This window comes from Brevundimonas sp., assembly GCF_050729455.1.
Classification (GTDB): Bacteria; Pseudomonadota; Alphaproteobacteria; order Caulobacterales; family Caulobacteraceae; genus Brevundimonas.
In genome coordinates this window covers 1-113488 of sequence record NZ_JBOHLI010000002.1, presented here as the reverse complement: position 1 = coordinate 113488, position 113488 = coordinate 1, and the positions used below count along the sequence as shown (strand labels likewise).

Annotated in this window: 101 protein-coding genes and 1 pseudogene (1 of these 102 cut by a window edge); 50 read left to right on the top strand and 52 right to left on the bottom strand. The window is 68.2% G+C overall.

From position 1 onward, the window contains the following. From ACREEF_RS01125 to ACREEF_RS01105, 5 genes are all read right to left on the bottom strand, one after another. Window positions 1-551 carry the 5' portion of a recombinase family protein gene (locus ACREEF_RS01125; protein ID WP_431563770.1) on the bottom strand. Its footprint begins 895 nt before the window's first position, so the window shows 551 of its 1446 coding nt (coding positions 1-551); its start codon is at window positions 549-551; the stop codon falls past the left edge of the window. A gap of 156 nt (window positions 552-707) precedes the next feature. Next, window positions 708-3089, bottom strand: a complete 2382-nt coding sequence (locus ACREEF_RS01120) for a prolyl oligopeptidase family serine peptidase (RefSeq protein ID WP_431563769.1) — start codon at window positions 3087-3089, stop codon at window positions 708-710. Then, a complete protein-coding gene (locus ACREEF_RS01115; protein WP_431563768.1) occupies window positions 3089-5959 on the bottom strand; it encodes a TonB-dependent receptor domain-containing protein in 2871 nt (956 codons plus the stop codon). Before ACREEF_RS01115 ends, ACREEF_RS01120 begins: the two co-directional genes overlap by 1 nt. Before the next feature lie 176 nt (window positions 5960-6135). Then, entirely contained in the window at window positions 6136-7173 is a 1038-nt protein-coding gene (locus ACREEF_RS01110) for a FecR family protein (protein WP_431563767.1), read from the bottom strand. Beyond that, window positions 7122-7673 (bottom strand): RNA polymerase sigma factor, encoded by a 552-nt coding sequence (locus ACREEF_RS01105; protein WP_431563766.1) that lies wholly within the window; start codon window positions 7671-7673, stop codon window positions 7122-7124. Before ACREEF_RS01105 ends, ACREEF_RS01110 begins: the two co-directional genes overlap by 52 nt. Before the next feature lie 415 nt (window positions 7674-8088). Between ACREEF_RS01105 and ACREEF_RS01100 the strand changes: the two genes are divergently transcribed. From ACREEF_RS01100 to ACREEF_RS01060, 9 genes are all read left to right on the top strand, one after another. Beyond that, entirely contained in the window at window positions 8089-8331 is a 243-nt protein-coding gene (locus tag ACREEF_RS01100; RefSeq protein WP_431563765.1) for a response regulator transcription factor, read from the top strand. Between the two features lie 319 nt (window positions 8332-8650). Beyond that, window positions 8651-10162 (top strand): Wadjet anti-phage system protein JetA family protein, encoded by a 1512-nt coding sequence (locus ACREEF_RS01095; protein WP_431563764.1) that lies wholly within the window; start codon window positions 8651-8653, stop codon window positions 10160-10162. After that, window positions 10155-10820: a DUF4194 domain-containing protein gene (locus ACREEF_RS01090; protein ID WP_431563763.1), complete on the top strand. Its 666-nt coding sequence runs from the start codon at window positions 10155-10157 to the stop codon at window positions 10818-10820. The genes ACREEF_RS01095 and ACREEF_RS01090 overlap by 8 nt, the downstream gene beginning before the upstream one ends. Then, window positions 10820-14254 carry an SbcC/MukB-like Walker B domain-containing protein gene (locus ACREEF_RS01085; protein WP_431563762.1) on the top strand — a complete coding sequence of 1145 codons (3435 nt, stop codon included), beginning with the start codon at window positions 10820-10822 and terminating at the stop codon, window positions 14252-14254. Before ACREEF_RS01090 ends, ACREEF_RS01085 begins: the two co-directional genes overlap by 1 nt. Continuing rightward, entirely contained in the window at window positions 14251-15450 is a 1200-nt protein-coding gene (locus ACREEF_RS01080; RefSeq protein ID WP_431563761.1) for a Wadjet anti-phage system protein JetD domain-containing protein, read from the top strand. Before ACREEF_RS01085 ends, ACREEF_RS01080 begins: the two co-directional genes overlap by 4 nt. A gap of 403 nt (window positions 15451-15853) precedes the next feature. Continuing rightward, a complete protein-coding gene (locus ACREEF_RS01075) occupies window positions 15854-17557 on the top strand; it encodes an alkaline phosphatase family protein (RefSeq protein WP_431563760.1) in 1704 nt (567 codons plus the stop codon). A gap of 135 nt (window positions 17558-17692) precedes the next feature. After that, on the top strand, window positions 17693-19147 hold the full coding sequence (gene pyk, locus ACREEF_RS01070; RefSeq protein WP_431563759.1) for a pyruvate kinase: 1455 nt from the start codon (window positions 17693-17695) through the stop codon (window positions 19145-19147). Window positions 19148-19156: 9 nt separating this feature from the next. Continuing rightward, a complete protein-coding gene (locus ACREEF_RS01065) occupies window positions 19157-20197 on the top strand; it encodes a DNA adenine methylase (protein WP_431563758.1) in 1041 nt (346 codons plus the stop codon). A gap of 42 nt (window positions 20198-20239) precedes the next feature. After that, window positions 20240-20368, top strand: a complete 129-nt coding sequence (locus ACREEF_RS01060; protein WP_431563757.1) for a hypothetical protein — start codon at window positions 20240-20242, stop codon at window positions 20366-20368. Here ACREEF_RS01060 and ACREEF_RS01055 read toward each other — a convergent pair. The 12 genes from ACREEF_RS01055 to ACREEF_RS01000 all read right to left on the bottom strand — a co-directional run bounded on the left by ACREEF_RS01055 (window position 20365) and on the right by ACREEF_RS01000 (window position 33541). Next, entirely contained in the window at window positions 20365-21015 is a 651-nt protein-coding gene (locus ACREEF_RS01055) for a ribonuclease HII (protein ID WP_431563756.1), read from the bottom strand. The two genes, ACREEF_RS01060 and ACREEF_RS01055, sit on opposite strands and share 4 nt — an antisense overlap. A gap of 87 nt (window positions 21016-21102) precedes the next feature. Beyond that, entirely contained in the window at window positions 21103-21792 is a 690-nt protein-coding gene (locus ACREEF_RS01050) for a hypothetical protein (protein ID WP_431563755.1), read from the bottom strand. A gap of 100 nt (window positions 21793-21892) precedes the next feature. Beyond that, window positions 21893-22510 carry a DNA-3-methyladenine glycosylase I gene (locus tag ACREEF_RS01045; protein WP_431563754.1) on the bottom strand — a complete coding sequence of 206 codons (618 nt, stop codon included), beginning with the start codon at window positions 22508-22510 and terminating at the stop codon, window positions 21893-21895. 86 nt (window positions 22511-22596) lie between these two features. Further along, window positions 22597-23568 carry a TraB/GumN family protein gene (locus tag ACREEF_RS01040; protein WP_431563753.1) on the bottom strand — a complete coding sequence of 324 codons (972 nt, stop codon included), beginning with the start codon at window positions 23566-23568 and terminating at the stop codon, window positions 22597-22599. A gap of 61 nt (window positions 23569-23629) precedes the next feature. Beyond that, a complete protein-coding gene (locus tag ACREEF_RS01035; protein WP_431563752.1) occupies window positions 23630-23830 on the bottom strand; it encodes a helix-turn-helix transcriptional regulator in 201 nt (66 codons plus the stop codon). After that, window positions 23827-24282, bottom strand: coding sequence for a hypothetical protein (locus tag ACREEF_RS01030; RefSeq protein WP_431563751.1), 456 nt, complete (start codon window positions 24280-24282; stop codon window positions 23827-23829). The genes ACREEF_RS01035 and ACREEF_RS01030 overlap by 4 nt, the downstream gene beginning before the upstream one ends. A 102-nt stretch (window positions 24283-24384) precedes the next feature. Further along, the gene (locus tag ACREEF_RS01025) at window positions 24385-25176 is read right to left on the bottom strand and encodes a YgfZ/GcvT domain-containing protein (protein ID WP_431563750.1); all 792 of its coding nucleotides are present in this window, start codon (window positions 25174-25176) and stop codon (window positions 24385-24387) included. Window positions 25177-25239: 63 nt separating this feature from the next. Continuing rightward, on the bottom strand, window positions 25240-26496 hold the full coding sequence (locus ACREEF_RS01020) for a D-amino acid dehydrogenase (protein WP_431563749.1): 1257 nt from the start codon (window positions 26494-26496) through the stop codon (window positions 25240-25242). A 147-nt stretch (window positions 26497-26643) separates the two neighbouring features. Beyond that, complete coding sequence (locus ACREEF_RS01015) at window positions 26644-29007, bottom strand: glucan 1,4-alpha-glucosidase (protein ID WP_431563748.1); 2364 nt, start codon at window positions 29005-29007, stop codon at window positions 26644-26646. A gap of 15 nt (window positions 29008-29022) precedes the next feature. Further along, window positions 29023-29952 carry an alpha/beta hydrolase gene (locus ACREEF_RS01010; RefSeq protein ID WP_431563747.1) on the bottom strand — a complete coding sequence of 310 codons (930 nt, stop codon included), beginning with the start codon at window positions 29950-29952 and terminating at the stop codon, window positions 29023-29025. Beyond that, on the bottom strand, window positions 29949-31481 hold the full coding sequence (locus ACREEF_RS01005) for an MFS transporter (RefSeq protein ID WP_431563746.1): 1533 nt from the start codon (window positions 31479-31481) through the stop codon (window positions 29949-29951). Before ACREEF_RS01005 ends, ACREEF_RS01010 begins: the two co-directional genes overlap by 4 nt. Continuing rightward, a complete protein-coding gene (locus tag ACREEF_RS01000) occupies window positions 31478-33541 on the bottom strand; it encodes a glycoside hydrolase family 97 protein (protein WP_431563745.1) in 2064 nt (687 codons plus the stop codon). Before ACREEF_RS01000 ends, ACREEF_RS01005 begins: the two co-directional genes overlap by 4 nt. Before the next feature lie 155 nt (window positions 33542-33696). On the opposite strand from ACREEF_RS01000, the gene ACREEF_RS00995 reads away from it, so the two are divergent. Further along, window positions 33697-34710 (top strand): LacI family DNA-binding transcriptional regulator, encoded by a 1014-nt coding sequence (locus tag ACREEF_RS00995; RefSeq protein WP_431563744.1) that lies wholly within the window; start codon window positions 33697-33699, stop codon window positions 34708-34710. Between the two features lie 7 nt (window positions 34711-34717). Here ACREEF_RS00995 and ACREEF_RS00990 read toward each other — a convergent pair whose 3' ends face one another. Both ACREEF_RS00990 and ACREEF_RS00985 read right to left on the bottom strand, forming a co-directional pair. Further along, complete coding sequence (locus ACREEF_RS00990; RefSeq protein WP_431563743.1) at window positions 34718-36346, bottom strand: alpha-glucosidase; 1629 nt, start codon at window positions 36344-36346, stop codon at window positions 34718-34720. Beyond that, window positions 36343-38169: an alpha-amylase family glycosyl hydrolase gene (locus tag ACREEF_RS00985; RefSeq protein ID WP_431563742.1), complete on the bottom strand. Its 1827-nt coding sequence runs from the start codon at window positions 38167-38169 to the stop codon at window positions 36343-36345. Before ACREEF_RS00985 ends, ACREEF_RS00990 begins: the two co-directional genes overlap by 4 nt. Window positions 38170-38440: 271 nt before the next feature. On the opposite strand from ACREEF_RS00985, the gene ACREEF_RS00980 reads away from it, so the two are divergent. Both ACREEF_RS00980 and ACREEF_RS00975 read left to right on the top strand, forming a co-directional pair. Beyond that, window positions 38441-41227 carry a TonB-dependent receptor gene (locus tag ACREEF_RS00980; RefSeq protein ID WP_431563741.1) on the top strand — a complete coding sequence of 929 codons (2787 nt, stop codon included), beginning with the start codon at window positions 38441-38443 and terminating at the stop codon, window positions 41225-41227. Between the two features lie 89 nt (window positions 41228-41316). Further along, on the top strand, window positions 41317-42618 hold the full coding sequence (locus ACREEF_RS00975; RefSeq protein WP_431563740.1) for a sugar MFS transporter: 1302 nt from the start codon (window positions 41317-41319) through the stop codon (window positions 42616-42618). A gap of 66 nt (window positions 42619-42684) precedes the next feature. On the opposite strand, the gene ACREEF_RS00970 is transcribed toward ACREEF_RS00975, so the two are convergent. The 3 genes from ACREEF_RS00970 to ACREEF_RS00960 all read right to left on the bottom strand — a co-directional run bounded on the left by ACREEF_RS00970 (window position 42685) and on the right by ACREEF_RS00960 (window position 45223). Continuing rightward, window positions 42685-44352, bottom strand: coding sequence for an MFS transporter (locus ACREEF_RS00970; protein WP_431563739.1), 1668 nt, complete (start codon window positions 44350-44352; stop codon window positions 42685-42687). A 133-nt stretch (window positions 44353-44485) separates the two neighbouring features. Next, complete coding sequence (locus ACREEF_RS00965) at window positions 44486-44833, bottom strand: hypothetical protein (RefSeq protein ID WP_431563738.1); 348 nt, start codon at window positions 44831-44833, stop codon at window positions 44486-44488. Window positions 44834-44836: 3 nt separating this feature from the next. Further along, window positions 44837-45223 (bottom strand): response regulator, encoded by a 387-nt coding sequence (locus ACREEF_RS00960; protein ID WP_431563737.1) that lies wholly within the window; start codon window positions 45221-45223, stop codon window positions 44837-44839. 190 nt (window positions 45224-45413) lie between these two features. Between ACREEF_RS00960 and ACREEF_RS00955 the strand changes: the two genes are divergently transcribed. From ACREEF_RS00955 to ACREEF_RS00940, 4 genes are all read left to right on the top strand, one after another. Next, on the top strand, window positions 45414-48245 hold the full coding sequence (locus tag ACREEF_RS00955) for a hybrid sensor histidine kinase/response regulator (RefSeq protein WP_431563736.1): 2832 nt from the start codon (window positions 45414-45416) through the stop codon (window positions 48243-48245). Further along, window positions 48242-48715, top strand: coding sequence for a chemotaxis protein CheW (locus ACREEF_RS00950; protein ID WP_431563735.1), 474 nt, complete (start codon window positions 48242-48244; stop codon window positions 48713-48715). Before ACREEF_RS00955 ends, ACREEF_RS00950 begins: the two co-directional genes overlap by 4 nt. 24 nt (window positions 48716-48739) lie before the next feature. Continuing rightward, window positions 48740-50698 (top strand): methyl-accepting chemotaxis protein, encoded by a 1959-nt coding sequence (locus ACREEF_RS00945; protein WP_431563734.1) that lies wholly within the window; start codon window positions 48740-48742, stop codon window positions 50696-50698. 204 nt (window positions 50699-50902) lie between these two features. Beyond that, on the top strand, window positions 50903-51385 hold the full coding sequence (locus tag ACREEF_RS00940) for a hypothetical protein (protein WP_431563733.1): 483 nt from the start codon (window positions 50903-50905) through the stop codon (window positions 51383-51385). A 45-nt stretch (window positions 51386-51430) separates the two neighbouring features. Here the strand turns inward: ACREEF_RS00940 and ACREEF_RS00935 are convergent, their stop codons facing one another. Beyond that, window positions 51431-52240, bottom strand: a complete 810-nt coding sequence (locus tag ACREEF_RS00935; RefSeq protein ID WP_431563732.1) for a CheR family methyltransferase — start codon at window positions 52238-52240, stop codon at window positions 51431-51433. Then, window positions 52237-53349 carry a protein-glutamate methylesterase/protein-glutamine glutaminase gene (locus ACREEF_RS00930; protein WP_431563731.1) on the bottom strand — a complete coding sequence of 371 codons (1113 nt, stop codon included), beginning with the start codon at window positions 53347-53349 and terminating at the stop codon, window positions 52237-52239. Before ACREEF_RS00930 ends, ACREEF_RS00935 begins: the two co-directional genes overlap by 4 nt. Before the next feature lie 107 nt (window positions 53350-53456). Between ACREEF_RS00930 and ACREEF_RS00925 the strand changes: the two genes are divergently transcribed. After that, window positions 53457-54410, top strand: a complete 954-nt coding sequence (locus ACREEF_RS00925) for a rhodanese-related sulfurtransferase (protein ID WP_431563730.1) — start codon at window positions 53457-53459, stop codon at window positions 54408-54410. On the opposite strand, the gene nagA is transcribed toward ACREEF_RS00925, so the two are convergent. From nagA to ACREEF_RS00910, 3 genes are read right to left on the bottom strand one after another with little or no spacing between them, the layout of a single operon-like run. Further along, the gene (gene nagA / locus ACREEF_RS00920; RefSeq protein ID WP_431563729.1) at window positions 54411-55559 is read right to left on the bottom strand and encodes an N-acetylglucosamine-6-phosphate deacetylase; all 1149 of its coding nucleotides are present in this window, start codon (window positions 55557-55559) and stop codon (window positions 54411-54413) included. After that, the gene (locus tag ACREEF_RS00915) at window positions 55559-56590 is read right to left on the bottom strand and encodes an SIS domain-containing protein (RefSeq protein ID WP_431563728.1); all 1032 of its coding nucleotides are present in this window, start codon (window positions 56588-56590) and stop codon (window positions 55559-55561) included. Before ACREEF_RS00915 ends, nagA begins: the two co-directional genes overlap by 1 nt. Beyond that, complete coding sequence (locus tag ACREEF_RS00910; RefSeq protein WP_431563727.1) at window positions 56590-57330, bottom strand: GntR family transcriptional regulator; 741 nt, start codon at window positions 57328-57330, stop codon at window positions 56590-56592. The genes ACREEF_RS00915 and ACREEF_RS00910 overlap by 1 nt, the downstream gene beginning before the upstream one ends. A 256-nt stretch (window positions 57331-57586) precedes the next feature. On the opposite strand from ACREEF_RS00910, the gene ACREEF_RS00905 reads away from it, so the two are divergent. The 9 genes from ACREEF_RS00905 to ACREEF_RS00865 all read left to right on the top strand — a co-directional run bounded on the left by ACREEF_RS00905 (window position 57587) and on the right by ACREEF_RS00865 (window position 72470). Further along, the gene (locus tag ACREEF_RS00905) at window positions 57587-60331 is read left to right on the top strand and encodes a TonB-dependent receptor (protein WP_431563726.1); all 2745 of its coding nucleotides are present in this window, start codon (window positions 57587-57589) and stop codon (window positions 60329-60331) included. A gap of 129 nt (window positions 60332-60460) precedes the next feature. Beyond that, the gene (locus tag ACREEF_RS00900; protein ID WP_431563725.1) at window positions 60461-62623 is read left to right on the top strand and encodes a family 20 glycosylhydrolase; all 2163 of its coding nucleotides are present in this window, start codon (window positions 60461-60463) and stop codon (window positions 62621-62623) included. Then, on the top strand, window positions 62620-65160 hold the full coding sequence (ptsP, locus tag ACREEF_RS00895; protein ID WP_431563724.1) for a phosphoenolpyruvate--protein phosphotransferase: 2541 nt from the start codon (window positions 62620-62622) through the stop codon (window positions 65158-65160). The genes ACREEF_RS00900 and ptsP overlap by 4 nt, the downstream gene beginning before the upstream one ends. Further along, window positions 65157-66839: an N-acetylglucosamine-specific PTS transporter subunit IIBC gene (gene nagE, locus ACREEF_RS00890; protein WP_431563723.1), complete on the top strand. Its 1683-nt coding sequence runs from the start codon at window positions 65157-65159 to the stop codon at window positions 66837-66839. The genes ptsP and nagE overlap by 4 nt, the downstream gene beginning before the upstream one ends. 65 nt (window positions 66840-66904) lie before the next feature. Next, window positions 66905-68524, top strand: coding sequence for an acyl-CoA dehydrogenase family protein (locus ACREEF_RS00885; protein WP_431563722.1), 1620 nt, complete (start codon window positions 66905-66907; stop codon window positions 68522-68524). An 88-nt stretch (window positions 68525-68612) separates the two neighbouring features. After that, a complete protein-coding gene (locus tag ACREEF_RS00880) occupies window positions 68613-69083 on the top strand; it encodes a response regulator transcription factor (RefSeq protein WP_431563721.1) in 471 nt (156 codons plus the stop codon). A gap of 107 nt (window positions 69084-69190) precedes the next feature. After that, a complete protein-coding gene (locus tag ACREEF_RS00875) occupies window positions 69191-69667 on the top strand; it encodes a hypothetical protein (protein ID WP_431563720.1) in 477 nt (158 codons plus the stop codon). Next, a complete protein-coding gene (locus ACREEF_RS00870; protein ID WP_431563719.1) occupies window positions 69612-69938 on the top strand; it encodes a hypothetical protein in 327 nt (108 codons plus the stop codon). The genes ACREEF_RS00875 and ACREEF_RS00870 overlap by 56 nt, the downstream gene beginning before the upstream one ends. A gap of 183 nt (window positions 69939-70121) precedes the next feature. Further along, a complete protein-coding gene (locus ACREEF_RS00865; RefSeq protein ID WP_431563718.1) occupies window positions 70122-72470 on the top strand; it encodes a TonB-dependent receptor in 2349 nt (782 codons plus the stop codon). A gap of 163 nt (window positions 72471-72633) precedes the next feature. Here ACREEF_RS00865 and ACREEF_RS00860 read toward each other — a convergent pair whose 3' ends face one another. Continuing rightward, window positions 72634-73086 carry a DUF983 domain-containing protein gene (locus ACREEF_RS00860; protein ID WP_431563717.1) on the bottom strand — a complete coding sequence of 151 codons (453 nt, stop codon included), beginning with the start codon at window positions 73084-73086 and terminating at the stop codon, window positions 72634-72636. A gap of 184 nt (window positions 73087-73270) precedes the next feature. Between ACREEF_RS00860 and ACREEF_RS00855 the strand changes: the two genes are divergently transcribed. Next, window positions 73271-76150 carry a tetratricopeptide repeat protein gene (locus tag ACREEF_RS00855; protein WP_431563716.1) on the top strand — a complete coding sequence of 960 codons (2880 nt, stop codon included), beginning with the start codon at window positions 73271-73273 and terminating at the stop codon, window positions 76148-76150. 134 nt (window positions 76151-76284) lie between these two features. Here the strand turns inward: ACREEF_RS00855 and ACREEF_RS00850 are convergent, their stop codons facing one another. From ACREEF_RS00850 to ACREEF_RS00840, 3 genes are all read right to left on the bottom strand, one after another. Continuing rightward, window positions 76285-76563, bottom strand: a complete 279-nt coding sequence (locus ACREEF_RS00850) for an HU family DNA-binding protein (protein WP_105564062.1) — start codon at window positions 76561-76563, stop codon at window positions 76285-76287. Window positions 76564-76677: 114 nt separating this feature from the next. Continuing rightward, window positions 76678-77502, bottom strand: a complete 825-nt coding sequence (gene fliP, locus ACREEF_RS00845; RefSeq protein WP_431563715.1) for a flagellar type III secretion system pore protein FliP — start codon at window positions 77500-77502, stop codon at window positions 76678-76680. Further along, window positions 77499-77786, bottom strand: coding sequence for a FliO/MopB family protein (locus ACREEF_RS00840; RefSeq protein WP_431563714.1), 288 nt, complete (start codon window positions 77784-77786; stop codon window positions 77499-77501). Before ACREEF_RS00840 ends, fliP begins: the two co-directional genes overlap by 4 nt. A gap of 144 nt (window positions 77787-77930) precedes the next feature. Here ACREEF_RS00840 and flgB point away from each other — a divergent pair, with 144 nt between their 5' ends. Genes flgB through fliE form a run of 3 tightly spaced genes read left to right on the top strand, consistent with a single transcriptional unit; the run spans window position 77931 to window position 79099 of the window. Continuing rightward, a complete protein-coding gene (flgB, locus tag ACREEF_RS00835) occupies window positions 77931-78335 on the top strand; it encodes a flagellar basal body rod protein FlgB (RefSeq protein ID WP_431563713.1) in 405 nt (134 codons plus the stop codon). Between the two features lie 13 nt (window positions 78336-78348). Beyond that, the gene (gene flgC, locus ACREEF_RS00830) at window positions 78349-78783 is read left to right on the top strand and encodes a flagellar basal body rod protein FlgC (RefSeq protein ID WP_431563712.1); all 435 of its coding nucleotides are present in this window, start codon (window positions 78349-78351) and stop codon (window positions 78781-78783) included. 10 nt (window positions 78784-78793) lie between these two features. Beyond that, the gene (gene fliE / locus ACREEF_RS00825; protein ID WP_296178690.1) at window positions 78794-79099 is read left to right on the top strand and encodes a flagellar hook-basal body complex protein FliE; all 306 of its coding nucleotides are present in this window, start codon (window positions 78794-78796) and stop codon (window positions 79097-79099) included. A 17-nt stretch (window positions 79100-79116) separates the two neighbouring features. Here the strand turns inward: fliE and ACREEF_RS00820 are convergent, their stop codons facing one another. Further along, window positions 79117-79542 carry a hypothetical protein gene (locus ACREEF_RS00820; protein ID WP_431563711.1) on the bottom strand — a complete coding sequence of 142 codons (426 nt, stop codon included), beginning with the start codon at window positions 79540-79542 and terminating at the stop codon, window positions 79117-79119. 312 nt (window positions 79543-79854) lie between these two features. On the opposite strand from ACREEF_RS00820, the gene ACREEF_RS00815 reads away from it, so the two are divergent. Beyond that, on the top strand, window positions 79855-80232 hold the full coding sequence (locus ACREEF_RS00815) for a VOC family protein (RefSeq protein ID WP_431563710.1): 378 nt from the start codon (window positions 79855-79857) through the stop codon (window positions 80230-80232). On the opposite strand, the gene ACREEF_RS00810 is transcribed toward ACREEF_RS00815, so the two are convergent. Further along, window positions 80229-81560 (bottom strand): acyltransferase family protein, encoded by a 1332-nt coding sequence (locus ACREEF_RS00810; RefSeq protein ID WP_431563709.1) that lies wholly within the window; start codon window positions 81558-81560, stop codon window positions 80229-80231. The two genes, ACREEF_RS00815 and ACREEF_RS00810, sit on opposite strands and share 4 nt — an antisense overlap. On the opposite strand from ACREEF_RS00810, the gene ACREEF_RS00805 reads away from it, so the two are divergent. Then, window positions 81559-82233 (top strand): GNAT family N-acetyltransferase, encoded by a 675-nt coding sequence (locus tag ACREEF_RS00805; RefSeq protein WP_431563708.1) that lies wholly within the window; start codon window positions 81559-81561, stop codon window positions 82231-82233. The two genes, ACREEF_RS00810 and ACREEF_RS00805, sit on opposite strands and share 2 nt — an antisense overlap. A 29-nt stretch (window positions 82234-82262) precedes the next feature. Here ACREEF_RS00805 and folE read toward each other — a convergent pair whose 3' ends face one another. Further along, window positions 82263-82850: a GTP cyclohydrolase I FolE gene (gene folE / locus ACREEF_RS00800; RefSeq protein ID WP_292084198.1), complete on the bottom strand. Its 588-nt coding sequence runs from the start codon at window positions 82848-82850 to the stop codon at window positions 82263-82265. A gap of 336 nt (window positions 82851-83186) precedes the next feature. On the opposite strand from folE, the gene fliQ reads away from it, so the two are divergent. From fliQ to ACREEF_RS00775, 5 genes are all read left to right on the top strand, one after another. Continuing rightward, window positions 83187-83450 carry a flagellar biosynthesis protein FliQ gene (fliQ, locus tag ACREEF_RS00795; protein WP_431563707.1) on the top strand — a complete coding sequence of 88 codons (264 nt, stop codon included), beginning with the start codon at window positions 83187-83189 and terminating at the stop codon, window positions 83448-83450. Window positions 83451-83457: 7 nt separating this feature from the next. Then, window positions 83458-84228, top strand: coding sequence for a flagellar biosynthetic protein FliR (gene fliR, locus ACREEF_RS00790; RefSeq protein ID WP_431563706.1), 771 nt, complete (start codon window positions 83458-83460; stop codon window positions 84226-84228). Further along, entirely contained in the window at window positions 84221-85297 is a 1077-nt protein-coding gene (flhB, locus tag ACREEF_RS00785) for a flagellar biosynthesis protein FlhB (protein WP_431563705.1), read from the top strand. Before fliR ends, flhB begins: the two co-directional genes overlap by 8 nt. An 82-nt stretch (window positions 85298-85379) precedes the next feature. Beyond that, window positions 85380-87437, top strand: coding sequence for a cell cycle histidine kinase CckA (gene cckA / locus ACREEF_RS00780; RefSeq protein ID WP_431563804.1), 2058 nt, complete (start codon window positions 85380-85382; stop codon window positions 87435-87437). 302 nt (window positions 87438-87739) lie between these two features. After that, complete coding sequence (locus tag ACREEF_RS00775) at window positions 87740-88024, top strand: hypothetical protein (protein ID WP_431563704.1); 285 nt, start codon at window positions 87740-87742, stop codon at window positions 88022-88024. A 64-nt stretch (window positions 88025-88088) separates the two neighbouring features. Here ACREEF_RS00775 and ACREEF_RS00770 read toward each other — a convergent pair whose 3' ends face one another. Next, window positions 88089-88277, bottom strand: coding sequence for a hypothetical protein (locus ACREEF_RS00770; protein WP_431563703.1), 189 nt, complete (start codon window positions 88275-88277; stop codon window positions 88089-88091). Window positions 88278-88453: 176 nt separating this feature from the next. Between ACREEF_RS00770 and ACREEF_RS00765 the strand changes: the two genes are divergently transcribed. The 4 genes from ACREEF_RS00765 to ACREEF_RS00750 all read left to right on the top strand — a co-directional run bounded on the left by ACREEF_RS00765 (window position 88454) and on the right by ACREEF_RS00750 (window position 92459). Next, window positions 88454-89065 (top strand): superoxide dismutase, encoded by a 612-nt coding sequence (locus tag ACREEF_RS00765; RefSeq protein WP_431563702.1) that lies wholly within the window; start codon window positions 88454-88456, stop codon window positions 89063-89065. Window positions 89066-89233: 168 nt separating this feature from the next. Then, window positions 89234-89851: a 30S ribosomal protein S4 gene (rpsD, locus tag ACREEF_RS00760; RefSeq protein ID WP_207825770.1), complete on the top strand. Its 618-nt coding sequence runs from the start codon at window positions 89234-89236 to the stop codon at window positions 89849-89851. Window positions 89852-90061: 210 nt separating this feature from the next. Beyond that, window positions 90062-91609 (top strand): diguanylate cyclase domain-containing protein, encoded by a 1548-nt coding sequence (locus tag ACREEF_RS00755; protein ID WP_431563701.1) that lies wholly within the window; start codon window positions 90062-90064, stop codon window positions 91607-91609. Window positions 91610-91616: 7 nt separating this feature from the next. After that, window positions 91617-92459, top strand: a complete 843-nt coding sequence (locus tag ACREEF_RS00750; protein ID WP_431563700.1) for a putative bifunctional diguanylate cyclase/phosphodiesterase — start codon at window positions 91617-91619, stop codon at window positions 92457-92459. On the opposite strand, the gene ACREEF_RS00745 is transcribed toward ACREEF_RS00750, so the two are convergent. Continuing rightward, window positions 92414-93544 (bottom strand): NADH:flavin oxidoreductase/NADH oxidase, encoded by a 1131-nt coding sequence (locus tag ACREEF_RS00745; protein WP_431563699.1) that lies wholly within the window; start codon window positions 93542-93544, stop codon window positions 92414-92416. The genes ACREEF_RS00750 and ACREEF_RS00745 overlap by 46 nt on opposite strands. Window positions 93545-93702: 158 nt before the next feature. Here ACREEF_RS00745 and ACREEF_RS00740 point away from each other — a divergent pair, with 158 nt between their 5' ends. The 3 genes from ACREEF_RS00740 (at window position 93703) to ACREEF_RS00730 (ending at window position 94967) form a co-directional block, all read left to right on the top strand. Then, window positions 93703-93831 carry a hypothetical protein gene (locus tag ACREEF_RS00740; protein ID WP_431563698.1) on the top strand — a complete coding sequence of 43 codons (129 nt, stop codon included), beginning with the start codon at window positions 93703-93705 and terminating at the stop codon, window positions 93829-93831. 1 nt (window position 93832) lies between these two features. After that, entirely contained in the window at window positions 93833-94219 is a 387-nt protein-coding gene (locus tag ACREEF_RS00735; RefSeq protein WP_431563697.1) for a hypothetical protein, read from the top strand. 250 nt (window positions 94220-94469) lie between these two features. Continuing rightward, a complete protein-coding gene (locus ACREEF_RS00730; protein ID WP_431563696.1) occupies window positions 94470-94967 on the top strand; it encodes a TonB family protein in 498 nt (165 codons plus the stop codon). A 1-nt stretch (window position 94968) separates the two neighbouring features. Here ACREEF_RS00730 and ACREEF_RS00725 read toward each other — a convergent pair whose 3' ends face one another. From ACREEF_RS00725 to ACREEF_RS00705, 5 genes are all read right to left on the bottom strand, one after another. Next, on the bottom strand, window positions 94969-95394 hold the full coding sequence (locus tag ACREEF_RS00725; RefSeq protein WP_431563695.1) for an acyl-CoA thioesterase: 426 nt from the start codon (window positions 95392-95394) through the stop codon (window positions 94969-94971). Window positions 95395-95400: 6 nt separating this feature from the next. Further along, window positions 95401-95751: a Grx4 family monothiol glutaredoxin gene (grxD, locus tag ACREEF_RS00720; protein WP_431563803.1), complete on the bottom strand. Its 351-nt coding sequence runs from the start codon at window positions 95749-95751 to the stop codon at window positions 95401-95403. Between the two features lie 88 nt (window positions 95752-95839). Next, entirely contained in the window at window positions 95840-97090 is a 1251-nt protein-coding gene (locus tag ACREEF_RS00715; RefSeq protein ID WP_431563694.1) for a hypothetical protein, read from the bottom strand. Window positions 97091-97375: 285 nt separating this feature from the next. Continuing rightward, on the bottom strand, window positions 97376-97717 hold the full coding sequence (locus ACREEF_RS00710; RefSeq protein ID WP_431563693.1) for a hypothetical protein: 342 nt from the start codon (window positions 97715-97717) through the stop codon (window positions 97376-97378). Window positions 97718-97824: 107 nt separating this feature from the next. After that, window positions 97825-99288 (bottom strand): PLP-dependent aminotransferase family protein, encoded by a 1464-nt coding sequence (locus ACREEF_RS00705; RefSeq protein ID WP_431563692.1) that lies wholly within the window; start codon window positions 99286-99288, stop codon window positions 97825-97827. Window positions 99289-99354: 66 nt separating this feature from the next. Here ACREEF_RS00705 and ACREEF_RS00700 point away from each other — a divergent pair, with 66 nt between their 5' ends. From ACREEF_RS00700 to ACREEF_RS00690, 3 genes and pseudogenes are all read left to right on the top strand, one after another. Then, window positions 99355-99957: a YczE/YyaS/YitT family protein gene (locus ACREEF_RS00700; RefSeq protein ID WP_431563691.1), complete on the top strand. Its 603-nt coding sequence runs from the start codon at window positions 99355-99357 to the stop codon at window positions 99955-99957. Window positions 99958-100019: 62 nt separating this feature from the next. After that, window positions 100020-100439 (top strand): annotated as a pseudogene (locus ACREEF_RS00695) (SDR family NAD(P)-dependent oxidoreductase); the annotation flags it as partial. Next, a complete protein-coding gene (locus ACREEF_RS00690; RefSeq protein ID WP_431563802.1) occupies window positions 100355-100798 on the top strand; it encodes an SDR family oxidoreductase in 444 nt (147 codons plus the stop codon). The pseudogene ACREEF_RS00695 and the gene ACREEF_RS00690, both read left to right, overlap by 85 nt. Window positions 100799-100852: 54 nt before the next feature. Here ACREEF_RS00690 and ACREEF_RS00685 read toward each other — a convergent pair whose 3' ends face one another. The 3 genes from ACREEF_RS00685 to ACREEF_RS00675 form a co-directional block, all read right to left on the bottom strand. Then, window positions 100853-102106: a DUF1570 domain-containing protein gene (locus tag ACREEF_RS00685; protein ID WP_431563690.1), complete on the bottom strand. Its 1254-nt coding sequence runs from the start codon at window positions 102104-102106 to the stop codon at window positions 100853-100855. An 87-nt stretch (window positions 102107-102193) separates the two neighbouring features. Continuing rightward, window positions 102194-103852: a peptide chain release factor 3 gene (locus tag ACREEF_RS00680; protein ID WP_431563689.1), complete on the bottom strand. Its 1659-nt coding sequence runs from the start codon at window positions 103850-103852 to the stop codon at window positions 102194-102196. Between the two features lie 57 nt (window positions 103853-103909). Next, window positions 103910-105574 (bottom strand): DUF1570 domain-containing protein, encoded by a 1665-nt coding sequence (locus tag ACREEF_RS00675; protein WP_431563688.1) that lies wholly within the window; start codon window positions 105572-105574, stop codon window positions 103910-103912. Between the two features lie 199 nt (window positions 105575-105773). Between ACREEF_RS00675 and ACREEF_RS00670 the strand changes: the two genes are divergently transcribed. Then, complete coding sequence (locus tag ACREEF_RS00670; protein WP_431563687.1) at window positions 105774-105911, top strand: hypothetical protein; 138 nt, start codon at window positions 105774-105776, stop codon at window positions 105909-105911. On the opposite strand, the gene ACREEF_RS00665 is transcribed toward ACREEF_RS00670, so the two are convergent. The 7 genes from ACREEF_RS00665 to ACREEF_RS00635 form a co-directional block, all read right to left on the bottom strand. After that, window positions 105908-106300, bottom strand: coding sequence for a VOC family protein (locus ACREEF_RS00665; protein WP_431563686.1), 393 nt, complete (start codon window positions 106298-106300; stop codon window positions 105908-105910). The two genes, ACREEF_RS00670 and ACREEF_RS00665, sit on opposite strands and share 4 nt — an antisense overlap. Before the next feature lie 17 nt (window positions 106301-106317). After that, a complete protein-coding gene (locus ACREEF_RS00660; RefSeq protein WP_431563685.1) occupies window positions 106318-106746 on the bottom strand; it encodes a VOC family protein in 429 nt (142 codons plus the stop codon). 203 nt (window positions 106747-106949) lie between these two features. Then, window positions 106950-108185 (bottom strand): RNA polymerase sigma factor, encoded by a 1236-nt coding sequence (locus ACREEF_RS00655; protein ID WP_431563684.1) that lies wholly within the window; start codon window positions 108183-108185, stop codon window positions 106950-106952. Then, on the bottom strand, window positions 108182-108574 hold the full coding sequence (locus ACREEF_RS00650) for a YciI family protein (protein ID WP_431563683.1): 393 nt from the start codon (window positions 108572-108574) through the stop codon (window positions 108182-108184). Before ACREEF_RS00650 ends, ACREEF_RS00655 begins: the two co-directional genes overlap by 4 nt. 88 nt (window positions 108575-108662) lie before the next feature. After that, window positions 108663-110225, bottom strand: coding sequence for a tetratricopeptide repeat protein (locus ACREEF_RS00645; protein WP_431563682.1), 1563 nt, complete (start codon window positions 110223-110225; stop codon window positions 108663-108665). Between the two features lie 70 nt (window positions 110226-110295). After that, window positions 110296-110676, bottom strand: a complete 381-nt coding sequence (locus tag ACREEF_RS00640) for a hypothetical protein (RefSeq protein ID WP_300196217.1) — start codon at window positions 110674-110676, stop codon at window positions 110296-110298. A 328-nt stretch (window positions 110677-111004) separates the two neighbouring features. Continuing rightward, window positions 111005-111337, bottom strand: a complete 333-nt coding sequence (locus tag ACREEF_RS00635; RefSeq protein ID WP_431563681.1) for a DUF1491 family protein — start codon at window positions 111335-111337, stop codon at window positions 111005-111007. A 92-nt stretch (window positions 111338-111429) separates the two neighbouring features. On the opposite strand from ACREEF_RS00635, the gene ACREEF_RS00630 reads away from it, so the two are divergent. Together ACREEF_RS00630 and ACREEF_RS00625 are read left to right on the top strand one after the other, a co-directional pair. Next, complete coding sequence (locus ACREEF_RS00630) at window positions 111430-112269, top strand: hypothetical protein (RefSeq protein WP_431563680.1); 840 nt, start codon at window positions 111430-111432, stop codon at window positions 112267-112269. A 181-nt stretch (window positions 112270-112450) separates the two neighbouring features. Next, the gene (locus ACREEF_RS00625) at window positions 112451-112870 is read left to right on the top strand and encodes a hypothetical protein (RefSeq protein ID WP_431563679.1); all 420 of its coding nucleotides are present in this window, start codon (window positions 112451-112453) and stop codon (window positions 112868-112870) included. A 94-nt stretch (window positions 112871-112964) separates the two neighbouring features. Here ACREEF_RS00625 and ACREEF_RS00620 read toward each other — a convergent pair. Next, the coding region (locus tag ACREEF_RS00620) for a DUF6456 domain-containing protein (RefSeq protein ID WP_431563678.1) at window positions 112965-113488 on the bottom strand (524 nt) is incomplete at its 5' end.

Genomic DNA, 113488 nt, shown 5'->3' with positions numbered 1-113488 from the left:
ATGACTGATCCATCAGCGTCGACGATTGCACGCCGGTATCCATAGCCACCCTGACCGCCGGTCCAGAAGTTGCGCTCGCGCAGGACCATCTTGGCTCGTGAGATGCGCTGACTGTTCTCACGACTGAACTCAGCAGCCATCGTCCGTTTGACGTGCTTAATGAGACCCGACATGGCGGTCCCGTCATTCCTGAACGACTCGGCGCAGTACTCAACATCGACGCCTGCCTCCTGGCACATGAACTCATAGTGGGCCGCTTGATCGGGGTTCTGGAAACGTCCCCATCGACTGACGTCGTAGACAAGGATCGCGCTGAAACCGGGATGGCCATCCAGCACGATCCGCAGGAGTTCCTTCAGCGCGTCCCGCTTTTCCAGGGTGACCCCGCTGATTCCGTGGTCCGTGAAGGTCTGCACGATGTGGAACCCGTGAGACTTGGCCCAGGTGGCTATAGCTCGCGCCTGGAACTCGAGCGAGACATCCTGCCTGTCCGTCGACATACGCAGGTACTGGGCGGCCGGTCGGCCAGTTTCCCCTGGTGCGTCTTCCATGAATTCGGGCGCCCTTGGCTGTAGATGCAGTCTGCGAACATCCACCTGGTGTCCGTCCACGGTCCATGGTGCTCACTTGGCGAGGAGAACGCGCGAACTCGCGGGGAGTCTTTCGCCGGCGTGAGGTGGGTTTGGCAGCCTTGAGAGCGCCCGACATCAAGGCGGACCGAGATATCGCGCCAGCCAGTCGAGGATGCGCGCGTGCAGGTCCCTCAGATTGCCGGGGCTGGCGTAGGTGTGGCCCTCGCCGAAATAGGTCACGAGACCCGCCTCCCGATTGCGGCGATAGAGGGCGCTGAAGAGGGTGCTCATGCGTTGGGTGTCGAGGTCGGACTCGATCAGCAAGGCCGGGGTGCGGATAGCCTCGGCCTGATAAAGGGGGCTGGCTTCGACATAGGCTTGGGGCGAGGTGGCGAAGTCGCCGATCGACGCCTGTCCGGTTTCGCCCCACCCGACCATCTGCCCCACGGGAACGCCTTCCTCGGGGGCCACCCGGAAGAAGGGCGGCAGTTGCATGGAGAGGCTCAGGTCGGGATATCCGTTCGAGGCGATGATCGCGCTGAAGCGGTCGCTTTGGGCCACGGCGCTGAGAACGCCGTAGCCGCCGAAGCTGTGACCGATGAGGGCGATCCTCCCGGGGTCGACGAGCCCGAGGTCGCCGGCGGCGTCGACTGCAACCAGTATGCGGTCCGCGATTCCGGCAGCCGGGCGGTTCTCTCCCGGTGCGAGCGGGAGACTGACGATGAGGACGGCGTAGCCCGCCGCCGCGATCACGGCAGGATTGTTCTGCAACCGCGTTCCGCCGGGGAGGAGAGCCGAAGGGGCGGAGCGCGGAGCTGTTCCGGGGTAGACTTCGACCACGACGGGCGGTCGGTCGCCCGGGGCTGATCCGGGAGGCAGGAGAAGCCAGCTCGTCAGAGGTTCGCCGCTGGGCCCCGGGTGGGGCACAGGCACAACGCGCCCCCAGTCGATGTCGGACCAGTCCTGGTTGAGCGCGACGAGAGGTTTGACGCCCTCCGCCGTCCTCAGTCGAACTTCGCTTCCGCCCTGTTGCGTTCGATGGGTGACAAGAAAGTCGGCGTTCGGACTGGCCGCGAGGATGGTTTCGTCATGTTCCATGGGCGTAAGACAGGCCGGGGCCGGTCGGGCGAGCCGTGACAGGCAGGCCTGATCGATCAGGGTCCGGGCGCCGATGTCTCCGGGCGCTGGATTCCACCTTGCCGGGTTGCCCATGTCGGCAGTCTGCCCCTGGTCGCGAAGCTGCCCGCGCGCCAGCAATGGACCTTCCGGTGCTAACCGATAGACCCCGTCCGCGCGCTGGATGGCGGCGCGCCCGTTGACCTCCACAATCCGTTCCGAGGGCTCCTCGACCGGAACGAGGGGCGATGAGGTCGAACGGGGCCTGGCCCAGACCCGGGCGCCGTCAGCGGTCCGGGCCTGAACGATCGGTTGGTCGCCGTCCCAACTCGCCAGGGGAATGGCGACGCCGTCCCAGGTGCGTTGCACCCAGGGCGTCAGCGGGCCGAGTTCGAGCGGCCTGGCGCGCCCGTCCCGGGATACCGTCCAGAACCGGCCGTCCTCGTCGAAGTCGCGGCCCAGCGGACGGCCGAAGACGATAAGGGCGTCGGAGGCGGGAGACCAGGTCATGAGGTACATGGCCAGGTCTTGCTCAGGCAGGGGATCGCTGACGGCGCCGGTGTCGAGCGCCACGAGGCTGAGGCGCCGGCGGCGATAGGGATCGCCCACCCGAACCGGGCGATCCGGCCTGGGCTGAAGGTCTTCGGCGTCTTCCATAAGGGCGGCCCGGCGGCCGTCAGGCGAGAGCCTCAGATCGAACCATTCGCCGCGGGCCAGTAGCCGGGGCGTCCCGGAGAGAACATCGAGAATAACCAGGGTGGAGGGCTCGGCCCGGGGCCGCGACTGCCGGGCCTGTCCGCTGGGGATGTAGACGGCGCTGGTTCCATGGCCGCTCGCAGCGGTGCGCCAGAGCTGCTCCACGCGTTGCTGTACCTTGAAGCCGACCCGCATGGCGACGGGCGGATCGTGACGCGGCCGGGCGATGAAGACCAGCTCGGTCGACGAGCGCCAGGCGACCGTTTGCCCGAACTGGGACAGCTCCGGCGTGAAAGGAAGCCAGACTGTCTCGCCGGTCGCCAGGGTGAGGACGCCCAGCTGCAGGTCGTCGGCCGTCACCCGGAAGACCGCCATGCGGGCGCCGTCAGGCGAGAAGGGGCCCGTCAAATGGCCAGCCTCGTGACTGGGCGCGGCAAGGCGGATCGGCGCCTGATCCTGATCGACACGATACAGCTCCAGGTCGGTGAGCATGGCGTTGGTCATGGTGGATAGATCATAAGATCCGGCCTGGTCATAAGGACGCTGGTGCTCGATCGCGACCCATGCGCCGTCAGGGCTGATCCGTGTCGTCCCGATGTCCTCGTGACGGAGCAGGTCGTCGATCGAGAAGGGGCGCTGGGTCTGGGCGGAAGCCGGCCAGGCGGCGGATGTCGCCAGGACAAGAGCAAGAAGAGGACGCCGCATCACCAGGCCCTCGTCAGCTGCAGAGAAACAAAGCGGCCGAGCACATTGGCGTTGGCGGCGTCATAGCCCACGCCTTCAGGGGCGTCGTAGAAGGGCGGGTCGCGATCAAACAGGTTCTGTATCGTGAGGGTGAGGCCCGTTCCTGCGAGAAGGCCGTCTTCCGGGGCGTAGCGAACCGTCAGGTCGGCGGTCGTCCAGGAGCCGATCCGCTTGCCCGCCAGGTCCCGGTAGGCGTTGACGAAGTTGACCGACGGCGAGGCAGACCAGGCGCCGCGAGACCAGGATCCCGAGCCCCGGCCGCGCAGGCCGACCGGGAAGTTGGGCCGATCCATCTGGGAGACCGTCGGCGAGGTCGGCGTCGGCTGGGCGTCGAAGCGCTCGAGCCAGGTGAAGTTGAGACCGAGATCGAAGTCGTTGTCGCCCTGCGAGAAACTGTAGCCTGCGTTGAAGTCGGCGCCCTGAACCTGAACCCGGGCCGTGTTGACGTAGCGAGCGTCGACGATGGCCCCGTAGGACGAGGCCGGGAATTGGTCGCGCAGGCCGGTCGTGGGCAGGTCGAGGATGGCCTGGATGGCGGCCAGGTCCTCGCTGTTCGCCGGGCTCAGGGTCCTGACGAAGGGCGCGAGGGCCGGATCGCTCAGGGCTGTGAGAATGCTCTCCAGGGCCGGCTGGCCGATCCGGTTCTCGAAGTCGGTCCGGAAGCCGTTCACGCCGATGCGAAGGCCGGGAAGGGCGTTCGGGCGAACCTCGAAGCCGAGGGTCCAGGTGTCGGCCTCCTCGGGCTGCAGGTCCGGATTGCCGCCGTAGAGGATCATGGAGAGGATCTGTTGGGCACCTCGCGGAAGAATGGAGGGACTGGCGCTGGCGGCGTCATTGACTTCGCGCAGCGCCGGAGCCCTGAAAGACCGGCCGTAGTTGGCCTTGAGGCGCAGGCTATCGACCGGATCCCAGACGATCCCGACCTTGGGGCTGGTGGTCTGACCGACGTCGCCATAATCCTCGAACCGGGCCGCGAGCGAGAGCTCGAGCCTTTCCACCCCCGGGCGACGGTTGTTCGTGCCGAAGAAGGGAATGCGGACCTCGCCAAAGGCCGCCGAGACCTGTCGGTCGGTTTCGATCGCTGTGCCGACATTCGGAGCGAGGCCGCTGGTGAAGCCGGTGGCCTGGCGCTCGAAGGTCTCATTGCGAAAGGAAAGCCCGGCCGCGAGGCGCAGCGGACCTCCGGCCATCTCCAGCAGAGAGCCGCTGACCTGGAGATTGGCTGAGCTCACCTCCGTCCGGCTGTGGGTGCGGGTGTAGCCGGAGCTGATGAAGTCTAGGACGGCGGACGGGTTCACCGCGCCGTCGCCAAAGGGGTTGAGGTAGCCGTCTCGCGGCGCGCTGAACGCGGTGGCGGGATTGTCGGCGATCGCGCCGAGCGCCTCGCGCAGATAGGTGGACTGCAGGGCGCCGTCGACGGCGCTGCGGCTCTCCTCGGAGGAATAGGCGAGGTAGGCGTCCATGCGCCAGTCTGCGAGCAGGTCCAGCGTTCCACCGATGCTCGCGCCAAGGCTCTCGACCTCGCCGCTGATGCGCGGCGCGGGAATCTCCCCCTGGAAGGAATAGGCGATCGTGTGCGAACGGGCGCCCGTGGGTGAGACGAACCAGGGGTTGGCGTTGGTCACCGTCAGCAGGGTGCTGATGGGGAAGGAGACGGTCTCATAGTCACGCTTGCCGTAGCGGGCGTCGGCGGAAATCTCGAGGCGGTCGCCGAAGGCCTGGCGCATCAGGGCGTAGGCGCTATGACGCGTCTGCCGCGGCAGGACGTTCACGCCGGCCCGGTGGTTCTCGAGGTTGACCTGGCCCGGCAGGAAGTCGCCGGGACGCAGACCTGCGCCGGTTTGTCCCGGCGGGATGGCGTAGGCCGGTAGATAGCCGCCGCTCGCGGGGTCGAAGACGACGATGTTTCCCGGGTTGCTGTAAAACTGACGACGGTCCGTGCCGCCGCGCCATCTCAGATCGGCGTCGCTGGCCAGTCGCCTTTCCGATCCGGCGAGGGCTTCGCGGTCGTAGTATTCGTAGGTGAGCAGGGCGTTGCCCGTCGTCCAGCGCCCGCCAAAGGTCTGGCCGAACTGATACTCGCCGCTGGCGCCGTCCCCTGTGTCGCCGACCCGCACCCGGGTTTCCGCCCCGTCAAAGTCATCGCGCAGGATGATGTTGACGACGCCGCCCACGGCGTCGGCGCCATAGAGGGCGGAGGCGCCGTCGAGGAGGACGTCGACCCGCTTGATCGCCGAGGTCGGCAGCGTGGAGACATCGGCGAAATCGCCCTTGGCGCCGGTCCCTGCGAGACGACGTCCATTGATCAGCACCAGGGTGGCGTCGCTGCCCAGCCCGCGCAGGTTGACGCCGTTGGCGTAGGTCGAGTTGGTCCCGGACCGGTCGGCTCCGTTATTCACCGCCGCTTCATTGGCTGTCCCGCCGAAATTCTGCGGCAGGGAGGCGAGGAGTTGGGCCACCGTGGCGCGGCCTTCCCGGTCCATCTGATCGCGATTGATGCTGACAACCGGCGACGGGCCGTCGCCGACGCCGCGGATCAGGCTCCCCGTGACGACGACATCGTCCACCACGGTCGGATGGTCGTCCATCCGTTCCGCGCGCGCCGCCGGATCGAAGAGGACATAGACGTTGGGCCGCGTCCGGCGAAAGCTGAGCCCGGTATCGCGCAGAAGGGCGGCCAGACCGGCTTCGGCGCCATACTCGCCTTGCAGCCCCGGCGAGGTTCGGCCTTCCACCAGAGCCGCCGGATAGAGGATCTGGAGGCGGCTTTGTTCGATGAAGACGGTCAGGGTTCGGGCGAGGGGGCCGGCAGGCGCATCATAGCGTCGCACAGCCTCCGCGCCCTGGGCCCAGGCTGGCGCAGCGCATGCGATGAGCGCCGTTGAAAGTGCTGTCGTCCCCAAACCGATACGCATGATCGTCCCCGATTGCTCCTCCCGCGTGGTGCGGGACGGGCAGAGACGCCGGGAAGGCGCGGACCCCCTAAGTCCGCCGACTGATTATTTCGTCACGTCTTCGGCGCCTCGAGAATTATGGTGCCGTCAGCGCGCCTGACGGCCGTCACGCCGTAGAGATCCGATAGGGCCGCGATGAAGGCTTCCGTGTCGCCTGCGTCAAAAGCGCCGCTGACCGGGATGTGCGCGATGCCGGCGTCCTTCAATTCGATCCGGCTGCTGCTGTAACGACTGACCTCGGCGACGGCCTCGCGGATGGGCGTCGCAGCGAAGGTAAGGCGACCGGTGGTCCAGCTGATTTCACGCGATGCGTCGATCGAGCGGACTTCGGGGCGGCGCTGGGCGGTGACCACCCGCTGGCCCGGGGTCAAAGACCAGCTCGGCTTCGGTGTATCGGAAGTGCCGACGTCGACCCGCCCTTCAATCAGGGTGACGCGCGCGCCCTGGCCCAGTCGGCGGACGTCGAACCGCGTGCCGACGGCGGTGACGATGGTGTCGCCTGCGGTGACGACGAAGGGCCTGCCAGGATCCCCTTCGACATCGAAGAAGGCCTGGCCGGAAACCAGGGTCACGGATCTGCGATCAGCGCGCAGTCGAACATCGACGCGGCTGTTGGTGTCGAGAATGACCTTCGATCCGTCCGCCAGGCGAAGGGTGTGCTGCTCGCCGACGGCGGTGGCGTAGCTTTGCGGCCGGTTGATCGCCCAGGTTCCAACAAGGGCCAGGGCGGCGAGCGTCACGGCGCCGGCGGCGAGCGGTTTCCAAAGGCGCGACACCATATGGCGCGCCCGCACCTGGGGCGGCGCCTGGCCGAGGGCCTCGGCCGTGAGGGCGGCGATGTCGGGATCGTCAGCCAGCGCGCGGCTCGCATTCCAGGCCTTGTCCACCCGCTCATAGGCGCGGGCGTTGTCCGGATTCTTGCGCCAGATGAAGAAGGCCTGGATGTCCTCGGTGGACACCCGCTTCTGGCCAAGCCGGGCGAACCAGGCCGCAGCTTCTCGCCGCCGAACGTCCCCTTCGTTGTCGACCGCCATCCTGCCTACCCGTCCAACTGCTCGACGCAGTGCTGCAACGCCTTCGACATGCGCCACTCCACCGCCTTCACGCTCAGCCCGCGAGCGGCGGCGATCTCAGGATAGCTCATACCGGCAAAACGGCTCAGGACGAAAACTTCACGGTAGAGGGGAGGCATGGTGAGCACGACCTGCTTCATCATCAGGACTTCGGCCTGACTGGCCGCTTCGCTGAGTTCGGCGCTTTCGGTGATCGGCTCGGACGGGCCGCGTCTCTTGCGGCGGCGGCCTTCGTCGCGAACCACGTTCATGGCGATCCGCAACAAAAAGGCGCGGGGGTGTCGGATCTGACCCGCCGAATAAGGGGCGGCCCGGAGATAGGTCTCCTGAACCACGTCCGCGGCCTGTTCCGGATCAACATGCGCCCGCAGCCGGCCGTTGAGCCAACGCGAATACTGACGGTAGAGGGCGTTCAGGCCCTCCAGCGCATCGGACTTCAACTCTTTGACGTCGCTCACGTCGATCTCCCGCCTCCAGGGCGGACCGGGAATCCCGTACACTGAGTCAGCCGCAGTCATCCGGGCGCAAGGCCTTCGCCCTGCGCCACGTACGACGACAGCCACGCGCTTTCCGCGTTTCTGAACTTGAGTCCGTAAAGGGGATTCCAAGCCCCTGCCGACGCTGAGGCCGACGGCTCAGCATGAATCAAACCGAATCGGGACGCAAGGCGAGGGGTCGGGCGTTGGAATCCTCGCGGAACGAGACCCGCTATCTGCCAACGGAGCGCCGCCCTGCCCGCTAGGGCCCCCGGCTCAAGCTCCGCGCCTGTTTCGCGGCGCCCGACCAGCCAGTCCTAAGCTGACGTCGGCCCGCCTTCAACCTGCGTCCGATAGGGTGGTCCGCACGGAAGTTGCGGAAAGACCGCAACTCTAAGGCGTGGAGAACAGTGTTATCAGCGTGTACGAACGAAGGCAGCAGCTTGTGGAGGGGGGAATGAACGCCAACCTGAACAGCCTTGGCGGATGGGTCGCCAAACCCGACTTGAGTCCGCGTGAGCTGGAGTGCCTCGGCTGGGTCAGCCAGGGCAAGAGTTCGACGGATATCGGATCCATCCTGGGATTGTCGGCCCGTACGGTCGACAGCTACCTCGAGAAGGCAGCCTCAAAATTAGGGGTTCGCACACGCATCGAAGCGGTCGCGATAGGCGTGAGGCGGGGGCTTATCGAGGTCGATTGAGGGGAAGGGGGCGGGCCAGGAACTTCTTTACGGAAGCCCGGGGTTTCGGTCCTTGCCGCTGCCGACGCCTGAGCGTCCCCTGGCTCAAGACAAGGACGTATCCGTTCCGGAACCCGCCGCACCTATCCTAACCTGGAATTTTCCAGTTGCACGAATCCTGCCCTTAGCCGTGGTCGAGGACGACAGAAGGCCTTTGATCCGAGCCGGCAAGGCACCAGAAGTTTCGCAATATTCAAGGTTGCCGTGATGTCGCTGGCGGCCATCGCGCTAGGATTGTCTTGGACCCTTCCGTTGGACTATCAAGGGTTTTGGGGGAACCATGCTTTTTGGCGTGCTGAATGCGCAAATTTTCACGGTGTTTTCGGGACCGAACCGGCATCTGTACGAGGCCGTGGTAGGCGAGATCTACTCGTCTTGGTACCGCAACGACCTGCTGTTCCCCGCTGACGCTGAGATCGTCGGCCAGATCTACCATCTGCTGGGCGAACGTCCGGAGCTGTGGCGCGAGGAGGACGGGCCGGTTCAGCTCGACTCCGTCAAGGTGCGGCCAGGTCGTCGACTGCAGCGCAGGGGGCAGGCCGCCGCAGACGTTGACGCGACCTCGGTCGCGATGGCCCGGTCGCGATACATCTACAATCGACTGAACGAGACCGGCTGGCTGGAGGAGAGCCGCTTCGGGTTGAAGGTGACGGTCGATATGCCCGCTGGCGCCATGCGCCTGGCGGAGCTTTTGTGCCTTCTCCGTGAGGGAGTAAGCGAGGAGCTGGGCGGACTGGTGTCCCAGATCCGAGCGACCTTGGGCGCCCTGAGAGACTCGCCGAAGGAGAATGCCCTGGCGCTGCACAAGGCTGCGCGCGATGCTGGTGCTTTCGGGCGTTATTTGCGCAGCGTCCTGTCGGCCCTAAGGGAAATCGACAAGCAGGTGCTCGCCAGCGAAAGCCTTGAGGATCGTCTTAGGCACTATTTTGAGGACTTCGTGGAACGAGTGCTCCTCAAGGATTACGCCGCGATCTCGACGACCTCGCACCCGTATCGGTTCAGGCACCAGATCCTGGCCTCGATTGACGCGATCGAGAGCTCGGAACATGCGGTGGCCACCATCGCGGAGGTCTATGTCGGCGCGCAACTCAGACCCAATATCGAGGCGGCCCGGGCGCTGGCCTACGATGAGTTCGGTCAGGTCCGACGGGTGTTTGACCAGATTGAGACCGCATTTGAGAGGATCAAGCAGCACCGGGGTCGGCTGGAGGCGCGACTAAGAAACACTGTCAGATACGCCGGTCGGCGTGGGAGCGCCTTCCTCCAACGGAGCGAGCGCCTTTTGCTGGCGCTGGACCGGCATGTCGGGCGCGAAGACCTCGACATCCGGGGCCTGCTTGAAGCCCAGGAGCCTCCGATCTCCCCCGATCGTCTCGCTAAGGGGAGGGCGCCGCGTGCGCCGATAGAGGGCGAAGACCTTCCGATCATGAATCCCGATCCCTTGTGGATTCTCCGGCAGGAGCTGGAACAGGCCTACCTGAAGCGGCTCAACGTGCGACCGGAACAGGTCCTGCGCTTCCTGGAGCAGCGCGTGTCCCCGGGCGACAGCCGGGAAGCGAGCCTGCTCTGGATCGAAACCCTCGACGACTTCCTGGCCTTCGAGGCGCTGCGGCTGTCCGCGCCCGGACTGGGCGCGGGCGAGATTGACGGCGCTGTCGGCGAAGCGCTGTCGGCTCATTTCTCGGTGACGCCGATCCCGGGCGCCCGCGTCGAAACGGAATGGCTCGGTTGTGAGGACTTCGAGGTCCGACGGCTGACTGACCACATCACCCTGGAGGTTGGGGATGAATGAGTTCATCGAACTGGAAGGTCGCGACCCCAAGGGGGCCGAACGCGTCACCGAGTTGGTGAGTCATCTACTACGTCACCAGTTCATCCACATCGACGATCGCGGATCGCCGGGGCGCCTCGAGACCCTTCATCGCACGCCGTTGCGCAAGATGGCTGAGGCCTGGTTCGACGTCGCCGGCTACCGCCTAGTCTTCAACGAGGCGGAGGGATGGGCCGGCATCCTGCCGGAAGCGGATCGCATCCGGATTCCGCAGATGAGGGTCGATGAGACCATCGTCCTGCTGCTCCTGCGCCGGCTCTGGGAGGAAAAGATCCAGACGGGCATGATCGTCGGTCGCGGCAGCGTGCTTCTGACGTTCAACGAGGCGTTCGTGGCCTATGGAGAATTGGTGGGACGGGGGCGTCGCCAGAGCCTGGCGCTTGGCGCCTTCCGCGACATACTCGTCGCCTTCTCGCGAAAGGCGCTTGTGGAGCTGGGGCCGTTCGATGATGAGCAACAGAATCAGGAACTGACCATTCGTCCGATCGTGGCGGTGGTGGCCGGGGACGCCTTTGTGGCGAGCCTGGAAGCCCTGATAGCCAAGGTCGAACTCAACGAGCCGGACCCGGCGGACGGCGAGGGCGACGATGACGCCGACGCCGAAGAGGAAGCCGCCTGATGTACAATCTGAGCCGCATCTCACTGGTGAATTGGCACCTGTTCGGGCGCGAGGACATCGACGTCCGGGGCGACACCGCCATTCTCGGCCGCAATCGTTCGGGCAAGAGCACCCTCATCGACTTGGTGCAGACCGTGATGACCGGAGGGTCGTCGCGTCTGGTCCGGTACAACCAGTCGGCCGGCGAGGGGCGGGGCCGCTCCGACCGGTCGCTGAAGAGCTATTGCCTTGGACAGCTGCATGCCGGCGTCCCGAGCCGACGGGAATCCATTACCCACATCGCCCTTTCCTTTGAGGACGAAATCGCCGCCCGTCCGACCGTCACCATAGGCCTATGCGTCGAAGCCTCCCTCGATGACGCCCGGGTGGTAGGGTTCTACGTCGCGGTCGGCTGGAAGGCGGACACCTCCGAGTTCACCGATGTGCAACCCGATGGCGCGTTGAGGTCGTCGCCCTGGTCGACGGTGCAGGCCCGGCTAAAGCAACGCTGTGAATCCGCCGGCGGACGGCTGATCGTCACCCCTAACGCCCGCCAGCACATGCGCGAGTATATGGGGGCGCTTTTCACCGATCGGCGGATGCCGGAGCCCAACCAGTTCATCAAGGCCTTCATTATGGCCGTGTCATTCGAGGATCTAGACTCGGTCGAGCGTTTCGTCCGCGACTATCTCCTCGAAAAACGCGACATCAATATCGCCGAGCTGCGGGACTCCATTCAGCGCTACCGCGAAATCCGCAAGACGATCGAGGACCTGCAGGAACGCCTTGAGGCGTTGCGCGCCCTTCAGGCCCAGGTTGATCGGTTCGATCGCCTTCTCAAGCGCGAGGAGGTGGCGCGTCGCGTCGCCAGCCTCGCCGGACTTGTCGAGGCCGGCGCTGAACTCTTCTCCCAGTTGAAGGCGCGCCAAGAGGCTCGTCGCCAGCTCGCGCTACTCAGCGGCGAGGAAGAGGCGCTGCGCGCCGAGCTGAAAGCGGCGAAGGAAACGCTCGATAGCCTTCAGGAGCAGGAGCGACAGTCGGACGCCGCCGAACAGAAGAAGAGCATCGAACGAGATATCGACTACAAGCGTCGGGATCGGGACGCCGTCGTCGGACGGCTTAAGGCGCGGTTCTCGGCGGCCTCCGGGGCGGTAGCCCTGCTCTCGAACCGAGACGCGCTCAAGCCGCTCAAGCTGGGTGAGGTCACACTGGCGCTGGACGAGGTGCAACGCGGAACGCACGGTCTGATCCCGCCGGATTGGCCCCGCGATCCGCAGTCTATGGAGGATGCCCTAGGACGAGCCGCCGAGGCCGCAGCCGCGCGGCTCGAACATGTCGTGTCGAAGCGTGACGAGGCGATCGCCCAGCGATCGGAAAACCGTCGGGCGATCGAAGACGCCGAGGACGGCCTGCGCAACGCCGAGGCGGGGCGGGTGACCCTGAACCGCGGTACGCTCAAGCTCATGGAGGTGCTGCGCGCGGAAGGCATGGAGCCTCGCCCGCTTTGCGAGATGCTGAGCGTCGAGGATGAAGCGTGGCGGCTGGCGGCCGAGGCCCTGCTCGGCGTTAATCGCGAGGCGCTGCTGGTCGCGCCCGAACACGCCTCCCGCGCTGTCACCATCCTGCGCAGCGGTCGTCACAGCGACTATGCGCGATGCCGCGTTGTGAACACCACTCAGCTTAGGGGGGCGCAGACGATGCCGACGCCCGGAACCCTGGCCTCCGTGCTTAGTAGCGAAGACCCGCTGGCCATGGCCTATGTGGTCAAACGGATCGGCGGCGTCGTCCTGGCCCACTCGCAGGACGCCCTCATGGATGGCCGCCGGGCGGTCATGACCGACGGGACCTACAACGACGGCCTTGTCGTCAGCCTGCTTGAGGAGAAGCAGTTCAAGATCGGCCGCGCTGCGGCGGACCTCATGGTGTCGGAGCTGCGTGAACGCAGGGACTCCTTCCGTGCTTTGGACACCCGTCTTGAGCGGAATGTCAGGATTCTTGAAGACATTCATAAGCGCCTTGAGACCCTGTCCGCTCCCGTGGAGGCCGAAATGCGGCTTCCGACGGTGGTGGCCGATCTTAGCGAGCTCGACACTGCGCTCGAAGCCCTGCACGGGCGGTTGAGGACGGTGGAGAACACCATCGATCCCGACCTTCGGGCCGATATTGACCGCGCCAAACTTCGGCGGAGCGCGGCGGAACAGGACCTAGCGGACCTACAGAAGGATCGGAACAAGCATGATGTCGCGGTCAGCCTTGCGGACAAGGTTCTCGGCGGCGGCGAAACCCTCCCCGGATCGTGGTTCTGTCTGAAGGCCCGGCGGCGGCGGTTCCGGGAGACGGTTGGCGGCCTGTCGGCGTTCGCAGAGGTTCGCGCGGCCTATGCCACTCGCCGACCAAAGCGTCCTTCGACAATCGAGCAGGAAGCTCTGAAGGAATCCCAGGCGCTGGCGGAGGACATCAAGGAATATGACGGCCTGATCCGCACGGCGCTCGTCGCCTATCGCCTGCAATTCAACGATGAGGCTCCGACCGGAGCGGGCAACACCATTCTCGTCGAGGTGAAGCCTTGGGTCGACGGGCAGGTTGAGGTCCTGGAGGGCAATGAGCTGATCCGCTACCGCCAGCAGGCGGAAGAGGCGGCGGACCAGGTCGGACGGGTGTTCCGCACCGATTTCGTCCACGAGCTCAACAGCCGGTTCAGCCAGCTTGGTTCCGTCATCGAGGGTCTGAACAAAGCCCTGAAGGATCGGCCCTTCCACAATGAGATCTACACGCTGAAGGCCCTTCCGCGTCCCGAGCTGTCGGGTTTGCACCGGCTGGCCCGGGACTCGGAGAATGATGACACCGTTCTCGACGCCCTGTTCGGTCGCAGCGAACCGCGCGACCCGGAACACGCGGCGGCCCTGAAGGAGGTGGAAAACCTGCTCGAGGGGACTGACGCCGCCTTCGAGCGGTATCAGGACTACCGAAACTATTACACGTTCGACCTGCTGCTGAAGGACACCTCAACCGGCGACACCGTCGGCTACGACCGCCGACGGGGCGTCGCCAGCGGCGCCGAACGGCAGGTGCCCTTCTATGTCATTATCGGGGCGGCGCTCGCCAACCTCTACCATGGCGGAAATCGCGCGCGCACACGGTCGGAGCTCGGCGTCGGCCTCGCCGTTTTCGACGAGGCGTTCAGCAAGATGGACGGTCCCAACCAGCGGACGCTACTGACCTTCTATGACGAGATTGGTCTACAGACCCTGATCGCCGCGCCCACGGAAAAGCGCAGCGTGATCTACGAGAATCTGCGCAGCGTCATTGACGTGTTCCGCCATGGCGACCAGGCGACCGCCAAGACAACCGACATTCGGGAGAAGGCGCGTAGCGCCCTGCGCGATGCCAATCCGGAGTATCTCAGCGATGACGTTTTGAGGCGGCGTCTCGAAACGGAGCCCGTCACCGCGTGAGCCGGCGTCGCTTCAATAACGCCCGGCAGCTCCTCGATGATCTCCTGTCGCGGCACGAAGCCAGACCGTACACCGTGAATCTGCTGGCCCATGTGGACCTGACGGAGTTCCTAACGGTCGCTGATCAAGACCTCTTTACTGCGGCGCTGGGTGATATGGCCGATCGCAGGGCGGTTGAGCTCATCCACCGTCGCGTGGATGGATTGATGCGTCTTCACGCCGTGCGGCTCGCGGATACGGGCGCCGCTTACGCCTGGCTCGGACGAACTCCAGCCTCGGAGGTCGCCCGCACGGCGCTGTCGCCTCTTCTTGATGGGGAGGCTCTGTCCGCGAGGCAGGCGGCCGTGGTGGATGAGGTACTGGACGGGTGGAGCCGCGGCGTGCGGGTGTTCGGACTTAGAGCCGGGCAGTCTGAGATTCTGCGCAAGGTTCTGCAGCTAGCCGAAGCGCTGGCCGTACGTGCCCAAGCGCCGGACCTGCCCCAAGTCGATGTCCGAACCTTCTCGCGAGAAGCGTGCGGCGACACCAAGGTCCTGCGGGACAACGGTTCGACTGTCCTGGCTGTCCTGCGTCGATTGCACCCGGAACTCACCACAGATCTGGGAAATGAGCCGGCCGATGTGTTCGCCAGCTGGGGCGTGGAGGCCATGCCGCACCCCTTGCTGTTGTCGGGACGTCTCCAGATGGACGACCTGGCTCTACCCGCCGTCGACTACCTCGGCGTGCCGCCCGAGGACGCTGGCCGACTGAGCCTGATAGCGGCTCCCGACTATGTGCTGACCATCGAGAATCAGGCCTCCTTCGTGCGCCACGCTCGCGAAGTGAACCGCACAGGGAATGGTCTCGTAATTTATACTGGCGGCTTTCCGTCGAGGGCAGTTCTCAAAGCGATCGTCCGGCTGTGTGAGCGAGCGGGAGCGCCGGTGTTTCACTGGGGGGATCTAGACGCGGGCGGAGTGAGAATATTCCTGCATCTCGAAGGGGCGCTTCTGACCCGCGGCGTGATTCTCACTCCTCATCTCATGGAAGCAGAGCGGCTCAAGGCCAATGGTGTGAAGGTTGGAGCACCACGGTCAGTGCAGGCAACGAAAGGCAGCGCGGTAGCGGACCTTGTCCCTCTGGTGTTCGGGGCTGGTGCGCTGGGCCTCGAACAAGAGGCGATCCCGCCCTGCGCACCGACCGGCCAGCACGTGTAGGCGCTCAGCCTTCATCGCCATCAACAGGCGGACCCCAAGCTATGTCGAATTCCATGACACCGGCGCGGATTGCTACGCCGTAGAGGCGGAACTGGTCGTCAGCGGCTGGAAGCCGACCGGATGGCCCTCGCCAAGCTAGCTGGGTATCTGCTCGGTCGCGACATGGCGCTGGAGGAGGCCAACGCGGGCTCTCTTACACAAACTCTTACGCAATACCTTGAGGTGTGATAGATTTCTGTTTGGCATCAACCATTTGATGCTGGCGTGTGTGACTTAAAATCTGCCGACTTCGGTCTTGCGGGTTCGATCCCCGCCGCTCGCACCAACTATCTGGGCCGTTGTCTTGGCGCCGTTACGCTAGGGGGGTAGTCACCCTGCACCTCCAGCGTTTTCGGTGTTCAAGATGATCCGCAGCCGTGTTCTGGCCACTACCCTGACGTTCGCGCTTCTGGCCGGCGCGGCGCTGCCGGCCATGGCCCAGCAGGGGGCCCAGCAGGCGGTCCAGCCGGTCGCGGCGCCGGCGGCCTCGACCGGACGCGCGGCGCCCGCCCTGGTCGTGACCATCGTGGTCGACCAGTTCAGCGCCAATCTGTTCACCCAGTACCGCAGCCGGTTCACCGGCGGCCTGCGGACCCTGGCGGACCAGGGCATGGTGCACGTCAACGGCTATCAGACCCACGGCCTGACCGAGACCTGCCCCGGCCACTCCACCGTCCTGACCGGGATGCACCCGGCCGAGACCGGCATCCCCGCCAACGACTGGGTCGATCCGGCGACGGGGCAGGAGGTCTATTGCCTGGCCGCGCCGCAGAACACGCTGGCGCACGGCAAGAATAACGACAACGGCCCGGTCGGCCCCGACCAGCTGATGGTCTCGACCCTGGCCGACTGGCTGAAGGAACAGAGCCCGCAGAGCCGGGTCTTCGCCGTCTCGGGCAAGGATCGCGGCGCGATCAACCTGAACGGCCACAAGGGCGACGGCGCCTTCTGGTTCACCGACGGCTTCGGCCTGACCACCTATGTCGAGCCGGGCCAGACGGCTGAGGCGCGGCTGGCGCCGGTGGCCGCCTTCAACGCCCGCTTCCGCGCCATGAGCGCCAACCCCGCGCCCTACTGGACGGGGTCTTTCAGCGACTGCCAGGGGCTGGGCGGCGACTGGACCATTCGCGGCCAGACCTTCCGCGCGGCCGTGCCGCCGGCCAACCCGGTGTTCGACACCTCGCCGGCCCTGGACGAGGCGACGCTGGTGGCGGCGGCGGATCTGCTGCAGTCGCAGCAGCTGGGGCGGCGCGGCGCGACCGATATGCTGGGCGTCAGCCTGTCGGCCACCGATCGCATCGGCCACAGCTTCGGCACGCAGGGGCCGGAAATGTGCGAGCAGATGCACCGCCTGGACGCGGCCCTGGGCCAGTTCCTGAACAAGCTGCCGGAAGGATCGCTGGTCGTGCTGACGGCGGACCACGGCGGTTCGGACTTCGTCGAGCGTCTGCACGACCAGGGCTATCCGCACGCGCATCGCGCCGATCTGGAGCGGGTGGCGCGGGTCAATCAGGCGCTGAAGGAACGCTTCCAGCTGGAGGTCAATCCGCTGCAACAGGGCGGCAGCGGCCTGATGGTGGCCGGGCGCGGCGGCGTGGCTCTGCCCGATCCGCTGCGGACCGAGGTCGCGAACGCGGCGGTCGAGATGCTGAAAACCAATCCCGAGATCGCCTTCGTCGCCACGCGCGACGAGGTGCTGACGGACCCGATCCCGGCCTCGAGCAATCCCGATATGCTGACCCTGCGCGAACGCGCGCGCCTCAGCGCCGTGGCGGGGCGCTCGCCGGACATCCTGATCTTCTACGCCCAGAACGTGGTGCCGGGCGGCGGCGTCGGCCGCGCCATCAGCGGCCACGGCACCCCCTTCGACTACGACCGTCGCGTGCCGATCATCTTCTGGACCAGCGACGCCCAAGGTCAGGGGCAGGAACGCTTCCTGCCGATCCGCACCATCGACATCGCCCCGACCCTGGCCCACGTCATGGGCGTGGCGGCGCCGACGGTCGAGGGACGCTGCATCGACTTGCCGGGCTTCGCGGCGGGACGTTGCGCGACGCCTCAGCCGTAACTTCGTGTTTCGGCGGCCATAAACTCGTGTTTCGGGCCGGGGGCGCGGCCTTACGTCCCCGGCGTTTCATTGGCAAAAGGGATCAAGGCCTCTGAGGGGAGGCCATGGCCGTCAGAGCCGCCTTGAGGAAACACTATGAACAGAGCCCGCCGCGCGCGCATCGTCGCGACCCTTGGACCCGCGAGCCGTGCGCCCGCGACCGTCAAGGCGCTGGCCCAGGCCGGGGTGGACGTCTTCCGCCTGAACTTCAGCCACGGCTCGCATGAAGACCACGCCGCCGCCCTCAAGGCCGTGCGCGGCGCCGAGATGGCGTTGCGGCGGCCGCTGGGCGTTCTGGCCGACCTGCAAGGGCCGAAGCTGCGGCTGGGGCGGTTCGCCGACGTCGAGATCGCGGTCAAGCCGGGCCACAGGATGCGCTTCGACCTGAACCCGGCGCTGGGCGACGAGACGCGGGTGCAGATGCCGCACCCGGAAATCTTCAAGGCCCTGCGCACCGGGATGCTGCTGCTGATCGATGACGGGCGCATCCGCCTGCGGGTCGGCGAGCGCACCGACGAATGGGCCGACGTGACGGTCGAGAGCGGAACCAAGCTGTCGGACCGCAAGGGCGTGGCCGTGCCCGAGGCCGTCATTCCGGTCTCGGCCCTGACGCCCAAGGATCGCGAGGACCTGGCCTTCGCCCTGCGTCTCGGCGTCGACTGGGTGGCCCTCAGCTTCGTGCAGAAGGCCGAGGACATGGCCGAGCTGAAGCGCATCGTGAACGGTCAGGCCGCCTGTCTGGCCAAGATCGAGAAGCCCCAGGCCCTGAACGACCTGGAGAGCATCCTCGACTACTGCGACGGCGTCATGGTCGCGCGCGGCGACCTGGGGGTCGAGATGGACCCGGAGGAAGTGCCGGTCGCCCAGAAGAAGATCCTGCGCGCCGCCCGCCAGCGCGGCGTGCCCGCCATCGTCGCCACCCAGATGCTGGAGTCGATGACCAGTGCGCCGGCCCCGACGCGGGCCGAGGCCTCGGACGTGGCCAACGCCGTCTATGAGGGCGCCGACGCCCTGATGCTGTCGGCCGAGACGGCCTCGGGCGACTATCCGATCGAGGCGGTGCAGATCATGAACCGCATCATGGAGCGGGTGGAGCGCGACCCCCTGTGGCCCGGCCTGATGGACGCCGAACACGCGGGCATGGACATTCACGACGTCGACGCCCTTGTGGCGGCGGCGAGGAAGGCGGCCGAGGCGGCCTCGACGGCCTGCATGGTGGTGTTCACGACCCTGGGCGGCACGGCGCGGCGGATGTCGCGCGAGCGGCCCCTGCAGCCGGTGCTGGCCCTGACGCCCAAGCCCGAGACGGCGCGCCGTCTGGCCCTGGTCTGGGGACTGGAGCCGCGTCTGGGCGAACAGCCCTCGTCGCTGGAAGGCCTGACCGACGATGCGGTCCAGGCGGCCATGACCTATGGCCTGGCCGAGGCCGGTCAGCGCATCCTGATCCTGGCCGGAACGCCTTTCGGCGCGCCGGGGGCCGCGAATCTGTTGCGTCTGGCCCATGCTCCGGCCCATGTTCCGCAAGGGGCGAAGCGCGCCCGCAAGACCTGACGGGACGGAATGATCAAGTACATCGGCTCAAAGCGTGCGCTTCTGGGCCATGTCACGGGTGCGGTGCGCGCCGCCCTGCCGGACGGCGGGACGGTCTGCGACCTGTTTTCCGGTTCGGCCCGCGTCGGCCACGCGCTGAAGGGGCAGGGGTTCCGCGTCTGGTCCAACGACCACAACGCCTACGCCCACACCCTGGCCACGGCCTATGTCCAGGTCGACCGTGAACGGTGGGCGGACAAGGCCGAGGCGGTTCTGGCCGAACTGCGGACCCTGACGCCCGAGGCCGGCTGGTTCACCAAGGCCTTCTGCGAGGACGCCCGCTTCTTCCACCCCGACAACGGCGCCCGCATCGACGCCATGCGCACCCGCATCGAGGCCATGGGGCTGGAGCCCGAACTCAAGGCCGTGGTTCTGGTCGCCCTGATGGAGGCGGCGGACCGGGTGGATTCCACCGCCGGCCTGCAGATGGCCTATATGAAGCGCTGGGCGCCGCGCGCGCTGAAACCGCTGGAGCTGCGGCTGCCGGACCTGCTGCCGGGCGTGGCGGCGGGGCCGTGCAAGGCGACGCAGGGCGACGCGGTCGAGATCGCCGATCAGGTCGAGGCCGACCTGGTCTATCTGGACCCGCCCTATAACCAGCACTCCTATCTGGCCAACTACCACTGCTGGGAAAGCCTGGTGCTGTGGGACAAGCCCGAGACCTACGGGATCGCCAACAAGCGGGTGGACGTGCGGACCCGCAAGAGCCCGTTCAACAGCCGCCCCGGCATCGGCCCGGCCCTGCAGTCCGTGGTCGAGCGGCTGAAGGCACCCAACCTGATCGTCAGCTTCAACGACGAGGGCTATCTGAGCCGCGAGGACCTGGTCGCCATGCTGTCGGCGCGCGGACACGTGCAGGTGGTCGAGATCCCGCGCCCCCGCTACGTCGGCGCCCGCATCGGCATCCATAACCTGAAGGGCGAGAAGGTCGGGGCGGTCGGGCGGTTGCGCAACGTCGAGCACCTGTTCGTCGTGACCGAAAAACCGCTCAGCCTGCCCGTCGCCGCCTGACGGGAACCATAGCGCGGCGACATGGTTACCGGTGGCATGAGCATGCCGATTCATCGTCCGCCCACGCACCGCCGCGCTTCGGCCGGCCTTCCCAACTGGGCCATCATCGCCGCGATCGTCCTGGTTGTCGTGGTGCTGGGGCTCCTCGTCGGCGGCGCCCTGGGGCTCTAGGCGGTTTCCAGCAAGGCCTTGATCGGCGCCCAGCTGCGGCGGTGGGCCGGGCAGGGGCCGAGGGTCTTCAACGCGGTCTGGTGGATGGGGGCGTTGTAGCCCTTGTGGCTGGCGAAGCCGTAGCCGGGATAGACGGCGTCCATTTCGATCATCAGCCGGTCGCGCGCCGTCTTGGCCAGGATCGAGGCCGCGGCGATCGATAACGACAGGGCGTCGCCGCCGATCACCGGCGTGACCGCGCAGGGCAGTTTGAATCGGTAGTTGCCGTCCACCAGGGCGTGAACCGGCGGATGGGCCAGGGCCTCGACCGCCCGGCGCATGGCCAGGCCGGTGGCGTGCAGGATGTTCAGCTCGTCGATCTCCTCGACCGAGGCGAAGCCGACGCCCCAGGCCAGGGCGCGGGCCTTGATCTCGGGCTCCAGCGCGGCGCGGCGCTTCTCCGTCAGGGCCTTGGAGTCGTCGATGCCGGGCGGCAGGTCGTCCGGGTTCAGGATCACCGCCGCCGCCGACACCGGCCCGGCCCAGGGACCGCGCCCGGCCTCGTCCACGCCGCAGACGTGACCGTTCCACGCGGCGCGCGCCTCCAGCTCCAGCATCAGGGTGGGGAAGGGGCGGTCGATTTTAAGGACGGCTTTGGGCGACTTCATCGTGCGTCAGTGCCACGAACCTCGGCGTGGTGGAAGGTGGAGTCAGACGCGCGGAATGTCAGCTAACGACGAGTTCACGGCCACGCGTCAAGCAGGACTGGCTTCTGGCCGGATGGCGCGAAAGTCTGCCACGATAGCTGTCGCCATCTCATGCAGCCTTCCTAGAGTGACCACGACCTCAGCGCCTGGAAAGGGTGTGTCTTCGGGGAAGACCTCTGCAATCCCTGGGTTGCTGCCCTCAACCAACTTGATCCGCACGATGCCTGCATCGAAATCAGTTGTGTCGGCGGTGACTTCTGGTGTTGTAATCATCGCGGCGACCGGGATAATTGCGTTGTGTTTATCGCGCAGGTCTAGGTCGTGCAGTCCTCTTAGATCTGCATTTCCGCCTGTAAACGGCTGCCATTGGCGAAGCAGTGCAACCGCATCCGTTCCGGCTCTATTAAACCGCTTAGAAACGATCATCTCTTCAAGCTGATCGGCATCTGCCGCGAAAGGGAAATGCACTCCTCGTGTGCCCGGATGTGCGCTGTTCACAAGCTGAACAGCAAGGATGTCTAAGCTTGTTCTGAGGTTGTGGACCGCGTCACCGATTAAAGCGCTCACAGATCTCGGAAGAGCTTTCACAGAGACACCTAGGTGAGCCAAGCTGCCGCTCTCGTCATAGCGGGCATCTACGACGGCAGGGTGCGTTGCGTGGTGCTCAGTGATCCAGCGCGCTAGCTCATCGATATGTGCCCGCGCACGGTCGAGCTTAATATCGCAATCTTGGAACATGACGATCCCCCTCGTCCTATGATCTGCTCTTAGCTGCCACTTTGTGAGCACTGTGGTTTACCATTCGCAATAGGTCGAAAGCCGACCACTGCTCCCTAAATCAGGCCTTGGCGACTATCCCCGGACCGTCCACAGCACCCACCTCCCCATGACGGAAGCAGGTCGTCTGGTGATCGTTGACCATGCCGACCGCCTGCATGAAGGCGTAGGTGATGACCGGGCCGCAGAATTTGAAGCCGCGGGCCTTCAGGGCCTTGGCCATGGCGACGCTTTCCGCCGTCTGGGTCGGGGCCTCGCGGAAGTGGCCCCACTGGTTCACCAGCGGCTGGCCGCCGACGAAGGACCAGAGCCAGGCCGAGAAGTCCTCGCCGCTGTCCCTCATGTCCAGCCAGATGCGGGCGCCGTTGATGGCGGCCTCGATCTTGGCCCGTGAGCGGATGATGCGCGGGTCGGCCAGCAGCCGGGCGCGGTCGGCGTCGTCGTAGCGGGCGATGATCTCGGGATCGAAGCCGTGGAAGGCCTCGCGCATCCCCTCGCGCTTCCTCAGGATGGTGATCCAGGCCAGCCCGGCTTGAAAGCCGTCCAGCACCAGCTTCTCCCAAAGGGCCCGGGGATCATACTCGGGCACGCCCCATTCGGTGTCGTGATAGGCGATGTAGAGCGGGTCGCTCGTCCCGCACCAGCCGCAGCGGCCTTCAGCCTTTTCGGATTCGGTCATGGGACGATGTTGCTGGAATGTTCTGATTGGGCAAGCAAAAAGGCCCGACGTTTCCGCCGGGCCTCTCGCATCGTTGAGCCTGCCGCCTACAGCCGCTCGACCGTGAACCCGCGCGCCTTCAGCATATCGATGACGCTGTCCTGATCGGCCAGGTGGGCGACGCCGACGGCGACGAAGGCCGTGCCAGAGCCCCGCATCATGGTCTCGATCTGGCCGGTCCAGTCGGCGTTGCGGACGACCAGGGCGGCGCGGTGGATGTCCTCGTGCACGTCGCGGGTGTCGGTGCGGTTCAGGCGGCCCACCTCGGCGGCGTCGCCCTTGAGCCAGGCGGCGACCGTCTGATCCAGCTTGGGCACGATCTGGCCGCCGTTGCGGACGTAGTTGTTCAGATAGGCGATCTGGGCCTCCTCGCTCATGCCGGCGATCAGGCGCAATTGGCGGTCGGCGGTCTCGAAGCCGCGGATGGTTTTGCCCTCGGCGCGGGCCCGGTCCATCAGGGTCTTGTCGACCCCGGCGTCGGGGCGGTAGCCGGCCTGCAGGGGCGCGGTGCCGGCGACCATGAAGGCGGCCAGCCAGGGGCGGTAGGCGTCCATGGCCGCGCCGCTGGCGCCCACGCCCTGGGCGGCCTTGTCGAAGGCGGCGAAGTCCTCGGCCGACAGGATCGACGACAGGGGGCGATCAGGAGTGACGCCGTGCTGCTGGGCCACCCTGGCGGCGACGCTCGGGTCGTCCTGATCGGCCACCTCGACCCAGAACTGGTCAGCCCCGGCGAAGGCGGCATCGACCTTGTCCGAGCCCCAGGCCGTGCCGGGGCGCAGATAGTGAACCGTGCCGAACAGATAGACGGTGGAGTCCGCGTCCCTGACCACCCACAGCGGGGGACCGGCGCCCTCGGCGCGGGGGATGGCTGCGACGGCGGCGGGCGCGGCGGCTTGCTGGGCGTGGGCGGCGCCGGGGAAGGCGGCCAGCACGGCGCTGACGGCCAGGGCGGCGCAGGCGCCGAAGGCCAGACGCGAGACGTGGTTGGCCGCTTGGCCCATGCGGTTGGCGAGGGTCATTAGTTAGTCCTTTGAATGTCGGTGTGTTTTTGAGGGTTGGCGGGCGCGGGGCTCGCCGAGATCACTGAACGAAGATGGCTTCGATCGGTCGGCCGAAGAGGCGGGAGATGCGGAAGGCCAGGGGCAGGGAGGGGTCGTAGCGGCCCTTCTCCAGCGCCTGGATGGTTTGACGGGAGACGCCGAGCTGTTCGGCGAGGTCGGCCTGGGTCCAGTTGCGCTCGGCGCGACAGACCTTGAGGCGGTTCACGAAATCACTGGTCATCGGCGGGCGGCCCACCAGAAGCACCAGGCGGCGCCGTAGCCGACGGCCTGAGCGGCGAAGACGCCGAGCACGCCGGTTGCGACCAGGGCCGCGTCCGAGTGGGGCACGAAGGCCGGCAGCAGGTTCACGTCCATCAGCGTGGCGGCCACGACGCCGGCGCCGCCGACGACCAGACCCAGATTGCCGCCCCACCACCAGGCCCATTTGTGGGCTTCCTGGGCGGCTTCATCGAGGGCGCGCCACCAGTAGAGGCTGTGAATGGCGGAGAAGACGGCGACGGCGGCGGCCAGCAGGACCACGCCCAGTTGCGGCGCGTTGCCCAGTTGGGCGGGCCAGAAGGGCGTGGCGACCGTCAGGCCCGAGGAGACCACGACCAGGGCGCACAGGCCCACGGTCAGGTCGTTCATTTTCTTGGTGTTCGCGGCGGCGGTCGTCTTGGCTGCGGTGTTCATGACAAGCTCCCATGTCGTTGTGACAAGTGAACTTTACCAACACCGCGTTTTGCGTCAAGTGACTTTTACATCATGACAAGCAGATTTTCCGTTTCCCGGAAATTAGCCTTGAAAATCAGGGATCCAGCCGGGCTTCTCGACGCGCACGGGGCGGCCGTCGACGCTCAGATCGCCCTCCAGACGGTCCAGACGCATCAAGGCGATGGCGCGGCCCTCGGCACCGGTCATGACCTCGCCGGCGCGCAGGTCGCCGTTCAGCACCTCGGCGCCGCGTTCGGGGGCGGGGCCGTCGAAGGCGATGGCCATCATGCGGTTCTTGATCGTGCCGCGCCGCTTCATCCGCGAAGTCGTTTCCTGACCGATGAAGCAGCCCTTATGGAAATCGATGCCGTTCAGCAGGTCGAAGTCGGCCTCGATGGGATAGGTCTTGTCGGTGAGCGCATCCTTCGTGGGGTCGGGCACGCCCAGGGCCAGCCGGTGCGCCTGCCAGTCGGCCTCGGTCGCGTCGGTCTCGCACTGGTCGCCCCAGCGACGGCCGCCGAGGTCCGGGAGGCGGGGGTCGGGGACGAAGCCCTCGGGCGCCGCGTTCCAGGCGACGAAGACGGCGTCGGGGATGGGCATGACCTCGACGTTGGAGCGCAGACGATACATCGACAAACGCTGGACCAGGGCCTCGCGCCGTTCGGCCGCGACGTCCAGCACCACGCCGTTCTCCTCGCCCCACAGGAAGAGGTCGAACAGCAGCCGGCCCGGCGGGGACAGCAGGGCGCCGAAGCGCAGGGCGCCGGGCTCCAGCGTCTCCACGTCCTGCGTCAGCAGGTTGTGCAGGAAGGGACGGGCGTCAGGGCCGGTGACACGGATCAGGGCGCGGCTGTCGAGGCGGGCGATGGACATACCGCCAAGATAGGGAGGCGGAGGCGAGGTCTCCAGCCCATCCTTGTCCGAACCGACGAGCGGTCAGCGCCCGTAGCGGGCGATGCCCAGGTCCGCCGTCTCGATGTCCGGGGTCTGGCCGCTGACGATGTCGGCGATGACCCGGGCCGAGCCGCAGGCCATGGTCCAGCCCAGGGTGCCGTGGCCGGTGTTCAGGAACAGGTTGTCGAACTTCGTCTTGCCGATGACCGGCGTGCCGTCCGGCGTCATCGGGCGCAGGCCGGACCAGTAGGTCGCCGCCTTCAGGTCGCCCGCGCCGGGGAAGAGCGAACCGACCGAATGCTCCAGCGTGTTGCGGCGCTGTTCCGGCAGGACGTTGTTGTAGCCCGAGATCTCGGCCATGCCGCCGACGCGGATGCGGTCGCCCAGACGGGTGATGGCCACCTTGTAGCTCTCGTCCATGATGGTCGAGACGGGGGCGGCGGGCTCGTTCACGATCGGGGCGGTGATCGAATAGCCCTTCACCGGATAGACCGGCAGGGTCATGCCCAGCGGCTTGACCATCTGCGGCGAATGGCTGCCCAGGGCCAGGACATAGGCGTCGGCGGTGACCACGCCCTTGTCGGTCTGGACGCCCGAAATGCGGCCCTTGTCGGTGATCAGGGCCTTGATGGCGGTGTCGTAGAGGAAGGTCACGCCTTGCCCCGTCGCCACGTCGCCCAGGGCGTTGGTGAATTTGAAGCAGTCGCCGGTCTCGTCCTTGGGCAGGCGCAGGCCGCCGACGAACAGGTCGCGCGTGGCCTTCAGGCCCGGCTCGGCGCGGATGCAGCCCTCCTGATCCAGCACCTCGAACGGCACGCCGCCCTGGCGCAGGACCTCGGTGTCCTTGTAGATGCCGTCCAGCTGTTTCTGGGTGCGGAACAACTGCAGGGTGCCCTGCGTGCGGTGGTCGTAGTCCAGGCCCAGCTCGGCGTTCAGGGCGGTCTGAACCTCCTGGCTGTATTCGGCCAGACGCACCATCCGCGCCTTGTTCAGCGCATAGCGGGCCGAGGTGCAGTTGCGCAGCAGGGCCAGCAGCCAGCGCGCGGTGGCGACGTTCACCTGGGGGTGCAGGATCAGCGGGGCGTGGCGCATGAACAGCCATTTCACCGCCTTGGCCGGGATGCCGGGCGCGGCCCAGGGCGAGGAATAGCCGGGCGAGATCTCGCCCGCGTTGGCGAAGCTGGTCTCCAGCGCCGGGCCGCTCTGGCGGTCGATCACCGTGACCTCGTGGCCGGCCTTGGCCAGATAGTGAGCCGTCGTCACGCCGATGACGCCGGCGCCCAGGACTGCGATCTTCATGGTCTTGACCTTACGCGAACCTTCCGCGCGTCGATCCCTAGACCAGTTTTTGCGTTTGTCGAGCCATCAAGGCGAGCGTCCGCTGTAACATTCTGGAATACCGGAACAGATCGGCCCGGATCGTGCTGATCCGGGCCGATTGCTTGCTCACTTTATGAAGCGCTTTTCGACGGGAGCGTAGCGGTCCCAGACCGCCTTGTCCGCCAGCGAGCGCAGCAGCTTCAGGTATTCCGCGTGGGTCCAGGCCAGGGGGGTGGCCGAGTTGGTGCCTTCGCCCATCGCCTCGCCGTACGCCGTCGGGACGCCGACGCCGTCCCAGACCTGTTCGGGCAGCAGCAGGCCGGCGTTGGCGAAGCGCTCCATGCCGCGCACATAGGTCTGGCGGATGGCGGTCAGCGACGCGTCGTCGGCGCTCCCGGCCTCAAGCGCGCGGGCCAGCTCATAGTGGCCGCGTTCGCCGGTGAAGAAGGGCCAGACCCGGCCGCGCTGGCCCGGGGCCATGACGCCGCCGACGCCGTAGCCCTTGCCGTCCGACACGTCCTCGCCATAGCCGTCGACGCCATAGCGGCGCCAGCCGGGGGTCTGGTCCCCCGCCGGCCCGAAGTCGTAGCGGACGCGGTAGAGGTCCTCGCGCGCCGTGTCGTCGTATTCGCCGAGCGTGGCGACCACGTGCTCATCGTTCGCGGCGCGCACGCCGTAGCGCACCAGCTCCAGGAAGCCGCCGTCGATGACCCGGTCCTCGGCCGGGGCGATCTGGCCGTTGGCCTCGCCGATCGGCGCCTTGTCGTTGGGGTTATTGTTGCGGGTGATGCGGACGTAGTAGCGCCCGTCGCCGAAGTCGCCGTTGGTGGTGAACATACTGGCCTCGATCTGCGAGGCGTAACGGTCGGCGGCGGCCTGATAACGTTCAGACCCCGCAGCGTCGCCTGCGGCCCGCGCCATCTCGGCGGCCACGGTCAGGCCAGCCACCACGGCGGCGGTGCTGGACGGGGAATAGCCCTGCTGCTCCTCCCAGCGCTCCTGCTGGGTGAAGGGCGGGCGGATCTCGTTCTTGTTCCAGTCTATGTCCACCTGGCCGCCGTCGACCAGGAAGTCGGCCGCGGGCTTCAGCATCTTCGCATACATGTCCGCCATGTCGGCGTCGGACAGCCAGCCCATGGTCCACAGGCGGTGGCCCAGCATGAGGGGCATGGCCGTCTGGTCCAGCTGGATCGCCATCCATTCCAGCGTGCCGTCCACGTGGGTCTTCTGCAGGAACCAGCCGCCGTCGCCCTTGTTGCCGGGCGTGTCCGGCCCGACCTGGACCTGCGGCAGATAGTGGAAGGCGGCCAGCGGCGTTTCCCTGTCGCCGAGCGCCGCGAAGGCCATGGCCACCTGATAGAAGTCGCGCGGCCAGACGGCCTTGTAGCCGGTCGAGGGCCTGCTCGCGTCCACCGTGTCGCCCCACGGGTTGGACAGGGAGGCGATCAGGGCGCCGGCGTGGGTGTGGTCCTCCTGCACCTTCAGCATCAGGGCCGAGGCGTAGGCCAGCTTGCCTTCGTCGGTCCCCTGCGCCGCCACGCGCGGCAGTTCGGTCAGGGAGGCGACATAGTCGGACCAACCGACGCGCTCGCCTTCACCGTTGAAGCGCTTCAGCACCTCGTCCAGCCCGGTCGTCAGGGCGGCGTCGGCCTCACGCTCCGCCGCCGCGCGGCTGTCGCCGAAGCCGATGACGAAGTCGCGGCTGATGCTCTGACCCTGCTCCAGGCGCGGCAGGGCGCCGGTCAGCATGATGTTGCCGCCCGCCTCCCCGGTGGTCGTGAAGGCGGGCAGGGCGCCGGCCCTCAGCCCGGTCAGGCCGTCCGACACGCCCATGAAGCCGAGGCTGGCGGCCTCGAACGGGGCGCTGGGGCGCAGGGCCAGATGGACGTTTCCTTCATGGGCGTAGAGGCCGGTCGCGGAGGCTTCGCCCCGGTCGTCCACGCCGGTGTTGGCCATGTGCGGCTCCAGCAGGACATAGGGCGTTACGCCGCCCTTCAGCGCCCGCACGGTGACGCGCAGGACCAGGGCCTGATCGTCCGGGTCGGTGAAGACCTGCTTGTCGATGGCGAAGCGCCCGGCCTTGTCGGTCGTCGTCACCTTGTAGGCGGGCGACAGGGGGCGGCCCTCGGCGTCCTTGTGCAGGTAGTCGATGGTGAAGTCGGTGTCCGCGCCCTCGACGGCCAGGCCGCTGTCGGTGGCGACGGCCAGACGCAGCTGCTTGATCTGGGCCTCGTGGATCAGGCCGTACATGGTCTCGGTCAGGACGCCGTCGGCGATGGAGAACCAGACCTTGGACACATCACCCGTAGGTCCGCCATCGCGATAGTCGCCGTCGACATAGGCCTCATAGGAAGTCCCTGCGCCCACCTTGGCGGCATAGGCCCAGGTCGGGGTCTCGCCCGGCGCGCCCGGCGCAGTTTGCGCGGATGCGGCCCCGGTCAGGACGGAGGCGGCGACGCCGGCCAGGATCAGGCTCTTGAAGATAGGCATGGAAAAGTCTCTCGCTCAGGCAGGCGTCAGCAGGAATTTCAGCGGCACGTCGAGACGGCCGTTCCACGAGGCCTCGTTGTGCTGATGGCCGGGGAACAACAGGGTCTGGAAGTCGCGCGGGCCGTAGCCCTTGTCGCGGAAGACGGCGTCGATGCGGCTCTGGAAGGTGGCGTAGAACTGATCCAGGGTCTCGTCGCCGCGGTCGAAGTAGAAGCGGTGCGACCCCGGCGCGGGCAGGCCCTCGGCCACCACGCGGGTCCAGGCCACGACCACCTTGTCGCGCCAGAGCGCGAGGGCGGCGGGATCATCCAGCCCGTCGATCCGCAGCGGCCAGTGGGTCGACAGGCAGGCGGCGCCGCCGAAGACCTGCGGATGCTTCATCACCGCATAGAGGGAGATCAGCCCGCCCATGCTGGAGCCGCTGACCAGGGTGTCGGACGGTCCGGTCAGGGTGCGGTAGGTCTGGTCGATGAAGGGTTTCAGCTCCTCGACCATGAAGCGCAGATACTCATCCGACAGGGGCGCGCCGCCGTAGATGGCCTGAACGTCCGCGCGAACCTCGGCGGGCAGGGCGGCGATCAGGTCGGCGGGGACATATTCGCGTAAGCGAAGCGACGTGTTCCAGATCCCGACGACGATGGGGGCGCGGACCTGACCGTCGGCGATCAGGCGGCCCAGATGCTCGTCCACGCCCCACTCGCCGAAATTGGCTTTCGACGCGTCGAACAGGTTCTGGCCGTCGTGCATGTAGAGGACGGGATGACGCTCCGACCCCGCCTCATAGCCGGGCGGCAGCCAGACGGTGACGTTGCGCGGCTGGACGTGGGCGGAGGCGAAGTCGGGGTGTTCGACCAGCCTGCCGTCGAGGGGGGCGTCGGCCATCGCCTTGCCCGCGAAGGGCAGGGCGGCCAGCAGGCCCAGGGTCATGCGGCGCGACAGGCTCACGCCTTATGCTCCCGCACGAACAGGGCCGAGACGGCGGCGATGAAGAAGCTGACGCCGCCGATGATCAGGGCGTAGACCGCCTGACCCTCGAACAGGTGCTTCAGGATCAGGCCGAGGATGGTCGCGGCCAGCAGCTGCGGCACGACGATGAAGATGTTGAAGACGCCCATATAGACGCCCATCTTCCGCCCCGGCAGGGCGCCCGCCAGAATGGCGTAGGGCATGGACAGGATCGAGGCCCAGGCGAAGCCCACCCCGATCATCGGCAGCCACAGCAGGGCCGGATCGCGGATCACGGCGACGCCGATCAGGCCGAGCCCGCCCAGCACCAGATTGATGGCGTGGGCGCCGCGCCGTCCGGTGCGCCGGGCCACGACCGGGATCAGGAAGGCGGCCAGGGCCGCCACCCCGTTATAGACCCCGAACAGCACCCCCACCCAGTCGGCCCCGGCGTTGTAGGCCGCGCTGGTCGGATCGGAGGAGCCGTAGTGGACCGCCGTCACCGTGGCGGTGGTGTAGATCCACATGGCGAACAGGGCGAACCAGCTGAAGAACTGGACCACGGCCAGACCCTTCATGGTGTCGGGCATGGCGAAGACGTCGTCGAGAATCTCGGTCAGGCCGTTGGTCCGCGCCGCCCGGCGGAAGGCGGCGACGGCCAGCTGCAGGGCGCCGAAGACGGCCAGGGCCCCGGCCAGGATGTAGAGCTCCTTCTCCCACCCCGAGGCGAAGACCACGGCGGCCACCGCCGCGCCCAGCCCCAGGAAGGTCAGGCCGCCCAGGCCGTAGAGGCCCGCGCCGCGTTCCGGCGAAGTCGGCGCCGGGTCGTTCTCGGCCACGCCGTCGAAGGCGGCGATCTCGGCCGGGCTGTATTCCCTGGTGGTGAAGACGGTCCACAGCACCGCGCCCAGCAGCCCGGCCGCCCCGACGTAGAAGGCGATCTTGACCGACAGGGGCACGGCCCCCTCCGCCGCCGTCGAGGCGACGTGGAAGACGTTGGACAGCAGCCACGGCAGGACCGAGGCGAAGACCGCCCCCGTCCCGATGAAGAAGCTCTGCATCGCATAACCGGTGGTGCGCTGCTCCTCCGGCAGGTTGTCGCCGACGAAGGCGCGGAACGGCTCCATGGTCACGTTGATCGAGGCATCCATGATCCACAGCATGGCGGCCGCGAACCACAGGGTCGGGCTGTTCGGCATCAGCACAAGCGCCGCCGAGGTCAGCAGGGCCCCGAACAGGAAATAGGGCCGACGGCGGCCCAGCCGTCCCCAGGTCTTGTCGCTGAAGTGGCCTATGATCGGCTGGACCAGCAGGCCCGTCACCGGCGCGGCGATCCACAGGATGGCCAGGCTGTCGATCTCGGCGCCCAGGGTCTGGAAGATGCGGCTGGTGTTGGCGTTCTGCAGACCGAAGCCGATCTGGATGCCGAAGAAGCCGACGCACATGTTCCAGATCGCCCACATGGACAGGCGGGGCCGCGTGGCGCGCGGCGTCCGGCCTTCGGCGGACAGGGGGGCGGCTTCGCTCATCGGCGCGACTTCCTTCCCAGCGGCACGAAGCGGATGGCCTGACCGCCGCCGGGGGCCAGGTTCAGCGTCAGCGTATCAGCCGAGGTCACCTCGCGCTGCTCGATGACGATGTCCTCGCGCTTGCCGCGATAGTCGGCGTTGGGACCGTCGCGATAGATTTCCGCGCGATAGCGGCGGCCGGCGTCGAGGAAGGCCAGGGGCGCGGTCAGGCTGCGCGGATGTTCGTCCGACACGGCGCCCAGGGCCCAGACGTCGGAATGGCGATCCTTGCGGGCGATGACGACGAAGTCGCCGATCTCGCCGTCCAGAACCTTCGTCTCGGCCCAGTCGACCGGCACGTCCTTGATGAACTGGAAGGGCGCCGGGTTGGCCTCGTAGTGGACCAGCAGGTCCGCCGCCATCTGGATCGGGCTGTAGATGACGACATAGAGGGCCAGCTGCTTGGCCCAGGTGGTCTGGATGCCGCCGGGGCTGCGCGTCTCCATGCCGAAGATGCCGGGCGTATAGTCCATCGGCCCGGCCAGCAGGCGGGTGAAGACCAGGTTGGCCTCGTGCTCGGGCGGGTTGCCCGGCTGGCCCCAGGCGCTGAACTCCATTCCTCGCGCGCCTTCGCGGCTGATCATGTTGGGATAGGTGCGGCGCAGGCCGGTGTCCTTGAACGGCTCATGGGCGTTGACCGCGACCTGATATTTCGCCGCCGTCTCGATGACCCGCATGTGGTGCTGGGCCATGGGCTGGCTTTCGTGCCAGGCCATGACGGCGCGGCCGTCGGGTCCGGCCACCCGCGCCGCGCCCGCGTCGGCGACATAGCCGGTCTTGACCGCGTGCATGCCCAGACGCTGATAGAGGGCGAAGCCCGCCTCCATCTGCGGCTCATAGTGGAAGGCGTTGCCGCCCGTCTCATGGTGGCCGATCAGCTGCACGCCCCTGGCCCGGCCGTGCGCCGTCACCCGCTCGATGTCGAAGTCGGGATAGGATTCGGTGAAGCTGAAGTCCGAGCCGTTGGCGAACCAGTCGCCGTCCCAGCCCTTGTTCCAGCCCTCGACCAGCACCCCGCCGAAGCCGTGCTCGGCGGCGAAGTCGATGTGTTTGATGGCGTTTCCGGTGGTGGCGCCGTGCTTGGGACCGGAACCCCAGGTCTTGAGGTCGAGGTGCATCTCCCACCAGACGCCGAGGTATTTCATCGGCTTGAACCAGCTGACGTCGCCCAGTTTGTTGGGCTCGTTCAGGTTCAGGATCAGGCTGGATTCGACCAGTCCGGCGGCGCTGTCGCTGATCTGCAGGGTCCGCCACGGGGTGTGGAAGGGCGCCTGGCGCACCACGGCGGCGTTGGTCAGGCCGGGGGTCAGCTGGGCGCGGAACTTCAGCCCCTCGGCGCGGCGCAGGTTCATGCCCGCATAGTCGATCAGGGCCGCCTCGTGGATCGAGACGTGCAGGCCGCTGTCGCCGCGCACCGTCATCGGCGTCTGGGCGCTGCCGACCGCGTCGATGCGGGTGCGGTTGTAGAGGTATTCCTCGCGGTTCCATTCCCAGGCCGGAATCCACCAGGCCTCGCCGTCCTCGGACAGGTTGAACTCGGTCAGTTCGGCGCCGATGCGAACGGTCTTCAATCCGTCCTGCTTGGGGAATTCGTAGCGGAAGCCCAGGCCGTCGTCATACAGGCGCCAGACCACGTCGAAGCGACGGCGCAGACCCGTCTTCTCGACGAAAGAGACCCGCCATTCGTTGTAGTGGTTGCGCACATAGCGACGCTCGCCCCAGGGCTGCTCCCAGGTCTCGTCGACCGTGACGGGGGCGCTGGCCGTGAGCGTCATGTTGCGCTCCAGCATCGGCGCGTCGGTCAGCAGGAAGCCCAGCCAGGAGGTCTCCACCACCTTGCGGCCCAGACGGCTGACCGCATAGGTCGGACGCCCGTCGTTGTCGGTGGCCATCTCGATCGTCAGCACCCCGCCCGGCGACGAGGCGCGCACGGCGTTCGAAGTCGTCTGCGCCGCCACGGGCGCGCCGAAGGCCAGGGCGGAGACGGTCCCGAGGGCGAGGAATGACCGGCGTTTCAACATTATCAGGATACCCCTTTGGGCCTATCGCCCCGCGCGCGGCGTGGGACTGCTTGAGGCCGGTTACGAAGGCTCTTGCCAGACGCCGTTTGCCGGGCGCATGAAAGAGCAAGATTTGCAGCAAATTTTGCAGCGACTGATTCCGGAGCCCGCGACCCTTGAGCCGCAAGTCCACGCGACTGGAAGACCTGGCCCAGATGGCGGGCGTCTCGATCTCCACGGCGTCGCGCGCCCTGAACGACCATCCGGCGGTCAACGACCGGACCAAGCAGCTGATCTGGAAACTGGCGCGCGAGCACGACTATCCGTTCCGCCGCTACATGCCCGCCGGCCCCATCGGCGCCGAGGCGACCATCGCCCTGGTGGTGCCGCGTCCGCAGGGGCGCGAGGGCCGTCTTAGCGACCCCTTCTTCCTCGAACTGCTGGCCGGGGTGGGCGAGGCGGCGCGCGAGCGCGGCTGCGACCTGATCATGAGCCATCTGGCCCCCGCGACCTATGAGGACGTGGCCGCCGCCATGACCACCAGCCGCGCCGACGGCGTCATCTTCCTGGGCCAGAGCACCCTGCACGCCGCCTTCAACCGTCTGGTCGAGACCGAGGCGCGCTTCGTCGTCTGGGGCGCCGAACTGCCGGATCAGCTCTACTGCTCGATCGGCTCGGACAACATCAACGGCGGGCGCCGGGCGACCCTGCATCTGGCCCGGCTGGGGCGCAAGCGCATCGTCTTCCTGGGCGACATCGATCCGCCCGAGTCCATGCAGCGCCATCGCGGCTATCTGGACGCCCTGGCCAGCGCGGGCCTGCCGGTCGATCCCGACCTGATCGTGGACGCTCATTTCGAGGTGGAATCGGCCGAGGCCTCGGTCGAATCCCTGATCCGTCGCGGCGTCGCCTTCGACGGCGTGGTCTGCGCCAGCGACCAGATCGCCCTGGGCGCCGTGCGCGCCCTGGTTCATGCGGGCCGCAGCGTGCCGGGCGACGTCTCGGTCATCGGCTTCGACAACGTGCCCTTCAGCCGCTACTCGAGCCCGGCCCTCAGCACCATCGCCCAGGACACGATGAAGGCGGGCCGCCTGATGGTGTCCAAGCTGCTGGACCACGGCGGCGACGCCGCCGGCCGCTCGGAGCGCGTGCCCACCGACCTCATCGTGCGCGAGAGCTGCGGCGGCTGATCGCACGTCAGCGGGCCTCTTTGCGCAGCAGCACGCCGCCCAGCGGCGGCAGGACGCCAGCCTCGCCCAGATTGACCGAGTCGATCACCGTGTAGCCCTCGGGTGCGGTCCAGGCTTGCGCCTCGTGACCCAGATTGAAGGCCGCCAGCAGGGCCTCGCCGCCGCCTTCGCGGGTGAAGCTCAGCACCGGCTCGGTGCTCAGCACCTCCATCTCGCCGACGCGCAGCGCCGGGCAGGCGCGGCGCAGGGCCAGGATGCGGCGCGTGGCGTTCAGCATCGACTTGGGGTCGGCGTTCTGAACATCGACCGCCATCGCCGGGTGGCGCGGGTCCACCGGCAGCCAGGGCTCGACGGTGGAGAAGCCGGCGAAGGGGACGTCCGCCGTCCAGGGCATCGGGGTGCGGGCGCCGTCGCGGCCCAGGGTCTGCGGCCAGTTGGCGATGGCTTCGGGATCGACCAGCCGCTCGAACGGCACCTGTCCCTGGGGCAGGCCCAGCTCCTCGCCGTAATAGACGAAGACGTTGCCGCGCAAGGAGACCAGCAGCAGCATCAGCATCTCGGCCAGCTGGCGCTCGTCGCGGCCCTCGGCCCAGCGCGAGATGGCGCGCGGCGCGTCGTGGTTGGAGAAGGTCCAGGACGGCCAGCCTTCGTCGGGCGCACCCGGCCACATGGCGGCGCCCGTCTTCACCAGATCGGCGAACATCCGCTCGGCGTAGAGGTAGAGGAAGCCGTAGGCGCTGTGCAGGTGGCGGTCGTCGGCGGTGTATTCCTTCATCTCGCGGTCGGCGTAATCGCCGCCGACCTCGGCCACGGTGAAGCGCCCGTCGCCATAGCTGTCGGTCAGCGCCCGCACCCGCTCCAGGAAGGGGGCGATGTCGGCGTGGGACTGGTTGTAGATCTTGTCCTGGAAGTCGAACGGCCGCGTCCGCTTGCCGCCCGCCGGGAAGGCCGGATTGTCCTTCAGCGAGGGGTCGTTGATCATGAAGTTGATGGCGTCCAGGCGGAAGCCGTCGACCCCCCGGTCCAGCCAGAACTTGCCGGCGGCCAGCAGGGCGTCCTGCACCGCCGGATGACGGCCGTTCAGCTGTGGCTGCTCGGGCAGGAAGTTGTGCTGGTAGTACTGGCCGCGCCGCGCGTCCCAGGTCCAGCCGGGGCCGCCGAAGACGGACTGCCAGTTGTTCGGCGGCGAGCCGTCGGCCTTGGCGTCGGCCCAGACGTACCAGTCGGCGAAAGCGTTGGTGCGGTCCTGACGGCTGGCCTTGAACCAGTCGTGCTGGTCCGAGGTGTGCGACCAGACCTGATCGACGATGACCTTCAGCCCCAGGCCGTGCGCCTTCTCCACCAGAGCGTCGAAGTCGGCCAGGGTCCCGAACACCGGATCAACGTCGCAGTAGTCGGCGACGTCATAGCCGAAGTCCTTCATCGGCGAGGTGTAGAAGGGCGAGATCCACACCGCGTCCACGCCCAGCGAGGCTATGTGGTCCAGATGGGCCGTGACGCCGTTCAGGTCGCCGACGCCGTCGCCGTTGCTGTCGGCGAAGCTGCGCGGATAGACCTGATAGACGACGGCGCCGCGCCACCATTCCTGATGGGCCTGATCCGGGGAGGGGACGACGGAGAGGGTCGCAAGGGTCACTGGGCGGGGCCTTCAGATACGCAAATCATGTAGTCGAGCGGGGGCACGGTCACGCGGACCACGCCCGGCGCGGCGGGGGTGGCGGGGCAGGCGCCCCGGCTGGCGGTCCACCCGGTCGAAGCCGGATCGACCACGACATTGGCGGTCAGGGGCGTCGTGCCGGTGTTGAACACCGCCAAGGTCTCGCCGGCCTGGCCGGGGAGGGCGCGCGTGAAGGCGAACAGGCCGGGCGCCTCGGCGGCGGCGCGCACCGTCTGCGTCCCGCGACGCAGGGCCGGGGCGGCGGCGCGCAGCCGGGTCATCTCGGCGATGGCCTTGTAGAGCGGCGCCTGGCGGTCATAGGGATCGCGCAGGCCGCCGATGCGCTGCTCGGTGCGATAGGTCTCGACCTGGCCGTCCCACATGTCCTGTCGCCCGCCGCCATAGCCGCCGCTGCCGGCGAAGCCCTGTTCGTCGCCGTAGTATAACGTCGGTACGCCCCGGCTGAACATCATCAGGGCGTGGGCCAGGGCCGTGCGGGCCAGAAGTTCCTCGTCCGACGCCTGCGGGTGGGCCTTCAGCACGAAGCCGCCGATGCGGCCCATGTCGTGATTGCCCAGGAAGGTCGGCAGCTGCAGGGCGGCCTCGGGCCCGCCTTCATACAGGGCGTCGGCGGCGAACAGGGTCGCCAGGGCGTCCGGGGCCTTGGCGCCGTTGGCCACGTCGGTCGCGACCGACTGGAAGGCGAAGTCCAGCACGGCGGGCAGCTTGTCGACCCGCGTGTGTCGGGCCAGCGCCGCCGGGTCGTGGTCATAGACCTCGCCGAAGACGTGGAAGTTGGGGATGCCGCGCGCTTTCGCCCGCTCCATGATCGCCGGGACGAAGGCCTGCCAGAACTCGGGATTGACGTGCCGGGCGGTGTCGATGCGGAAGCCGTCGATCCCGTAGTCGTCGATCCAGTCGCCGAAGACCTCGATCATGCCCTGAACCACGCGCGGGTTCTCGGTGAAGAGGTCGTCCAGTCCGGCGAAGTCGCCGAGGGTCGAGCTTTCGCCGCGGAAGGTCGAGTCGCCGCGGTTGTGATAGAGTAGGGGATCGTTCAGCCAGGCCGGGACCTTCACCGTCTCCTCACCCGCCGGGACGTAGGGGGTGTAGGCCCAGGTCGGGTCGGTCAGTTTGGAGAAATCTTCAGTTCCGCCGTCGCCCCGGAAGCCGTCGTTGATCGCCGCCCCGTCCACGCCGCCGCGTCGGGTGTAGGGATAGTCCGCCACCGGGCGGTAGGCGCAGTCGTTCTGGGGGCATTCGCGATACTGGATCACGTCGGCCGTGTGGTTGGTGACGATGTCCAGATAGACCTTCATGCCGCGCGCATGGGCGGCCTCGACCAGGGCCTTCATCGTCTCGGGCTCGCCGAAATGCGGATCGGGGCGGGTGAAGTCGGTGATCCAGTAGCCGTGGAAGCCGGCCATGGGGCGGCCGACCGTCGGCTGCACCGGCTTGTTCTTGAAGATGGGGGCCATCCAGATGGCGGTGACGCCCAGGCCCTGCAGATAGTCGAGCTTCTGCATCACTCCGGCCAGATCACCGCCGTGATAGAACTCGGGGTTCGACGGGTCGAAGCCGCTGACCAGCCGGTCGGCCGCATAGCCGCCGTGGTCGTTGGCCGCATCGCCGTTGGCGAACCGGTCGGGCAGCAGGAAGTAGATGACCTCGTCCTGGGGCGGGCGTTGACGCAGGGCTTCCGTGGCGGCAGGGGTCTGGGCCGAAGCGGTCCCGGCGGCCAGCAGGGTCAGGCCCGAAACGGCTCCGAGCAGACACTTCCAGCGGCGTGGCGTCCTGGGCATGGCGGCCCTCCCTGTCCTGTCCTTCCGATACGTTGCCGGAAAGATCGATTTGCAAGTTTTTGCAGCGACGGGAGGGCCTGTCAACCGCGCCGTTTTTGTCTTGTTTTCCAAGGCGGCTTCCTTGTTGCGCTGCGATGTAGGCCTATTTTGCGCGATGCTTTAGCGAACATCGTCCGGCCTCAAACATTACCGGCTTGCAAGGTTGTCGTAGATTTGCATAAGTTTGCGGCAGATCGCTTCATCAGAGAGCGACGACCCATGGGAGGATGAGATGGCTTCTGGCTTCACCCGGCGTGCGCGCCTCATGACCGGCGGCGCCTTGGGCGTCGTCATGACCCTTGCTCTGGCGGGCGGCGCTCAGGCCCAGACCGCCGCGCAGGACGAGCAGGCGACCCAGGTCGACGAGATCGTCGTCACCGGCATCCGCCGCTCGATCGAAGCCTCGATCTCGGCCAAGGCCAACAACACCTCGATCGTCGAAGTCATCTCGGCCGAAGACATCGGCAAGCTGCCCGACGTGTCGATCGCCGAATCCCTGGCCCGCCTGCCGGGCGTGGCCATGCAGCGCCTCGACGGCCGCAGCCAGCAGATCTCCATTCGCGGCCTCGGCCCCGACTTCACCACCGCCCTGCTGAACGGGCGTGAAATGGTCACGACCGGCGACAACCGCGGCGTCGAGTTCGACCAGTTCCCGTCGGAACTGATGTCCAGCGTCGTCGTCTACAAGACGCCCGACGCCTCGCTCACCGGTCAGGGCCTGGCCGGCACGGTCGACATGAAGACCATGCGCCCGCTGGACTACGGCCGCCGCGCCATCGTCGCCAACGCCCGCTATGAGTGGAACGACATCGGCGCCCTGAACTCGGGCACGACCGACCACGGCCAGCGCTACACCCTCAGCTACGTCGACCAGTTCGCGGACGACACCATCGGCATCGCCCTGGGCTACGCCCACATGACGTCGCCCTATCAGTCGGAACGCTTCCAGGCCTGGGGCTATCCGACCTACAGCGACGGCAACCTGCTGACCGGCGGGGTCAAGCCCTACGTCATGTCGTCGGAGCTCGAGCGCGACGGCTATATGGGCGTGCTGGAGTGGAAGCCGAACGACCGCTTCCACACCACGCTGGACGCCTTCTATTCCGAGTTCAAGAACACCCAGGTCATGCGCGGCATCGAGTTCCCGCTGGCCTGGGGCGGCTCGTCGGGCGTCTGCCCCGGAACGCCCGCCGTCTGCCGGCCCGGCCCGTCGCTGCGCCCCGGCTACACCGTCGAGAACGGCATGATCGTCGCCGGCACCTGGGACAACATCAAGGGCGTCGTCCGCAACGACCTGAACAAGCGCGAAAGCAACATCACGGCCCTGGGCTGGAACACCGAGTTCGTCGCCAACGACGACTGGTCGTTCAACCTGGACCTCAACTACTCCAAGGTCGAGCGTAACGACGTCATCCTGGAGACCAACGCCGGCACCGGCCGCAACGTCGCCGGCGCCCTGGACACCCTGGGCTTCGAGCTGACCGACGACGGCGTGACCCGCTTCACCAGCCGGCTGGACTATTCCGACCCGAACCTGATCCGCATCACCAGCCCGCAAGGCTGGGGCGGCGACGTCATTCCGGGCGGTCAGGCCGGCTATATGAACACCCCGTCCATCGAGGACGAGATCAAGGCTGTCCGCTTCGCCGGCCGCCGCGAACTGCACCAGAGCCCGTTCAGCTCGATCGACTTCGGCGTCAACTACTCGGAGCGGAACAAGAGCTTCGTCAACGACCAGTTCTATCTGGCCGTGCCGGGCGGCGGCGACCTGGCCATCCCGACCCAGTTCCTGCTGGCCCCGACCGACCTGGGCTACCTCGGCATCTCCAAGGTCATCAGCTACGACGCCCTGGGCGTGATCAACAGCGGCGCCCTGGCCAAGGTGCGCAACCCCAACGCCGACGTCGCCGCCGGCAACTGGGAAGTCTCGGAAAAGGTCACCACGACCTTCATCCGCGCCAATATCGACCACAACCTGTGGGGCAAGCCGCTGACCGGCAACGTCGGCATTCAGGCGGTCTATACGGATCAGGCGTCGAGCGGCTTCTCGGCTCGTCAGGTCGGTCCGGGCGTGTCTGAAACCATCGCGGTTTCGGGCGGCGCGGAGTATCTGGAGATCCTGCCCAGCGCCAACTTCATCCTGGAAGTCGGCGACGACCTGTTCGCCCGCTTCGCCGCGGCCCGCACCCTGGCCCGGCCGCGCATGGACGATATGCGCGCCTCGCGGAACTACAGCTACAATCCGGCCCTGGCCCAGTCGGGCGACATCAACCGTTCGCCCTGGGGCGGCGGCGGCGGCAACCCCGAACTGCGCCCGTTCATCGCCGACGTGGCTGACATCTCGATCGAGAAGTATTTCGCCAACCGTCGGGGCTATGTCTCGCTGGCGGCCTACTACAAGCACCTCGAGAGCTTTGTTTACAACCACAACCAGATCTTCGACTTCACCGGCTATCCGATCGGCGTGATCTCGCCGACCAACCCCGAGCCGGTCCTGCGTCAGGGCCTGGTCGGCGCGCCGGACAATGGCGAAGGCGGCTGGATCAAGGGCATGGAGTTCGCGGTCTCGACCCCGTTCGACGTCTTCCACCCGATGCTGGACGGCTTCGGCGGACAGTTCAGCGCCTCCTGGACCGACAGCGAGATCCAGCCCGACCCGACCCAGGCCCCGACCACCATGCCGGGCCTGTCGGAAACGGTGATCAACACCACGGTCTATTACGAGAAGAACGGCTTCCAGGCCCGCGTCTCGCACCGCTACCGCTCGGACTTCCTGGGCGAGGTCGCCGGCTTCGGCAACGGCCGCACCCTGCGCTCGGTCGCCGCCGAGAACATCGTCGACGCCCAGATCGGCTACGAGTTCCAGTCGGGTCCGGCCGAGGGTCTGTCGATCCTGGCCCAGGTCAACAACCTGACCGACGAGCCGTTCAAGACCTTCGAGAATGGCGATGAACGCCGCACCATCGACTTCCAGCAGTTTGGCCGGACCTATGCGGTCGGCGTGAACTACCGCTTCTGACCCCTCTCTTCTGAGCCGACTGGGGGCCGTGTCTTTCGGGGCCGGCCCCCTCTTTTTTGCCTGATCAAGATTTCCTTCGGGGAGCGACCATGAGCCGACCTCAGTCCGTGGCGGAGGCCGCGACGCGCGGCACCGGCCTCGCCTTCGCCTGTGTCACCAGCCTCTTTTTCGCCTGGGGCTTCGCCACCTCGCTGATCGATCCGCTGATCGCGGCGGTGCGGCGGGTGTTCGACCTCAGCTACACAGAATCCTTCCTGACCACCTTCGCCTGGTTCATCGCCTATGGCGTGGCCTCGCTGCCGGCGGCGGCGGCGGTGTCGCGTCTGGGCTATAGCCGGGGCATCATCGCCGCCCTGGTGACCATGGTGCTGGGCTGCCTGATCGTGCCGGTGGCCACCACCCTGGACTTCTATCCCGGCATCCTGCTGGCCCTGTTCGTCATCGCCTCGGGCGTGACCCTGCTGCAGGTGGCGGCCAACCCCCTGGTGGCGGAACTGGGGACCAAGAAGAGCTCGCACTTCCGCCTGGTCTTCTCCCAGGCCTTCAACTCCCTGGGGGCCACGGTCGGGCCGTGGCTGGGGGCGCACGTCCTGCTGACCGGCGGGGTCTTCGCGGCGGGCGCAGTCGTCACGGTCGCCACGCGCGGCGAGTCGTTGCGCAGCATCGACATCGCCTTCCTCGGCATGGGGGCCTTCTTCGCCCTGATCGCCGGCTTCATCTTCTCGGCGCGCAAGCAGATCAACGCCGCCGCCCCGGCCCATGACGCCGCCGAGCCAGTCGGCGCGGCCGCCATCCTGTCCGCGCTGAAGTCGCGCTGGGCCCTGTTCGGCGCCCTGGCCATCTTCATCTACGTCGGCTCGGAAGTGGCCATCGGCAATATGCTGACCAACTTCCTGTCAGGCCCCGACGTGCTGAACATCCCGGTCGAGGCGGCGGGCAAGATGGTCGCCCTCTACTGGGGCGGGGCCATGGTCGGCCGCTTCGTCGGCTCCTGGCTGCTGACCCGCATCCACGCGGGCGTGCTGCTGACGCTGTGCACCATCGTCGCGGCGGCCCTGTGCCTGATCGTGACCCAGACGGGCGGCGTGACGGCGGCCTATGCGGCCCTGGCCGTGGGCTTCTTCAACTCCATCATGTTCCCCAGCATCTTCACCCTGACGCTGGAGCGCTCCAGCGCCCCGGCCGCCTCGACCTCGGGTCTGCTGGTGTTCGGCATCATCGGCGGGGCCTTGCTGCCGCTGCTGGCGGCGCAGGTGGCCGACCGTTCGGGCGACATCCACCTGGGCTTCTTCGTGCCGGTGGCGGGCTATCTGTTGCTGACTGTTTTCGCCATCGCCTGCGCCCGCACCAAGGGCCGCGAGACGGAAGGTCCGGTCGCTTCGCCGCACTGACGGGGTTGCGACGGGTGAAATCAGGCCGCGTCCGAGCGATCGGACGCGGCCTTTTCGTATGCGCCCTCAGGACGCCCGCGTCGGGTCGGTCAGGGGCTCGGTGATCTCACGCGGGCCGTGCAGATCGGCCGAGAGCGGGACGGTGGTGCGTTCGATCATGCGGTGGACCACCGGCTTGCCCGGTCCCTGATGCAGGGCGCGTATCCGTTCCGACGTCTCGGCGTCGGCCTTGGTGATGCGCTGGTTGTGGCGCACGTAATCCAGCCAGGTCGGAGTGTGGTAGCGTTCGATCCAGGTGTTCGGTTCGGCCAGGTCGCGCAGCAGGTGCCACTGACGCGCGCCGTCGCGGCGACGGATGCGGCGCCGCTCGTCCATCACCTCCAGGAAGGCGTCGATGTCCTGTTCGCGGATCTGATAAGCGATGGTGACGACGATCGGGCCGCTGCGCGGTTCGATGGCGACCTCGGTGCTGGGCTCGGTCCAGCGGCTCAGCAGGTCCATGTTCAGGTTGGCGGTCGAGGGCAGGGGCACGCGCAGGCCGATCAGCACCGACAGCAGCAGCACTCCGCCCGACAGGCCCAGGGCCACGTCCAGCCCCTGATGCTGGGCCATCGATCCCCACAGCCAGCTGCCGCCCGCCATGCCGCCGAAGGCCGCCATCTGATAGAGGGCCAGCGCCCGGGCCACGATCCAGCGCGGCACCGACATCTGCACCGTGACGTTGAAGGTCGACAGCACCAGCACCCAGCCCGCGCCCGTGATCATCAGGGCGGGCAGGGTCAGGATCAGCCAGGGGCTGTAGCCGATGACGGCGGCGGCGGCGGCGAAGGTCAGGCCGGCGACGCGGACGATGGTCTCGGTCTCGTATTTCGCCCTCAGCTTGCCGACGAACAGGGCTCCGCCCACGGCGCCTACCCCGAAGGCGCCGAGCAGCAGGCCGAAGACCAGTGGGCCGCCGCCGCCCTCGCGCGCCACCAGCGGCATCAGGGCCTGAACCGCGCTGGCCCCGACGCCGAAGACCACGGCGCGCAGCAGCACCGCCGTCACGCGCGGCGACAGGAAGGCGTAGCGCAGGCCGCCCGCCATGGCGGCCAGCAGGCCCTCGCGCGGCAGGGCCTGCTTGGGCCGGTCCGGCTTCCAGCGGAACAGGACGATCAGCAGACCGACATAACTGAAGGCGTTGACCGCAAAGGCCGCCGCCGCGCCCGCCGCCGCCACGATCATGCCGCCGATGGCCGGACCGACGCTGCGCGCCAGATTGAAGCCCATGGAGTTCAGGGTCACGGCCCCGGCCAGATCCTCGCGCGGGACCATGTCGCCGACCGACGCCTGCCAGGCCGGGCCGTTGAAGGCGGCGCCGCAGCCGATCAGGAAGGTGAAGCTGAGCAGCACCCAGGGCGTGATCCACCCCATCCAGGTCATGGCCGCCAGCCCCGCCGAGACCAGCAGCATGAAGCTCTGGGCCGCCAGCATGATCCTGCGCCGATCCACCGTGTCGGCCAGGGCGCCGGCCGCCAGCGACAGCATCATGATGGGCAGGGAGACCGAGGCCTGCACCAGGGCGACCATCTGGGGCGAGGCGATGGAGGTCATCATCCAGGCGGCGCCGACCGACTGGATCAGGCCGCCGAAATTGGTCACCAGGCTGGTGATCCAGACGGCGCGGAAGACCGGATGGTTCAGCGGGGCCAGCGCCCCGGTGCGCACGCGCGGCGCGGTCTCAGGGGCGGTCATGCGGCGGACCGGCTGGAACTGAACATCAGGATGGCGAGGCCCGATCGGTGACTGCGGAACGAAGCCCTACTGCACCCCTTTGCCGCGGGCTTGGCAAGCCAGGCCCCCGAACTTCGGCGGAGTTTAGTCCGATTCAGCCCGAGGCGTTCAGCAGCGCATCCGCCGCCGACTGCTCCAGGCCCGTCTCGCCGGCCATGGCGGGGCCGTTCAGCAGGGCGGCGTCCGGGCGCGGCGGCGCTTTCCGGCCGGTCAGGGCGGTCAGCAGGCGGCTGATCCTCTGGTCGGCCAGGTCCTGAAAACTGCAGGCCTCGAAGACGCGGTGGAAGGTCGCCGTCACGGCCTCGGCGTCCACCGGATCGCCGCGCGTCAGGGCCACCCCCTCCTCGGCGGCGGTCAGGATGTCGTCGACGGCGGCGGCCAGCTCGCGCCGCAGATGGTCGATCTCGGCCAGGATCTGCTGGGGAGTCATGGGGGGCGTCATGGTTCAGATCTCGCCCACGACCGAGGTCAGCTTCTGCTTCAGCACCGCCAGGGTGAAGGGCTTGATGACGTAGTTGTTCACCCCGGCCTGACGCGCGGCGATGACGTTCTCGACCTTGGCCTCGGCCGTCACCATGACGAAGGGGGTCGCCTTGGTCTTTTCCTCGGCGCGGACCTGCTTCAGCAGCTCCAGCCCCGTGACCGGCTGCATGTTCCAGTCCGACAGGACCAGGCCGTAGGTCTTCTCTTTCAGCATAGCCATCGCGGCGGCCCCGTCGGGCGCGTCGTCGACGTTGACGAAGCCCAGCTGGTTCAGCATTCCCCGCACGATACGCACCATCGACTTGTAGTCGTCCACCACCAGGACGTTCATGCTCTTGTCCGCGGCCATTCGATCCCTCGTTTGCACAAGTGCGACCTCGTGGGTCGCCGTGAATGAAGAACGCGTCGCCCCGGATTCTTTCCGTCGGCGGCGATACATCCATAGGATGTGTAAGCTTAAGCTTGGATTAACTGATTTACCGTGATGGTTACCTTCGGATGGACGGCTGCAGGGTCGTTCCGGATGGGGGCGCTCGACTATGGACGACGTCATCAACGAGTTTGTCGCCGAGGCCCGCGAGGGCATTGAGGCGGTGGACGCCAAGCTGGTCCGCTTCGAGCAGACGCCGGACGATCCGGAACTGCTGGGCGACATTTTCCGTCTGATTCACAGCATCAAGGGGGCCTCGGGCTTCCTCGGCCTGATGCGGTTGCAGACCGTGGCCCACGCCGCCGAAAACGTTCTGGGCCTCTATCGCGACGGCTCGCTGGCGGTGGACGCCTCTTCCGTTTCGGCCATCCTCGACGCGGTGGACGTGGTTCGGGCCGTGATCGAGGGACTGGCCGACACGGGCGTCGAGCCCGAGGGCGACGACGCCGCCCTGATCGGCCGTCTGGACCGCATCTTCGCGGGCGAGGCGGCCCCGGCGGCGGCCGCGCCGGCGGTCGCGCAGCGCCCTCTGCTGGAACGGGCCGGGGGCGAGGCGACGCTGGACGCCGCCTGCGAAGGCGCGATCGCGAGCCTGGTCATGGCGCCCGAAACCGGCGCCCTGTTCGCCGGGATCGACCTGGATCGGCTGCAGGCCGAATGGCGCGACAGCCTGTGCGGCGCGGCGCGCGGCACGGCGGCGCCCGGCGCCTATCGACACGCCCTGGCCGAGACCTTCGGCGAGGCGATCGCGGCGCACGAGGCGCGCTTCATTCAGGTCATGCGCCAAGGCCTGCTGGATCTGGAAGCCGAGGCCGAGGCGGTCGAGGCCCTTCTGGCCGCTGCTCCGCCAATCGCCTTGGCAGCCGAGAGCGAGGCCGAACCGGCCCGGGGCGACCGCGCCGACCGCGCCGCCTCCGAACCGTCCAAGGGGCCCCAGACCATCCGCGTCGGCGTCGACACCCTGGAAGGTCTGATGACCATGGTCAGCGAGCTGGTGCTGATCCGCAACCAGCTGATCCAGACCCTGCGCGACCAGCCGGAGACGCCCTTCGCCGGGCCGTTGCACCGTCTCAATCAGGTGACCAGCGAACTGCAGGAAGGGGTGATGACCACCCGGATGCAGCCGATCAGCGGCGCCTGGGCCAAGCTGCCGCGACTGGTGCGCGACCTGGCCTCGGACCTGGGCAAGCGCATCGACCTGGTCATGACCGGCGAGGACACCGAGCTGGACCGTCAGGTCATGGAGCTGATCCGCGATCCCCTGACCCACATGATCCGCAACGCCGCCGACCATGGGCTGGAGACGCCCGAGCAGCGCCGCGCGGCGGGCAAGCCGGAGATGGGCCGCATCACCCTGTCGGCGCGGCACGAAGGCGGGGCCATCCTGATCGAGATGGCCGACGACGGTCGCGGCCTGCCCGCCGACCGCATCCGCGCCAAGGCGCTGGACGTCGGTCTGATCAATCCCGCCCAGGCGGCGGCGATGAGCGACGCCGAGGCGCGCCAGCTGATCTTCCTGCCCGGCTTCTCGACCGCCGCTTCGGTGACGGCCGTGTCCGGCCGCGGCGTCGGCATGGACGTGGTCCGCACCAATATCGAAGCCATCGGCGGCGCCATAGAACTGGCCTCGGTCGAGGGGCAGGGGACGCGCTTCACCATCCGCATCCCCCTGACGCTCAGCATCATCGCCGGCCTGGTGGTCGAATGCTGCGGCGAGCGTTTCGCCATGCCCCAGGCCAGCATCATCGAACTGGTCAGCGCCAACGGCGCGGCGGGGCGGCGGATCGAACAGATCAACGGCGCCGAGGTTCTGCGGCTGCGCGACCGGCTGCTGCCGCTGGTGTCATTGCAGGCCCTGCTGGGCCTGGAGGCGCCCGAGGGGCCGCGCGGCGAGGCCTGCATCGTCGTGGCCCGCGTCGGCGCCTTCACCTTCGGCGTCATCGTCGACCGGGTGTTCGACACCGAGGAGATCGTGGTCAAGCCGACCGCCTCGATCCTGCGCCATCTGAAGCTCTACTCCGGGGCCACCATCCTGGGCGACGGCTCGGTCATCATGATCCTGGACTTCAAGGGCATGGCCGTCGAGGCGGGCGCGGCGTCGCTGCTGAACGGCGGCGACGAGGCGACGATCGAGGCCGTGGCCGGCGACGACCGTTCGGAGTCCCTCCTGGTCTTCCGCGCCGCCGACGGGGCGCTGAAGGCCGCGCCGCTGGCGGGCGTGGCCCGCATCGAGGAGCTGGAGCCCTCGACGCTGGAATGGGCCGACGGTCGCTCGCTGGTCCAGTATCGCGGCCAGCTGATGCCGGTGCTGGGCGCCGACGGGGTTGCGCTGGCCCAGGCGCCGTCCGCCAAGCGGCCGCTGCTGGTCTTCTCGCGCGGCGAGCGCAGCCTGGGCCTGATGGCCGAGGAGATCGTCGACATCGTCGAGGCCGCCGCCGCCGCCGAACTGGCGGGATCGTCCACCGGCGTGACCGGCAGCATCGTGGTGGCGGGCCGGGCGACCGAACTGATCGACGTCGACTTCTACTGGCGGCGTTGCGACGGCCTGGCCGAGCCGGGGCCCGCGGCGGCGCCGGCCCGCGCCGCCAAACGCCTGCTGGTCGTGGACGAAAGCCCCTTCGTGCGGATGCTGCTCGGCCCCCTGCTGGCCCAGGCGGGCTATGAGGTCGAGGTGGCGAGCGACCCCGAGGCGGCGCTGGTGCTGCACGACGCGGGCGCCGCCTTCGACCTGATCCTGGCCGACACCAGCCAGGCGGGACCGGCGGCGCGACGGATGGCCGCCGCCTTCGGCCGGGCCTCGTCCTGGCACGCCACGCCGCTTCTGGGCCTGGGCGTCCAGTCGCTGAGCGGCCCTCCGCAAGAGGCGTTGCTGAGCGACGTCGCTGAAGTCCTTTCCGAGACCGGGGCCGCAACCCGGACCGACGATCAGGAGGCCGCATGACCCCCGCTTCGATCGAACCCTCGTCCGAGGGCTTCGTCTCCGTCCGTGTCGGCGATCAGATGATCGGGGTTCCCCTGCTGCGGGTTCAGGACGTGATCGCGCCGGTGCGGATCGACCGGGTGCCTCTGGCGCCGTTCGAGGTGGCGGGGTCGCTGAACCTGCGGGGGCGCATCATCACGGCGGTGGATATGCGCCGCCGCCTGGGCCTGCCGCCGCGCGAGGACGGCCAGCCGCAAATGAGCGTCATCGTCGAGCGCGGGGGCGAGCTTTACGCCCTTCAGGTCGAGGACGTCGGCGACGTCCTGTGGCTGGAACGCTCGGCCAAGGAGCCTCTGCCCGTCACCCTGGCGCCCGAATGGCGCGAGCTGTGCGACGGCCTGTACCGCCACGACGACGCGTCCCTTCTGATCCTCAACATCGAACGAACCTTCACCCTGGCTTCCGCGCCGTCGCCTTCGACCTCGGCCTGAACCGGACCTTCAAGGAGCTGCCCCATGTCGCGCATTGCTTCCGCCGCTGTTCCCCAACTTGAAGACCTGCCCGAAACCGCAACCGATCTGGACACGGACGCCTTCTCCCGCGCCGTTGTCGACCAGACCTCGGCCGCCCTGATGATGGTCGACCGCGACCTGACCATCATCCAGATGAACGACGCGACCGTCGCCCTGCTCAAGGCCAACGAGGCGGCCTTCGCCAAGGCCTTCCCCGGGGCGCGGCTGGATCAGATGATCGGGACGTCCATCGACATCTTCCACAAGGACCCCCGGCATCAGCGCCAGCTTCTGGCGGCGCCCCGCGCGACGCCGCACATCGCCGAGATCAGCGTCGGCGACCTGCGCTTCGCCCTGCGCGTCATGTCGGTGCTGGACGCCGGCGGCGACTACGTCGGCAATGTGCTGGAGTGGAACGACGTCACCGAACTGCGCAAGCATACGGGAATGCTGGAGGCCCTGAACAAGGCCCAGGCGGTGATCGAATTCGGTCTGGACGGCGTGATCCAGAGCGCCAACGGCAACTTCCTGGCCACGCTCGGCTATCGGCTGGAGGAGATCGTCGGCCGCCACCACTCCATGTTCGTCGATCCCGACGAGGTGCAGAGCGGCGCCTACCGCGCCTTCTGGGAGAAGCTGGGCCGGGGCGAATACGACGCCGGCCAGTACAAGCGGTTGGGACGGGACGGGCGCGAGGTCTGGATCCAGGCCAGCTACAACCCGATCCTCGACGCGCGCGGCGTGCCGTTCAAGGTGGTCAAATACGCCACCGACATCACCGACCAGAAGCTGGCCACCGCCAATTTCGAAGGCCAGATCGCGGCCATCAACAAGGCCCAGGCGGTGATCGAGTTCGACATGGACGGGACCATCCGCGACGCCAACGACAACTTCCTCAACACGGTCGGCTATCGCCGCGACGAGGTGGTGGGGCGTCACCACAGCCTGTTCGTCGAGACGGGCTACGACCGCTCGCCCGACTACCTCGCCTTCTGGGACAAGCTGCGGCGCGGCGACTATGACGCGGGCCAGTATCGCCGCCTGGGCAAGGGCGGACGCGAGATCTGGATCCAGGCCAGCTACAACCCGATCCTCGATCTGAACGGCAAGCCCTACAAGGTCGTCAAATACGCCACCGACATCACCGCCCAGAAGCAGGTGGCGGCGCGGGTGACGGAGATCTCGGGCATCGTCGCCTCGGCGGCTTCGCAGATGCGGGCCACGGCCGAGGGCATGGCGGGCACGGCCGAGGAGACCACGCGTCAGGCCGGGGCCGTGACGGCGGCGGCCGAGGTCACCTCGGTCAACGTCCAGACCGTGTCGTCGGCGGGCGAGGAGCTGACCGCCTCCATCGCCGAGATCGCGCGTCAGGTGGCCGAGTCCAGCAGCATCTCGCAGCACGCCGTGACCGAGGCCGACCGCACCAGCGACTCGATCCGCACCCTGGCCGATGCGGCGCAGAAGATCGGCAACGTCGTCACCCTGATCAACGACATCGCCGGCCAGACCAAGCTGCTGGCCCTCAACGCCACCATCGAGGCGGCGCGGGCGGGCGAGGCGGGCAAGGGCTTCGCCGTCGTGGCTTCGGAGGTGAAGAGCCTGTCGGACCAGACGGCGCGGGCCACCCACGAAATCTCGTCCCAGGTCTCGGCCATGCAGTCGGCGACCCAGACCTCGGTCGGGGCCATCGGCAGCATCACCGACACCATCCGCAAGGTGGCCGACATCGCCTCGGCCATCGCCGGCGCGGTCGAGGAACAGTCCGCCGCCACCCGCGAGATCGCCGCCAACGTCGCCCAGGTGGCCGAGGGCACGCGTCAGGTTTCGACCAGCATCGCCGGGGTCAACGCCGCGGCGGTCCAGACCAGCGACGCCTCGTCTGAACTGCTGGGCGCCTCGGGCGAACTGGCCCGCCAGGCCGAGGCCCTGACGGCGGAAATGGATCGTCTCGCCGCCGCCTGAGCCCCCCCCTGCGGGCCGCGACGAGACGGAGCGGGGCGAAGGCGCGTGACACCGCCTTCGCCCCCTGAGTCGTTTCCACTTTCCTTCCCAGCTGATGGCAGGAAAACGGGTATCAAGCCGTTCCCGAAGTGAAGCGGCTAACGATACCTCGATAGTATCGCTATAGTAGCTTTCAGAATCTTAGATGACGCGTCGGGGGACGGTATGGCCTACGAGTTTGCCTTTATCTCATGGGAGGCTGCTGCGACGTTGGCTACCGGATTCGCTGCAGTAGCTGCGGCGTGGTGCGTTGGCAAAAATCAGATAGCCATTCAAAAGCGGCAAACGCGTATCCAGCATGAGTTGCAAAAACTTGAGGCGCTAAAGATCAAGACGGATCTTTTTGATCGTAGAATGACTGTCTATCTCGCTATTGATAGTTGGCTTGCGGAGTGGGTTCTTAGGGGCGAGGTTCGGAAAGAAACTGAGATCGCATTCTATAAGGCGCATGATCAAGCGACATTTTTGTTCGGTCCAGAAGTTCGGAGCGCATTTCTTGATTGGTATCGAGCCGCTCAGGTGCTCCGCGAGCATGAAGGGCCGGAACAAAGTGCTCAGGTACTTGAGGCGCGCCAAACTCTGGAACGTGCGTTTAAGGATCGTCGAGCTGTTTTTTCAGCTGAGCTGGAAATGCCCGCTTCTATCTAGTGTCAAAGCTCTCATTTGTGGGATCGGCAGGGTCAGCAGACGAGATTAGGCACCCGGCCTGAACACGCCTCTCAGTCCCACGACCGGCGCGAAGCCGCTCTCCAGACCCACCACGGTCTCCGCGCTGCCCAGCACCAGGGCGCCGTGCGGCTCCAGCGCCTGACCGATCTGGGCGAGCGCCGCGCGCTTATGCTCGCGGTTGAAATAGATCAGGACGTTGCGGCAGAAGACCAGGTCGAACCGGCCCAGACCTGTCGTTCCCGCCAGCAGGTTGTGCGGCGCGAACCGGACCATGGAGCGGATCTGCGGCGACAGCAGCCATTGATCCCCCTGACGGGTGAACCAGCGGGTCAGCCGGGCGTCAGTCAGGCCGCGTTTCACCTCGAAATCGCTGTAGAGGCCGGTGCGGGCGCGCTCCAGGATCGGCAGGGACATATCCGTGGCCAGGATGTCGATGCGCCAGCCGGGCATCCGCGCCTGTTCCTCCATCAGCAGCATGGCCAGGGAATAGGGCTCCTGTCCGCTGGAGCAGGCGGCGCTCCAGATGCGCAAGGTCCTGGTCTGCGCCCGCGCCGCCATCAGCTCCGGCAGCAGCGTGTCGCGCAACTGGTCGAAGGGTGTGGTGTCGCGAAAGAAGAAGGACTCATGCGTCGCCATGGCGTCGATGCAGCGCTGGGCCAAGGCCCCGGACGGCTCGGACCCGACCTGGGCCAGCAGCTGATCCAGGCCGTCGAACCCGTCCTTGCGGGCCAGCGGCTCCAGCCGGCTTTTCAGCAGATAGTCCTTGTCCGCCGTCAGCACGAGGCCGGAGCGGTCCAGCACCAGCTTGCGGAAGCTCTCATAGGCGACGGTCATGCGCAGGCCCGCCGAATCCAGGAACCGATCTGCGGCAGGGGCAGGACGGCGTCGGCCAGGCCCGTGCGGGCGGCGGCACCGGGCATTCCCCAGACCACGCTGGTCGCCTCGTCCTGAACGATGAAGCGTCCGCCCGCGCCGGCCACGGCGCGACAGCCCTCGGCCCCGTCCGCTCCCATGCCGGTCAGGATGACCGCCAGCAGGCCGGGGCCATAGACCGCCGCCGCCGACCGCAGCATGGGATCGACCGAGGGACGGCAGAAATGCTCGGGCGCTTCCTGGTTCAGGCGGATGACCGGCACCTGACCGCTGCGGCCGACCGTCATGTGCCAGCCGCCGGGGGCGACATAGATGCGGCCGGGCAGGATGGGCTCGCCGTCGCGGGCCTCGGCCGCCGGGCGTCCGCCGGACCGTTCCAGCTGTTCGGCCAGCATGGCGGTGAAGGTCGGCGGCATATGCTGGGTCAGCAGCACGGCCTGTTCGAGGCCGTCCTTCAGGTCCTGGAACAGGGTCATCAGGGCGGGCGGCGCGCCGGTCGAGCCGCCGATGGCCAGAACCTGCGGCCGGACCGGCGGCGACAGGGGGGCGGGGCGGACGGCCGGGGCCGCGGGCGCGGGCGCCGATGCGGACGGCAGGGCGCCGCCACGGTCCTGGATCTGGCCCCGACTTTGGCCAAGGGCCTTCACCTTGGCGGTCAGTTCGCGGGCGAAGTCCTCGGCCCCGACCAGGCCGCCGGTCTCGGGCTTGGGCACATAGTCGGCGGCCCCGGCTTGCAGCGCCTGCAGGCTGATGCGGGCGTTTCGCCGCGTCAGGGTCGAGGCCATGATGACCTTCACCTCGGGGCGTTTCTTCAGGATCAGGGGCAGGGCGGTCAGACCGTCCATGACCGGCATCTCGATGTCCAGAACCACGACGTCGACCGGGGTGCGATCCAGCTCCGCCAGCGCCGCCTCGCCCTGCGCGGCCCGCGCTACGACGGCGATGCCGGGATCATGCTCCAGAAGCTGGACGATCAGACCGCGCACGATGGCGCTGTCGTCGACCACCATGACGCGAACTGGATTCGACGTTAGCGACGCTGAGGCTACGGACAAAACGACCACCCCCATTCAGAACGACAAGGATGTGTAGCCCATAGTTGTAAACGAGCCGTCGACGCTGACGCAGGGCGTCCAAGTCCCTATAGAGACGGCTTCCTCCCTGCCGTGGACCGCCCGTGACCGCCGAACTCCAACCCGAACCCGTCTGCGTCGCCGCCCTCTATCGCTTCGCGCCCATCAAGGATCGCGAGGCGGTGCGGGCGCGGCTGCTGGACCTGTGCGGCGACGAGGTGCGCGGCACGCTTCTGGTGGCCTACGAGGGGATCAACGGCACCATCGCCGGGCCGGGCGCCGCCGTCGCCCGCGTGGTGGACGGGGTGCGCGCCCTGCCGGGCTTCGACCGGCTGGAACTGAAATACTCGACCGCCGAGGCCATGCCGTTTCACCGCATGAAGGTGCGGCTGAAGGCCGAGATCGTGACGATGGGCGTGACCGACATCGACCCGGTCGAGGGCGTCGGCGCCTATGTCTCGCCCCAGGACTGGAACGCTCTGATCGCCGATCCCGACACGATCGTCATCGACACCCGCAACGACTACGAGGTCGAGGTCGGGGTCTTCGAAGGCGCCGTCCAGCCCAATACCCGCACCTTCCGCGAGTTTCCCGACTGGTTCCGCGAGCATGGCCGCGCCCTGCTGGATCGGCCGAATCCGCCCAAGGTCGCCATGTACTGCACCGGCGGCATCCGCTGCGAAAAGGCCACCGCCTTCCTCAAGAATGAGGGCGTCGAGCAGGTCTTCCACCTGGAAGGCGGCATCCTGAAATATCTTGAGACCATCCCGGAGCCCGAGAGCCTGTGGCGCGGCGACTGCTTCGTCTTCGACGAGCGGGTGGCGGTCGGTCACGGGCTGAAGGAGGGCGACCACAGCCTGTGCCGTGGCTGCCGGATGCCGGTCAGCCCCGAGGCGCGCCGCTCGCCCCACTACGTCGAGGGCGTCTGCTGCGACCGTTGCCATGATGCGCGCACGGATGAGCAGCGCGAAGGCTACGCCGAGCGGCAGAAGCAGATGGAGATCGCCGCCCGCCTGGGCATCGACCACGTTGGCGCGACGCCGAAGCGGGGCGATTAGTCAGGCCGCCGTCCGCCCGTCGATCCAGCTTTCGACCGCCTTCAGGTCGTCATCCAGCCGCACCAGGTCCGCCGCAAACCCCGGCGCGATGCGGCCGCGCTCGCGCTCCAGGCCCAGGAAGGCGGCGGGGGCGCCGGAGGCCATCATGACGGCCGTGGGCAGGTCCAGACCGATCAGGTCGCGGGCGTTGCGGACGGCGGAGGCCATGTCGAGATCGGATCCGGCCAGCACGCCGCGCTCGTCCAGACAGGCGCCGTCCTTCACCGTGATGCGTCGGCCCTGCAGGAAGAAGTGGTCGCCTTCCGCGCCGACGCTGGGCATGGCGTCAGTGACCAACATGAAGCGGTCGGCCGGGCGACAGCGCAGGGCGAGCTTCAGCACCACCGGATCGACATGGTGGCCGTCGACGATGACGCCGCACCAGGCGGTGGTGTTCTCCAGCGCCGCCCCGACGACGCCCGGCGCGCGGCTCTTCAGCGGCGACATGGCGTTGAACAGGTGGGTGAAGCCGGTCAGGCCCGCGTCGAGCGCCGCCCTGATCGTTGCATAATCGGCGTCGGTGTGGCCCGCCGCCACGACGGCGCCGCCCGCGATCAGCGCCTGGATCATGTCCGGCGTGGTCGTCTCGGGCGCCAGGGTGATCAGGGTGCGGCCCGTCTTCATCCGCGTCAGCAGGCGCACGGCCTCGTCGTTCAGGGTGCGGAACCTGGCCGGATCGTGGATGCCCTTGCGCGCGACATTCAGGAAGGGGCCTTCGATATGGATGCCCAGGACGCCGGGCACGCCCTCGGCCATGGCCTGTTCGACGGCGTCGATGGCCCGGTCGACGACGGCCAGGTCGTCGCTGATCAGGGTCGGCAGGAAGCCGGTCGTGCCGAACCGCCGGTGGGCGGCGCCGATACGGGCGATGGTCTCGACCGTGGGGGCGTCGTTGAACAGGACGCCGCCGCCGCCGTTGACCTGGGTGTCGATATAGCCGGGAACCAGCCGGTCGCCGTTCAGGTCGCGGCCCGTCGCCTCGGGGAAGGCGGCGCGCAAGGCGGCCTCCGGCCCGATGGCGGCGATGCGGTCGCCGTCCACGACCACGGCGAGGTCTTCGTGAAAGGCGCCGTCGACCAGAATCCGCCCGTTGTGCAGCAGGATGGGCATCAAACCGTCTCTGTCACCTTGTTGAGATAGGGCGGGCGGTCGGGGTCGAACCCGCGCGCGGTCGAAAGAGTCGCGGCCAGACGATAGAAGCTCTGGATCAGCAGGATCGGCTCCAGCGCCGGATGACCGCTGATGGTCGGCAGGGCGGTGACGCCCGGCGCGGTCGTGGCCCCGGCGAAGAAGACGCGCGCCCCGCGTCGGGCGAAGTCGGCGGCCAGATCCTCGGCGTCGTCGCGCGTCGCGTCCGACTGCGGCAGCAGCAGGACGGGGAAGCCGGTCTTGACCAGGGCCATGGGGCCGTGGCGCACCTCGGCGGTCGAGAAGGCCTCGGCGTGCAGGCCGCAGGTCTCCTTCAGCTTCAGCGCCGCCTCGCGGGCCACGCCGAAGCCGAGGCCGCGGCCCACGACATAGAGGCTGGTCGCCGGGATCAGGGCGGGCAGGGCGGCGGACCAGTCCTGGGCCCAGGCGGCGTCCAGCTGTTGCGGCAGGCGGTTCAGGGCGGCGGACAGGTCGGCGTCGCCGCTCCATTCCGCGACCAGGTGGGCGATGGCGCTGAGGCTGGCGATGAAGCTCTTGGTCGCCGCGACCGACAGTTCCGGCCCGGCCCGCAGCGGAAGCGTCAGATCCGCGACCTGGCTCAGGGGCGAGCCCTCGACGTTGACCAGGGCGACGACGAAGGCCCCGCCCGCCTTGGCGGCGGCGGCGGCGGCGACCAGATCGGGGCTCTTGCCCGACTGGGACACGGCCAGGCACAGGCCGCCCGGAATGTTCGGCGTCCGGCCATAGACCGAGCTGACGGCCAGGGGCATGGGGCTGGTCAGGACGCCGGTCTCGGTCTCGATCAGATAGCGGGCGAAGACCCCGGCGTTGTCGGAACTGCCCCGGCCGCAGATCAGGGCGGCGGTCGGCGGCTGCATCCGCAGGCGCTTGGCGGCCTGGGCCACGACGCCGGCGTTGGCGGCCAGCTGGTCGGCGACGATACGGCCCGAATCGGCCGCCTCGGCGAACATCAGGGTGTCTTCAGCACGCATCAGGCGGGTCCGTCGTTCAGTTCGGCGACGAAGTCGTAGGCGTCGCCGCGATAATAGGACTGGGTCACTTCGACCGCCTCGCCGTTGTGGAAGGCGCGGCGTTCGATCAGCAGGCCGGGGGCCCCGCGGGCCACGCCCAGAAGCTGGGCCTGTTCGTCGGTGAACAGGACGGCGCGCAGGCGTTGCAGGGCGCGGTTGGGCCGGTGGCCGCTGACCGCCAGGGCCTGATAGAGCGAGGTGGTGACCGCCTCCACGCCCGACAGGCAAGACGCCGGGACCGTCGAATACTCCAGCGCCATGGGCGCCCCGTCGGCGTAGCGGATACGGTGGAAGCGATAGACCGGCGCGCCGGGGCTGAGGCCCAGGGTCAGGGATTCCTCGGGCGTGACCGAGCCTTCGCTGCGGCTCAGCCAGGAACTGGTGGCCTTGCGGCCGCGCGCCGCCATGTCTTCCGTGAAGGAGGTCAGCTTGGAGAAGCTCTTCTCCACCCGGGCGGCGACGAAGGTGCCGGCGCCCTGACGGCGGGTCAGCAGCCCTTCGGCCACCAGGCCGTCGAAGGCCTTTCGAATCGTGATGCGCGACACCGACAGTTCGTTGGCCAGGTCGCGCTCGGGCGGCAGGGCGTCGTCCGGCTTCAGCGTGCGGCGCTCGATGGCCTGGCGCACCGCCTGCTGCAGCTGCTGGTACAGCGGCGCGGGACGTTGGGCGTCCAGCGATCCTATGGCTTCAAGAAACGGCATGACGTCCTCCCCCCGAGTTCTGGTCATCCCCGACTGACGTCATCTGAACTGATGTTATGCGACCAATCAAGAACCAATATGAGAAAAGTTTAGGCCCAATGTGAAATTTGGTCTTGCGAGATGCGACGCTTTGGTGAAAGTCTGCCTCCAATTCCCATGTTCTCTCGATCCAAGCGGAAGAGGGGCGGGCCATATTGGTCTTTAATTGGGTATATCTGACCTGCGGGGGCAGGTCTCTGGAGGGGAGTCCAGCGCTATGAATATCCGTCACGCCTTGCTTGTCGGCTCTGTCAGCGCCCTGGCGCTGGCGGCCGGCGCGGCCGCCGCACAGGACGCAAACGGTCCGGCCACGACCGTCGACGAGGTCGTCGTCACCGGCATCCGGGCTTCGCTTCAGCAGTCGATCACGACCAAGCGCAACGCCAACGCCATCATCGATGTCGTCACCGCCGAGGACGTGGGCAAGTTCCCCAGCTCGAACGTGGCTGAAGCCATCACCATCATTCCCGGCGTCACCGTCGATCGCGCCTTCGGCCAGGGCGAGAAGGTCTCGATCCTGGGCACCGACCCGGCGCTGAACCGCACCCTGCTGAACGGCCAGACGGTCGCCTCGGCCGACTGGTTCATCCTCGATCAGCCGGGCCGGACCTTCAACTACGCCCTGCTGGCTCCGCAGATCGTCGGCAAGGTCGAGGTCTATAAGTCGCCCGAGGCCCGCATCGACGAAGGCTCGATCGGCGGCACCGTCGACGTCTCGACCCGCCGTCCGCTGGACCTGGGCCGTCACACCCTGTCGGGCGCCGTGACCTACCTCTACAACGACCGCTCCGAGAGCGGCGACGCGCAGCTGTCGCTCCTCGGCGGCTGGCGCAACGAGGATCGCACCTTCGGCGTCCTGGTCTCGGCCCAGCGCGCCAGCGACGAACTGCGCCGCGATGGTCTGGAAGCCTACGGCACCATCCCGGCCAGCTTCTACGCCGGCGGCAACCCCGAGAACCCGGGCGGCAATTCCATCGCCAACGGCAACTGCGTCGGGGCCTGCGCCACGACCCTGCTGGCCAACCCGACCGCCAAGGGGCTGAACGCCTTCGGCACCCACTTCTTCGAGCAGCAGCGCGAGCGCAACAGCTATACCGCCGCCGTCCAATGGCGTCCGAACGACAGCCTGGACCTGAACTTCGACTGGCTGCGCATTGACGCCACTTACGACAACATCAACCAGGCCCTGTTCGCCTTCCAGGGCAATACCTGGAACAGCCTGGGCGCCCTGACCGGCATCCAGATCGACAACAACGTCATCACCAAGGCCTCGTTCAAGAATGCCCTCAGCGTGCTGGACATCCAGTATCGCGAGGCGGCGATGACCTCGGACAGCTACCACCTCGACGGCAAGTACAACGGGAACGGCTGGGACCTGTCGGGCGACCTCGGCTACACCAAGGCCGACGGCGGCACCCAGCGTCAGCTGTTCGGCGAGTTCCTGAACTGGGCCGACTATACGGTGGACTTCACCGGCGCTCCGGGTTCGCCGGGCGTTCTCACCTACGCCAACGGCAATGTCCTGAACGACGCGTCCAAGTTCTCCTTCGACGGCGGCTGGGGCGCGGGCGACCCGTCGGTCGGGCCGACCGGCTACAACCCCGGCTGGGGCGGCAACATCGTCTCCAAGCCGACGATGGACGAGGAAACCTACGCCCAGGCCGATCTCGGCTTTGACCGCGACGGCTTCTTCAAGCGCTTCCAGGTCGGCTACAAATACCGCCAGCACGAGACCGACCAGAAGATGTCGGGCGTGACGGTCCAGATCTATGGCGCGCCTGACAGCGCCGCCATGTTCAGCCCCAGCCGCGTGCCGGGCAACTATCTGGACGGCTTCGACGGCGCCAACGACCAGATGAAGGGGCGCTTCCGCATCGATGGCGAGGCTCTGGCCGACTATATCGAGAAGGGCGAGTATCTGCGGCCCTGGCAGCCCAAGCCGGTGCCGACCGTCTTCGGCAACGCCGAGTTCACCGCTCAGAACTGGAACGTCCAGGAGACGATCAACGCCGTCTATGGCCAGGCCGACTTCGAGAACGAGACGGTCCGCGGCAACATCGGCCTGCGCTATGTCCGCACCGAGTCGGAAAGCGGCGGCTATGTCTGCGTCCGTCAGACGCCGTCCGGCTGCGGCACCACGGCGGCTGACTGGGCCTGGAGCGTCAAGACCAAGGAATACGACGACTTCCTGCCCAGCGTGAACGTGGCCATCAACGCCGCGGAAGACGTCATCGTCCGTCTGGCGGCGGCCAGGGTCATCGCCCGTCCCAACTATGCGGATATGTCCAACTACTTCTGGCTGTCGGATCAGATCCTGACCGGCGGCGGCGGCAACCCGGACCTGGACCCCTACAAGTCGACCAATCTGAATGCGGCGGCGGAATGGTATTTCGCCGAGGACGCAATCCTGTCGGGCGAGGTCTTCTACAAGAAGATCGACAACTACATCCTGCAAGCCACCGCGCCGGAGACCCACTTCAACCAGGCGCAGAACAGGCCGACCACCTATCAGATCAGCCGTCCGACCAACGCCGGTTCGGCCGAACTGAAGGGCCTGTCCGTGGCCTATCAGCAGACCTACGCCTACGGCCTGGGCCTGCTGGCCAACTACACCCTGGTCGACGGCAGCGCCGACAACGGCGCCGACCTGCCGTTCAACTCGAAGCATCAGGTCAACATCAGCCCCTTCTTCGAATCCGGTCCCTTCTCGGTCCGGGCCACCTACACCTGGCGGTCGAAGTACTTCACCGGGGTGGATCGCGGCGAAAATATGTACGTCCGCGCCTTCACCGGCCTGGACGCCACGGCCAGCTACGCCTTCAACGATCGGGTCAGCCTGACGGTGGCGGGCCAGAACCTGTTGGACAGCGAATACTACGCCTACGCCAACACGGTCTCCCTGCCGCGCGGCGTCTATCGCACCGGCCGCAAGCTGATGGCGACGCTGAGCGTCGAGTTCTAGGACGCCGCGTTCAGGGGGCGGCGTTCGCCGTCCCCTGTTCCGCCTATCGCCAAGGCCTTCTCCTGAGGCCAGACTGGCGCGGGGCGTTATCGTCCCGCGCTCTTTTTTGTTCCAGATGCGAGACCGCGTATGACCCAGGTCGTTCGATCGGCGACGGCGTTCGCCCCGATGTTGGCGTCCGTGCTGGCCCTGCTTGCGGCGCTGGCGTCGGCCTCCGTCGTGGCCCAGACCCAGGTTCAGCCTCCGGTCGGGTCGGTGATTCCGCGGCCTGCGTCCCTGACCCCGGCCCAGGGCGTCTTCGCCCTGAACGACGCCACGACCCTGATCGTGCCGCGCGGCGACGCCGAGGCGGCGCGGGCGGCGGCGCATTTCGCCGACCTGATGCAGCGCACGCGGGGACTGGCCCTGACGGTGCGCGAGGGGGAGGCCGCGCCCGGCGCCGTCGTCTTCCGGCGCGGCGCCGGATCGACCGCCGACGCCTATCGCCTGGACGTGACCCCGCGCGGCGCGGTCATCACCGCCGGCGATTTCGGCGGGCTTCTCTATGGTTCGATCAGTCTGTGGCAGCTGGCGACCGCCGAGGCCGGACAGGGACCGGCGGCCATCCCCGCCGTCGCCATTTCCGACACGCCCCGCTTTGGCTGGCGCGGCGTCATGCTGGACTCCGCTCGCCACTATCAGTCGCCGGAGTTCATCAAGGGCTTCATCGACTGGATGGCGTTGCACAAGCTCAACGTCTTCCACTGGCACCTGACCGACGATCAGGCCTGGCGGCTGGAGATCAAGCGCTATCCCCGGCTGACCGAGGTCGGCGGCTGGCGCGTCCATGCCGGCGCTTCGGCGCAGAAGGACATCGATCCGGCCACCGGCCGCCCGCGCCTCTATGGCGGCGTCTATACCCAGGATCAGGTGCGCGACATCGTCGCCTATGCGGCCGCCCGCAACATCGTCGTGGTGCCCGAGATCGACGTGCCCGGCCACGCCAGCGCGGCGGTCGCCGCCTATCCGGAACTGGGCGTGACCGACGTGCCCGGCGCCGCAGTCCCGGCCGTGCCCGCCGACTGGGGCGTCTATCCGACCCTGTTCAACGTCGAGGAGCCGACCCTGGACTTCCTCGAGAACGTCATGGACGAGGTCGTCGATCTCTTCCCCGGCGAATACGTCCACATCGGCGGCGACGAGGCGGTCAAGGACCAGTGGAAGGCCTCGGCCCGCGTCCAGCAACGGATGCGCGAACTGGGCCTCGCCGACGAGGAGAAGCTGCAATCCTGGTTCGTCGCCCGTCTGGAAAAGCGGCTGAACGACCACGGCCGCCGCATGATCGGCTGGGATGAAATCCTGGAAGGCGGCATCAATCCCAACGCCAGCGTCATGTCCTGGCGCGGCGTCGAGGGGGCCATCGAGGCGGCGCGCCTGGGCCACGACACGGTGATGTCGCCGGCGCCGACCCTCTATCTCGACAACCGTCAGAGCGCCGACGACGGGGCGCCCGGACGCGGCTTCACCTCGACCCTGCGCGACGTCTACGCCTTCGACCCGACGCCGGACGAACTGACCCCGGAACAGGCGCGCCGCGTCCTGGGGGTGCAGGTCAACCTCTTCTCCGAACATATGCGCGACGAGGACCGGATCGAGTACATGGCCTTCCCGCGCCTCTCGGCCCTGGCCGAAATGGCCTGGACCCCGCACGAGCGGATGGACTTCGCCGATTTCCGCGTCCGTCTGGACCCGCAACTGGCCCGCTATCGCACCCTCGGCATCGACTATGCGACCAGCGGCCTGACCGAGGTTCCCGTCGCGCCGCCGGCCGACGGCCAGAAGCGTTACGACCATCAGATGAAGCTGTGCAGCAGCGCCCTGCCGCTGTCGCTGATCGACGACGCCCCGCTGGAGGGCGAACGTCCGGCCCTGCTGATGGACATCCTCAACCCCTGCTGGATCTATCAGTCGGCCGACCTCAGCCAGGGCGCGCGTTTCGAGGCCGCCGTGGGCCAGGTGCCCTTCAACTTCCAGATCGGCGCCGACCGCGACAAGATCCGCCTCGGGACGCCGCGCACGCCGGAAGGCGAACTGGAGGTCCGCATCGACGGCTGCGAGGGCGAACCGGCCCTGATCCTTCCCCTGGCCGAGGCGGCCGGGAACGACGGCGTCACCACGATCTCGGGGCGCCTGCCCGCCCGCGCCGGCCAGCACGACCTGTGCCTGCGCTTCACCCAGAAAGAGCTTGATCCGATGTGGGGCGTCGACTGGGTGCGCCTGTCCGATCCGATGAAGGCTGGAGACGCCAAGTGACGTCCGAACTGATCGTCCACGCCCCGATCGACGGCTGGGTCTGTTCGCTGGACGAGGTCCCCGACGACGCCTTCGCCGGGCGCATGGTCGGCGAAGGTCTGGCCATCGATCCCACCGGGATGACGGTCCGCGCCCCCTTCGACGGGGTGGTGTCCAGCCTGGCCCGCACCGGCCACGCGGTCAGCGTCCGCTCGGACGACGGCGCTGAAATCCTGATCCATGTCGGACTGGAGACGGTCGCCCTCGACGGCGCAGGCTTCACCGCCCACGTCGCGGCGGGGACGCGGGTGCGCGCCGGGGACCTGCTGCTGACGCTGGACCTGGAGGTCGTGGCGGCGGGCGCGAAAAGCCTGATCTCGCCGATCCTTCTGGCCAACGAGGGCGAGGTCCGGCTGCTGCCGCTGAACCGGCAGGTCGCGGCGGGCGAGCCGATCATGGCCGTGCGTCTGGCTGCGGCGTCCGGGCCAACTCTGGACGAAGGCGCAGCGGCCCTGACCCGCACCGTGCGCGCGCCCCTGCCGCACGGGCTGCACGCCCGCCCGGCCTCGCGCATCGCCGCCGGCGCCAAGAGCTTCGACGCCCGCGTCCGGCTGATCCTCGGCGAGCGCAGCGCCGACGCCGCCAGCCTGACCGCCATGATGACCCTGGGCCTCAAGGACGGCGACGAACTGATCCTGAGCGCCAGCGGCCCTCAGGCCGAGGCGGCGCTGGAGGCGATACACGCCCTGATCGCGTCCGGCCTCGGCGAAGGCGGCGAGGGCGCCCATGCCGCACCCGTTGCCGAAGCCCCGGCGGTGCCCGCCGGTCCCGCGGCGGGCGAAGACGGCGAACTGATCTTCTCGGGCGTCACCGCGGCGCCGGGTCTGGTGATCGGCCGCGCCGTCCGCCTGCGTCAGGCCGAGATCGAGACGCCCGAACACGGTCGCGGCGTCATGCTGGAGCAGGCCGCCTTGCAGCAGGCCCTGACCGTCGTGCGTAGCCGTATCGAGGCCTCGGTGGCCGAGGGCGGCGCCCATCGCCGCGCCATTCTGGCCGCCCATCTGGCCTTCCTCGACGATCCCGGCCTGCTCGCCACGGCGCAGGAGGCCATCGAGGCGGGCCGCAGCGCCGGCTTCGCCTGGCGCACGGCGACCCAAGGCGGCGTGGCCCTGTTCCGCTCGCTGGGCGACGCCCGCACGGCCGAGCGCGCCGACGACCTGCTGGATCTGGAGCGTCAGCTTCTGGTCGAACTGTCGGGCGAGGCCGCGCCGGCGCCGATGGTGCTGGGGGCCGGATCGGTCATCCTGGCCGACGACCTTTTGCCGTCGCAGCTGATCGCGCTCGACGCGGTCAAGGTGGCGGGCCTGTGCACCGCGCGCGGCGGGCCGACCTCGCACGTCGCCATCCTGGCCGCCGCCATGGGGGTGCCGGCTCTCGTCGCCGTCGGGCCGGGACTGGAGCGGGTCGAGGATGGCGCGCTGGTGGTGCTGGACGCCGACGGGCGGCGTCTGGTCGCCTCGCCGTCCGCCTCGCGTCAGGCCCGCGCCCAGAGCGCTGCCGCCGCCCGCGACCGTCGCCGCGCCGAGGCGCGGGCGTTGGCCGCCGAGGACTGCCGCACCGCCGACGGCGTCCGCATCGAGGTCTTCGCCAATCTGGGCGACGTGGCCGAGGCCGCGCCCGCGGTGGCCGGAGGCGCCGAGGGCTGCGGTCTGCTGCGCACCGAGTTCCTCTTCCTCGAACGCCAGAGCGCTCCGACCGAGGACGAGCAACTGGCCCAGTATCAGGCCATCGCCGACGCCCTGGACGGACGGCCTCTGGTCATCCGCACCCTCGACGCCGGGGGCGACAAGCCCTTGCCCTATCTGCCCATGCCGCACGAGGACAATCCGGCCCTGGGCCTGCGCGGCGTCCGCACCGGCCTGCACCGTCCCGACCTGCTGCTGACCCAGCTGCGCGCCGTCTGCCGGGTGCGCTCAAGCGGAACGGTCGCGGTCATGCTGCCGATGATCGCCTCGGTCGCCGAGGTGCGTCAGGTCCGCGCCCTGCTGGACATCGCGGCGGCCGAGACCGGCGGGCAGGCGCCCCTGCTGGGGGTGATGATCGAGACCCCCGCGGCGGCCATGACCGCCGACCTGCTGGCGCCCCATATCGACTTTGTCTCGGTCGGGACCAATGATCTGACCCAGTACGCCCTGGCCATGGATCGCCAGAACGCTCATCTGGCGGCCCAGCTCGACAGCCTGCATCCGGCGGTCCTGCGCCTGATCGCGCAGACGGCGAAGGGGGCCGCCGACACGCGCTGGATCGGCGTCTGCGGCGGTCTGGCCTCGGACCTTCTGGCCGCGCCCATCCTGATCGGCCTCGGCGTCACCGAGCTGTCGGCGACGCCGTCCATGGTCGCCGAGATCAAGGCCGCGGTGCGGGTCATGACCCTGGCCGACTGTCGCGATCTGGCGGCCGAGGCCCTGACGCTGGACAGCGCCGAGGCCGTGCGCGCCCTGGCCGACGAACGTCTGGCCGCCCTGCTGAAATCCCGTGTCGTCGGAGCGGTCGCATGAAGATCGGACTGTCCAGCCTGCAGCCGCTCGGCCGGGCCCTGATGCTGCCCATCGCCGTCCTGCCGGTCGCGGGCCTCTTGCTGCGCCTGGGCCAGCCGGACCTGCTGGACATCGCCTTCATCTCGGCGGCGGGGCAGGCGGTGTTCGCCAACCTGGGCCTGCTGTTCGCGGTCGGTGTCGCCGTGGGGCTGGCCAGGGACAACAACGGCGCCGCAGGGCTGGCGGGCGCGGTCTGCTTCCTGATCTCGGTGGAGGCGTCCAAGGTCCTGCTGGCCGTCCCGCCTGAAGTCATTGCGGGGCTGACCGGCGACGCCGTCGACGCGGCCTCGAAAGTCTTCAAGGATCAGGCCCTGTCGCGGTTGGGCGTGCCGATCGGCATCGTCGCCGGCCTGATCACCGGGGCCTGCTACAATCGCTTCTCGACCTTCAAGCTACCCGACTACCTGGCCTTTTTCGCCGGGCGTCGCTTCGTGCCCATCGTGGCGGGGGTGGCCGGTCTGGTGGTGGCGGCCGCCGTCGGCCTGACGTTTGCCGGCATCGACCACGCCATCGATGTCTTCAGCCGCGCCGTCGTCGGCTCGGGCGAGATCGGCCTGTTCATCTATGGCCTGCTGAACCGGCTGCTGATCGTCACCGGCCTGCACCACATCCTGAACAACGTCGCCTGGTTCATCGTCGGCGACTACAACGGCGCGACCGGCGACCTGAACCGCTTCTTCGCCGGCGACCCCAGCGCGGGCGTCTTCATGAGCGGCTTCTTCCCCGTCATGATGTTCGGCCTGCCCGCCGCCTGCCTGGCCATGTATCACGCCGCCCGCAAGGACCGGCGCAAGGAGGTGGGCGGCCTGCTGGCTTCCCTGGCCCTGACCGCCTTCCTGACCGGGGTGACCGAGCCGATCGAGTTCACCTTCATGTTCCTGGCGCCCGTGCTCTACGCCATCCACGCGGTGCTGACCGGCGTATCCATGGTGGTGATGGACCTGCTGGGATCGCGCCTCGGCTTCACCTTCTCGGCGGGCCTGTTCGACTATGTGCTGAACTACGGCCGCTCGAGCCGGCCCTGGGTGCTGCTGCCCGTGGGTCTGGTCTATGCGGGCCTCTATTACGGCCTGTTCCGCGTCGCCATCTCGGTCTTCAATCTGAAGACGCCGGGCCGCGAGGATGAACCCGCCGCGACGAGCCAGACGTCGGATGTCGCGGGCGACCGGGCCGAGGGTTTCGTCGCGGCGCTCGGCGGGGCGGGCAATCTGATCTCGGTCGCCGCCTGCACCACCCGTCTGCGGCTCGAGATCCGCTCGCGCGAGGCGGTCGACGAGGCGGCGCTGAAACGGCTGGGCGCGCGCGGCGTCATCGCCCCGGGACCGAACCAGCTTCAGGTCGTTCTGGGTCCCATCGCCGACGCCGTGGCCGACGAGATTCGGGCTCATGTCGGCGCGGACGGCGCGGCGAAGACGTCCCCGTCCGCGCCGCCTTCGGCTGGCGCGGACGGCAACTTGCCCGCCGGCCTCATGGCGGCCCTGGGCGGCGCGGACAACGTCGAGGACGTCAGCCGCAAGGCCGGTCGGCTCTGCGTGCGGCTGGCCGGGGATGCGGATGTCGATACGGCCGCCTTGTCCGCCCTGCTGCCGCGCGGCTTCGTCCGCACCGGCGAGCGGACCCTGCAACTACTGGGCGTCTGACGCCGGGCTGTTCGCGCCCCGTGGAGCATGATTAGCTGGCGTCGTCCGAGACCGGAGCCCGCGCCATGTCGTCATTCCGTCCCGTCGCTGACCTCGACACCCATGAGGTGACCAACCAGCCGCCGCCGCTGGAGGACGTCAACCTGTTCACCGGCGACCGGGCGCTGGCCGACGCCGTACGCCGTGCGGGCGGAGAACAGCATGAAGCCCGACTGACGGCCCTGGGCCAAACTTGCGGCTCGGCCGAGGTCATCGACTGGGGCGTGCAGGCCAACCGCGTGCCGCCGGTGCTGGACACCCACGACCGCTACGGTCGGCGCATCGACGAGGTGACCTTCCATCCCGCCTATCATCAGTTGATGGCCCTGGGGCTGGAGGCGGGACTGGCGTCGGCCGCCTGGGACGGGACGGCCAACGGCCACGTCCTGCACGCCGCCATCCTGTTCCTGACCGGGCAGGCGGATTCGGGGACCAGCTGTCCCATGACCATGACCTACGCCTCGGTTCCGGCCCTGGCGGTCGAACCCGGCGTCGGCGCGCCCTGGATCGAGAAGATCAAAGGCGGGCGCTACGACCCCGCCGTCCGTCCGGCGTCCGACAAGGCGGGCGTGACGCTGGGCATGGCCATGACCGAAAAGCAGGGCGGGTCCGACGTGCGCGCCAACGCCACCCGCGCCGAACCGACGGGCGAGGACAGCTGGTATCGACTGACGGGGCACAAGTGGTTCTGTTCGGCCCCCATGTCGGACGCTTTTCTGACCCTGGCCCAGGCGCCTGGCGGCCTGACCTGCTTCCTCTTGCCGCGTTGGCTGCCGGATGGGACGCGCCACGCGGGCTTTCGCGTCATGCGGCTGAAGGACAAGATGGGCGACCGCTCCAACGCCTCGTCCGAGGTCGAGTATCACGGCGCCCTGGCCCAGAGGATCGGCGACGAGGGGCGGGGCGTCGCCGCCATCATCCGCATGGTCCAGCACACGCGGCTGGATTGCGTGATCGGCTCGGCCCAGCAGATGCGCGGGGCGCTGGCCCAGGCGATCTGGCACGCCGCCCACCGCACCGCCTTCCAGAAACGGCTGATCGACCAGCCGATGATGGCGGCGGTCCTGGCCGATCTGGCGGTCGAGAGCGAGGCGGCCACGGCTCTGTCCATGCGTCTGGCCCAGACCTTTGATCAGGACGATCCGCTGGCCCGTCTGGCCACGCCGATCGCCAAATACTGGGTCTGCAAGCGGGCGCCGGGTCTGGTCTATGAGGCGATGGAGAGCCAGGGCGGCGCCGGCTATGTCGAGACCGGCCCCATGCCGCGCCTGTTCCGCCAGTCGCCGCTGAACGCCATCTGGGAGGGGTCGGGCAATGTCATCGCCCTCGACGTCCTGCGCGCCTTCGGGCGCGAGCCGGAGGCGGTCGAGGCCCTGCGCGCCTTCCTCGACGCGCGGCGCGGGATTGATCCCGCCTATGACGCCTGGATCGCCGATCTGGACCTTCCCGGGGCGTCTGAGGCGAACGCGCGCTGGACCGTCGAACGCCTGGCCCTGGCGCTGCAGGCGGCCGTGCTGCTGGAGGCGGAAAGCCCTCTGGCCGAGGCCTTCTGTCGGCTGCGGCTGCAGCCGCGCGGCGGCCTCTACGGCGCCTTCGACGCCGGGATCGACGTTCGCGCCATGCTGGAGCGGGCCATGCCGGTCTGAGCCGACAATGCAACCTCGCCGCGAAAAAACGGCCGCAGGTCGTATGTTTCGCTGGACGCCGCCCGGATTCACTCGTTAACGCTAGGAAGTGACACGGGAAACCGAGATTCCTAAGCTGACGCCGCGCGAGCTGGAAATTGTCCGGCTGGCGGGCCTGCGCCTAGGCGACAAGGAGATCGCCCAGCAGCTGGATCTGTCGCCGCGCACCGTCCAGAACCACCTGCATCGCGCCTATGAAAAGCTGGGGGTTTCCGATCGTCTGCAGGCCGCGCGACGCCTGAGTGATCTCTACTCAGGGGAACCGGAGCCCCTATCCGACACGGCCACGGTTGCTTCAGTAGCGCCTGTCTCCGCAGCGCCTTCGCCGGCGTTCAGGAGCGGGACGCGGCCTTCGCTCTATGAGCGGTATGTCGCGTTGGACGGCTGGCGCCGACCCAGGAAGCTGGGGGGCTCCCTGCTGTGGCTGATCCTCGGCTGGTCTCTGGCCTGGCTGATCATCGCCGCGGTCGGCGCCAGCCTCGCCAACCCCGTTCTTGAACTGATCGAAAGCCTGCGGTGAACTTCGAAACCGCGGGGAATATCGATGATGACAGGTCAATGAGAGGACGCCCGGATCGGGTCTCCGCTTCCGCCATCGGCGGGCGTGGACGGCGCGCGGGCTAAACCATGCATCCGGTCCAGACCATCCTCATCCTCGCCAATCTGATCGCCTTCTCGTTGTTGCTGTGGCGGGGTGGGACGGTCGAACGGCTGGCGGTGGCCGCCCTGACGGCGGCCCAGGTCCTGTCGGTGATCCTGTTGCCGTGGGACATCGACGGTTTCCGGATCGGGGTGATGCTGGTGGATGTGGCCCTGTTCGGCTCGCTGTGGGCGCTGGCTGAATATGGCCGTCGCTGGTGGCTGGTCGCCTGCGCCGGGTTTCAACTGATCATCGTCGTCAGCCATCTGGCGCCCTTTCTCGCACAGGAGCGGCTGGGGTGGGCGGCGGTCACATTGCAATGGGTCGCCTGGTCTTTCGTCAGCCTGACGGCCTTCGTCGGGATCTGGGAAGCCTCGGCCGCCCGACGCTTCGCCCAGGAGGGGCGTGATGGCGCAAGAATGGACCATGGAGGCGGCGCGCGCGCTGCTGCGTCAGTGGAATAGACGCAAGGTCGAAGCGGCGGTCCGCGTCGGCGGGCTGTCGGTCGATCTGGACGGTCTGGAGACCTGGCTGCTGGATCAGCAGCCGGCCTCCCTGGCCGAGGCCGAACGGCTGCTGGACCTGATCGCGGCGCATGAGGCGGGGGCCGCCGGCGACCTCGGCGGCCTGTGCCGGGTGACCGGCGCGGTGCGCAACGACATCGGCCGCGACGGCAGCCGGGTCGAAGTCAGCTTCGCGCCGCAAGCCTCGGGGCCCCTGGCCGGGCGGGCCTGAAAGTCATCATTTGCTGACGTAAAGTCACCAATTGCTGACGCAAGGTAAGGCTTTCGTCGGCCGAAACGGACTGCTAGAGCGCCGCTTCTGTCCGCGACAAAGGCCGTGCGCCGTCGCTCCGCAAAGCGGTTTATTCCCCCCATGTCGTCTACTCTCCGCGCCGCGTATCTCGCGTCCGTCGCCTTGCCCCTGCTCGTTTTCGCCGCGCCGGCTTTCGCTGAGGGGGGCTTCGCCGAGGACGCCGCCACCGAAGGGCCGATCCAGGTGTCCGAGATCGTGGTGACGGCCCAGCGGCGCGAGGCCCCTCTGGCGGCGACCCCCCTGTCGCTGACGGTCGTGGGCCAGCCGCTGCTGACCGAGGCGGGCGTGCGCGACATCAAGGATCTGCAGATCCTGACGCCCGGCCTGGTCGTGGCCTCGACCTCGAACCAGACCTTCACCACCGCCCGCATCCGCGGTGTCGGCACGGTGGGCGACAATCCGGGGCTGGAAAGCTCGGTCGGCGTCATGATCGACGGCGTCTATCGCCCGCGCAACGGCGTGGCCCTGGGCGATCTCGGCGAGGTCGAGCGCGTCGAGGTGCTGAAGGGCCCGCAGGCCACCCTGTTCGGCAAGAACACCTCGGCGGGCGTCATCAACGTCGTCACCGCCGGCCCGTCGTTCACGCCGCGCGTGGCGGGCGAGGCGACCTTCGGCGACTACGGCGTGAAGGGCGGCTCCGTCTCCCTGACCGGCCCGCTGGTCGACGAGGTTCTGGCCGGGCGTCTGTACGTCGCCGCGCGTCGCCGCGACGGTCTCTATGACGTCAGAACCGGTGACGGCCCGCGCACCGAAACCGACGATCAGAACGAGCATTACGACACCCTGCGCGGCCAGCTGCTGTGGCGCGCGACGCCCGACCTGACCGCCCGCCTGACCGCCGACTGGACCGAGCGGGACGAGCGCTGCTGCGTCGGCGTGCAGCTGGTGACCGGCGGCACCGCGCCCTTGCTGGCGACCTTCGCCCCCGACGGCGGGGTGGCGGCGACGCCCAATCCCTGGGCGCGGGTGGCCTATTCCAACCGCGACACCAACACCCGCATCCGCGACCGGGGCCTGGCCCTGCATCTGAGCGCCGACCTGGGCTGGGCTCAACTGGACTCGACGACGGCGGTGCGCGACTGGCGCGGCGTCATCAGCCAGGACTGGGACTTCACCTCGGCCGACCTGGCCTATCGCCCCGACGACGGCAGCTGGTCCAACCGCTTCCGCACCCTGACGCAGGAGGTCCGCCTGTCGGGCGAGCGCGAGCGTCTGGACTGGTCGGCAGGGCTGTTCCTGGCCGACGAGAAGCTGACGCGCCGCGACAGCCTCTTCTACGGGGCGGACTATGAGGGCTATGTCAGCCGCCTGCTGTCGCGCTCGGCCGCCAATCCGCTGGGCAACCCGGCTCACGTCTCGACCCTGACCGGTCTGCCGGTGGGGCAGAGCTTCGTCGAGGGCCAGGGCCAGCGGGACCGCTACTGGCAGACGACGCAGAGCGCGGCCCTGTTCGCGCAAGCCTCCTACGCCGTGACCGACCGCCTGTCCCTGACCGGGGGTCTGCGCCGCACCCATGAAACCAAGGACATGAGCGCGGCCTACGAAAACACCGACGGCGGCCGCGCCTGCGCCGCCGCCCTGGCCAACGGCGTGGTCAGCGGCACCCTGTGCCTGCCCTGGTCCAACCCGGCCTTCAACAACCTGACCCGCGCCGAGAGCGTCACGGACGAGGCCTGGACCGGCCTGGCCCGCGCCGAGTTCAAGGCGACCGAGGGGACGCGCCTCTACGCCTCCTGGTCACGCGGCCGCAAGAACGGCGGCTTCAACCTGGATCGGGCCCAGACCAACCGCGTCCCCGACGCCTCGACCGCCTTCCCGGCCGAGAGCGCCGAGGCCTGGGAGGCGGGGGTCAAGAGCATCCTGCTGGACCGTCGCCTGCTGGTCGGCGCCGCCGCCTTCCGCCAGACCTATGAGGACTTCCAGCTCAACACCTTCCTCGGCACCACCTTCCTGGTGCGCTCGATCCCCGAGGTCCGGGCCAAGGGCGTCGAGGCGGACTTCATGTTCCTGCCGGTCGAAGGCCTGTCCCTGCAAGGCGGCGTCACCTACGCCCAGACGGAATACGGCGACGCTCCGGTCGCCGGCCTGCCGCTGCTGGCCGGCCGCCGTCTGAACTTCGCCCCCCTGTGGAGCGGCTCGCTGGCCGGAACCTATGAGCGTCCGGTGGGCGCGGGCCTGACCGGGCGTGTCACCCTCGCGGCCAAGTATTCGTCGGAATACAACACCGGCTCGGACCTGGACCCGATCAAGAGCCAGCCGGGGCACTGGCTGGTGGACGGTCGCGTCGCCCTGGCGAAGGACGAAGCCTGGAGCGTCGAGCTGTGGGGCAAGAACCTGTTCGATCAGGACTACCGCCAGGTCGCCTTCGGCGCCCCCTTCCAGGCGGGCACGCTGGGCGCCTTCCTCGGCGCGCCGCGCACGGTGGGCGTGACGCTGCGGGTGGTGCGCTGATTTTCGTCCTTCTCCCCTTGAGGGAGAAGGTGGCAGGCGAAGCCTGACGGATGAGGGGTGCGAGGAAATCCGCACCCCGCCTCTCGTTAAAGCTCAGCGCCGACACCCCTCATCCGAGCGCCTGCGGCGCCCACCTTCTCCCTCAAGGGGAGAAGGGCAGGGGTCACTCCTTGCGGCGCGCCTCGTCCTTCGCCGCGCGCTCGGCCTGGCCGCGCCAGCCGTAGCCTGCGCCGTGCTTGCCGACGCTGACGAAGGTGGCTTCCTCGGCCTTGTGGAAATACTGCTCGGCCACCATCCAGCCCTTGAAGGGCCGCAGCACGCCCAGGCACATCAGGGCCAGGATCGGCAGGGTGACGACGAAATGCACCCAGACCGGCGGGTGGACGTTGAACTCGAAGATCATGAAGCCGATCATGCCGACGATCCCCACCGCCGACATGACGAAGAAGGCCGGGCCGTCCGCCGGGTCGGCGAAGCTGTAGTCCAGACCGCAGTTCGGACATTCCTTGCGGATGGTCAGATAGCCCTGGAACAGCGGACCTTCGCCGCAGCGCGGGCAGCGGCAACGGACGCCGGATTTCAGGGGGCTGATGGACGGATAAGCGGGGTCTGACACGGAAAACACCTGGCAAACGGCGTGCGATACGTCGATGCCGCCGATGTCGGCCTTTCGCGCGCGCGCCGCAAGCGGGTGTTTTGTCTCATCCCCCCATGGGAAGGTTGGGCGGAAGGTTGCGAAGCTCGTCGTCTTTAACCGGCGTTAACCGCGATTAAAGCCCTTCGCGCGAGGGTGCGCGCGTATGTCCGGGGCAACCGCCAGCAAGCGCGTTCTGAAGACGACCGTGGCGGCCGCCGCGGCGGGCGTCGTCGTGTTCGCGCCCCTGGCCCCGCACGCCGAGGGCGCCAACCTCAGCAGCGGCCCGGTCGAGATCCGCGTCGGCGCCAACGCCCACTTCACCAAGATCGAATTCGCCGGCGTCGTCGGCGCGCGCGCCCAGGTGCGGCGCGAGGGCCAGGCCGTGGTGGTCCGCATCGGCACGACCGCCGCCCCCGACGTCAGCCGGCTGAAGGTCGATCCGCCCAAGGGTGTGGCCAAGGTCGAGACGCGCGCCGCACGCGGCGGCACCGAGCTGGTCCTGACCCTGGCCGAGGGCGCGGATGCCCGCTCGGGCGCCGCCGACGGCGCGGTCTGGCTGAACCTCTATGCCCCCGGCGCCGGTCCCGAAGGCGCCAAGCCCTCGGCCGTGCCCGCCGGGGGCGCCGTTCCCGTCGTCGCCGAGGTCAAGGATCAAGCGACCAGCCTGACTTTCCGCTGGGCCGCGCCCGTGGGGGCCGCCGTCTTCCGTCGCGGCGACGCCGTCTGGGTGGTGTTCGACACCGCCGCCCGCATGGACATGACGGGCGCCAAGGCGGCTGGCGAGATCGGCAAGGCGCGCTGGGCGGCCGGTCCCGACTTCACCGCCATCCGCATTCCCGCCGGCGAAGGGCAGGGGGTCTCGGCCCGCGCCGAGGGCGCCGCCTGGATCGTCACGTTAGGCGGCAATGCGCCCGCCGTGACCGGGGTCGAGATCGGGCGCGACGACACGGCGCACACGGCCCTGACCGCCCGCATGGCCGGGGCCACCAGGACCGTCTGGCTGACCGATCCCATGATCGGCGACCGCTTCGCCGCCGTCACGGCCCTGGCCCCCGGCAAGGGTCTGGCCAAGGGCCGCCGCACGGTCGATCTGGCCCTGCTGCCGACGGCCCAGGGGCTGGCGGTCGAGACGCCGACCGACGACCTGACCGTCAAGGCCGAGGGCGACCTCGTCACCCTGTCACGCCCGCGCGGCCTCAGCCTGTCGCCGCCGACCGTGGGGCTGGAAGCCGCCGCCGAGCAGGGCGCGCCGCGCAAGGCCTCGCGGCCCGCGCTGATCCAGGCCGACTGGGCCGACGTCGGCGCCGCCGGTTTCGCCGCGCGCCACCGCCAGCTGCAACAGGCCGCCGACGAGGAGAACGCCCGCGCCGCCGTCGATCCCCGCGCCCCGGTCGAGGCGCGTCTGGCCCTGACGCGGTTCCTGGTGGGATCGGGCCTGGGCTACGAGGCCATCGGCGCCCTGAACGCCCTGGTCGCCAAGACCCCGGCCATGCTGGGCGAGCCCGAGGTGCGCGGCCTGCGCGGCGCCGCCCGTGCCTCCATCGGCCGTCTGGCCGAGGCCGAGGCTGATTTTTCCGCCGGGTCTCTGGCGGGCGACCCGTCCACCCGCGTCTGGCAGGGCTATATCGCCGCCGAACGGGGCGACTGGACCGCCGCGCGTCAGGCCTTCGCGGCCGGCGCGGGCGTGGTCGACGGCTTCCCCCCCGAATGGCGCGCCCGCTTCGGCACGGCCCACGCCCTGGCGGCGGTCGAGACCGGCGACGGCGCCGCCGCCCGCCAACTGCTGGACTATGTCTTCAGCCAGCCCGGCGTCTCGGCTCCCGACCTGCTGACCGCGCGTCTGGTGCAGGCCAAGCTGTTCGAACTGGAAGGCCAGGCCGATCGGGCGCTGGCGGTTTACAAGGCCGTGGGCCGCGCCCCGCTGGACGGAATCTCGACCCCGGCCAAACTGGGCGTTGTCCGGCTGGAACTGGCCAAGGGGGCGCTGAAGCCCGATGCGGCGGCGGCCCAGCTGGAGACGCTGAAATGGCGCTGGCGCGGCGACGCGACCGAACTGGCCGTGATCCGCACCCTGGGCGGCCTCTACCTGTCGCAGGGGCGTTACCGCGAGGCCCTGACCGCGCTGAAGGGCGCGGGTCAGAAGATCGCCAACCTGCCCGGTGCGGGCGAGCTTCAGACCGACCTGTCCAACGCCTTCCGCGCCCTGTTCCTGGAAGGCGCCGCCGACGGCCTGCAGCCGGTTCAGGCTCTGGCTCTCTTCTTTGACTTCCGCGAACTGACCCCGGTGGGCGCTGACGGCGACGAGATGGTGCGGCGTCTGGCCCGGCGCCTGATCGACGTCGACCTGCTGGATCAGGCCGCGGAGTTGCTGAAGTATCAGGCCGACAACCGTCTGGACGGGGTGGCCAAGGCCCAGGTCTCGACCAATCTGGCCGCCGTCCATCTGATGAACCGCCAGCCGGAACAGGCGCTGCAGGCCATCTGGACCTCGCGCACCACCCTGTTGCCCACCGCCATGAACATCGAGCGTCGCGCGCTGGAGGCGCGGGCCCTGATGGAGCTGGGCCGCTATGATCACGCGCTCGAGATTCTGGGCAAGGACGCCTCGCCCGCCGCCCGCGACGTGCGCGCCGAGATCCTGTGGAAGCAGCAGCAGTGGGGGGCGGCCGCCGCCATCTACGAGCAGCAGCTCGGCGCCCGTCACCGCGACGCCCTGATCCCCCTGACGGCGGACGAGGAGAACCGGCTGATCCGCGCCGGGGTCGGCTATTCGCTGGCGCGCGACGCGGGGGGCTTGAACCGCCTGTCGCGCAACTATGCGGGCTTCGCCGACAAGGCCCGCTCGCCGGGGGCCATTCGCATCGCCCTGGCCGGGCTGGACGGGGCCGACGGCTCGGGCCGCCCGCAGGACTTCGCTACGCTCAGCGCCGGGGCCGACACCTACGCGGGCTGGATCGCGGCCACCAAGGCCGAGTTCAGACAGAAAACGGGCGGAGATCGCGCTGCGACCCCCGCCCGAACCCAGGCGGCCGGAGCCGCCTGATCATTCTCTTTTTCAAGAGAGACCCCTAACGCCTCGCACGCGGTGCTCGGCTGCTTGAGGGGCCGGCGCTCCGATGTTCGTCGCGCGGTGCGCGAGTCAGGCGGAGCGCCGTGGACCCGTCCGGGTCCGAAGGCTTAGCCGTTGACGGCGTCCTTCAGGGGCTTGGACACGCGGAAGCGCACAGCCTTCGAAGCGGCGATCTTGATGGTCGCGCCCGTGGCCGGGTTGCGGCCTTCGCGCTCGGCGCGCTCGGCGGTGTCGAACACGCCCAGGTTCGAGATGCGGACGTCCGAACCCGAAACCAGGCTCTTGTGGATGTTCTTGACGATCGCGTCGAGGACGCGGCCGGCGTCGGCCTGCGAAACACCCGCGTCCTTGGCGACGGCGGCGATCAGTTCGGCTTGAGTGGTCATGAGGGTTTTCCCAAAGGTGGTCGCCCGATTCCCGGACGAAGACCGTAGGATCAACACGTGTTTGCCTCGGCTTGGCAAGCCCGGCCTAGCTTGAAAGCCCCTGAGGCTGGGGACTTATCCCCCGCCGGACGCCCTCTGGAAGCTTTCGACCAGGCTTCCGGCCACCAGCCGCCACCCGTCCACTAGCACGAAGAAGATCAGCTTGAAGGGCAGGGAGACCACCACCGGCGGCAGCATCATCATGCCCATGGACATCAGCACGCTGGCGACCACCAGATCGATCACAAGGAACGGAACGAAAAGAAGAAATCCGATCTCGAAGGCCTTCTTCAACTCACTGATCATGAAGGCCGGGGTGACCACCCGCAGGGGCAGTTCCTGCACGTCGCGCGGAGGCTCGATTTTCGACAGTCGGGTGAACAGGGCCAGGTCGTCGCGGTCCACCTGGGCCAGCATGAAGGTTTTCACCGGTTCGGACGCCGCATCGAAGGCCTGGGGCAGCTCCATCTGCTGATCCAGCAGGGGACGGACCCCCGAATCATAGGCGTCCTGCCAGGTCGGGGCCATGACGATGGCGCTCAGGAACAGGGCCAGGGACACCAGCACCGCGTTCGGCGGCGACTGCTGCATCCCCAGGGCGGTGCGCAGCAGGCTCAGCACCACGATGATTCGCACGAAGCTGGTGGTCATGATGACGATGGAGGGCGCCAGCGACAGCACGGTCATCAGCCCGACCAGCTGCACCACCCTCTGGGTCAGGCCGGCGCCGGTGCCTAGGTCGATGTTGATGGCCGACCCGCTCGCCGCCGCCTGCGCCGCCTCTTGCGCCAGGGCGCCCAGCGGCCAGACCAGGCACAGGGCGGTGGTGATCAGCGACAGCAGGGCGGCGCGCTTCAGCTCGGCGCGCGTGGGGACGGCGAAGAGGGCGGGGCGGCTCATTTCACGTCTCCCGATTGGATCGCAGGGCCGCGCGGCTCGACCAGTTCGCGGCCTTCGCCCAGCAGGATCAGCCGCTCCTCGGCGTCCACCCGCACCAGGACCAGACGTCTTGCAGGATCCAGCACCAGGGTCTCGATCACCTGCAACCGACGCGCGCCGCGCTCGGCCTGGAACTTGGCCAGCACCTGGGGCGCATAGCGACGCGCCGCCCAGGCGGCCAGACCGATCAGGCCCAGCGTGATCGCCAGGCCGAACACCGCCCGGAACAGGTCGAGGAAATTCATGCGGATTCGAGGCCCCAACAGCGCCTGTATGCGCGCCGCGTCGCCCGCACGTTTCGCGCCTCGTGGTTAACGGCGCGTTTAGGAACACGGAATATTAACCATGCAGGCGGCAAATTCTGCCGATCAACCGTTCGAGGGGCTTTCGTGTCCGTCACCGACATTCCGCTGCTGAACCAGATCAAGGGCCGTCTCGGATGGCTCGATGATCGTCAGCGCGTGATCGCCCAGAACGTCGCCAACTCCGACACCCCCGGCTACGTGGCGCGCGACCTGAAGACGCCGACCGACTTCGCCGAGGCCATGCGCACCGGCGGGGGGCTGAAGATGGCCGCCACCAACGCCCACCACATCACGCCGCCGGGTCAGGCCGCGCGCTTCGACTCGGTCAACACGCCCGATTCCGAGACCACGCTGGACGGCAATTCGGTCGTGGTCGAGGAGCAGATGCTCAAGATGGCCGAGAGCCGCATGGCCTATGACGCCGCCATCGGCTTCTACCAGAAGTCCATGCAGATGATCCGCATGGCCGCCAAGAAGCCCGGCGTCTGAGGGAGACTGAGCCATGCCTGACCCCGTCAACGGCCGACCCGTCACCCCGCGCAACAGCGCCATGGCCGTCGCCTCCAGCGCGCTGAAGGCCCAGCAGTCGCGGATGCGGGTCATCGCCGAGAACATCGCCAACGCGGAATCCACCGCCAATGTCGCCGGCGGCCAGCCCTATCGCCGCCAGACGCCGGTGTTCCAGGCCCGCAACGTCAACGGCGCGACCGGCGTGGTTCTGGCCGAGGTCCGCCCCGACCAGAGCGACTTCCGCATGGAGTACGACCCCTCGCACCCGGCGGCCAACGCCGAGGGCTATGTCCAGCGCCCCAACGTCGACACCCTGATCGAGGCCATGGATATGCGCGAGGCGCAGCGCGCCTATGAGGCCAACCTGAACGTCATCGAGACGGCGCGGAACATGGAGTCCCGCACCCTCGACATCATCAAGAAGTAGGGGCTAGCCCATGAATCCCATGATGGCGGCAAAGGCCTATGCAGCCGTTCAGGGCGGGGCCATGCCCACCGCCCCGAGCGCGGCCGCGGCGACGCAGGGCCCCGGCTTCTCCGAACTGCTGCAAGGCGTGATGAACTCGACGACGCAGCAGACGCGCGGCGCCGAAACCCAGATGGCCCAGATGGTCCAGGGCCAGGGCAGCCTGATCGACGTCGTCACCGCCGTCTCCTCGGCCGAGGCTTCGCTGGAAACCGTCATGGCGGTGCGCGACCAGGTCATCTCGGCCTATCAGGAAATCATGCGGATGCCGATCTGACGGCGATTGTCGTCGGGTTAGGGTCTGTCAGGGTCAGAGGTAGGGCCCTCATCAACCTCACGCAGACGTTTTATCAGGGTGAAGGCGGGCTCGGAGGGAGATGCCGCCTGCTCATAGACGGTCACGTGATCGCCCGTTGCGAGCGGCTTGTCCTTTAAGGGCTCGGACAGGAAGACGTGGTGTTCGATTGAGTGCACAGCGTCTTTTGGTGGGCCTTTCACGGTTCGGAGCGGACGGACCTGAACGGTCTGTCTTTGCACATAGCCGACATGGGGGGTGTATTCGACTGGCAGGGATATTTCTGATCCGATGACCTCCGCGATCCAGATGCGGGTCCACTCGGTATCTTGTGTCTCTGCAGTTGCAGCCCCGGACGAACCTGTCGCGCATGAAAAGATTGCGACGATGACGAGGATCGCGGCCAGGCTCTCGGATCGTTTCATGTGCATTTCTGTATTGCGCACCAGAGGCGAGGTCCACCGCGCCATCCGTGATCTGGGCGTCTGCGTCTCTTCTGCCCTCCTTTTTCGTCATTCTCCGGCCGGCGCTGACCGGGGAACCCAGCGGCGCCCGTTAGGGCGACCCGAAGGGCGGCGCGTAGCAGCCAAGAACCAAGCGCGACGCCTACCTGAAAAGATCGCCTTCGGCGCCGCTGGGTCCCCCGGTCTCGGCTACGCCTCGCCGGAGGATGACGGAGAAAGGCGGCGGATCATTCGCCGCCCTCGACGGTTCTCTCCTGATCAGGGAGAGACGTCATGCTCAAGAACAAGAACTCCTCGGCCATCGTGGCGGTGAAGGATCTGGACCGCGCCAAGGCCTTCTACTCCGACGTGCTGGGCCTGAATCTGGCCGACACCTCGATGGAGGATATGCTGGGCTATCGCACCGGCAACACCTGGCTGACGGTCTACAAGTCCGACTTCGCCGGCACCAATCAGGCCAACGCCGTGACCTGGGACGTCGGCGTCGAGCTGGAGGACATCATCGCCTGGCTCAAGGCCAGGGGCGTGGCCTTCGAACACTATGACGGCATGGATCGCCAGGGAGACGTCCACCACTGCGGGACGCTGCGGCTGGCCTGGTTCAAGGACCCCGACGGCAACATCCTGCATCTGGTCGGCGCGACGACCTAGCCCTCCAGCGAGACCACCGGCTCCTTGATCTCCGCGCGGGCGTGGCCGCGCTTCTTCAGCCAGGCGCGGATGCGTTTCTGGATCGGGTTGTCGACGCCGTAGTGGAACAGGAAGGCGAAGACGAAGGCCGCGCCGACGCCCATGACCCACAGGCCCCAGCGCCAGATCTCGCCCAGGTTCAGCTTGTTCGCCGTGGCCTCGGCCAGACCGAACCAGCCGATCCGGACCACCTCGTTGGAGATGAACATGGAGAAGGAGACCACCGCCGCCTGCTCGACCCATTTCGACGGCTTGGTCACCGGCACGGCGCCCGCGGCCAGGATGATGATGGAGATGAAGGCCAGCGAGATCAGGGCGTTCTTGTCGAAGTACTGCGCCACCGCCAGACCGATCGTGGCCAGCAGCAGGGCCCAGCCGGCGGCGCGCGGCTCGATCCAGACCCCTTGCGCGAACCAGGCCAGACCCATGCCGAGGATGAACAGGGGCAGGGCGCGCCAGATGCCGAAGCCCATGGGCATCTGATAGACGGGATAGTTCAGGATGGCCCAGCACAGCTCGTTGGCCGCCAGATAGCCGACCACCACCAGCCCCAGCGCCAGCCACGGCCCGACCCGCGTCAGGCCGCGCAGCACCCAGGGGAAGGCCAGATAGCAGCCCAGCAGGGCCGAGATCGACCAGCTGGGTGCGTTCCAGCCCAGACCGCCATGGACGCCGAACGCCTGGACCAGGGCCAACTGCGCCGGCAACTGGTCCCAGGCGAACCACTCCGGATGGCTGGGCGGCAGGCCGATGGCCGTGCCGAGCAGCACCATGGCCACCAGCAGCCCGCCCATGATCAGATGGGCCGGAAACACCCGCAGCGACCGCTTGAGGAAGAAGTCCGTCTTCGACATCCGCCCGCTGGCGACTGAGGCGGCGTAGACCCGCATCAGCACATAGCCGCTGTCGATCAGGAAGAAGTTGGTCAGCAGGAAGCCGCCCCGCTCGAACACCGGATGCACGCTCTCGGCCAGAGGCACGGGCGCCGAGGCCTGGAAGTGGTGCAGGATGATCAGCGCGGCCACGATGAAACGCAGCGCGTCCAGCCACCCGCCGCGCATGATCGGCGGCGGCTCATTGTGAGACGAAAACACGCTCCAGCTCATGACGACGGCCTCCTTGCCGCGTGACCCTGCAAGGGCGGCGCCGACATTCTTTCTTCGCTCCGTCAGGAAAGGATATTGCGCGAAGGCGGGATCGTCGAGCTGAGCGACGCCGAGGTCGTTGACTTGGCCTGCTCGCGGATCGACATGACGGTCCTGCGGTGCGCGCTGGAGGGGGGAGCTCATGAGTGGATCGGTCGAGCCGGGACTGGTTGAGGCGTGGGTGACGGGCTGGGCGCTATCGCGAAGCGTCGGCGCGCCGATCCGGGTGGCGGGCGGCCACCGGGTTCTGGTTGGGCAACCCGGACACGCTGAGCGCTTTGTTTTCCCGAGCCTGGACACGGCGACCCTGTCGAACATGGCGGCGAGGATCACCGCGCCTGGGATTTTCCTTAAGGCCTTCTGTGCGCCCGAAGCGCTTCTGGGGGCGGTTGATGAGCGCTGGAGCCTACAGCCTTCCGGCGATCTTATGGCCGTTGATCTGGACGCCGTTCAGCCTCCCGTCGCGTCGGCCGCAGGCTATGTTCAGGACCTCCGGACCGAGGGGGCGGTGCTGGTGGTCGAAATCCATCACGCACTTGGCGGATTGGCCGCTTCGGGACGCGCGGCACTGACGGGAGGATTTGCGGTGTTCGACAAGATTATCACCGACCCGGCGCACCAGCGGCGTGGTCTTGGCCGGATCGTGATGGGTGTTCTGGGAGAACGCGCTCGGGCGCAGGGCGCCGTTCGGGGCGTGCTGCTCGCCACGCCGGAGGGGCGGGCGCTGTACGAAGTTCTGGGCTGGCGTTTCGAGGGGAGGATGCAGACGGTCGTGATCCCGGGCGAAGCGACCGTCGAGGAAGCGATCACTGCATAGGTTGGAAAACCACCTTCTCCCTCAAGGACCTAGCCCCGCACCAGCCGCAGGAATTCCTCGCGCGTGCGGGGATCTTCGCGGACGGTGCCCAGCAGGCAACTGGTCGACAGGCTGGCGCCGGGGACGTCGACGCCGCGCATGGTCATGCAGCTGTGCTCGGCCTCGATGACCACGCCGACGCCGTGGGGACGCAGCACGTCCTGGATGGCGTTGGCGATGTCCGAGGTCATCTTCTCCTGGATCTGCAGGCGCCGGGCGAAGCCGCGCACCACGCGGGCCAGCTTGGAGATGCCGACGACGCGGTCGGTCGGCAGATAGCCGACGTGGGCCACGCCGACGACCGGCAGCATATGGTGTTCGCAGAAGCTGACGAAGCGGATGTTCTTCAGCACGACCAGCTCGTCGTAGCCGCCGACCTCCTCGAAGGTCTTCTCCAGATATTCGCGCGGCTCGACCTCATAGCCCTGGAACAGTTCGCGATAGGACTTGGCCACGCGCTTGGGTGTTTCCAGCAGACCCTCGCGGTCGGGATTGTCGCCCGCCCACTGGATCAGGGTGCGAACGGCGGCTTCGGCTTCGGCCTGCGAGACGGAGGGTTTGTGCGCGTGGTCGGTCATGGCTTGTCCATATAGCCGGACCGGCCGATCAATCCAGCCGTCAGATGGGCGATGAAGCGAAACGGACCGTGCGCCGCGGCGGACAGAGCGCGATCTTCCTTCTCCCCTTGAGGGAGAAGGTGGCCCGTCAGGGCCGGATGAGGGGTGTCGGCGCGACGCCTTGAAGGTTGTCGGTCGGGCGCGGCGGGCATTGATCTGATGGGGGCGCTCGCACCCCTCATCCGTCAGGCTTCGCCTGCCACCTTCTCCCTCAAGGGGAGAAGGGAGATCGTGCGTTTCTAAACGCCCTGTTAACCATCCTGTCGGCATTTTCTGCCGAGTTCCCGGGAGTGGTCGATGAACGGCGCCGAAGTTCTGGATGTGGGCCGTGACGCCATCTGGCTGACGATTCAGCTGTGCGCCCCCGTGCTCGCCGTCGGCCTGGTGGTCGGCGTGGTCATCGGTCTGTTCCAGGCCCTGACGCAGATTCAGGAACAGACCCTGGTCTATGCCCCCAAGATCATCGCCATCTTCGTCTCGCTGCTGCTGTTCCTGCCGTTGATGGGGGCGCTGCTGGGCGGCTTCATGCGCGAGATCGCCGCCCGCATCGCCGGGATGTAGTCGCCGCATGGAGCCTTACGCCACCGCCGATCAGGTCTGGGCCGGCGGGCTGATCTTCGCCCGGGTCGGCGCGATCCTGATGATGATCCCCGGCATCGGCGAGAGCTATGTGCCGCCGCGCGTGCGCCTGTCGCTGGCCCTGCTGCTGTCGTTGGTGCTGTGGCCGCTGGTCGCCGGGACCCTGCCGGCCCTGCCGCCGACCCTGGGGGGCATGGTGGGCTGGATCATCCGCGAGGTCCTGACCGGCCTGGCCATAGGCCTGATCCTGCGCGGCTTCATGACGGCTCTGGTCACGGCGGGCGAAATCGTCTCGCAGCAGACGACCCTGGGCTTCGCCCAGACGGCCAACCCGTTGCAGGCCTCGCCCGGATCGACCATTTCGGCCTTCCTGATGCTGCTGGGGGTGACGCTGATCTTCGCCACCAACACCCATCATATGTTCATCGCCGGCATTCTGGGGTCGTATGAGGCCATCGCCCCGACCAAGCCGCTGATCGCCGCCGACTTCGCCGCCATGGCGGTCAAGACCCTGGGCGAGAGCTTCATGCTGGGGGTTCAGCTGTCGGCGCCGGTGCTGGTCTTCGCCCTGATCTTCAACCTGGCCTCGGGGCTGGTGGCGCGGGTCATGCCGTCGTTCCAGGTCTATTTCGCCGCCGCGCCGCTGAGCGTGCTTCTGGGTCTGTCGGTCTTCGCGCTGAGCCTTGGCGTGATGGGGACCATCTTCATCGACCGCTATCGCGCCCTGGCGCGGGTCTTCACGGGGGGCGGCCTTGGCTGAAGGCGCCGATCCCGAGTCCAAAACCGAAGAGGCCTCCCCGCGAAAGCTTGAGGAGGCTCGCAAGAAGGGCGACGTCGCCAAGTCGTCTGACGTGGCGGCGGCCATGTCCCTGGCGGGGGCGGCGGCGGTCCTGCTGCTGGGCGGCGGCTATTTCTCGCAGCAGATGGCCGAGGACCTGCTGCCCTTCCTGGCCGAGCCCCACGCCATGATCGGCGGACTGGAGGCGGGGGCCGGGGTCGAGATCGGGGTGCGCGCCCTGTGGGCCGTGACGCCCTTTCTGGCGGCGCTGATGCTGGCCGTCATCGTCGGCGGGGTGGGGGGCAATCTGGCCCAGTCGGGCTTCCTGTTCACGGCAGAGAAGCTCAAGCCCAAGTGGTCGGCGGTCAGCCCGCTGCAGGGGTTCAAGCGCATCTTCGGCCCTGACGGCGTGGTTCAGTTCATCAAGACCTTCCTGAAGCTGGTGGCCATCGGCGCCGTCTGCTGGTGGGTGCTGAAGCCGCACGCCCGCGAGCTGGAGAACCTGGCCGCCATGAGCCCGGCGATGATCCTGCCCTTCGCGCGGGATCTGGCGGGGGCGCTGATGATCTCGGCCCTGATCTTCCTGGCCTTCACCGCCGGCGCGGACTTCATCTGGCAGAAGTTCCGCTTCGCCAAGCGGATGCGGATGACCAAGGAGGAGATGAAGGAGGACTTCAAGCAGTCCGAAGGCGATCCGCACGTGAAGGCCAAGCTGCGCCAGATCCGGATGCAGCGCAGCCGCCAGCGCATGATGCAGGCCGTGCCGACCGCCACCGTCATCGTCACCAACCCGACCCACTATTCGGTCGCCCTGCGCTACGAGCCGGATCAGGGCGACGCGGCGCCGATCTGCGTGGCCAAGGGCGTCGACGCCCTGGCCCTGCGCATCCGTGAGGTGGCCAAGGAACACGACGTGCCGATCGTCGAGAACGTGCCCCTGGCCCGCGCCCTCTATGCGGCGGTCGAGGTGGACGACGCCATTCCGCGTGAACATTTCGAGGCGGCGGCCAAGGTCATCGGCTTCGTCATGCAGGGACGGAAACGGCGGTGAGGGGGGAAAGGGGGAGGGCGGTTAGGGCGCTGGAACGAGCTTCGGTATGCTGATGGTTAATGATTCGCGCGGGCAGGACGCCATGACGATTTCCCGGCCGAAGGCGGCGACGACGCGCCGTCCGACCTTTGATCCGCTGCTGGTGCTGATGGCGCTGGGCTTCGCCCTGGCGGTCGCCGCCATGGTCTATCCGGCGTTCCGCGCCGACGCGATGACGGCGCCGGGTCTGATCCTGATCTTCGCGGCGGGGGCCACGGCCCTGATCTGGCTGTTCGCCTTCGGCCGCGCCGAAGTGCGCCGCGCCAGCGGCGACACGGCCGTCGAGATGCTGGACGCCATGGCCGAGCCCGCCGCCCTGGTCTGGCCGTCCGGTCAGGTGCTGGCCTACAACGCCGCCTGGGCCGAGGAGAACGGCGCGGTCACGGCGCTTCCGCGCGGCAAGTCGGCGCAAGCCCTCTACATGGCCTTCGCCCAGGCCCGCGAAGGCCATCAGGGCCGCGCCATCGTCCAGATCGGCGCGCGCGAGATCGAGGTGCTGATCGGTCAGGCGGGGCAGGGGCGTTTTCTGGTCCGCGCCGCCCCCGACGCTGTTCTGCCGGTGCCGCAGACCGCGCCCGTCGCCGCCCCCGCCAAGGTCAGCGGCGAGGCCCGCGCCATGGCCGCCGGGGCGCCCTTCGGCTCGACCGTCATCGCCGGCGACGACCTGTTCGCGGGCAAGGCCGAGGATTCCAACGCCGCGCTCGCCGTCCTGACCGGCCCCGCCGCTTCGGGCGACGCCGCCTTCGGCCATCTGTTCGACCCGGCGGGGGTGATCGAGGCCAAGACCAAGTTGGCGGCGGGGTCTTCCGGTCCGATCGAGCTGGTGGCCCGCGCCTATCCCGACCGTCATCTGCACCTCTATGTCGCGCCCGAAGGCGACAAGCGCCGCGTCTGGCTGTTCGACGTGACGACGCAGAAGTCGATGGAGCTGCAGCTGTCGCAGGCCCAGAAGATGCAGGCCGTGGGCCAGCTGGCCGGCGGCGTGGCGCACGATTTCAACAACCTGCTGACCGCCATCCAGATGCAGCTGTCCGAGCTGCTGGAACGCCACCCGGTCGGCGATCCCTCCTATGACGGGCTGAACCAGATCCGTCAGACGGGCATCCGCGCCGCCGATCTGGTGCGCAAGCTGCTGGCCTTCTCGCGCAAGTCGACGGTGCGGCGCGAGCGGCTGGACCTGGGCGAACTGGTCGGCGAGTTCGCCGTCCTGCTGCGCCGTCTGCTGCGCGAGGACGTCCGGCTGGAGACCGACTACGGCCGCGACATGCCGCTGGTTCTGGCCGACAAGAGCCAGCTGGAGACCGCCGTCATGAACCTGGCGGTCAACGCCCGCGACGCCATGCGCGGCGTGGTCGAGCCGGGCGCGGGCGTCGTCACCATCAAGACCCGCCGCCTGACCGAGGGGCAAGCCCGCGACATGGGCTGGCGCGAGGCCGCGGGCGAGATCGCCCTGATCGAGGTGTCGGACACCGGCCCCGGCGTGCCGCCCGAACTGCTGGACAAGATCTTCGAGCCCTTCTTCACCACCAAGGCGGTCAACGAAGGCACCGGCATGGGCCTGGCCACCGTCTATGGCATCGTCCAGCAGGCGGGCGGCCATATCAGCGTCTCGAATATTGAGGGGGCCGGCGCCGCCTTCCGCATCTTCCTGCCCGCCGCCTCGGCCGAGGAACTGGTCGCCGCGCCTGTGGTCGAGAAGGTCGTCAAGGCCGCGCCGCGCGACTTGTCGGGCGCGGGCCGCATCCTGTTCGTCGAGGACGAGGCCGCCGTGCGCGGCATCGCCGCCCGCCTGCTGCGTCAGCGCGGCTATGAGGTGATCGAGGCCGCCGACGGCGAGGAAGCCCTGATCCTGGCAGAGGAATGGGCGGGTCAGATCGACATGATGATCTCCGATGTCATCATGCCGGGGCTGGACGGTCCGTCCCTGCTGCGCAAGGCGCGGCCCTTCCTCGGCGACGCCCCGGTCATGTTCATCTCGGGCTATGCCGAGAGCGACTTCTCGGACCTGCTGCAGGACGAGACCGGCGTCTCCTTCCTGCCCAAGCCGCTGGACATCAAGACCCTGGCCGAGCGCGTGAAGCAGGAACTGCACGCGGGCTGAGCCTTCACCGCCGTCATCCCGGGGCTGCGCAGCAGAACCCGGGACCCAGGCGGCGGATCACGGGCGCGGTCCCGGCTCTTCGCTGCGCTTCGGCCGGGATGACGGCAGGGGTTAAGCCCCCGCTGCGAGCGGACGCTCAGTCAATGCGCGGCCGCGCGAGTCTGCTGTCGGATCGGGTGCTAACTTCGCAAAACGACCCGTTGTGGACCCTTGGCGGTCGGGACAAGGTCTCTCAAGCTACAACTTAGAGGCGGCAGATGAGCCAAAGTGACACTGTTAGAGCACTGCGACTAGACCGCCAGGTGAACGCACGCCTGTGCGATGTGCTCGATCGCTTCTACCCTGGCTTCCTGACATGTCACGTTCTCGTCGAAACCCCCGAACAGGTCACCGACCTGTACACGGTCCTCCTCGATGGAGCGAAAGTCCTTCGGTTTGAGCTTCCCAGAACCGCCGAGCCTGAGCCTCTGGAGGTAGAGACCTTCAGCGTAGATCAATTCCGCCAAATGATTGGGCAGGGCAAGTTTCAGCTCATGCTCGATCGAGCGATTCAGGACTACCTCCACGCTTACGCGGATGCCCGCTAACCACCCTTGGCGGACATTCGACGCAGCCGCTTTCGACTCTCAACTCTCTAAAACAGCATAGCCCTCAGACCCTCACATCAAACGGGCGCGGCTCGCCCCAGCGGCGTTCGCGGGCGGCGTCGTGCAGGGTGTCGGCCAGGTCGAGCAGGTGGTGGCGCTGCAGGCGGGGGATGACCTCCAGCAGGTGCAGCCGCAGGGCCTCGGCTTCGGCGTCGGTCAGGCGCGCGAGGCGGCGGGAAGAACGGGCGGTCACGACGGTCCTCCTTCGCTTTTGGGGGGCGTCGGACAAAAACGGCTGTTCCTGTCGCTTGTTCCAGAACGACGTTCCTGGCGAAAATCTGAACAAACGCGGCGGTAAAGGCTTGGGTCTTTCGTGCGCCGCCCTAGATAGGGGCCAGACGATTCCCAACGCCCAAGAGGAAGCTCCCCATGGCCTTCACCCTGCCCCCGCTGCCCTATGCCCACGACGGCCTGGAGCCCGCCATCGACAAGGAGACGATGGGCTTCCACTACGACAAGCACCATCAGACCTATGTCGACAACCTGAACAAGGCTGTCGCCGCCGCCGGCGTCGAAGGCCAGTCGTTCGACGAGCTGTTCGCCAAGATGTCGACCCTGCCGGTCGCCGTGCGCAACAACGCCGGCGGCGTGTGGAACCACACCTTCTTCTGGGAGGGGCTGGCCCCCGTCGGCACGGGCGGCGCGCCCTCGGCTGAACTGGCCGCCGCCATCGACGCGGACCTCGGCGGCATGGACGCCTTCAAGGAGGCCTTCAACGCGGCCGGTCTGGGTCGCTTCGGTTCGGGCTGGGCCTGGCTGATCGTGCAGAACGGCAAGCTGAAGATCATCTCGACGCCGAACCAGGACAACTCCCTGATGGACTTCGCCGAGGAGAAGGGCGCGCCCCTGCTCGTCGCCGACGTCTGGGAGCACGCCTACTACCTGAAGTACCAGAACCGCCGCGCCGAGTTCCTGGCCGCCTTCTGGTCCATCGTGAACTGGAACAAGGTCAACGAACTGTACGCCGCCGCCAAGGGCTGAAACCCCCGCGCGGCTTGACTCCGGAGGGGCGGGCCTTCATAAGCCCGCCCTTCTCGCATCGGGTTTCGGCCCGAGGCGCGAACTGACTACGGACGATGCGTGGACCGCCGTTGAGATCGCCGCTCCAATCGGGGAGGGGCCGGGCCGCATCAGCATGAAGAGTGACTTATGTCCAAGCGCCATAGCGCCAAGTACAAAATCGACCGCGCCATGGGTGAAAACCTGTGGGGCCGCGCCAAGTCGCCGGTCAACAAGCGTTCGTACGGCCCGGGCCAGCACGGCCAGCGTCGTAAGTCGAAGGTTTCGGACTTCGGCCTGCAGCTGAAGGCCAAGCAGAAGCTCAAGGGCTACTACGGCAACATCACCGAGAAGCAATTCTCGGCCATCTACGCCGAAGCCGGTCGCCGCAAGGGCAACACCTCGGAAAACCTGATCGGTCTGCTGGAATCGCGCCTGGACGCCATCGTCTACCGCGCCAAGTTCGTCCCGACCGTCTGGGCCGCTCGCCAGTTCGTCAGCCACGGCCACGTGACCGTCGACGGCAAGAAGGTCGACATCGGTTCGTACCGCGTCAAGCCGGGCCAGGTCATCGAGGTCAAGGAAAAGTCGCGCAACATGGCTCTGGTGCTCGAAGCCCAGCAGTCGTCGGAACGCGACATCCCCGACTACCTGGAGCAGGGCGACCGCGGCTTCTCGATCCGTTACGTCCGCGTGCCGGAACTGTCGGACGTGCCGTACCCGGTCAAGATGGAACCGAACCTGGTCGTCGAATACTACTCGTCGTAATCGACACGCCGGTTTGCTGATCGTCCCTCGGGACGGTCCCTGGAAGATCGAGGAGGCCCCGGCGTCAAGCCGGGGCCTCTTTCGTTTTTGCGCCCTGCGCCTGATCGGCGATATCGCGGCAAGGCTTCGTTAGCCATTTAGGACGACGGCGGATTAAGGATTGGGATTCTAGGGAAAGGGTCGTTTCAGTATCCTTCCCCCCAGGATTTCATGCGTATCGTCGATTGTTTGACCAACGCCCACAACCTGGCGCTGGTCGCCCTGGCCGCGCTTGTCTGCGTGCTGGGCAGCTGGATCACCGTCAGCCTGCTGAAGCGGGTCCGCAGCACGCGGGCCGGAACGCGCGCCGCCTGGGTCTTCCTGGGCGCGGTGGCGGGCGGGGCGACGGTCTGGTGCACCCATTTCGTCGCCATGATCGCCTATGAGCCCGGAGTTCAGGTCGCCTATGAGCCAGGCCTGACGGGCGTGTCCTTGCTGGTGGCCATCGCCGGTTCGGGCGCGGCCCTGCTGACGGCCGCGCAAAGGCTGCGCGTCGCCGCCGTCCTGGGCGGGCTGTTGTTCGGCCTGACGGTCGCGGGGATGCACTTCATCGGCATGGCCGCCTTCGCTGTGGACGCCGTGATCCACTGGTCCGGCGCCTATGTGGCGGCTTCCATGATCGGCTCGCTGCTGTTCGGGGCCCTGGCCTTCCATCTGGCGGAAGGGGCGACGGACACGCGCGGGCGCTGGCTGGCGATTCTCTGCATGGTGCTGGGCATCGTGATCCTGCACTTCACCGCCATGTCGGCCATGACCATCCTGCCCTTCGCTCCGCTGGACGGGGTCCTGACCAGCGATGACGCGCATCAGGCCCTCGCCGTCGGCGTGGCGGGCGTGGGCCTGCTGGTCCTGGGCGCCGGCGCCGCCAGCTATGCGCTGGACAGCCAGTCGCGCGGCCAGGCCGAGACGCGGCTGCAGCACCTGATCGAAGGCGGCGTGGACGGCGTGGCGATCGAACGCGACGGCGTCGTCATCGGCGCGAACAGCGCCCTGCTGAAACTGGTCGGCGTCGAGCGCGAGACCCTGATCGGCCAGCCTCTGTCGCGCTGGGCCGAGGACGTCGCGCGCCTGGTCGACGGCGACATGGTCCAGTCGTCGCTGACCACCGCCTCGGGCGAGGTCCTGCCGGTCGAGCTGGCGGCCAAGCGCGATCACGCCAGCGAGGGCGTGGTCATGATCTACGCCGTGCGCGACCTGCGCGCGCGTCAGGCGCAGGAGCGCCGCATCGCCCATCTGGCCCGCAACGACAGCCTGACCGGCCTGCCCAACCGCGCCTCCTTCCTGGAGCGGCTGAACCGCCAGACGGCGACGATCCAGCCGGGCGAGACCCTGGCCCTGTTCGCCCTCGACCTGAACCGCTTCAAGGAGGTCAACGACCTCTACGGCCACGCGGTCGGCGACCAGCTGCTGTGCCGGATTTCGGATCATCTGCGCGAGGCGTTGAAGGACGGCGAGTTCGTCGCCCGTCAGGGCGGGGACGAGTTCGTGGCGATGGCCCCGGTCGCTTCGCGCGCCGAGGCTCTGGCCGTGGCCGAGCGGCTGCGCGCCGCCGTCATCCGGCCGGTGACCATCGAGCACGCCGACCTGTCCTGCGGGGCCAGCATCGGCGTCTCCCTGTGGCCCGAGGACGCCGACGACCTGTCGACCCTGATCAACAACGCCGACCTGGCCATGTATCGCGCCAAGGGGCTCGCTGACGGTCGACATCTGCTTCTATGAGGCGGACATGGATCAGGCCGTCCGCGCCCGTCGCCGCGTCACCCAGGCCCTGCGCGAAGCCCTGGATAACGAACAGTTCGAGCTGCACTATCAGGTTCAGGCCTCGGTCGAGACTGGCAAGGCGACGGGCTACGAAGTCCTGCTGCGCTGGAAGGACGAGGACGGCCGCAACATCCCGCCCTCGGACTTCATCCCCGTGGCCGAGGAAACCGGCCTGATCCTGCCGATCGGCGAATGGGTGCTGCGTCAGGCCTGCAAGCAGGCCGCCGCCTGGACCGAGCCGCACCGCATCGCCGTCAACCTGTCGCCGGTGCAGCTGGGCCACGTGGACCTGCCGCGTCTGGTGCATCAGGTCCTGCTGGAGACCGGGCTGGACGCCTCGCGTCTGGAGCTGGAGATCACCGAGACGGCCATGATCAGCGACATGGAGCGCACCACCCATGTCCTGCGCCAGCTGAAGGCTCTGGGCGTCACCATCGCCATGGACGACTTCGGCACCGGCTATTCCTCGCTGTCGATGCTGCGGGCCTTCCCCTTCGACAAGATCAAGCTGGACCGCTCCTTCATGACCGAGCTGGACGGCGCCGCGCCCCAGTCGCGGGCCATCATCCGCGCCGTCCTGACCATCGGCGAGAGCCTGTCGATCCCGGTCCTGGCCGAGGGCGTCGAAACGGCCGAGCAACTGGCCTTCCTGCGCGCCCAGGGCTGCAACGAGGTGCAGGGCTATCTGCTGGGCCGGCCCCAGCCCGAGGCCGACGCCCTGTCGAACGGCGCCGCCGTGGTGGCGACGCCGTCCAATGGGGATCAGGCCGCGATGGAGTCGTCGGCCAGAGCCCGCGCCGTCGCGTAACCGGGCCAGTGGGCCGCGCCCGCCCGTTCGTACTGGACGGGCAGGCCTTCCGGCTGGCCCAGGGCCGCGGCGGCGTGGTGGCCCCAGTTGGGATCGTCCAGCACGGCGCGGGCCACGGCGATCAGGTCCGCCTTGCCCTGGATCAGCAGGTCTTCGGCCTGCTGCGGCGTCACGATCATGCCCACCGTCATGACATTGGCCTCGGGGACCGCCGCCTTGACCGCCTCGGCGAAGGCGACCTGATAGTTCGGCTGGTCGCCGGGGATGCGGGCCGTGGCGACATTGCCGCCGCTGGTCAGGTGCAGGTAGTCGTAGCCCATGGCGTGCAGGGCGGCGCCGAAGGCCTGCGCCTCCTCGACCGTGATGCCGCCCTCGGTCCAGTCTGAACCGTTGAAGCGGACGCCCAGAGCCTTGGTCCGGGGCCAGGCGTCGCGCAGGGCCTGGGCCACCCGCAGCGGGAAGCGCATCCGGTTCTCCAGCGAGCCGCCGAACTCATCGGTCCGTTCGTTCGACAGCGGCGACAGGAACTGGGTCAGCAGATAGCCGTGCGCGGCGTGCAGCTCGACCAGATCGAACCCGGCCCGGTCGGCGCGTTTGGCCGAGTCCACGAAGGCGGCGACCACCCGGTCCATGCCGGCCTGATCCAAGGCCGTCGGCGTGTGCCAGTCATCTCTGAAGGGCTGGGCCGAGGCCGAAAAGGTCTCCCACGCCTTGTCGGCGGAGGCGGGGCCGCCGCGGTCGATCCACGGCGGATTGGTCGAGGCCTTGCGACCCGCGTGGGCCAGCTGAATGCCGATGGGCGCAGCCGAATAGGTGCGGATGTCGCGAATGATCTTGGCGAAGGTGGCTTCCTGCTCGTCGTTCCACAGGCCGGTGTCGGCCCAGGAGATGCGGCCGGCCGCCTCGACGCCCGTGGCCTCGATCACCACCAGGCCGGCGCCCGACAGGGCCAGCCGACCGATATGCTGGGCGTGCCAGGGCTGGGGCAGGCCGTCCACGGCCGAATACATACACATGGGGGCGACGACGATGCGGTTCTTCAGCGTCAGCGGCCCGACGGCGCGCGGGGTGAACAGCAGGCTCATGCTTTGATCTCTTGGCTGACCCCAGGAGGCGGGATGGGGAGGCGGGTCACAGTAGCTATGACTGTGGCTGTTCCGTTCAAGCCCCGCCTTTCCGATTATTCACGTGATCCCGAACGGCGACGCTGGCAGGTTGCCGTCAGCCAACAAGGGGAACACCTATGCGCCGTCTCATCATCGCTCTCGCCGTCGCCGCCGTCGCCGCGCCCATGCTGTCGGGCTGCATCATCATCGCCAGCGAAAAGCCGACCACCCGCGTCATCCACTCGTCGCCGGCCGAGGCCAACTAAAATGCGTCTTCTGCCCGCGCTCGCCGCCGTCGCCCTGCTGCCGCTGCTGGGCGGCTGCGTCATCTATTCGAACGAGGGCGGGGAGAAGATCACGGTCGCCGCCTCGGACCGCGTGTCCGCCCAGACCGAAGCCCTGGAAGCCGTCCGCAAGGTCGACTTCGACGGCCAGCGTCTGAACGTCGTGGTCGGTTCGAACGGCTGCACCGAGGTGTCCAGCTTCGAGGTCAAGATCAAGGACGGCGACCCGGCCGAATTGACCCTGACTCGCCGTGCGCCGGACCTGTGCAAGGCCCTGGTTCCGGAAGGCAAGACCGTCAGCTGGACCTACGCCGAACTGGGCCTGGAAACCGGCGCCGTCGTCCGCGTGCTGAACCCGATCAGTTTGTAAGGCTGAGGCTTACCCCCTCTCCGCTGCGTGATGAGGGGGTAAGGTACGGACAATCTTTTCGAATTTGAGTTGAAGTATCGTCGATCTTGGCCAAGCGTGTCCCGCTTGGGGGAAGGTCACGACTATGTTCAGTCTCATAATGCTCTTGGCGGTTCAGGAAGCGCAGGCTTCGATTGCGCCAGAGGTAGCGGCGCCGCCGCCCGCTGTGATCGCTCCGGCTGAACCGCCGCCAAGACGATATCCAAGACCCATGCCCGGGTTTAGCGAAGCGGGTAAGGCTGCGGGTCATACCGGCAGTGCTTTGATTGAGGTGAGCTTTCAGCCAGATGGTGCGGCGGAGTCGGTCAAAATCGTCGAATCGTCGCGCTCCGATCTTCTAGACGCCGAAGCGCTGGCTGCGGTCGGAGAGGCGAAAATTCCAGCTGGCTCAGAGGTTCGGCGGTTCCTGTTGACGGTACAGTTTAATCCGACGGGTATTCTCGAAACCAAATGCGACGAATTTGTTCGTCAGCTGCGCTGGTACGAGGCTGCATGGCCGGAGCGGACCCGTGAGGATGCGCCGATCTACACCGCAACGGTCGGCTTTGTCGTGTTGGCGAGATCTAGAGCCGAAGGTGTTCGAGCCGGTCTGGAAGCGGCCGTGGGACAGGGAGCCAAGATACGTTCGGCCTACGACGCCACAATCGAGCAGTGCGAAAGCAAGCCGCAACAGAGCTATCTGCAACTGCTGTCTCGCCTGATGCGGTGACCTAAGCCGCAAACGCTCCCAGCATCTCCGCGGGGATGCGGGCGGGCCGCAGGGTGGCGGCGTCGACCAGGCACCATTCCGAGACGCCTTGCGCGCACAGGCGGCCTTCGCCGTCTTCGATACGGACATAGCGGTTGAAGCGCGGGCCTTGCGGGGCGCCGACCCAGGTGCGGGCGACGACGCCGGTTGCGCCCGGCGCGATGGCGCGCAGGTAGTCGATCTCGTGCCTCAGGGCGACCCAGGACCATTTCGCCCGCGTCTCCTCGTCGAAGCGCGCGTTCCAGTGGGCTGTGCCGACGTCCTGCAGCCAGCCGACATAGACGACGTTGTTGACGTGGTTGTTCTCGTCGATGTGCTCCGGCCGCACGTCCAGCGAGACGACGAAGACCTCGCGGTCCTCGCGCGGGGTCAGCTGCGGCCGGGCCATTAGGCTTTAAGCCTCGCCGAGGGCGACGCCCTTTTCGACCATCAGGGCCTGAAGCTCGCCGGCCTGGAACATCTCGCGCACGATGTCCGAACCGCCGACGAACTCGCCCTTGACGTAGAGCTGCGGAATGGTCGGCCAGTCGGTGAAGCTCTTGATGCCGTCGCGCAGGGCTTCGTCCTGAAGCACGTCGACGCCGACGAAGGCCGCGCCCACGTGGTCGAGAATCTGCACCGCCAGCGAGGAGAAGCCACAGCGCGGCGAATCCGGCGTGCCCTTCATGAACAGGACCACGTCATGCTCGGCCACGGTGGCGGCGATGAAGGCGTGGACGGGGTCGGCGGCGGCTTCTGCGGTCATTTGATCGGTCACGGTAAGGGGCCTTTCAGAGAAGCCCGTCAGCTAGGCGCCCAATGGGGCCGGGTCAAGGCCGCTGCGGCGTAAGAGCTCAGACGGCTTCGGGCGCCCGCGCCAGGCGTTCGGCGCGCTGGGCCAGGGCCGGGGCGCCGTGTTCGCGGGCGGTGGCGGCGGCCTCGACCAGCATCAGACCCAGTTCGCGCGGCGTCTGGCCGGTCCAGCGGGCGCGGGCCAGGGCGATCCGGGCCATGCCGATCTGGTCCGAGGCCCAGTCCAGCGGGGTCGAGACCACCGAGGGCCGGGTCAGGCGCCGCCTCAGCCCTGTCTCGATCTCCAGCAGGGCCGACAGGTCGCCGACTGAGCTGGCCAGCGAGGTTTCCTGCGCCACCCGGCGTTCGTGGGCCAGGGCGCCCAAAACCAGTCCGCCGCCTTCGGTCAGGGCCTCGGCCTGGACCAGCACCAGCAGGGGCAGGGTCTCGCGCTCGGCGCGCAGCACCTGGATGGCGGCCCAGTCCAGCGGGCTGTGGTCGGGGGTGAACTGGTCGGCGGCGGCGTCGAACAGGGCGTGGGCCTGATCGCGGGCCGTGACGTCGCCGGCGATGGCGGCCAGAGCCGCCATCCCGGCCGCGCACAGGGCCAGGGCGCGGGCGCGGCTGAGGGGGCGCTGTTCGGGCGCAGCGGCCTCGACCAGGGCGCGCAGGTCCTGTCCCGCCTGGTCCAGCAGGCGCGGGTCGCGCGCGGCCAGACCGGTCTCCAGCGCCAGGGCGGCGCGGTCCATCCGCAGGTCGTCCTCCAGAGGACGCTGGGCGCCCTTCAGCCCGTGCAGGGCGGCGTCCAGCAGGCGCGCGGCCTCGTGCAGGGCGGCCGGGTCGCCCGAGATCGACGCCTGACGCGCCCGCAGCCGGGCGTGCAGGGCCGCGGCGGCGGCGGCGGTGTCGCCGCGCCGGGCGACGGGCAGGGCGGCCAGCAGCTTCAGGACCGCCTCGATCCGCGCGGGCTCGCCGCACAGGTCGAAGGCCAGCATCCCGGTTTGGGCCAGTTCCAGCGTCGCGCGGATGGTCTCGTCGTCGTTGCGGGCGTGGCGGGCGGCGTCGCGCGCGGCGGCCTCGGCCTTCTCCAGACTGGTGGCGGCGCCGCAGCGGCGGGCGTGCTCGCGCCACAGGGCCGAGGCGCGCAGGGCCGCGTCATGCGGGCGGGGGCAGGAGACGCGGCCGGCGTCGACCGTCTGCTGCCGGGCCTCGACCTCGACCAGACCCAGACCGACCAGCTCCAGCCAGCCGAGATCATCGCTGTCGCGCGCCTTCTCGAACAACCGTCGCAGATCTCTGCCGAATTCGAACATTCCAGACCTTCGTCGTCCCGCTTCGGGATCGCGAGCGCGATCCTGCAGACGCACAAGCAAACGCAGCGCCGCCGGATGGGTTCGACTTGAGCATATGTGCGAAATTCGACGGTTGGCTTTCCTCCCCATTCCATGGGGAGGGGGACCGCGTAGCGGTGGAGGGGGTGACGCCGTCCTCCAGTTACTGAGCCTGACCCTGAGATCGCTGCGCCGCCCCCTCCGTCACGGGGCTGTGCGCCGCGCCACCTCCCCATGGAATGGGGAGGAAAGGGCGGTCGTCGTCCGCTAGCCCAGGCGCGGCGTCTTCTGGCGGCAGCGCACCAGCACGGCGCGGGCGTCGGCCTCGCCCGTCGACAGGCGACGGACCGAATCGAGGCGGGCGCGGGTCTGGTCGTTTTCGGCTAGGGTCGGGTCGCGTCCGGCCGCGGTCGCGGCCTGCATCGCCGCCAGCGACCAGTAGAGGGCCGCGTCATAGAGGGCGCGGCCGTAGCGGCTTTCGCCGCCCTCCAGCTCCGACGCCGCCTGGGTCAGCCCGGCGCACCGCACCGCCTCGTCATAGGAGACGAGCCGGGTCGTCTGGGACGGACCCAGAATCGCGAGCGCGGCGGTGACGACGGCGATGAACATCAGAGACTCCGCGACGCCCCGGGGAAGAACAGCGTCGCACTCCTTCTAGAGAACAATGGTATCGTAACAGATGAAAGACACGTTTCTATAAAGTCTTGGTTGCAGCGTCAAAACACCGCTTCCGCGGTACTGGGGGGCGCCGCTCGTTTCACCGCCTTGTGCGATGGGCCGCGGTCCAGCATCCGCCAGGCTGAGGTCAAGCCTTCGACCGCGCGGTCCAGATCGGCCTCGTGGCGGCTGAACGGCAGGCGCAGGAAGCGCTCATAGGCGCCGTTGATCCCGAAACGCACGCCCGGCGCGATGCGCACCCCATGATCCGGCGCGGCCAGGGCCAGTCGGGTGCTGTCGGGCCGGGGCAGTTCGACCCAGAGCGACAGGCCGCCCTCGGGACGGCGCGTCTTCCAGTCCGGCAGAGCCTCGGCCAGCCGGGCGCGCAGATGGGTTTCCTGGCGCGCGATGGTCCGGCGCCGCGCCTCCAGCGGGGCGGGATCGCCGCTCAGCAGGACGGCGGCGGCCAGCTGCTCCATGACCGGAACGCCAAGGTCCAGCGACGGGCGGCTGCGCAGCACCCTATCGACCACGGCCGCATGGGCGCGCAGCCAGCCGACCCTCAGACCGCCCCAGTAGGGCTTGCTGGTCGAGCCCAGCCGCACGACGTGCGGGCCGTGATCGACAGGCGGGGGCGGCGGGCGGTCGAACCACAGCTCGCGCAGGGTGTCGTCCAGCACCAGCAGGGCGCCGACGCGGGCGGCGGCGGCGGCCAGCGCCGCCTCGTCGTCCGTCGACAGGACGTGGCCGGTCGGGTTCTGGTGCGCACCGATCAGATAGACCAGCCGAGGCCTGACGCGGGCGATGGCGGCCAGCATCCCGTCCATGTCCCAGCCCAGCGGCGTCATGGCCACCGGCGTCAGGTCCAGCCCGGCCTGCACCAGGGCGTCCAGCGCGTGAGGATAGCCGGGGTGCTCGACCACCGCCCGGTCGCTGGGCCGGGTCGTGGCTCGCAGCAGGATGGCCAGCGCCCCCAGCGCCCCCGCCGTGACCACGATCTGATCGGGCGACGTCGCCAGACCCTCGGCGGCGTAGCGGTCGGCGACGACGCGGCGCAGGGCCTCGATCCCCACCGGCTCATAGCCGCGACCCGGCAGATGGGCGGGCAGGGCCTCCAGCGCGCGGGCGTAGGCGGCGTGGACCTGTTCGTCGGCGGGCATGGAGGCGGTGGCCATGTCGATGACGCCGGGCGTGTCGTGGCCCTGCATCGGCCCGTCCAGCCGCACGGGCCGCGAGGCGGCGCTGGCGGGCAGGGCGGTGACGCTGCCCGATCCGGTCCGGCTGACGACAAAGCCCTCGGCCCGCAGCCGGTCCAGCGCCGCGCTGACGGTGATGCGGCTGACGCCCAGGGTCTCGGCCAGGCGCCGCTCGCCCGGCAGGCGCGCGTTCAGCGACAGTCGCCCGTCGAGGATCAGCAGTTTCAACGCTTCGGACAGGCGGCGATAGGCGGGCTCGCCGTCGGGCCCGCGCCAGCCGTTCAGCTGACGCGACAGGGAGGCGGCGTTGACGAGGAGGTCGCGCATAAGGCCACCCTCGCCAAAGCGGCTCTATAAAACAAGGCCAATTATCGCCTGTATGGCCCCATGTTCATGCGTCGCTTCATCCAGCTTCAAATCGGCCTGCTGCTCTACGGGGCGTCCCTGGCCCTGATGGTCCGGGCGGACCTCGGCCTCAATCCGTGGAGCGTCCTGCATCAGGGCCTGTCGGAACGGACGGGTATCAGCCTCGGGATGATCGTCAATCTGGTCGGGGCGCTGGTGCTGCTGATCTGGATCCCCCTGCGCCAGAAGCCGGGCGTCGGCACGATCTGCAACGTCCTGCTCATCGGCACGGCGGCGGATGTCGCCCTGTGGGCCCTGCCGCCCATCGAGGGTCTGGCGCTGCGGATCGCCTTTCTGGTCGCGGCTATCGTGCTGAACGGCGCGGCGACGGCGGCCTATATCGGCGCCGGCCTAGGCCCCGGTCCGCGCGACGGCCTGACCACGGGGCTGGTGCGCATCACCGGCTGGCGCATCGGCTGGGCGCGCACGGCGATCGAGGTCGGGGTCCTGGCCATCGGCTGGCTGCTGGGCGGCGTGGCCGGGGTCGGCACCGTCCTCTACGCCCTGGCCAACGGCCCTCTGGTCCAGTGGTTCATGGCCCGCTTCGAGATCGCCCCGAAGGCCGAGGTCAGTCCCGCGCCCTCGACCTGAACGCGGCGTCCGAAGACCGCCAGACCGCACTCTTGCGGCATGAAAGGAAGGCGGCCTCAACCATGCACGAGGTCGTCATGCCTGCTCTCACTGACAAGGTCGCCGTCATCACCGGAGCCAGTTCCGGCATCGGGGCCGCCGCCGCTCGCCTGCTCGCGCGCGAAGGCGCGGCGGTGGTGGTCACCGCCCGGCGCGAGGCCGAGCTTGCGGCTCTGGTTGCGGACATCGAGGCCGAGGGCGGCCGCGCCGTCGCCGTGCCGGGCGACATTCGTGACGAGGCTCTGGCCGAGCGGCTGGTGCGGACGGCGGTCGAGCGGTTCGGCGGTCTGGATGTGGCCCTGAACAATGCAGGCGCGATCGGCGCCAATGAGCCGACCCCGGAGATCGCGCTGGAGCGCTGGCGGGACACGCTGGACATCAACCTGACGGCGGCTTTCCTCGGGGCCAAGCATCAGATCCCGGCGATGTTGGAGCGGGGCGGCGGCTCGCTGATCTTCACCTCGACCTTCGTCGGCCACGCCATCGGCATGCCGGGCATGGCGGCCTTGCGGGGGCCAAGGCGGGGCTGGTCGGCCTGTCGCGGGTCATCGCCGCCGAGTTCGGGGCGCGGGGCGTGCGCAGCAACTGCCTGCTGCCCGGCGGCACCGACACTGAGGCCGGGCGCGAGTTCGCCCACACGCCCGAGATCATCGCCTTCGTCGAGGGGATGCACGCCCTGAAGCGGATGGCGACGCCGGACGAGATCGCCCGCGTCGCCCTGTTCCTGGCCTCCGACGCCTCCAGCTTCATGACCGGAACGGCCATGCTGGTCGACGGCGGGGTGTCGATCAGCAAGACCTGAGGAGGGTCAGCACTGTTCCTTCGTCTTTGTGACGGCGGGCGCCGCGACCATGGCTTAGCGGAACCCGCCCCGGCGGAATCTGGCCTGCGCGCTGTAGACCCGGCCATCGGTGGGGTCAGCCTCCAGGGCGCGGTGAAGGAAGTCCTGCGCCAGATCCAGTTGCCGTGTCTGTTCGGCCTCGTCTGACGCAGCCAACCCGCGCTCCGTCGCCAGGTCCGCCATCAGGATGAGGCCCTCGACATTGTCGCCCTGGCGTTCGAGCGCGCTGGTCAGCGCCCTCTCGGCGGCGACCGGGTCTCCCCAGCGTTTTTCGGCGCGACCCAGCGCGACCAGGGCCAGGGGATCGTCGGGGAAACGGGCGGCGGCCGTCCGCAGCGTCGCCAGAAGCTTGGGGCCGTCGGTTTCCGCAGGATTCCACGACCGGGCGTTGATCGCCGGCAGCATGACCGCATCGGCGGCGGGCGACAGGGTCGTCACCGTGATGACCGGCCTGATCGGCGGCATGTCGAGCTTGGCGTAGGAGAGAGAGCCCCGGACGTGGGTGCGAAGCTGGGCCGTCAGCTGATCGGGCGTTATGGCGAAGATCGCCTGCCAGGCCGCGACGGGGTCATGACCGCCGTTGACCGCCCTGACATAGGCTGAGAGGTTTCGGATCCGGGCCGCATCGGCCAGCAGCCAGTGGGTCAGGGCCCAAGACTGAGCGTAGTACATCCCCCGTCCCGTCTCGCTGTCAATTGCCAGGGAGCCGTCCGCGCGCAGCACGACGTCCATGGGCAACCAGCGCTCGGTTTGCAGGGCGCGCAGACGCCCCGGATCGGGCAGTCCGAACGACGCCGATCCCGCCTCGGTCACCGTCGCCGTGGCGAAATATTCGGCGAAGCCCTCATTGAACCAGCCCGGATACCGCGTGTCGCCGGCCCGGGCCATGACGTGATGGCTGTATTCGTGGAGCAGGATGTCGTCGCTCTCGCCCCGCACAAGGACGGCGAAAACGTCGGTATTGCTCGAGGAGTAGTAGCCGGCGATGCCGGAGGGAAGGCCCGGTATGGCCACGCGCAACGCCTTCGCATCGGACACGAGATAGACCGGCAGTCGGCGCGCCTCCGCGCGGGCACCGCCGAAACGGGACGTCAGGAGTGCGTCAAAGCGTTCGAGCTTGGCCGTATAGTCGCGCAACGAACGCTCCGAGCCGTCGCTGTAGACGACGAAATGCTCGCTTTGGGCGCGCTTCCACTCCGCGAATGCGGACGCTGGCGTCAAGGTGATCAACACCAGAGCAAGCAGAAGACGATGGACAGCTGATGACAAGACGAACCTCCCCCGAGAGCCGTCACTAAGCCTCGTTTAGGGGGCGCGGTCCAGCCTGAGGTTAAGCTCCGATGGTCGTCGTGAGGGTCAGCCGCGTTCCTTGGTCTTGGTGAAGGCGATCTTGGGGAAGCGTTCGGAGACGTAGCCCGTTTCCCAGCTGGACTTGGCCAGGAAGACCGGGGCCTGGTCGATGTCGACGGCCATCTGCGGGCGATATTTGCCGGCGAAGTCTTCCAGGTCGGCCTTGGTCCCGTCGCCGGTCGGGGCGACCCAGCGGGCCTCGGCGTAGGGCGAGGGCTCGAAGACGACGTCGAGGTTGTATTCCTCGCCCAGGCGGTCGGCCATGACCTCGAACTGCAGCTGGCCGACGGCGCCGACGATGAAGTCCGAGCCCAGTTCGGGGCGGAACAGCTGGGTCACGCCTTCCTCGGCCAGACCTTCCAGCGCCTTCTTCAGGTGCTTGGCCTTCAGCGGGTCCTTGACGCGGACGCGCTGCAGGATTTCCGGGGCGAAGTTGGGCAGGCCTGCAAAGCGGATCATGCCGCTTTCCGACAGGCTGTCGCCGACGCGCAGCACCCCGTGGTTGGGAATGCCGATGACGTCGCCGGCATAGGCGTCCTCGGCCAGTTCACGGTCCGAGGCGAAGAACATGATGGGGGCGTTGACGCTGAGCTGCTTGCCGGTGTTCTGCACCTTCAGCTTCATGCCGCGCTTGAAGCTGCCCGAGGCCATGCGGAACATGGCGATGCGGTCGCGGTGGTTGGGGTCCATGTTGGCCTGGACCTTGAAGACGAAGCCGGTGACTTCGGTCTGGCCGGGCTCGATCGCGATCTCGACCGGGGCGGGAGCGTTGCGGGTCTCGGGCGGGGCTTCCTTGCTGGCGGGCATGACCTTGGGCGGCGGCGCCCATTCGCCGATGGCGGCCAGCAGTTCGTCGATGCCGAAGTGGCGCAGGGCCGAGCCCCACAGCACCGGCGTCATGTGGCCTTCCAGGAAGGACTGGCGGTTGAAGGCCGGATAGCCGGCCTCGACCAGTTCCTGGGCCTCCATCAGGGCCTCATGCTCGCCGGCCTCGAAGTAGCGGGCGGCGTCGGCCAGGGGCAGGGCCTCGGGGTGGCCGGGGTCTTCGGCCGCGCCGGCGGGCTTTTTGGTGTAGGGCTGGAACGTGCCGGTGCCCATCTCGACCATGCCCCTGAGGCGATTTCCGCTCTCGGCGGGCCACCAGATCGGGGCCGGGTCCAGTTGCAGGCGGCTGGCGATCTCGTCCAGCAGGGCCATCGGGTCCTGGGCCTCGCGGTCCAGCTTGTTGATGAAGGTGATGATCGGAATGTCGCGCAGACGGCAGACCTCGAACAGCTTCAACGTCTGCGGCTCAATGCCCTTGGCGGCGTCCAGCACCATGATGGCGCAGTCGGCGGCGGTCAGGGTGCGATAGGTGTCTTCCGAGAAGTCTTCGTGGCCTGGCGTGTCCAGCAGGTTGAACATCTTGGCCACGCCATCGGCGGTGGTGTGCTCGAACGTCATGACCGAGGCCGAGACCGAGATGCCCCGTTCCTTCTCGATCTTCATCCAGTCGGACTGCGTCCGCCGGTTCTCGCCGCGCGCCCGCACGGCGCCCGCCGCGCGAATGGCCCCGCCGGCCAGCAGGATATGCTCCGTCAGCGTCGTCTTGCCGGCGTCAGGGTGAGCGATGATGGCGAAGGTCCGGCGGCGGCCGGCCTCTTCAGGCAGGGTCAGTTTCGACATGGCGCGGACCTAGCGCGGGCGGCGGCGAAAGTCACTCTGTCGCGTCAGGCAGGGCCGCTATTCGGACCCGGGCGCCGTTTCCGGCGCGGCGGGCGTTTCAGGCTCGTCGGCGTCTTGCGGCGCCTCCGCATACTCCTCGGCCGCCTGTCCCAAGGCGGCGCGCGCCCGGGTGATCATTTCGCGGGCGCGACGGGTGTAGGTGCTGCGGTGCGGGCTGTTGGACACCGGCGTCAGCACCTGAATGGCCTCGGCGTTCAGGCCGCGCGCCATATAGGCGTCGCCGAGCCGCAGCCGCGCGTCGAACGACTGAGGCGCCAGGGCGTAGGCGACCTCGAGCGTCGAGATGTCGTTGTCGGTGGGATAGCGCGCCTGTCCACGACGCGTGTCGTTCAGGCCCAGGTAGATGCGGAAATCCGTGGGGGCGGCGTCCATCGCGCGCGCCAGGTATCCGCTGGCCCGGCGACGCTTGGCCTGGGCGGCTTCCGGATCGGTTTCGGCGCCGGCCTGATCCAGCAGGGCCATGGCCGCCACCCGCAGGATGTCGGCGTCGGTCAGGTTGTCGTCGAGGGCGGGCTCCAGCGTCGCCAGCGCCATGTCCGGCCGGAGCGCGAGGCGGTGCGCCCGCGCGGCGAGCAGCAGGCCCGTATGGTCGCCGCCATGGGTTTCCGCCATGGCCAGGGCCGAGCGGATCAGTTCGGCCCGATGTTCGGCTTCTTCCCGCGCCTCGCGCGCCTTCTGGGCCTCGGACTTTCGGGTGCGGCCGTCGTCGTCGGCGGGCGTCTCGATCACATCCGTATTGTCCAGACGAATGTCCAGCCAGATCGCATCGGCTTCGGCGCGGCTCAGCGGCGTGATCGCCACCTCGGGATCGGGCAGTTCGATCTGGGGCGACAGGATGTTGATGGGGCCGGAGACATAGCGCCACACGTCTTTCTGCAGTTTGTCCGGCGTCCGCTCCGTGGCGGCCTGCATTGCGGCGACGGAGTCTTCGCCCCTGACGACCCCGGACAGATAGCGGCCCAGCGCCTGGGTGCGCTCGGGCGTGCTCATGAAATAGTGGGTCATCGCCCAGGCCTGGGCGTAATAGAGGTGGGCCGGATAGCGGCCCGACGCCGTCAGCCGCCACTTCAGCACGTCCGGCATGACGGCCCAGGTGTTCGCCCCGCCGGTGAGCGAGTTCATGCGCCCCGGATTGTGGCGGCCGAATTGCACGTGTTCGCCGACGACGTCAGCGGTCGAGTAGTATTCGGCGAAGCCTTCCACGAACCAGGACGGATAGGCGTTGGCGCGCATCTGGAACATGAAGTGGTGGGCGTACTCGTGATACATGACGACGTCGCCCATGCGGCTGCGCGTATCCACCACGGTGTAGATGCGGCCGCTGTTGGGGGAATAGTAGCCGGCCACGCCCTCGCTGATGCCGGGCGAGACGCGGTTCATGTCACGCCGGCCGTCGGCCAGGAAGATCTCGAGCTTGGGGATCACGTGGTCCGTCTCGATCGGATAATAGGTGCGCAGCAAGGCGTCGAACCGTTCGACCTTCTGGGCGTAGCGACGCAGGCTCGCCTCCGAAGCGTCGCCATAGACGATGAAGTGGTCGGTCTCGGCCCTGAGCCATTCCGCCTGGGCCGCGGGCGCGCCCAGCAGACCGGCCGCCGTCGCCGCCGCGATCCCCGCCAGCCAACAGCGGAGACGCCGCGTCTCTTGCTTGAAAACGCCCATGAATCATCTCCCCCGCTATGCTTGAGATATTAGCGAACGGCGGTGTGTGAAGAAAGGGGCTCGACGCGCGAAGGGCGGCTTCGCCGTCGATTGTCACGATGCCGTGAAAGACCCTTCGCGAAGCGGGGCTTTTGTAGGCATCCTCGTTTCCGTGAGACGCCGGTCCATGAGATCGACGCCGCAAGGGAAAGGAAACGACATGGCTCTGGTGGATCCGGGCAAGGTCCCGCCCGCGCGCAGTGAACGGGAACTCCACCCCGCAATCGGTCTGGTCTGCGGCTTCGGCCTCATCGCCCTGGCGGCGACGGCGGTGCACGTCCTGTTCGGCTTCCTCTAGCCGCGCAGCTCGATCGCATTGCCGTCGGGGTCGTTGAGATAGAGCGACACCGCCTCGCCCGACGCCCCGTAACGCAGGCCCTCGGCCCCCAGGGCGACGCCGTGGCCTTGCAGCTCGGCGCGCACGGCGTCGATGTCGAAGTCGCGCACGGCCAGGCACAGATGGTCCATGTTGCGGCCCTCGGGGCCGGGCGGACGGCCGCCCATCCGCCCCAGCTTGCCCTCGACCGGAACCAGGTCGATCAGCGCCGATCCCGCGCGCAGCTGGATCAGGCCGATCTCCTCCTGCCGCCGCTCGACCGTGCAGCCCAGGACATTGCAGTAGAAGTCGATCATCGCCTCCAGATCGAGGGTGCGGATGACGACGTGGTCTATGCCCTTGAGCTGCATGGTCGGGGCTCCTCGCGTCAGGCCAGGGGCTGGTTGACGGCCCACAGCACGCCGTAGGGGTCGCGCAGCTGGCCGTAGCGGTCGCCCCAGAACATATCCTGCACCGGCAGGACCTCGGTGCAGCCGGCGGCCAGCGCCCGCTTCGCCCAGGCGTCGGCGTCGTCGACCTGCAGCGTCAGGTTGTAGCCCTGCGGGTCCTGATGCGGATGGCCGTGCTCGGGGAAGGCGTCGGACAGCATCAGCGACGAGCCGTTGACGTGCAGGTGGACGTGCATGGTCCGGCCCTTCTCGTCCTGCGGATAGGCGAAGACGGTCTTGGCGCCGAAGGCCTTTTCATAGAAGGCGGCGGCCTCGGTGGCGTTGCTGAGCTGGAGGTAGGGGTTCAGTCCGCCCTTGGTCTCGACCTTGGGGGCCTGGGACGGGGTTTGGGTCAGGGTCTCGGTCATCGTGGTCTCTCGTCTGTGTTGGTTGAACGGCCATAGGACGAACGGGATCGCGGCGGGCCGACATTCGGGCGGCTAGTTTTTTCGCCGTCATCCCGGAAGCGGCGCAGCCGCTATCCGGGACCGCAGGAAACGCCGCGTTCTGGGCGGTCCCGGCTCTGCGCCTCGCGCCGCGAGGCTCCGGCCGGGATGACGGCTGAAGCCCCTCACGCCCCCAGCCCCTCGATCTCTTTCCGAATATGCGCCGCCTCGGCGGGGGTGTTGGCCAGGGATACGGCGCGGTCGAAGGCGTGGCGGGCCTCCTTCGGGCGGTCCAACTGCTTCAGCAGAGCGCCGCGCAGGCCGTGGAAGTAGAAGTAGGCGTCCAGCCGGTCGCTTAAGGGCTCGACCATTTCCAGCGCCGCCTCCGGGCCGCGCGCCTTCATCACCGCCACCGCCCGGTTCAGGGTGACGACCGGCGAGGGCTGCATGATCTCGAGCGTCGCATACAGGCGCTCGATCGAGGTCCAGTCGGTCTCGGCGGCGGCAGCGGCGCGGGCGTGTAGGGCGGCGACCGCGCCCTGGACCTGATACGGCCCGGGGCGGCGATGGCGCAGGGCCTTGTCCATCAGGGCCAGACCCTCCTGCACCAGCTTCGGGTCCCATTTCGATCGGTCCTGATCGTCCAGCAGGATGGCCGCGCCGTCGCCGTCGAAACGGGCGCCCGTCCGGGCGTGCTGCAACAGCATCAGGGCGTTCAGGCCCATGATCTCGGGCTCGGCCGGGAACAGGCGCAGCAGCAGCCGGCCCAGGCGGATGGCCTCCTCGGTCAGGCCCGCGCGGTCGCCCTCGACATTCGGGTCGGTATAGCCCTCGTTGAACACCAGATAGACCATGGCGGCGACCACGCCGAGGCGCTCGGACCGCTCGATGGGGCCGGGGGTTTCGAACGGGACGCCGGCGGCGGCGATGCGGCTCTTGGCGCGGGTGATGCGCTGCTCCATCGCCGCCTCGCCGACCAGAAAGGCCCGCGCGATCTGGCGCACCGACAGGCCCGAGACGATCCTCAACGCCAGGGCGATCTGCTGCGTCGCCGGCAGGTCCGGGTGGCAGCAGGTGAACAGGAGCCGCAGCACGTCGTCGCGATAGTCTGCGGCGTCGATCTGTTCGGCCAGCGGCGTCTCGGCGTCGTCGAGGTCGGACAGATGATTCTCGTCGGGCAGGGCGGTCTGTTTCGCTCGCCGCCGCACCCCGTCGACGCCGAGGTTTCGGCCCACGAAGATCAGCCAGGCGGCCGGATCGCGCGGCGGGCCTTTCTCCGGCCAGGTCTTCAGCGCCTTCAGGCAGGCGTCCTGATAGGCCTCCTCGGCCAGATCGAGGTCGCGGAAGTAGCGCAGCAGGGCGCCCACCGCCCGCGGCCGGGCGGCGACCAGGGCCGCGTCGATCCAGCCCAGGTCGGTCACGCGGGGACGGCTTCCAGGGTCGGCTGGGCCTTCCAGTCGTGGAAGAAGCCGACGGGCCGCAGCTCAAAGGCCCCGGGCGAGCCCGAGGCCTGGGCCAGCTCCTGGGCGGCGGCGACCGCCGCATCCAGATCCTCGCACTCGATCAGATAGAAGCCGAGCAACTGCTCCTTGGTCTCGGCGAAGGGGCCGTCCAGCACCATGGCCTCCTTGCCCTTGCGGATGGTGGTGGCGGCGGTGGTCGGCAACAGGCGCGCCACGGGCCCCATCCGGCCCTGATCGGCCAGACGCTGCTGCACGGCGCCGAGGCGGGCCATGACGGCCTCGTCCTCTTCCTTCGACCAGGCCCCGACCACGTCCTCGCGGTCATAACAAAGCACGGCGTAGAGCACGGCGATCTCCCTCTTTCATCGTGACGACGAAGCAGAATGGCCGCAGCCGACGACGGCGGGAAGAAAAACCGTCTAGGTCGTTCCTGGGTCAGTTTCCGGTGGGGGCGTCCTCGCCTTCCGCCTCGCCCTTCTTCAGGGTTTCGGCCTCCTCGGCGTCGGCTTCGGCCTCGCTGACGCCCCTGGCCCGCAGCAGCAGGGCCCGGGCGCCCGACGACGGGCGGTGCGGATCGTTGACCAGCGGCTCCAGCAGGGTCACGGCCTCGGCGTTGCGGTCCCTGATCATCAGCACCTGGGCCAGGTTGATGCGCGCCTCGCCCAGTTGCGGGGCCAGGGCGAAGGCCTGCTCCAGCACGGCCACGTCGTTGTCGTTGGGATAGCCTTCGCCGCCGTTCCGATTCTCGGCGATCAACAGCAGGGTGACGTAGTTGGCGTCGTCGGCGCGGTAGGCGCGGGCGAGGAAGCCGCGCGCCTCGGCCTGCAGGCGATCGGAAACCTCCAGGTCGTCGGCGTCGTCGGCGGCCTTCAGCCGCGCGCGCGCCAGGTATTGCAGGGCCTCGACGTTGTTCGGCACCAGCTCCAGCAGCCGCTTCAGCGGCGCCTCGGCGGCGGCCGGATCGCCGAAGTGCAGCTCGGCGTGGCCGAGGGCCAGCAGGGCCAGGGGATCGTCGGGGTGACGGGCGGCGGCGCGGCGGACTTCCTCGGCGGTGGCGGCGCGCTGATCGTCGTCGACGCCGATCTTGAGTCTCTGGTTGAGCAGCAGCAGGTCGTCGGCCGAGCGCGGCAGCTCCGTCACCGTCACCGGGACGGCCGGATAGGTCACGGTCACGCCCTGATAGGGAATCCGTCCGTTCATGTAGCGGCGCAGGGTGCGGCGCAGCTCGATAGGGTCGAGGCCCGTCGCCCGCTCCATCGCCTCGACCGGATCGCCGCCCGCGCCGACGTCGCGCAGATAGCCGTCCAGCGTCCGTTGCCGCGCCGGGTCGCCCAGGAACCAGTGGGTCATCAGCCAGGCCAGCGGATAATAGGTCTCCTTGTTGCGGCTGGATTGCAGCGGCCGCTTGGACAGCAGCTCCGCCATGGGCATCCACGACGCGGCCTGCAGCCAGTAGGCGCGGTTCTCATTGAACTTGCCGACCAGGACGCGGGATTTCTCGATCTCGACCGTGGCGTAGTATTCGGCGAACCCCTCCACGAACCATCCCGGATAGGGATAGGAGAAGTTCTGCATCATGAAGTGGTGGGCGTATTCATGCTTCAGCGTGTCCACGTCCTGGTCGCGGATGGCGATGCCGAAGATGTCTTCGTCGGTCGCCATGTAGAAGCCGGCGACGCTTTCGGACAGACCGGGACGCACCTTGGCCAGGCTGGTGCGCGAGGCCACCAGATAGATGGGCAGCTTGCGCGGCGGAGCGGCGTCGACCTCCAGCCCCATGCGATAGCGCAGGAAGCGGTCGAAGGATTCCAGCTCCTGCACGAACTCGCGCAGCTTGCTCTCGCCGCCGTCGCTATAGACGATGAAGCGTTCGCTTTCGGCCTTCAGCCAGCGCGCCTCGGCCGGGGCGACGCCCAGCGTCCCGGCGGCCAGGGCCGCGGCGACGGCCAGACCGGCGCCGGCGCTCAGGCGTTTCAGCAAGCGATTGAAAATGTTCACGGCGGCGCTCCCCCAAGCGATTTGAGGCAGGGATAGCGAACGTTGTTGTTTCGCGAAAGGGGTTGCGGCGTCAGGCCGCCATGCGTCCCCAGACAGCCTTGTCGGCGGCGACGGCGCTCAGGCGGCCGTGGGCGGCGCGGGACTGAAGCTGGCGCATGATCATTTCGGGCAGGGCGCAGAAGCGCGGCTCGACCAGTTCGGGGGCGCATCCTGCGTCGGGGGCGGCGAACAGGGCGGCGTTGACGCCCTCGGTCTTGTGCGCGATCAGCCAGGCCAGACGCCGCGCGCGGGCCGGGTCGTTCCGGTGCAGCATCGGGTCCTCGGCGAACAGGTCGCAGCCCATCTCCAGCACATAGTCGAAGTCCAGCTTCTCGAAGCGCCGCACGTCATGGCTCGGGGCCGGGCAGGCCTCGTCCAGATCGAACACGACGTCGTTCAAGAGAAACAGCATGGGCCGTCCACCGCTACCCAGGCCCTTCTGGCCCGATGAGACCGGTTTACGACCGTCTCGCTTGCGGTCCCGTTCACGAACGCGGTGAACAGGACGGTTACCATTATTATGGGGCCTACCGGCCTTCGGCCTGCTTGAGGCCCGTTTGGGGTGCCGCTTCTTTCCTCCCCACTTGTGGGGAGGGGGACCGCGTAGCGGTGGAGGGGGCGACGGCGCCGCCAGCCATTTGAGCGCGAACTCGAAAAGGGCGGCGCCGCCCCCTCCGTCACGGCGCCTTCAGCGCCGCGCCACCTCCCCATGGAATGGGGAGGAAAGACGTGCGCTCTGCCTACCCCTCCTGCACCTTCTCCGTCAGGAAGTGCCGGCCCTGGCGGTCCTCGATCTCCACCACCCAGAGGTCGGGGTCGTAGCGGCGCTGGCGTTCGATATAGGCGTCCAGCTCGCTCTCCATCTCGCTGACGACGGGCTGGATCCACAGGGGCTGGCCGTCCTGGCCGGTCGCCTCGGTATAGAGCCGCGCCGTGCGGTCGGCGGTGTTGTAGGCCTTGACGATCACGGCCCCGCCGCGCGCGTCGCCCTTCTTGACCACCGTGGCGTAGGCGCCCTCCAGTTCGGCACGGCGGATCAGGGCGCCGGCCCAGACGTCTGTGGATAGAAGCAATTCGCTAACCCTGCTTGGACACGGGACCGGAACCTTGCGGCCCTAAGGTCGAGGTCATGAGGATAGGCCTTTCCCCCCGAACCGCCAGCAGAATGCTGGCCGCGACGCTCGCCGCGCTGACGCTGGCGGCGCCGGTCGGCGCGGCGCGCGCGGCCGTGACCGACGCCTTTTACGACCGCGTCTTCATGCTGGCCGCCCATCAGAAGTGCGACCTGTTCGAGCCGAAGCTGATCGCGGCCCTGGACGCGGCGGCGCTTCAGGCGCGGGGCGCGGCATTGCGCGCGGGAACCCCGGCGGCGGACCTGTCGGCGGCGGCGGCCCGAGCCCGGTCCAAGGCCTCGCGCACCGCCTGCGACGACGGTGATCTGAGCCGGGTGCGGGCGCGGGTGCAGGCGGGCTTCGTCGGCTGGTCGCGCGCCGCCCGGATGAGCTTCCCCGGCGACCGTTCCGCCTGGCGCGGCGACCGCTATGAAGGCGAAGCGACCGGCTGGAGGCTGGTCCAGGACAGCGCGACCGGCGGCTCGCCCGTGCGCTTCGGACTGGTCGGAACGGGACCGAAGATCACGGTGCCGACGGCCGTGGTCTCCTTTGTCGGAGGGCCCCGGCCCTATGCGGCGCGGCTGGTGATGCGTGACCGTGAGATGGCGCCGCGGGTGTGGCTGACCGGCGGCGGTCTGCCGCCTGAATCGGTGCGCCGGGTCTTCTTCGCCGGTTGGGCCCACGCCGCTGCGCCGGGCCTGCTGACCGAGGGCGCCCGCCAGGGCGAGGCCTGGATCTTTCCGGCCGAGGCCGCCAACGCCCTGGCGCAACTGGACCCGCGCGAGACCTTCGTCATCGAGTTCCTGTTCCGCGACGACAGCGTCGCCTCGGCCCGCTTCGAGGCCGGCGACTTCGCCGCCGGCCGCGCCTTCCTGGCGATGGGGGCGATCTAGGGGCGGTTGGCGGTTCGGCTAGTCGCCAACCACGCCGGCGCTACCTTCAGAAAAGTGAAGCGAAAGGCCGCTTCCGACCCCGGAACGAGCATTCCAGGTTGCCTGGAACCGGATTCCACGAACCCGCTTCTTCGGCGCCTTGGCCGGTTGCGGATCGTCGTTTCAGACGTAACATTGATGGATGCAGCCTCCTCACTTCCACGAGCTTTATCCTCACTCCAGAGCATATCTTGAGCTGCAACCGCTGCGCATCCCGGCTGGATGGCGGATCGGCTGGAACACGCTTGATGTGGGGATGGCCGCCGACCGTGGAGGCATTGGCGGCTCATCGGTGTTCAGCGCCACGAACGAGGGGCGCCGTTTTTACATCGACGTTGAGTTTAGCCCCGAATTCGATCCTGAAGGCGCTTTCTACCTGACTGTGACCTATCAGCCGTGGCCTCGTTCCGACCGAGGACGCCGGCGAAACGACGTGCCGTTCGCGTTGGACGCCGAGGCGCAGAAGGTCCACGAATTTGAGACGCGGTCCTACGCGGCCTTGATCGCGGCGTTAGAGCATTGGATCGCTCGCTGCACCGTATGGGAGCGCGAAGGGAATTAATGTCCGCGTCGCTCGGCCGACATGAAGCCAGCGGAATCGAGCGTGGCGGACGTTAAAGCAAGGCTGCTATCCCGTCTGCGCCGCGCGATTTTTGTCATCCGAATCCATAGTCTTCGGCCAGGGCCTGCAGTCCCTGTTTCAGCACCGTCTTGCCCTGACGGCGGCGCAGGAACAGCGCCTCCTCGGCCAACTTGAGCGACGTGCCGTGGATGCAGACGCGTTCGACCATGGCGCGCAGGCGCGGGCCGCAGGCGCTCAGCGCCGCCTCGACGCGGGCGGACGCCGACAGGGCGCGGTCGCTCGGCTCGACGCGGGCTGAACTGCCCCCGCCGGCGCGGGGTAGGGCGTCCCAGCGCATGGTCAGCGACGGGCCGCTGAGGGCGATTTCCGCCTCGGCGCGCAGGCGTTCGCCCGCCGCCACCTCGGCCGGGGTCAGCCAGGGACGGCCCGAGGCGTCCTTGCGTCGGGCCAGCCAGGCGACGGGGCTCTCGCCCAGATTGGCGCGGCGGCTGGTCAGGCGACCGTCGGTCTCCATGAAGGGGCGCTCGCCCTCGATCAGACCGGGGCAGCCCGGCGGCGGGCCGGGCGAGAGCGAGGCGTTCGCCGCGGGCGCGGGGC

Bases quoted from the DNA above. Each gene is read 5' to 3' on its own strand.
- ACREEF_RS01120 (WP_431563769.1), bottom strand. From the start codon at position 3,089: ATGCGGCGTCCTCTTCTTGCTCTTGTCCTGGCGACATCCGCCGCCTGG.
- ACREEF_RS01105 (WP_431563766.1), bottom strand. From the start codon at position 7,673: ATGACTGCGGCTGACTCAGTGTACGGGATTCCCGGTCCGCCCTGGAGG.
- ACREEF_RS01100 (WP_431563765.1), top strand. From the start codon at position 8,089: ATGAACGCCAACCTGAACAGCCTTGGCGGATGGGTCGCCAAACCCGAC.
- ACREEF_RS01095 (WP_431563764.1), top strand. From the start codon at position 8,651: ATGCTTTTTGGCGTGCTGAATGCGCAAATTTTCACGGTGTTTTCGGGA.
- ACREEF_RS01090 (WP_431563763.1), top strand. From the start codon at position 10,155: ATGAATGAGTTCATCGAACTGGAAGGTCGCGACCCCAAGGGGGCCGAA.
- ACREEF_RS01085 (WP_431563762.1), top strand. From the start codon at position 10,820: ATGTACAATCTGAGCCGCATCTCACTGGTGAATTGGCACCTGTTCGGG.
- ACREEF_RS01075 (WP_431563760.1), top strand. From the start codon at position 15,854: ATGATCCGCAGCCGTGTTCTGGCCACTACCCTGACGTTCGCGCTTCTG.
- pyk (WP_431563759.1), top strand. From the start codon at position 17,693: ATGAACAGAGCCCGCCGCGCGCGCATCGTCGCGACCCTTGGACCCGCG.
- ACREEF_RS01065 (WP_431563758.1), top strand. From the start codon at position 19,157: ATGATCAAGTACATCGGCTCAAAGCGTGCGCTTCTGGGCCATGTCACG.
- ACREEF_RS01060 (WP_431563757.1), top strand. From the start codon at position 20,240: ATGCCGATTCATCGTCCGCCCACGCACCGCCGCGCTTCGGCCGGCCTT.
- ACREEF_RS01055 (WP_431563756.1), bottom strand. From the start codon at position 21,015: ATGAAGTCGCCCAAAGCCGTCCTTAAAATCGACCGCCCCTTCCCCACC.
- ACREEF_RS01050 (WP_431563755.1), bottom strand. From the start codon at position 21,792: ATGTTCCAAGATTGCGATATTAAGCTCGACCGTGCGCGGGCACATATC.
- ACREEF_RS01045 (WP_431563754.1), bottom strand. From the start codon at position 22,510: ATGACCGAATCCGAAAAGGCTGAAGGCCGCTGCGGCTGGTGCGGGACG.
- ACREEF_RS01040 (WP_431563753.1), bottom strand. From the start codon at position 23,568: ATGACCCTCGCCAACCGCATGGGCCAAGCGGCCAACCACGTCTCGCGT.
- ACREEF_RS01035 (WP_431563752.1), bottom strand. From the start codon at position 23,830: ATGACCAGTGATTTCGTGAACCGCCTCAAGGTCTGTCGCGCCGAGCGC.
- ACREEF_RS01030 (WP_431563751.1), bottom strand. From the start codon at position 24,282: ATGAACACCGCAGCCAAGACGACCGCCGCCGCGAACACCAAGAAAATG.
- ACREEF_RS01025 (WP_431563750.1), bottom strand. From the start codon at position 25,176: ATGTCCATCGCCCGCCTCGACAGCCGCGCCCTGATCCGTGTCACCGGC.
- ACREEF_RS01020 (WP_431563749.1), bottom strand. From the start codon at position 26,496: ATGAAGATCGCAGTCCTGGGCGCCGGCGTCATCGGCGTGACGACGGCT.
- ACREEF_RS01015 (WP_431563748.1), bottom strand. From the start codon at position 29,007: ATGCCTATCTTCAAGAGCCTGATCCTGGCCGGCGTCGCCGCCTCCGTC.
- ACREEF_RS01005 (WP_431563746.1), bottom strand. From the start codon at position 31,481: ATGAGCGAAGCCGCCCCCCTGTCCGCCGAAGGCCGGACGCCGCGCGCC.
- ACREEF_RS01000 (WP_431563745.1), bottom strand. From the start codon at position 33,541: ATGTTGAAACGCCGGTCATTCCTCGCCCTCGGGACCGTCTCCGCCCTG.
- ACREEF_RS00985 (WP_431563742.1), bottom strand. From the start codon at position 38,169: ATGCCCAGGACGCCACGCCGCTGGAAGTGTCTGCTCGGAGCCGTTTCG.
- ACREEF_RS00980 (WP_431563741.1), top strand. From the start codon at position 38,441: ATGGCTTCTGGCTTCACCCGGCGTGCGCGCCTCATGACCGGCGGCGCC.
- ACREEF_RS00975 (WP_431563740.1), top strand. From the start codon at position 41,317: ATGAGCCGACCTCAGTCCGTGGCGGAGGCCGCGACGCGCGGCACCGGC.
- ACREEF_RS00970 (WP_431563739.1), bottom strand. From the start codon at position 44,352: ATGACCGCCCCTGAGACCGCGCCGCGCGTGCGCACCGGGGCGCTGGCC.
- ACREEF_RS00965 (WP_431563738.1), bottom strand. From the start codon at position 44,833: ATGACGCCCCCCATGACTCCCCAGCAGATCCTGGCCGAGATCGACCAT.
- ACREEF_RS00960 (WP_431563737.1), bottom strand. From the start codon at position 45,223: ATGGCCGCGGACAAGAGCATGAACGTCCTGGTGGTGGACGACTACAAG.
- ACREEF_RS00955 (WP_431563736.1), top strand. From the start codon at position 45,414: ATGGACGACGTCATCAACGAGTTTGTCGCCGAGGCCCGCGAGGGCATT.
- ACREEF_RS00950 (WP_431563735.1), top strand. From the start codon at position 48,242: ATGACCCCCGCTTCGATCGAACCCTCGTCCGAGGGCTTCGTCTCCGTC.
- ACREEF_RS00945 (WP_431563734.1), top strand. From the start codon at position 48,740: ATGTCGCGCATTGCTTCCGCCGCTGTTCCCCAACTTGAAGACCTGCCC.
- ACREEF_RS00940 (WP_431563733.1), top strand. From the start codon at position 50,903: ATGGCCTACGAGTTTGCCTTTATCTCATGGGAGGCTGCTGCGACGTTG.
- ACREEF_RS00935 (WP_431563732.1), bottom strand. From the start codon at position 52,240: ATGACCGTCGCCTATGAGAGCTTCCGCAAGCTGGTGCTGGACCGCTCC.
- ACREEF_RS00930 (WP_431563731.1), bottom strand. From the start codon at position 53,349: ATGGGGGTGGTCGTTTTGTCCGTAGCCTCAGCGTCGCTAACGTCGAAT.
- nagA (WP_431563729.1), bottom strand. From the start codon at position 55,559: ATGCCCATCCTGCTGCACAACGGGCGGATTCTGGTCGACGGCGCCTTT.
- ACREEF_RS00915 (WP_431563728.1), bottom strand. From the start codon at position 56,590: ATGCGTGCTGAAGACACCCTGATGTTCGCCGAGGCGGCCGATTCGGGC.
- ACREEF_RS00910 (WP_431563727.1), bottom strand. From the start codon at position 57,330: ATGCCGTTTCTTGAAGCCATAGGATCGCTGGACGCCCAACGTCCCGCG.
- ACREEF_RS00905 (WP_431563726.1), top strand. From the start codon at position 57,587: ATGAATATCCGTCACGCCTTGCTTGTCGGCTCTGTCAGCGCCCTGGCG.
- ACREEF_RS00900 (WP_431563725.1), top strand. From the start codon at position 60,461: ATGACCCAGGTCGTTCGATCGGCGACGGCGTTCGCCCCGATGTTGGCG.
- nagE (WP_431563723.1), top strand. From the start codon at position 65,157: ATGAAGATCGGACTGTCCAGCCTGCAGCCGCTCGGCCGGGCCCTGATG.
- ACREEF_RS00885 (WP_431563722.1), top strand. From the start codon at position 66,905: ATGTCGTCATTCCGTCCCGTCGCTGACCTCGACACCCATGAGGTGACC.
- ACREEF_RS00875 (WP_431563720.1), top strand. From the start codon at position 69,191: ATGCATCCGGTCCAGACCATCCTCATCCTCGCCAATCTGATCGCCTTC.
- ACREEF_RS00870 (WP_431563719.1), top strand. From the start codon at position 69,612: ATGGCGCAAGAATGGACCATGGAGGCGGCGCGCGCGCTGCTGCGTCAG.
- ACREEF_RS00855 (WP_431563716.1), top strand. From the start codon at position 73,271: ATGTCCGGGGCAACCGCCAGCAAGCGCGTTCTGAAGACGACCGTGGCG.
- ACREEF_RS00850 (WP_105564062.1), bottom strand. From the start codon at position 76,563: ATGACCACTCAAGCCGAACTGATCGCCGCCGTCGCCAAGGACGCGGGT.
- fliP (WP_431563715.1), bottom strand. From the start codon at position 77,502: ATGAGCCGCCCCGCCCTCTTCGCCGTCCCCACGCGCGCCGAGCTGAAG.
- ACREEF_RS00840 (WP_431563714.1), bottom strand. From the start codon at position 77,786: ATGAATTTCCTCGACCTGTTCCGGGCGGTGTTCGGCCTGGCGATCACG.
- flgC (WP_431563712.1), top strand. From the start codon at position 78,349: ATGCCTGACCCCGTCAACGGCCGACCCGTCACCCCGCGCAACAGCGCC.
- fliE (WP_296178690.1), top strand. From the start codon at position 78,794: ATGAATCCCATGATGGCGGCAAAGGCCTATGCAGCCGTTCAGGGCGGG.
- ACREEF_RS00820 (WP_431563711.1), bottom strand. From the start codon at position 79,542: ATGAAACGATCCGAGAGCCTGGCCGCGATCCTCGTCATCGTCGCAATC.
- ACREEF_RS00815 (WP_431563710.1), top strand. From the start codon at position 79,855: ATGCTCAAGAACAAGAACTCCTCGGCCATCGTGGCGGTGAAGGATCTG.
- ACREEF_RS00805 (WP_431563708.1), top strand. From the start codon at position 81,559: ATGAGTGGATCGGTCGAGCCGGGACTGGTTGAGGCGTGGGTGACGGGC.
- ACREEF_RS00810 (WP_431563709.1), bottom strand. From the start codon at position 81,560: ATGAGCTCCCCCCTCCAGCGCGCACCGCAGGACCGTCATGTCGATCCG.
- folE (WP_292084198.1), bottom strand. From the start codon at position 82,850: ATGACCGACCACGCGCACAAACCCTCCGTCTCGCAGGCCGAAGCCGAA.
- fliQ (WP_431563707.1), top strand. From the start codon at position 83,187: ATGAACGGCGCCGAAGTTCTGGATGTGGGCCGTGACGCCATCTGGCTG.
- fliR (WP_431563706.1), top strand. From the start codon at position 83,458: ATGGAGCCTTACGCCACCGCCGATCAGGTCTGGGCCGGCGGGCTGATC.
- cckA (WP_431563804.1), top strand. From the start codon at position 85,380: ATGACGATTTCCCGGCCGAAGGCGGCGACGACGCGCCGTCCGACCTTT.
- ACREEF_RS00765 (WP_431563702.1), top strand. From the start codon at position 88,454: ATGGCCTTCACCCTGCCCCCGCTGCCCTATGCCCACGACGGCCTGGAG.
- rpsD (WP_207825770.1), top strand. From the start codon at position 89,234: ATGTCCAAGCGCCATAGCGCCAAGTACAAAATCGACCGCGCCATGGGT.
- ACREEF_RS00755 (WP_431563701.1), top strand. From the start codon at position 90,062: ATGCGTATCGTCGATTGTTTGACCAACGCCCACAACCTGGCGCTGGTC.
- ACREEF_RS00750 (WP_431563700.1), top strand. From the start codon at position 91,617: ATGGATCAGGCCGTCCGCGCCCGTCGCCGCGTCACCCAGGCCCTGCGC.
- ACREEF_RS00745 (WP_431563699.1), bottom strand. From the start codon at position 93,544: ATGAGCCTGCTGTTCACCCCGCGCGCCGTCGGGCCGCTGACGCTGAAG.
- ACREEF_RS00740 (WP_431563698.1), top strand. From the start codon at position 93,703: ATGCGCCGTCTCATCATCGCTCTCGCCGTCGCCGCCGTCGCCGCGCCC.
- ACREEF_RS00735 (WP_431563697.1), top strand. From the start codon at position 93,833: ATGCGTCTTCTGCCCGCGCTCGCCGCCGTCGCCCTGCTGCCGCTGCTG.
- ACREEF_RS00730 (WP_431563696.1), top strand. From the start codon at position 94,470: ATGCCCGGGTTTAGCGAAGCGGGTAAGGCTGCGGGTCATACCGGCAGT.
- ACREEF_RS00725 (WP_431563695.1), bottom strand. From the start codon at position 95,394: ATGGCCCGGCCGCAGCTGACCCCGCGCGAGGACCGCGAGGTCTTCGTC.
- grxD (WP_431563803.1), bottom strand. From the start codon at position 95,751: ATGACCGCAGAAGCCGCCGCCGACCCCGTCCACGCCTTCATCGCCGCC.
- ACREEF_RS00715 (WP_431563694.1), bottom strand. From the start codon at position 97,090: ATGTTCGAATTCGGCAGAGATCTGCGACGGTTGTTCGAGAAGGCGCGC.
- ACREEF_RS00710 (WP_431563693.1), bottom strand. From the start codon at position 97,717: ATGTTCATCGCCGTCGTCACCGCCGCGCTCGCGATTCTGGGTCCGTCC.
- ACREEF_RS00705 (WP_431563692.1), bottom strand. From the start codon at position 99,288: ATGCGCGACCTCCTCGTCAACGCCGCCTCCCTGTCGCGTCAGCTGAAC.
- ACREEF_RS00700 (WP_431563691.1), top strand. From the start codon at position 99,355: ATGCGTCGCTTCATCCAGCTTCAAATCGGCCTGCTGCTCTACGGGGCG.
- ACREEF_RS00680 (WP_431563689.1), bottom strand. From the start codon at position 103,852: ATGTCGAAACTGACCCTGCCTGAAGAGGCCGGCCGCCGCCGGACCTTC.
- ACREEF_RS00675 (WP_431563688.1), bottom strand. From the start codon at position 105,574: ATGGGCGTTTTCAAGCAAGAGACGCGGCGTCTCCGCTGTTGGCTGGCG.
- ACREEF_RS00670 (WP_431563687.1), top strand. From the start codon at position 105,774: ATGGCTCTGGTGGATCCGGGCAAGGTCCCGCCCGCGCGCAGTGAACGG.
- ACREEF_RS00665 (WP_431563686.1), bottom strand. From the start codon at position 106,300: ATGCAGCTCAAGGGCATAGACCACGTCGTCATCCGCACCCTCGATCTG.
- ACREEF_RS00660 (WP_431563685.1), bottom strand. From the start codon at position 106,746: ATGACCGAGACCCTGACCCAAACCCCGTCCCAGGCCCCCAAGGTCGAG.
- ACREEF_RS00640 (WP_300196217.1), bottom strand. From the start codon at position 110,676: ATGCTGTTTCTCTTGAACGACGTCGTGTTCGATCTGGACGAGGCCTGC.
- ACREEF_RS00630 (WP_431563680.1), top strand. From the start codon at position 111,430: ATGCTGGCCGCGACGCTCGCCGCGCTGACGCTGGCGGCGCCGGTCGGC.
- ACREEF_RS00625 (WP_431563679.1), top strand. From the start codon at position 112,451: ATGCAGCCTCCTCACTTCCACGAGCTTTATCCTCACTCCAGAGCATAT.